This window comes from Mucilaginibacter gracilis (assembly GCF_003633615.1).
In the GTDB taxonomy this organism is placed as follows: Bacteria; Bacteroidota; Bacteroidia; order Sphingobacteriales; family Sphingobacteriaceae; genus Mucilaginibacter; species Mucilaginibacter gracilis.
This window is the reverse complement of sequence record NZ_RBKU01000001.1, coordinates 5,997,304-6,111,423: the sequence shown is the minus strand read 5'-3', so window position 1 is coordinate 6,111,423 and position 114,120 is coordinate 5,997,304. Positions and strand designations below refer to the sequence as shown.

Annotated in this window: 113 protein-coding genes, 4 tRNA genes and 3 rRNA genes (2 of these 120 cut by a window edge); 58 read left to right on the top strand and 62 right to left on the bottom strand. The window is 41.9% G+C overall.

Annotated elements, in window-relative coordinates; all coding sequences use genetic code 11:
• From BDD43_RS27245 to BDD43_RS27205, 10 genes are all read left to right on the top strand, one after another.
• Positions 1 to 380: the end of an NAD(P)/FAD-dependent oxidoreductase gene (locus BDD43_RS27245; RefSeq protein WP_121201376.1), read on the top strand. It extends 1,168 nt beyond the left edge of the window; 380 of the gene's 1,548 nt are visible here — the last part of the coding sequence; its start codon lies off the left edge, out of view; the stop codon is at positions 378 to 380.
• 2 nt (positions 381 to 382) lie between these two features.
• Positions 383 to 868, top strand: a complete 486-nt coding sequence (locus BDD43_RS27240; RefSeq protein WP_121201375.1) for a DinB family protein — start codon at positions 383 to 385, stop codon at positions 866 to 868.
• A complete protein-coding gene (locus tag BDD43_RS27235; protein ID WP_121201374.1) occupies positions 861 to 1,226 on the top strand; it encodes a CoA-binding protein in 366 nt (121 codons plus the stop codon). The genes BDD43_RS27240 and BDD43_RS27235 overlap by 8 nt, the downstream gene beginning before the upstream one ends.
• Before the next feature lie 273 nt (positions 1,227 to 1,499).
• Positions 1,500 to 1,634 carry a hypothetical protein gene (locus BDD43_RS30940; RefSeq protein ID WP_262707440.1) on the top strand — a complete coding sequence of 45 codons (135 nt, stop codon included), beginning with the start codon at positions 1,500 to 1,502 and terminating at the stop codon, positions 1,632 to 1,634.
• A gap of 361 nt (positions 1,635 to 1,995) precedes the next feature.
• Positions 1,996 to 3,517 (top strand): 16S ribosomal RNA (locus BDD43_RS27230).
• A 372-nt stretch (positions 3,518 to 3,889) separates the two neighbouring features.
• Positions 3,890 to 3,964, top strand: a tRNA-Ile gene (locus BDD43_RS27225).
• A gap of 107 nt (positions 3,965 to 4,071) precedes the next feature.
• A tRNA-Ala gene (locus BDD43_RS27220) sits at positions 4,072 to 4,145 on the top strand.
• A gap of 280 nt (positions 4,146 to 4,425) precedes the next feature.
• Positions 4,426 to 7,303 (top strand): 23S ribosomal RNA (locus BDD43_RS27215).
• 306 nt (positions 7,304 to 7,609) lie between these two features.
• Positions 7,610 to 7,721 (top strand): 5S ribosomal RNA (gene rrf / locus BDD43_RS27210).
• The 16S, 23S and 5S rRNA genes sit together here with 2 tRNA genes alongside, the layout of an rRNA operon.
• Positions 7,722 to 7,952: 231 nt before the next feature.
• Positions 7,953 to 9,035, top strand: coding sequence for an MBL fold metallo-hydrolase (locus tag BDD43_RS27205; protein WP_121201373.1), 1,083 nt, complete (start codon positions 7,953 to 7,955; stop codon positions 9,033 to 9,035).
• 74 nt (positions 9,036 to 9,109) lie between these two features.
• Here the strand turns inward: BDD43_RS27205 and BDD43_RS27200 are convergent, their stop codons facing one another.
• The 5 genes from BDD43_RS27200 to BDD43_RS27190 form a co-directional block, all read right to left on the bottom strand.
• Positions 9,110 to 9,448 carry a DoxX family protein gene (locus BDD43_RS27200; protein ID WP_121201372.1) on the bottom strand — a complete coding sequence of 113 codons (339 nt, stop codon included), beginning with the start codon at positions 9,446 to 9,448 and terminating at the stop codon, positions 9,110 to 9,112.
• A 5-nt stretch (positions 9,449 to 9,453) separates the two neighbouring features.
• Positions 9,454 to 9,798 (bottom strand): DoxX family protein, encoded by a 345-nt coding sequence (locus BDD43_RS27195; protein WP_121201371.1) that lies wholly within the window; start codon positions 9,796 to 9,798, stop codon positions 9,454 to 9,456.
• Between the two features lie 29 nt (positions 9,799 to 9,827).
• On the bottom strand, positions 9,828 to 9,950 hold the full coding sequence (locus BDD43_RS30935; protein WP_262707439.1) for a hypothetical protein: 123 nt from the start codon (positions 9,948 to 9,950) through the stop codon (positions 9,828 to 9,830).
• Between the two features lies 1 nt (position 9,951).
• Positions 9,952 to 10,128 (bottom strand): hypothetical protein, encoded by a 177-nt coding sequence (locus tag BDD43_RS30305; RefSeq protein ID WP_162847181.1) that lies wholly within the window; start codon positions 10,126 to 10,128, stop codon positions 9,952 to 9,954.
• 285 nt (positions 10,129 to 10,413) lie between these two features.
• A complete protein-coding gene (locus BDD43_RS27190) occupies positions 10,414 to 10,707 on the bottom strand; it encodes a TIGR03643 family protein (protein ID WP_121201370.1) in 294 nt (97 codons plus the stop codon).
• Between the two features lie 347 nt (positions 10,708 to 11,054).
• On the opposite strand from BDD43_RS27190, the gene trxA reads away from it, so the two are divergent.
• The 3 genes from trxA to BDD43_RS27175 all read left to right on the top strand — a co-directional run bounded on the left by trxA (position 11,055) and on the right by BDD43_RS27175 (position 14,081).
• The gene (trxA, locus tag BDD43_RS27185; protein ID WP_121202145.1) at positions 11,055 to 11,384 is read left to right on the top strand and encodes a thioredoxin; all 330 of its coding nucleotides are present in this window, start codon (positions 11,055 to 11,057) and stop codon (positions 11,382 to 11,384) included.
• Positions 11,385 to 11,493: 109 nt separating this feature from the next.
• Positions 11,494 to 12,417: a DUF58 domain-containing protein gene (locus tag BDD43_RS27180; protein WP_121201369.1), complete on the top strand. Its 924-nt coding sequence runs from the start codon at positions 11,494 to 11,496 to the stop codon at positions 12,415 to 12,417.
• A 200-nt stretch (positions 12,418 to 12,617) separates the two neighbouring features.
• On the top strand, positions 12,618 to 14,081 hold the full coding sequence (locus BDD43_RS27175; protein WP_121201368.1) for a glycoside hydrolase family 130 protein: 1,464 nt from the start codon (positions 12,618 to 12,620) through the stop codon (positions 14,079 to 14,081).
• Positions 14,082 to 14,139: 58 nt separating this feature from the next.
• On the opposite strand, the gene BDD43_RS27170 is transcribed toward BDD43_RS27175, so the two are convergent.
• Positions 14,140 to 15,228: a GAF domain-containing protein gene (locus tag BDD43_RS27170; RefSeq protein ID WP_121201367.1), complete on the bottom strand. Its 1,089-nt coding sequence runs from the start codon at positions 15,226 to 15,228 to the stop codon at positions 14,140 to 14,142.
• A gap of 471 nt (positions 15,229 to 15,699) precedes the next feature.
• On the opposite strand from BDD43_RS27170, the gene BDD43_RS27165 reads away from it, so the two are divergent.
• Positions 15,700 to 17,121 carry a DUF3943 domain-containing protein gene (locus tag BDD43_RS27165; RefSeq protein ID WP_121201366.1) on the top strand — a complete coding sequence of 474 codons (1,422 nt, stop codon included), beginning with the start codon at positions 15,700 to 15,702 and terminating at the stop codon, positions 17,119 to 17,121.
• A 40-nt stretch (positions 17,122 to 17,161) separates the two neighbouring features.
• On the opposite strand, the gene BDD43_RS27160 is transcribed toward BDD43_RS27165, so the two are convergent.
• Both BDD43_RS27160 and BDD43_RS27155 read right to left on the bottom strand, forming a co-directional pair.
• Positions 17,162 to 17,623 carry a hypothetical protein gene (locus tag BDD43_RS27160; protein ID WP_121201365.1) on the bottom strand — a complete coding sequence of 154 codons (462 nt, stop codon included), beginning with the start codon at positions 17,621 to 17,623 and terminating at the stop codon, positions 17,162 to 17,164.
• An 11-nt stretch (positions 17,624 to 17,634) separates the two neighbouring features.
• Positions 17,635 to 17,802 (bottom strand): phosphatidate cytidylyltransferase, encoded by a 168-nt coding sequence (locus BDD43_RS27155; protein WP_121201364.1) that lies wholly within the window; start codon positions 17,800 to 17,802, stop codon positions 17,635 to 17,637.
• A 217-nt stretch (positions 17,803 to 18,019) separates the two neighbouring features.
• Here BDD43_RS27155 and BDD43_RS27150 point away from each other — a divergent pair, with 217 nt between their 5' ends.
• Positions 18,020 to 18,328, top strand: a complete 309-nt coding sequence (locus BDD43_RS27150) for a hypothetical protein (RefSeq protein ID WP_121201363.1) — start codon at positions 18,020 to 18,022, stop codon at positions 18,326 to 18,328.
• Positions 18,329 to 18,336: 8 nt separating this feature from the next.
• Here BDD43_RS27150 and BDD43_RS27145 read toward each other — a convergent pair whose 3' ends face one another.
• On the bottom strand, positions 18,337 to 19,329 hold the full coding sequence (locus BDD43_RS27145) for an MBL fold metallo-hydrolase (protein ID WP_121201362.1): 993 nt from the start codon (positions 19,327 to 19,329) through the stop codon (positions 18,337 to 18,339).
• Between the two features lie 171 nt (positions 19,330 to 19,500).
• On the opposite strand from BDD43_RS27145, the gene BDD43_RS27140 reads away from it, so the two are divergent.
• From BDD43_RS27140 to BDD43_RS27130, 3 genes are all read left to right on the top strand, one after another.
• A complete protein-coding gene (locus BDD43_RS27140) occupies positions 19,501 to 20,565 on the top strand; it encodes an NADH:flavin oxidoreductase/NADH oxidase (RefSeq protein ID WP_121201361.1) in 1,065 nt (354 codons plus the stop codon).
• 59 nt (positions 20,566 to 20,624) lie between these two features.
• Complete coding sequence (locus tag BDD43_RS27135) at positions 20,625 to 21,047, top strand: OsmC family protein (RefSeq protein ID WP_121201360.1); 423 nt, start codon at positions 20,625 to 20,627, stop codon at positions 21,045 to 21,047.
• A gap of 121 nt (positions 21,048 to 21,168) precedes the next feature.
• Complete coding sequence (locus BDD43_RS27130) at positions 21,169 to 21,825, top strand: transmembrane-type terpene cyclase (RefSeq protein WP_211339741.1); 657 nt, start codon at positions 21,169 to 21,171, stop codon at positions 21,823 to 21,825.
• 55 nt (positions 21,826 to 21,880) lie between these two features.
• Here the strand turns inward: BDD43_RS27130 and BDD43_RS27125 are convergent, their stop codons facing one another.
• The 6 genes from BDD43_RS27125 to BDD43_RS27100 form a co-directional block, all read right to left on the bottom strand.
• Positions 21,881 to 22,357 carry a lipocalin family protein gene (locus tag BDD43_RS27125; RefSeq protein WP_121201359.1) on the bottom strand — a complete coding sequence of 159 codons (477 nt, stop codon included), beginning with the start codon at positions 22,355 to 22,357 and terminating at the stop codon, positions 21,881 to 21,883.
• 74 nt (positions 22,358 to 22,431) lie between these two features.
• Positions 22,432 to 22,992 carry a P-loop NTPase family protein gene (locus tag BDD43_RS27120; protein ID WP_121201358.1) on the bottom strand — a complete coding sequence of 187 codons (561 nt, stop codon included), beginning with the start codon at positions 22,990 to 22,992 and terminating at the stop codon, positions 22,432 to 22,434.
• 15 nt (positions 22,993 to 23,007) lie between these two features.
• Positions 23,008 to 24,147, bottom strand: a complete 1,140-nt coding sequence (gene bshA, locus BDD43_RS27115) for an N-acetyl-alpha-D-glucosaminyl L-malate synthase BshA (protein ID WP_121201357.1) — start codon at positions 24,145 to 24,147, stop codon at positions 23,008 to 23,010.
• 258 nt (positions 24,148 to 24,405) lie between these two features.
• Entirely contained in the window at positions 24,406 to 24,879 is a 474-nt protein-coding gene (locus BDD43_RS27110; protein ID WP_121201356.1) for a hypothetical protein, read from the bottom strand.
• A gap of 9 nt (positions 24,880 to 24,888) precedes the next feature.
• Entirely contained in the window at positions 24,889 to 26,709 is a 1,821-nt protein-coding gene (locus BDD43_RS27105) for a serine hydrolase domain-containing protein (RefSeq protein WP_121202143.1), read from the bottom strand.
• Positions 26,696 to 28,327 (bottom strand): amidohydrolase, encoded by a 1,632-nt coding sequence (locus tag BDD43_RS27100; RefSeq protein WP_121201355.1) that lies wholly within the window; start codon positions 28,325 to 28,327, stop codon positions 26,696 to 26,698. Before BDD43_RS27100 ends, BDD43_RS27105 begins: the two co-directional genes overlap by 14 nt.
• A 130-nt stretch (positions 28,328 to 28,457) precedes the next feature.
• Here BDD43_RS27100 and mutL point away from each other — a divergent pair, with 130 nt between their 5' ends.
• The 6 genes from mutL (at position 28,458) to BDD43_RS27070 (ending at position 35,527) form a co-directional block, all read left to right on the top strand.
• Positions 28,458 to 30,314, top strand: a complete 1,857-nt coding sequence (gene mutL / locus BDD43_RS27095; RefSeq protein WP_121201354.1) for a DNA mismatch repair endonuclease MutL — start codon at positions 28,458 to 28,460, stop codon at positions 30,312 to 30,314.
• Between the two features lie 21 nt (positions 30,315 to 30,335).
• A complete protein-coding gene (locus BDD43_RS27090) occupies positions 30,336 to 31,052 on the top strand; it encodes a rhomboid family intramembrane serine protease (protein ID WP_121201353.1) in 717 nt (238 codons plus the stop codon).
• 17 nt (positions 31,053 to 31,069) lie between these two features.
• A complete protein-coding gene (locus BDD43_RS27085) occupies positions 31,070 to 31,936 on the top strand; it encodes a rhomboid family intramembrane serine protease (RefSeq protein WP_121201352.1) in 867 nt (288 codons plus the stop codon).
• A complete protein-coding gene (locus BDD43_RS27080) occupies positions 31,923 to 33,035 on the top strand; it encodes an endonuclease/exonuclease/phosphatase family protein (protein WP_121201351.1) in 1,113 nt (370 codons plus the stop codon). The genes BDD43_RS27085 and BDD43_RS27080 overlap by 14 nt, the downstream gene beginning before the upstream one ends.
• Before the next feature lie 58 nt (positions 33,036 to 33,093).
• Positions 33,094 to 34,554 carry a cysteine--tRNA ligase gene (gene cysS / locus BDD43_RS27075; protein ID WP_121201350.1) on the top strand — a complete coding sequence of 487 codons (1,461 nt, stop codon included), beginning with the start codon at positions 33,094 to 33,096 and terminating at the stop codon, positions 34,552 to 34,554.
• A gap of 115 nt (positions 34,555 to 34,669) precedes the next feature.
• Positions 34,670 to 35,527, top strand: coding sequence for a DUF4440 domain-containing protein (locus tag BDD43_RS27070; protein WP_147425756.1), 858 nt, complete (start codon positions 34,670 to 34,672; stop codon positions 35,525 to 35,527).
• 108 nt (positions 35,528 to 35,635) lie between these two features.
• Here BDD43_RS27070 and BDD43_RS27065 read toward each other — a convergent pair whose 3' ends face one another.
• Both BDD43_RS27065 and tilS read right to left on the bottom strand, forming a co-directional pair.
• Entirely contained in the window at positions 35,636 to 36,118 is a 483-nt protein-coding gene (locus tag BDD43_RS27065) for a hypothetical protein (protein ID WP_121201348.1), read from the bottom strand.
• On the bottom strand, positions 36,115 to 37,452 hold the full coding sequence (gene tilS, locus BDD43_RS27060; RefSeq protein ID WP_121201347.1) for a tRNA lysidine(34) synthetase TilS: 1,338 nt from the start codon (positions 37,450 to 37,452) through the stop codon (positions 36,115 to 36,117). The genes BDD43_RS27065 and tilS overlap by 4 nt, the downstream gene beginning before the upstream one ends.
• 52 nt (positions 37,453 to 37,504) lie before the next feature.
• On the opposite strand from tilS, the gene BDD43_RS27055 reads away from it, so the two are divergent.
• Positions 37,505 to 40,075: an OstA-like protein gene (locus BDD43_RS27055; protein ID WP_121201346.1), complete on the top strand. Its 2,571-nt coding sequence runs from the start codon at positions 37,505 to 37,507 to the stop codon at positions 40,073 to 40,075.
• Positions 40,056 to 40,397 carry a cupin domain-containing protein gene (locus BDD43_RS27050; RefSeq protein ID WP_121201345.1) on the top strand — a complete coding sequence of 114 codons (342 nt, stop codon included), beginning with the start codon at positions 40,056 to 40,058 and terminating at the stop codon, positions 40,395 to 40,397. The genes BDD43_RS27055 and BDD43_RS27050 overlap by 20 nt, the downstream gene beginning before the upstream one ends.
• Here BDD43_RS27050 and BDD43_RS27045 read toward each other — a convergent pair.
• Complete coding sequence (locus tag BDD43_RS27045) at positions 40,390 to 40,866, bottom strand: hypothetical protein (RefSeq protein ID WP_121201344.1); 477 nt, start codon at positions 40,864 to 40,866, stop codon at positions 40,390 to 40,392. The genes BDD43_RS27050 and BDD43_RS27045 overlap by 8 nt on opposite strands.
• A 160-nt stretch (positions 40,867 to 41,026) precedes the next feature.
• Here BDD43_RS27045 and BDD43_RS27040 point away from each other — a divergent pair, with 160 nt between their 5' ends.
• The 5 genes from BDD43_RS27040 to BDD43_RS27020 all read left to right on the top strand — a co-directional run bounded on the left by BDD43_RS27040 (position 41,027) and on the right by BDD43_RS27020 (position 44,949).
• Entirely contained in the window at positions 41,027 to 42,409 is a 1,383-nt protein-coding gene (locus BDD43_RS27040; protein ID WP_121201343.1) for a cytochrome ubiquinol oxidase subunit I, read from the top strand.
• 354 nt (positions 42,410 to 42,763) lie between these two features.
• Positions 42,764 to 43,798, top strand: coding sequence for a cytochrome d ubiquinol oxidase subunit II (cydB, locus tag BDD43_RS27035; protein ID WP_121201342.1), 1,035 nt, complete (start codon positions 42,764 to 42,766; stop codon positions 43,796 to 43,798).
• A 45-nt stretch (positions 43,799 to 43,843) separates the two neighbouring features.
• On the top strand, positions 43,844 to 44,041 hold the full coding sequence (locus BDD43_RS27030; RefSeq protein WP_121201341.1) for a DUF2683 family protein: 198 nt from the start codon (positions 43,844 to 43,846) through the stop codon (positions 44,039 to 44,041).
• On the top strand, positions 44,032 to 44,292 hold the full coding sequence (locus BDD43_RS27025) for a Txe/YoeB family addiction module toxin (protein ID WP_121201340.1): 261 nt from the start codon (positions 44,032 to 44,034) through the stop codon (positions 44,290 to 44,292). Before BDD43_RS27030 ends, BDD43_RS27025 begins: the two co-directional genes overlap by 10 nt.
• A 30-nt stretch (positions 44,293 to 44,322) precedes the next feature.
• Positions 44,323 to 44,949 (top strand): M949_RS01915 family surface polysaccharide biosynthesis protein, encoded by a 627-nt coding sequence (locus tag BDD43_RS27020; protein ID WP_121201339.1) that lies wholly within the window; start codon positions 44,323 to 44,325, stop codon positions 44,947 to 44,949.
• On the opposite strand, the gene BDD43_RS27015 is transcribed toward BDD43_RS27020, so the two are convergent.
• Together BDD43_RS27015 and BDD43_RS27010 are read right to left on the bottom strand one after the other, a co-directional pair.
• On the bottom strand, positions 44,946 to 45,527 hold the full coding sequence (locus tag BDD43_RS27015; protein WP_121201338.1) for a non-canonical purine NTP diphosphatase: 582 nt from the start codon (positions 45,525 to 45,527) through the stop codon (positions 44,946 to 44,948). The genes BDD43_RS27020 and BDD43_RS27015 overlap by 4 nt on opposite strands.
• A 2-nt stretch (positions 45,528 to 45,529) precedes the next feature.
• Entirely contained in the window at positions 45,530 to 46,111 is a 582-nt protein-coding gene (locus tag BDD43_RS27010) for a hypothetical protein (protein ID WP_121201337.1), read from the bottom strand.
• Positions 46,112 to 46,295: 184 nt separating this feature from the next.
• On the opposite strand from BDD43_RS27010, the gene BDD43_RS27005 reads away from it, so the two are divergent.
• Together BDD43_RS27005 and BDD43_RS27000 are read left to right on the top strand one after the other, a co-directional pair.
• Entirely contained in the window at positions 46,296 to 47,669 is a 1,374-nt protein-coding gene (locus BDD43_RS27005) for a peptidylprolyl isomerase (protein ID WP_121202142.1), read from the top strand.
• 15 nt (positions 47,670 to 47,684) lie between these two features.
• Positions 47,685 to 48,647 carry an AAA family ATPase gene (locus BDD43_RS27000; protein ID WP_121201336.1) on the top strand — a complete coding sequence of 321 codons (963 nt, stop codon included), beginning with the start codon at positions 47,685 to 47,687 and terminating at the stop codon, positions 48,645 to 48,647.
• Here the strand turns inward: BDD43_RS27000 and BDD43_RS26995 are convergent.
• Together BDD43_RS26995 and BDD43_RS26990 are read right to left on the bottom strand one after the other, a co-directional pair.
• The gene (locus BDD43_RS26995; protein WP_121201335.1) at positions 48,644 to 48,955 is read right to left on the bottom strand and encodes a phosphoribosylpyrophosphate synthetase; all 312 of its coding nucleotides are present in this window, start codon (positions 48,953 to 48,955) and stop codon (positions 48,644 to 48,646) included. The two genes, BDD43_RS27000 and BDD43_RS26995, sit on opposite strands and share 4 nt — an antisense overlap.
• Positions 48,956 to 49,171: 216 nt before the next feature.
• Positions 49,172 to 50,134, bottom strand: coding sequence for an isopenicillin N synthase family dioxygenase (locus tag BDD43_RS26990; protein WP_121201334.1), 963 nt, complete (start codon positions 50,132 to 50,134; stop codon positions 49,172 to 49,174).
• Between the two features lie 200 nt (positions 50,135 to 50,334).
• On the opposite strand from BDD43_RS26990, the gene BDD43_RS29795 reads away from it, so the two are divergent.
• Positions 50,335 to 52,053 carry a DUF6600 domain-containing protein gene (locus tag BDD43_RS29795; RefSeq protein ID WP_147425755.1) on the top strand — a complete coding sequence of 573 codons (1,719 nt, stop codon included), beginning with the start codon at positions 50,335 to 50,337 and terminating at the stop codon, positions 52,051 to 52,053.
• Positions 52,054 to 52,149: 96 nt separating this feature from the next.
• Positions 52,150 to 52,599 carry a thioredoxin family protein gene (locus BDD43_RS26975; RefSeq protein ID WP_121201331.1) on the top strand — a complete coding sequence of 150 codons (450 nt, stop codon included), beginning with the start codon at positions 52,150 to 52,152 and terminating at the stop codon, positions 52,597 to 52,599.
• A 34-nt stretch (positions 52,600 to 52,633) separates the two neighbouring features.
• On the opposite strand, the gene BDD43_RS26970 is transcribed toward BDD43_RS26975, so the two are convergent.
• From BDD43_RS26970 to BDD43_RS26945, 6 genes are all read right to left on the bottom strand, one after another.
• Positions 52,634 to 52,975, bottom strand: coding sequence for a hypothetical protein (locus tag BDD43_RS26970; protein ID WP_121201330.1), 342 nt, complete (start codon positions 52,973 to 52,975; stop codon positions 52,634 to 52,636).
• A 64-nt stretch (positions 52,976 to 53,039) separates the two neighbouring features.
• Positions 53,040 to 54,164, bottom strand: a complete 1,125-nt coding sequence (gene dnaN, locus BDD43_RS26965) for a DNA polymerase III subunit beta (protein WP_121201329.1) — start codon at positions 54,162 to 54,164, stop codon at positions 53,040 to 53,042.
• A 36-nt stretch (positions 54,165 to 54,200) separates the two neighbouring features.
• A complete protein-coding gene (gldG, locus tag BDD43_RS26960) occupies positions 54,201 to 55,892 on the bottom strand; it encodes a gliding motility-associated ABC transporter substrate-binding protein GldG (protein ID WP_121201328.1) in 1,692 nt (563 codons plus the stop codon).
• The gene (gene gldF / locus BDD43_RS26955) at positions 55,886 to 56,608 is read right to left on the bottom strand and encodes a gliding motility-associated ABC transporter permease subunit GldF (protein WP_121201327.1); all 723 of its coding nucleotides are present in this window, start codon (positions 56,606 to 56,608) and stop codon (positions 55,886 to 55,888) included. Before gldF ends, gldG begins: the two co-directional genes overlap by 7 nt.
• 117 nt (positions 56,609 to 56,725) lie before the next feature.
• Positions 56,726 to 57,247 (bottom strand): DUF3575 domain-containing protein, encoded by a 522-nt coding sequence (locus BDD43_RS26950; RefSeq protein WP_121201326.1) that lies wholly within the window; start codon positions 57,245 to 57,247, stop codon positions 56,726 to 56,728.
• A gap of 45 nt (positions 57,248 to 57,292) precedes the next feature.
• Positions 57,293 to 58,012, bottom strand: coding sequence for an ATP-binding cassette domain-containing protein (locus BDD43_RS26945; RefSeq protein WP_121201325.1), 720 nt, complete (start codon positions 58,010 to 58,012; stop codon positions 57,293 to 57,295).
• A 151-nt stretch (positions 58,013 to 58,163) separates the two neighbouring features.
• Between BDD43_RS26945 and BDD43_RS26940 the strand changes: the two genes are divergently transcribed.
• Positions 58,164 to 59,645: a glycine--tRNA ligase gene (locus tag BDD43_RS26940; RefSeq protein ID WP_121201324.1), complete on the top strand. Its 1,482-nt coding sequence runs from the start codon at positions 58,164 to 58,166 to the stop codon at positions 59,643 to 59,645.
• A gap of 82 nt (positions 59,646 to 59,727) precedes the next feature.
• Here BDD43_RS26940 and BDD43_RS26935 read toward each other — a convergent pair whose 3' ends face one another.
• Both BDD43_RS26935 and BDD43_RS26925 read right to left on the bottom strand, forming a co-directional pair.
• Positions 59,728 to 60,414, bottom strand: coding sequence for a PRC-barrel domain-containing protein (locus tag BDD43_RS26935; RefSeq protein WP_147425754.1), 687 nt, complete (start codon positions 60,412 to 60,414; stop codon positions 59,728 to 59,730).
• A 538-nt stretch (positions 60,415 to 60,952) separates the two neighbouring features.
• On the bottom strand, positions 60,953 to 62,089 hold the full coding sequence (locus BDD43_RS26925) for a lactonase family protein (protein WP_121201321.1): 1,137 nt from the start codon (positions 62,087 to 62,089) through the stop codon (positions 60,953 to 60,955).
• A gap of 272 nt (positions 62,090 to 62,361) precedes the next feature.
• Between BDD43_RS26925 and BDD43_RS26920 the strand changes: the two genes are divergently transcribed.
• Positions 62,362 to 62,856, top strand: a complete 495-nt coding sequence (locus tag BDD43_RS26920; RefSeq protein ID WP_121201320.1) for a low affinity iron permease family protein — start codon at positions 62,362 to 62,364, stop codon at positions 62,854 to 62,856.
• Entirely contained in the window at positions 62,837 to 63,259 is a 423-nt protein-coding gene (locus tag BDD43_RS26915) for a GNAT family N-acetyltransferase (protein ID WP_121201319.1), read from the top strand. Before BDD43_RS26920 ends, BDD43_RS26915 begins: the two co-directional genes overlap by 20 nt.
• A 106-nt stretch (positions 63,260 to 63,365) precedes the next feature.
• On the opposite strand, the gene BDD43_RS26910 is transcribed toward BDD43_RS26915, so the two are convergent.
• The 8 genes from BDD43_RS26910 to BDD43_RS26875 all read right to left on the bottom strand — a co-directional run bounded on the left by BDD43_RS26910 (position 63,366) and on the right by BDD43_RS26875 (position 72,142).
• Complete coding sequence (locus BDD43_RS26910; RefSeq protein ID WP_121201318.1) at positions 63,366 to 64,232, bottom strand: hydroxymethylglutaryl-CoA lyase; 867 nt, start codon at positions 64,230 to 64,232, stop codon at positions 63,366 to 63,368.
• Positions 64,229 to 65,362: a glutathionylspermidine synthase family protein gene (locus tag BDD43_RS26905; RefSeq protein ID WP_121201317.1), complete on the bottom strand. Its 1,134-nt coding sequence runs from the start codon at positions 65,360 to 65,362 to the stop codon at positions 64,229 to 64,231. Before BDD43_RS26905 ends, BDD43_RS26910 begins: the two co-directional genes overlap by 4 nt.
• 8 nt (positions 65,363 to 65,370) lie before the next feature.
• Positions 65,371 to 65,715, bottom strand: a complete 345-nt coding sequence (locus BDD43_RS26900) for a hypothetical protein (RefSeq protein ID WP_121201316.1) — start codon at positions 65,713 to 65,715, stop codon at positions 65,371 to 65,373.
• A 9-nt stretch (positions 65,716 to 65,724) separates the two neighbouring features.
• The gene (locus BDD43_RS26895) at positions 65,725 to 66,048 is read right to left on the bottom strand and encodes a hypothetical protein (RefSeq protein WP_121201315.1); all 324 of its coding nucleotides are present in this window, start codon (positions 66,046 to 66,048) and stop codon (positions 65,725 to 65,727) included.
• 83 nt (positions 66,049 to 66,131) lie between these two features.
• Entirely contained in the window at positions 66,132 to 67,445 is a 1,314-nt protein-coding gene (locus BDD43_RS26890) for an NAD(P)/FAD-dependent oxidoreductase (protein WP_121201314.1), read from the bottom strand.
• A gap of 175 nt (positions 67,446 to 67,620) precedes the next feature.
• Positions 67,621 to 70,575, bottom strand: a complete 2,955-nt coding sequence (secDF, locus tag BDD43_RS26885) for a protein translocase subunit SecDF (protein ID WP_121201313.1) — start codon at positions 70,573 to 70,575, stop codon at positions 67,621 to 67,623.
• Positions 70,576 to 70,689: 114 nt separating this feature from the next.
• The gene (locus BDD43_RS26880; RefSeq protein ID WP_121201312.1) at positions 70,690 to 71,172 is read right to left on the bottom strand and encodes a dihydrofolate reductase; all 483 of its coding nucleotides are present in this window, start codon (positions 71,170 to 71,172) and stop codon (positions 70,690 to 70,692) included.
• Between the two features lie 148 nt (positions 71,173 to 71,320).
• Positions 71,321 to 72,142 (bottom strand): thymidylate synthase, encoded by an 822-nt coding sequence (locus tag BDD43_RS26875; RefSeq protein WP_121201311.1) that lies wholly within the window; start codon positions 72,140 to 72,142, stop codon positions 71,321 to 71,323.
• A gap of 174 nt (positions 72,143 to 72,316) precedes the next feature.
• Between BDD43_RS26875 and ispE the strand changes: the two genes are divergently transcribed.
• Positions 72,317 to 73,120 carry a 4-(cytidine 5'-diphospho)-2-C-methyl-D-erythritol kinase gene (gene ispE / locus BDD43_RS26870; RefSeq protein ID WP_121201310.1) on the top strand — a complete coding sequence of 268 codons (804 nt, stop codon included), beginning with the start codon at positions 72,317 to 72,319 and terminating at the stop codon, positions 73,118 to 73,120.
• Positions 73,121 to 73,218: 98 nt separating this feature from the next.
• Here the strand turns inward: ispE and BDD43_RS26865 are convergent, their stop codons facing one another.
• The 5 genes from BDD43_RS26865 to tgt all read right to left on the bottom strand — a co-directional run bounded on the left by BDD43_RS26865 (position 73,219) and on the right by tgt (position 77,663).
• Complete coding sequence (locus tag BDD43_RS26865; RefSeq protein WP_121201309.1) at positions 73,219 to 74,100, bottom strand: NAD(P)-dependent oxidoreductase; 882 nt, start codon at positions 74,098 to 74,100, stop codon at positions 73,219 to 73,221.
• 76 nt (positions 74,101 to 74,176) lie between these two features.
• Complete coding sequence (locus BDD43_RS26860; protein ID WP_121201308.1) at positions 74,177 to 74,455, bottom strand: LapA family protein; 279 nt, start codon at positions 74,453 to 74,455, stop codon at positions 74,177 to 74,179.
• An 83-nt stretch (positions 74,456 to 74,538) separates the two neighbouring features.
• On the bottom strand, positions 74,539 to 75,441 hold the full coding sequence (locus BDD43_RS26855) for a DMT family transporter (protein ID WP_162847180.1): 903 nt from the start codon (positions 75,439 to 75,441) through the stop codon (positions 74,539 to 74,541).
• Positions 75,441 to 76,529, bottom strand: a complete 1,089-nt coding sequence (locus BDD43_RS26850) for an LptF/LptG family permease (protein WP_211339740.1) — start codon at positions 76,527 to 76,529, stop codon at positions 75,441 to 75,443. Before BDD43_RS26850 ends, BDD43_RS26855 begins: the two co-directional genes overlap by 1 nt.
• Before the next feature lie 3 nt (positions 76,530 to 76,532).
• A complete protein-coding gene (gene tgt / locus BDD43_RS26845) occupies positions 76,533 to 77,663 on the bottom strand; it encodes a tRNA guanosine(34) transglycosylase Tgt (protein ID WP_121201306.1) in 1,131 nt (376 codons plus the stop codon).
• A gap of 116 nt (positions 77,664 to 77,779) precedes the next feature.
• Between tgt and BDD43_RS26840 the strand changes: the two genes are divergently transcribed.
• The 3 genes from BDD43_RS26840 to rsmG are packed head-to-tail and all read left to right on the top strand — an operon-like array spanning position 77,780 to position 80,113.
• Positions 77,780 to 78,895, top strand: coding sequence for a glycosyltransferase (locus BDD43_RS26840; protein WP_121201305.1), 1,116 nt, complete (start codon positions 77,780 to 77,782; stop codon positions 78,893 to 78,895).
• Positions 78,886 to 79,491 carry an RNA polymerase sigma factor gene (locus BDD43_RS26835; RefSeq protein WP_121201304.1) on the top strand — a complete coding sequence of 202 codons (606 nt, stop codon included), beginning with the start codon at positions 78,886 to 78,888 and terminating at the stop codon, positions 79,489 to 79,491. The genes BDD43_RS26840 and BDD43_RS26835 overlap by 10 nt, the downstream gene beginning before the upstream one ends.
• Positions 79,481 to 80,113 carry a 16S rRNA (guanine(527)-N(7))-methyltransferase RsmG gene (gene rsmG, locus BDD43_RS26830; RefSeq protein WP_121201303.1) on the top strand — a complete coding sequence of 211 codons (633 nt, stop codon included), beginning with the start codon at positions 79,481 to 79,483 and terminating at the stop codon, positions 80,111 to 80,113. Before BDD43_RS26835 ends, rsmG begins: the two co-directional genes overlap by 11 nt.
• A gap of 4 nt (positions 80,114 to 80,117) precedes the next feature.
• Here the strand turns inward: rsmG and BDD43_RS26825 are convergent, their stop codons facing one another.
• The 3 genes from BDD43_RS26825 to BDD43_RS30300 all read right to left on the bottom strand — a co-directional run bounded on the left by BDD43_RS26825 (position 80,118) and on the right by BDD43_RS30300 (position 84,210).
• Positions 80,118 to 82,343, bottom strand: a complete 2,226-nt coding sequence (locus BDD43_RS26825) for a TonB family protein (protein WP_121201302.1) — start codon at positions 82,341 to 82,343, stop codon at positions 80,118 to 80,120.
• Entirely contained in the window at positions 82,340 to 82,723 is a 384-nt protein-coding gene (locus tag BDD43_RS26820; protein ID WP_121201301.1) for a BlaI/MecI/CopY family transcriptional regulator, read from the bottom strand. Before BDD43_RS26820 ends, BDD43_RS26825 begins: the two co-directional genes overlap by 4 nt.
• 272 nt (positions 82,724 to 82,995) lie before the next feature.
• On the bottom strand, positions 82,996 to 84,210 hold the full coding sequence (locus BDD43_RS30300) for a TonB family protein (protein ID WP_246001804.1): 1,215 nt from the start codon (positions 84,208 to 84,210) through the stop codon (positions 82,996 to 82,998).
• A 90-nt stretch (positions 84,211 to 84,300) separates the two neighbouring features.
• Between BDD43_RS30300 and dprA the strand changes: the two genes are divergently transcribed.
• Positions 84,301 to 85,404 carry a DNA-processing protein DprA gene (gene dprA / locus BDD43_RS26805; RefSeq protein WP_121202139.1) on the top strand — a complete coding sequence of 368 codons (1,104 nt, stop codon included), beginning with the start codon at positions 84,301 to 84,303 and terminating at the stop codon, positions 85,402 to 85,404.
• A gap of 26 nt (positions 85,405 to 85,430) precedes the next feature.
• On the opposite strand, the gene BDD43_RS26800 is transcribed toward dprA, so the two are convergent.
• The 6 genes from BDD43_RS26800 to sppA form a co-directional block, all read right to left on the bottom strand.
• Positions 85,431 to 85,916 (bottom strand): SixA phosphatase family protein, encoded by a 486-nt coding sequence (locus BDD43_RS26800; RefSeq protein ID WP_121201300.1) that lies wholly within the window; start codon positions 85,914 to 85,916, stop codon positions 85,431 to 85,433.
• Between the two features lie 13 nt (positions 85,917 to 85,929).
• The gene (locus BDD43_RS26795) at positions 85,930 to 86,556 is read right to left on the bottom strand and encodes a porin family protein (RefSeq protein ID WP_121201299.1); all 627 of its coding nucleotides are present in this window, start codon (positions 86,554 to 86,556) and stop codon (positions 85,930 to 85,932) included.
• Positions 86,557 to 86,586: 30 nt separating this feature from the next.
• Positions 86,587 to 87,567, bottom strand: a complete 981-nt coding sequence (locus tag BDD43_RS26790; RefSeq protein ID WP_121202138.1) for a glycosyltransferase family 9 protein — start codon at positions 87,565 to 87,567, stop codon at positions 86,587 to 86,589.
• 1 nt (position 87,568) lies between these two features.
• Entirely contained in the window at positions 87,569 to 89,260 is a 1,692-nt protein-coding gene (locus BDD43_RS26785) for a helix-hairpin-helix domain-containing protein (RefSeq protein WP_121201298.1), read from the bottom strand.
• A gap of 95 nt (positions 89,261 to 89,355) precedes the next feature.
• On the bottom strand, positions 89,356 to 89,970 hold the full coding sequence (locus tag BDD43_RS26780; RefSeq protein ID WP_121201297.1) for a hypothetical protein: 615 nt from the start codon (positions 89,968 to 89,970) through the stop codon (positions 89,356 to 89,358).
• Between the two features lie 225 nt (positions 89,971 to 90,195).
• Positions 90,196 to 91,959, bottom strand: coding sequence for a signal peptide peptidase SppA (gene sppA, locus BDD43_RS26775; protein ID WP_121201296.1), 1,764 nt, complete (start codon positions 91,957 to 91,959; stop codon positions 90,196 to 90,198).
• 80 nt (positions 91,960 to 92,039) lie between these two features.
• Here sppA and folK point away from each other — a divergent pair, with 80 nt between their 5' ends.
• Entirely contained in the window at positions 92,040 to 92,498 is a 459-nt protein-coding gene (gene folK / locus BDD43_RS26770) for a 2-amino-4-hydroxy-6-hydroxymethyldihydropteridine diphosphokinase (RefSeq protein WP_121201295.1), read from the top strand.
• 71 nt (positions 92,499 to 92,569) lie between these two features.
• The gene (locus BDD43_RS26765; RefSeq protein ID WP_121201294.1) at positions 92,570 to 92,947 is read left to right on the top strand and encodes an Hpt domain-containing protein; all 378 of its coding nucleotides are present in this window, start codon (positions 92,570 to 92,572) and stop codon (positions 92,945 to 92,947) included.
• On the opposite strand, the gene purS is transcribed toward BDD43_RS26765, so the two are convergent.
• The 3 genes from purS to rho all read right to left on the bottom strand — a co-directional run bounded on the left by purS (position 92,944) and on the right by rho (position 95,632).
• Positions 92,944 to 93,195: a phosphoribosylformylglycinamidine synthase subunit PurS gene (purS, locus tag BDD43_RS26760; protein WP_121201293.1), complete on the bottom strand. Its 252-nt coding sequence runs from the start codon at positions 93,193 to 93,195 to the stop codon at positions 92,944 to 92,946. The genes BDD43_RS26765 and purS overlap by 4 nt on opposite strands.
• Complete coding sequence (gene pssA / locus BDD43_RS26755) at positions 93,192 to 93,926, bottom strand: CDP-diacylglycerol--serine O-phosphatidyltransferase (RefSeq protein ID WP_121201292.1); 735 nt, start codon at positions 93,924 to 93,926, stop codon at positions 93,192 to 93,194. The genes purS and pssA overlap by 4 nt, the downstream gene beginning before the upstream one ends.
• A gap of 71 nt (positions 93,927 to 93,997) precedes the next feature.
• Positions 93,998 to 95,632 (bottom strand): transcription termination factor Rho, encoded by a 1,635-nt coding sequence (rho, locus tag BDD43_RS26750; protein ID WP_121201291.1) that lies wholly within the window; start codon positions 95,630 to 95,632, stop codon positions 93,998 to 94,000.
• A 252-nt stretch (positions 95,633 to 95,884) separates the two neighbouring features.
• Between rho and pyrF the strand changes: the two genes are divergently transcribed.
• The 3 genes from pyrF (at position 95,885) to BDD43_RS26735 (ending at position 98,344) form a co-directional block, all read left to right on the top strand.
• Complete coding sequence (pyrF, locus tag BDD43_RS26745) at positions 95,885 to 96,718, top strand: orotidine-5'-phosphate decarboxylase (protein ID WP_121201290.1); 834 nt, start codon at positions 95,885 to 95,887, stop codon at positions 96,716 to 96,718.
• Positions 96,719 to 96,829: 111 nt separating this feature from the next.
• Complete coding sequence (locus BDD43_RS26740) at positions 96,830 to 98,116, top strand: DUF2851 family protein (RefSeq protein ID WP_121201289.1); 1,287 nt, start codon at positions 96,830 to 96,832, stop codon at positions 98,114 to 98,116.
• Positions 98,117 to 98,122: 6 nt separating this feature from the next.
• The gene (locus BDD43_RS26735; protein WP_121201288.1) at positions 98,123 to 98,344 is read left to right on the top strand and encodes a PspC domain-containing protein; all 222 of its coding nucleotides are present in this window, start codon (positions 98,123 to 98,125) and stop codon (positions 98,342 to 98,344) included.
• Positions 98,345 to 98,355: 11 nt separating this feature from the next.
• Here BDD43_RS26735 and BDD43_RS26730 read toward each other — a convergent pair whose 3' ends face one another.
• Positions 98,356 to 99,006 carry an ankyrin repeat domain-containing protein gene (locus BDD43_RS26730; protein WP_121201287.1) on the bottom strand — a complete coding sequence of 217 codons (651 nt, stop codon included), beginning with the start codon at positions 99,004 to 99,006 and terminating at the stop codon, positions 98,356 to 98,358.
• 95 nt (positions 99,007 to 99,101) lie between these two features.
• Between BDD43_RS26730 and BDD43_RS26725 the strand changes: the two genes are divergently transcribed.
• The 6 genes from BDD43_RS26725 to BDD43_RS26700 all read left to right on the top strand — a co-directional run bounded on the left by BDD43_RS26725 (position 99,102) and on the right by BDD43_RS26700 (position 106,027).
• Positions 99,102 to 101,702, top strand: coding sequence for an FtsK/SpoIIIE family DNA translocase (locus BDD43_RS26725; RefSeq protein WP_121201286.1), 2,601 nt, complete (start codon positions 99,102 to 99,104; stop codon positions 101,700 to 101,702).
• Positions 101,703 to 101,719: 17 nt separating this feature from the next.
• Positions 101,720 to 102,394, top strand: a complete 675-nt coding sequence (locus BDD43_RS26720) for a LolA family protein (RefSeq protein WP_121202137.1) — start codon at positions 101,720 to 101,722, stop codon at positions 102,392 to 102,394.
• A 98-nt stretch (positions 102,395 to 102,492) separates the two neighbouring features.
• Positions 102,493 to 102,771, top strand: a complete 279-nt coding sequence (locus BDD43_RS26715) for a hypothetical protein (protein ID WP_121201285.1) — start codon at positions 102,493 to 102,495, stop codon at positions 102,769 to 102,771.
• Positions 102,768 to 103,529, top strand: coding sequence for an MBL fold metallo-hydrolase (locus tag BDD43_RS26710; protein WP_121201284.1), 762 nt, complete (start codon positions 102,768 to 102,770; stop codon positions 103,527 to 103,529). Before BDD43_RS26715 ends, BDD43_RS26710 begins: the two co-directional genes overlap by 4 nt.
• An 81-nt stretch (positions 103,530 to 103,610) precedes the next feature.
• Entirely contained in the window at positions 103,611 to 104,585 is a 975-nt protein-coding gene (locus BDD43_RS26705) for a pepsin/retropepsin-like aspartic protease family protein (RefSeq protein WP_147425753.1), read from the top strand.
• Positions 104,585 to 106,027, top strand: a complete 1,443-nt coding sequence (locus tag BDD43_RS26700; RefSeq protein ID WP_121201282.1) for a hypothetical protein — start codon at positions 104,585 to 104,587, stop codon at positions 106,025 to 106,027. Before BDD43_RS26705 ends, BDD43_RS26700 begins: the two co-directional genes overlap by 1 nt.
• A 71-nt stretch (positions 106,028 to 106,098) precedes the next feature.
• On the opposite strand, the gene BDD43_RS26695 is transcribed toward BDD43_RS26700, so the two are convergent.
• The 6 genes from BDD43_RS26695 to BDD43_RS26670 all read right to left on the bottom strand — a co-directional run bounded on the left by BDD43_RS26695 (position 106,099) and on the right by BDD43_RS26670 (position 109,625).
• Positions 106,099 to 106,818, bottom strand: coding sequence for a hypothetical protein (locus BDD43_RS26695; protein ID WP_121201281.1), 720 nt, complete (start codon positions 106,816 to 106,818; stop codon positions 106,099 to 106,101).
• 21 nt (positions 106,819 to 106,839) lie between these two features.
• Positions 106,840 to 107,610: a DUF4097 family beta strand repeat-containing protein gene (locus BDD43_RS26690; protein ID WP_121201280.1), complete on the bottom strand. Its 771-nt coding sequence runs from the start codon at positions 107,608 to 107,610 to the stop codon at positions 106,840 to 106,842.
• A 102-nt stretch (positions 107,611 to 107,712) separates the two neighbouring features.
• Positions 107,713 to 108,534 (bottom strand): HEAT repeat domain-containing protein, encoded by an 822-nt coding sequence (locus BDD43_RS26685; protein WP_121201279.1) that lies wholly within the window; start codon positions 108,532 to 108,534, stop codon positions 107,713 to 107,715.
• Positions 108,531 to 109,070, bottom strand: a complete 540-nt coding sequence (locus BDD43_RS26680) for an RNA polymerase sigma factor (protein ID WP_121201278.1) — start codon at positions 109,068 to 109,070, stop codon at positions 108,531 to 108,533. The genes BDD43_RS26685 and BDD43_RS26680 overlap by 4 nt, the downstream gene beginning before the upstream one ends.
• A 231-nt stretch (positions 109,071 to 109,301) precedes the next feature.
• Positions 109,302 to 109,385 (bottom strand) — tRNA-Leu (locus BDD43_RS26675).
• A gap of 156 nt (positions 109,386 to 109,541) precedes the next feature.
• A tRNA-Leu gene (locus tag BDD43_RS26670) sits at positions 109,542 to 109,625 on the bottom strand.
• A gap of 151 nt (positions 109,626 to 109,776) precedes the next feature.
• Between BDD43_RS26670 and BDD43_RS26665 the strand changes: the two genes are divergently transcribed.
• The 4 genes from BDD43_RS26665 to ligD form a co-directional block, all read left to right on the top strand.
• Positions 109,777 to 110,205, top strand: coding sequence for a DUF2147 domain-containing protein (locus tag BDD43_RS26665; protein ID WP_121201277.1), 429 nt, complete (start codon positions 109,777 to 109,779; stop codon positions 110,203 to 110,205).
• A complete protein-coding gene (locus BDD43_RS26660; RefSeq protein ID WP_121201276.1) occupies positions 110,202 to 111,272 on the top strand; it encodes a WD40/YVTN/BNR-like repeat-containing protein in 1,071 nt (356 codons plus the stop codon). The genes BDD43_RS26665 and BDD43_RS26660 overlap by 4 nt, the downstream gene beginning before the upstream one ends.
• A 216-nt stretch (positions 111,273 to 111,488) precedes the next feature.
• Positions 111,489 to 111,683 (top strand): DUF3606 domain-containing protein, encoded by a 195-nt coding sequence (locus BDD43_RS26655; RefSeq protein ID WP_121201275.1) that lies wholly within the window; start codon positions 111,489 to 111,491, stop codon positions 111,681 to 111,683.
• A gap of 11 nt (positions 111,684 to 111,694) precedes the next feature.
• A protein-coding gene (gene ligD, locus BDD43_RS26650; RefSeq protein WP_121201274.1) for a DNA ligase D crosses the window boundary here: on the top strand, positions 111,695 to 114,120 show its 5' portion. It continues 289 nt past the right edge of the window; 2,426 of the gene's 2,715 nt are visible here — the first part of the coding sequence; its start codon is at positions 111,695 to 111,697; its stop codon lies off the right edge, out of view.

The window sequence follows — 114,120 nt, the reverse complement described above, 5'->3', positions numbered from 1 at the left end:
TGGTTGCCCCCGCCCAGCGTATGGTTGATTTTGTGGAAGGAAGGGCATCTGCCGGTTTGCCGCAAAACTCCTATCTGCCCGGCACAACAAGTGTAAACTTAAACCAGGTGTTGCCTTTGTGGATACACCAGCGTTTACGAAAAGCCCTGCCCGCCTTTGGGCGAAAAATGAAAGGCTATTACACTAACGAAGCCATTTTGGTAGGAGTAGAGTCGCGCACATCGTCGCCCGTTAAGGTGCCGCGCAACAAAGAAACGCTACAGCATCCGCAAATTTCGGGGTTATTTCCTTGCGGCGAAGGTGCCGGATACGCTGGTGGCATAATTTCTGCTGCTATAGATGGTATCAACTGCGCCTCGGCAGCTTTTAAAATATTATAGTGATGGATAAATCGGCAAAATTACAAACACAACTCCAAACTATATTGTACGGACAGCCCTGGTACGGCACACCTATATATACCATACTGGAAGCGGTAAGTTTTGAGGCCGCTTACCAAAAGCCTCAGGGCGCATTGCATAACATTTACCAAATTTTAACACACATGCTCGCCTGGACAGAAGAGGCTACCGAAAGGATGCAGCAAAAACCAGCCGCCCAACCTCTGCGGGGCGATTGGAGCACTTCGGGCACGCCCGATGAGCAAAAATGGTTGCAACTTATAGCAAGCTTTAAGTTAGCCAATGTAGAACTAACACAACAGATAACTGCGTTTACAGATGAGCAGTGGACAGAAGATACCAACGACAGCCGCGAAACCTACACAGGCTACGGCGCAACCTACGAAGCACTTATTACCGGCCTCATGCAGCACCACGTTTACCACGCCGGGCAAATTTCAATCTTAAATACAATAATAAATGGCTAGTAAAAAAACTTTGGTATTAGGTGCCACACCCGATGCCAGCCGATACGCATACCTTGCAGCAAACCGCCTGGTAAAAAACGGACACGACATTATTAACGTTGGCCTTAAAAATGGCGAGGTTGCAGGCGTTACGATTGAAAAGCCGCAGGCTATTCACCACGATGTGGATACCCTTACCTTATATATAGGTACGCGCAACCAGCCTCCTTTATATAACTATATACTGCAAACAAAACCGAGGCGTATTATTTTTAACCCAGGCACCGAGAATGCCGAATTAGAACAAATGGCGGCTCAACAGGGTATAGAAACCATTGAGGCCTGCACCCTCGTTATGTTATCAACCGGCCAATATTAATTATTTGTTTACCCGCTAAGGAGAAAAAGATAGGTTTTTTAGCACACTATGTCCGTTTATAAAAATTAAATCAACATAGTTTATATACTCCAAACGGCTAACATAGTAGTAAAACAGCGAAGTTTTAACCCTAATAACCGCAAGATAACGTTAAGTTAACAATTAGTTTTTCCGATTTTGTTATTGAATTACAGTGAGTTGAAAGATGAATACAAATTATAAGCTATTTTGTTTGGTAGCAAGCCATAATTATCCATACATTTGCAATCCCAATTGAAAAAAGAGGGTTGTTTTTTGAAAAGTGCAGAGTTAAGAAAAGAGTTTATTTTTATCAAAAAAAACATTGTTAAAGTTAAAAAGATTCTTACCTTTGCAACCCGCAAACGAGGCGATAAAAAAGCCGAGTGATTGTGAAAAGGAGAAAAAATAAAAATTTATTTTCTTTGAAATAACAAAAAGGTTCTTACCTTTGCAGTCCCAAAAGAAACGAAGGTTTCGGAAGGGTAAAAAAAGAAGATACCGGAAGCGATTTCCGGGATTAAACAAAGCAGAAGATTTAAGCCTTACGGGGTTATAAATATAAAAGGCGAAGCGGGAAGCGGAGCCGAGAAAGTTCTTTAAGAGGAAGTAATAATGAATGTAGCGGAGTAGAATTCGAGAGGAAACTACGAAGCGACAAAAAGGATAGCGAGAGATTATCTGTATAAAGATATATAATACAGAGATTCTACAAATAATAAAGTAGGGTCACGATTAAAACTTAAAATTTACAATGGAGAGTTTGATCCTGGCTCAGGATGAACGCTAGCGGCAGGCCTAATACATGCAAGTCGGACGGGATTTGGGAGCTTGCTCCTGATGAGAGTGGCGCACGGGTGCGTAACACGTATGTAACCTACCTTATCCAGGGGGATAGCCTCTCGAAAGAGAGATTAAGACCGCATAACATTACGACTCAGCATTGAGATGTAATCAAATATTTATAGGGATAAGATGGGCATGCGGGACATTAGCTAGTTGGCGGGGTAACGGCCCACCAAGGCGACGATGTCTAGGGGATCTGAGAGGATGACCCCCCACACTGGTACTGAGACACGGACCAGACTCCTACGGGAGGCAGCAGTAAGGAATATTGGTCAATGGGCGGAAGCCTGAACCAGCCATGCCGCGTGCAGGAAGACGGCCCTACGGGTTGTAAACTGCTTTTGCAGGGGAATAAACCTTCGTATGTATACGAAGCTGAATGTACTCTGAGAATAAGGATCGGCTAACTCCGTGCCAGCAGCCGCGGTAATACGGAGGATCCAAGCGTTATCCGGATTTATTGGGTTTAAAGGGTGCGTAGGCGGCCAATTAAGTCAGGGGTGAAAGACGGTAGCTTAACTATCGCAGTGCCTTTGATACTGATTGGCTTGAATGGACTAGAGGTAGGCGGAATGTGACAAGTAGCGGTGAAATGCATAGATATGTCACAGAACACCAATTGCGAAGGCAGCTTACTATGGTTTAATTGACGCTGAGGCACGAAAGCGTGGGGATCAAACAGGATTAGATACCCTGGTAGTCCACGCCCTAAACGATGAACACTCGATGTTAGCGATATACAGTTAGCGTCTAAGCGAAAGCGTTAAGTGTTCCACCTGGGGAGTACGCCCGCAAGGGTGAAACTCAAAGGAATTGACGGGGGCCCGCACAAGCGGAGGAGCATGTGGTTTAATTCGATGATACGCGAGGAACCTTACCCGGGCTTGAAAGTTAGTGAATGATTCAGAGACGGATCAGCTCTTCGGAGCACGAAACTAGGTGCTGCATGGCTGTCGTCAGCTCGTGCCGTGAGGTGTTGGGTTAAGTCCCGCAACGAGCGCAACCCCTATGTTTAGTTGCCAGCACGTTAAGGTGGGGACTCTAAACAGACTGCCTACGCAAGTAGAGAGGAAGGAGGGGACGACGTCAAGTCATCATGGCCCTTACGTCCGGGGCTACACACGTGCTACAATGGATGGTACAGAGGGCAGCTACCTGGCAACAGGATGCAAATCTCTTAAAGCCATTCACAGTTCGGATCGGGGTCTGCAACTCGACCCCGTGAAGTTGGATTCGCTAGTAATCGCATATCAGCAATGATGCGGTGAATACGTTCCCGGGCCTTGTACACACCGCCCGTCAAGCCATGGAAGCTGGAAGTACCTGAAGTGCGTAACCGCAAGGAGCGTCCTAGGGTAAAGTCGGTAACTGGGGCTAAGTCGTAACAAGGTAGCCGTACCGGAAGGTGCGGCTGGAATACCTCCTTTCTGGAGCAGATAATCGCTCCTCGCTACTTTATAGCGCACGCTGCATTCATTATTTATTTTCTTTTTATAAAAAAACAGTTTAGTATTGAGTAGAGCGTATAGCGTATTGAGACAAAAGACTCAGAATGGCTGATGCTTGAAGAAAGAATGTGAAGTGTCGCAATACGCAATACGCACATCTCAAGACTAAATAAGAAACACCCAAAAGACAAGCCAATTGGTGGCTGTAACTATAATTAGTGTACAGATTATTCATAAGGCAGTGAAAGGTCGGAAGTCAGAAGTCTGAAGTCAGAAAGTTAGTTAGCAAAAGCGGCTAACCGGAAAAACTAATGACAAATGAACGAATGACCAATGACTGACAGAAAAAATAGTCCGGTAGCTCAGTTTGGTTAGAGCACTACACTGATAATGTAGGGGTCAGCAGTTCAAATCTGCTCCGGACTACACTTTGGTTTATTGGTTCAAGAGTTCAATGGTTCATTAGTCCTTTTAAAAGGCACGAATGAGCGAATGGCTAGTGAACGAATGAACAAAAGACACACTTGCCTTAAGGGGGATTAGCTCAGCTGGCTAGAGCACCTGCCTTGCACGCAGGGGGTCAACGGTTCGAATCCGTTATTCTCCACGCTGCTTGAAAGAGTCAAGATGCAAGAATCAGGAAGCAAGACAAAAAGTCTTGGTTCGTGGCTCTTAACTCTTGCTTCTGCGAAGCAAAACGTTCTTTGACATATTGGAAGAAGTAATTGAAAAAAGAGAAAACAACAGTAGAGACGTTGTTTTGGCTTTAGAGGTTTACGGAATCAAAGGTAAAAAGGTAGTAATACCAATGAACTGATGAACAAGTGAACCGATAAACGGAACAACAATCAAAAAGCATACTATACGAGCAAAAGGCGTATAAGTAGAAGAAAGTAAGAAAGGGTACACGGGGGATGCCTTGGCTCTCAGAGGCGATGAAGGACGTGATAAGCTGCGATAAGCCGCGGGGATTGGCAAATATGAATTAATCCGCGGATTTCCGAATGGGGAAACCTGGCCGTTTGAAGAACGGTCGTATAAATACGCAAACCCGCTGAACTGAAACATCTAAGTAAGCGGAGGAAGAGAAAACAATAGTGATTTCCTGAGTAGTGGCGAGCGAAAGGGAAGAAGCCCAAACCGGTTATGTTACGGCATAACCGGGGTTGTAGGACCACAACATGAATATTAAAATGAATCTGAACAGGGTGGGAAACCTGGCCATAGAGCATGAGAGCTGCGTAAGAGTAAGTAATAATAGGATAGTGGTATCCTGAGTACCGCGAGGTCGGAGACGCCTTGTGGGAATCTGCCGGCACCATCCGGTAAGGCTAAATACTCCTGAGAGACCGATAGTGAACCAGTACCGTGAGGGAAAGGTGAAAAGAACCCCGAACAGGGGAGTGAAATAGAACCTGAAACCGTGTACTTACAAGCGGTCGGAGCGGACTTGTTCCGTGACGGCGTGCCTTTTGCATAATGAGCCTACGAGTTACTCCTCTCTGGCAAGGTTAAGTGATTAAGTCACGCAGCCGAAGCGAAAGCGAGTCTGAATAGGGCGTGCAGTCAGAGGGGGTAGACGCGAAACCTTGTGATCTACCCATGGACAGGTTGAAGGTGCCGTAACAGGTACTGGAGGACCGAACCGATAAACGTTGAAAAGTTTCCGGATGATCTGTGGGTAGGGGTGAAAGGCTAATCAAACTGGGAAATAGCTCGTACTCCCCGAAATGTTTTTAGGAACAGCCTGGCGGTTGAGTTATATAGAGGTAGAGCTACTAATTGGGTGCGGGGGAGTCAAATCCTACCAAATCCAGATAAACTCCGAATGCTATATAATATACGCTGGAGTGAGGCTCTGGGTGCTAAGGTCCAGGGCCGAGAGGGAAAGAACCCAGACCATCAGCTAAGGTCCCTAAATTACCACTAAGTTGAACTAACGAGGTCCGATTGCACAGACAGCTAGGATGTTGGCTTGGAAGCAGCCATTCATTTAAAGAGTGCGTAACAGCTCACTAGTCGAGCGATCGGGCATGGATAATAAACGGGCATCAAGTGGTATACCGAAGCTATGGATTTGCAGCAATGCATCTGGTAGGGGAGCATTCTACTGTCAGCGAAGCAGATACGTAAGTTACTGTGGAGATTGTAGAAAAGCAAATGTAGGCATAAGTAACGATAAGGCGGGAGAGAAACCCGCCCACCGAAAGACTAAGGTTTCCTGATCAACGCTAATCGGATCAGGGTTAGTCGGGGCCTAAGGTGAAGCCGAAGGGCGTAGCCGATGGACAACTGGTTAATATTCCAGTACTTTTTATAACTGCGATGCGGTGACGGAGTAGTGACACTGACGCGAACTGACGGAATAGTTCGTTAAATGCCGTAGGTATAGGAGACACAGGTAAGTCCGTGACTCTTGCTGAAAGCAGATAGTACTCGGAACCTTCGGGGGATGGGATAGTTCAGGTAATCAGACTTCCAAGAAAACCCGCTAAGCTTCAGGTTATAAAAACCCGTACCGTAAACCGACACAGGTAGTCGAGGAGAGAATCCTAAGGTGCTCGAGTGAATCATGGCTAAGGAACTCGGCAAAATGGCCCTGTAACTTCGGGAGAAGGGGCGCTGGCAGTAATGTCAGCCGCAGTGAAAAGGCCCAGGCGACTGTTTAACAAAAACACATGGCTTTGCAAAATCGAAAGATGACGTATAAGGCCTGACACCTGCCCGGTGCTGGAAGGTTAAGAGGGGATGTTAGTCGCAAGGCGAAGCATTGAATCGAAGCCCCAGTAAACGGCGGCCGTAACTATAACGGTCCTAAGGTAGCGAAATTCCTTGTCGGGTAAGTTCCGACCTGCACGAATGGTGTAACGATCTGGGCGCTGTCTCAGCCATGAGCTCGGTGAAATTGTGGTATCGGTGAAGACGCCGGTTACCCGCAACGGGACGGAAAGACCCCATGCACCTTCACTATAGCTTAACATTGACATCGGGTACAGGATGTGTAGGATAGGTGGGAGACTGTGATCTGGCTTCGCTAGGAGTCAGTTAGTCAACGTTGAAATACCACCCTTTCTGTATTTGGTGTCTAACTCTGCAATGTGGAGAACATTGTTTGGCGGGTAGTTTGACTGGGGTGGTCGCCTCCAAAAAGGTAACGGAGGCTTTCAAAGGTAAGCTCAATACGCTTGGTAACCGTATGCGGAGTGCAATAGCATAAGCTTGCTTGACTGTGAGGCAGACAAGCCGAGCAGGGTCGAAAGACGGATATAGTGATCCGGTGGTTCTGCATGGAAGGGCCATCGCTCAAAGGATAAAAGGTACGCTGGGGATAACAGGCTGATCTCCCCCAAGAGCTCATATCGACGGGGAGGTTTGGCACCTCGATGTCGGCTCGTCACATCCTGGGGCTGGAGAAGGTCCCAAGGGTTGAGCTGTTCGCTCATTAAAGTGGCACGCGAGCTGGGTTCAGAACGTCGCGAGACAGTTCGGTCCCTATCTGTTGTGGGCGTTGGAAGTTTGAGTGGGGCTGACCTTAGTACGAGAGGACCGGGTTGGACTAACCTCTAGTGAATCTGTTATGGCGCCAGCTGTACTGCAGAGTAGCTACGTTGGGAATAGATAAGCGCTGAAAGCATCTAAGTGCGAAACTAGCCACAAGATGAGACTTCCATTGAGGGTCGTAGGAGACTACTACGTTGATAGGTTACAGGTGTAAAGGTGGTGACATCATAGCCAAGTAATACTAATAACCCGAAGCTTTCTCATAGCAGGTATTTATGGTTCATTAGTTCATTGGTCATTAGTTGATTGGTCTTAGCAATAAGAGCAGATTACAAATGAACAAATGACTAATGAACCGAAACACAAAGCTGTTGTTTTCTCTTAAATCAATTACTTCTTTCAATAATATGTCATTGTTTAATGGTTCATTAGTTAAGTTGTTCGTTGGTCATTAGTCCAAGAAGAATCATAAGCTTATCAACCTTAACAAATTAAAATATCAGTTCGGTAAACCAACGTTAGCAGATACGAATCCGCTAATGAACAAGTGAACCAATGAACTAGCAATATTCAGGTGCCTATATCGGCGGTGTCTACCTCTTCCCATTCCGAACAGAGAAGTCAAGCCCGCCAGAGCCGATGGTACTGCGGTAAAACGTGGGAGAGTAGGTCGGTGCCCAATCTTAATTAACCCTGTCAACGATAGTTGATGGGGTTTTTTGTTGTGCAACGAAGTTTTTTAAATCCTGGACTTTTTCTCCTTGTTTAAATCAAAGCCGGTAATCCTATTAGGTTTGCTCAATTACGGATTGTTGGCATCTTTCCGGATAATTCTCAACCTTTATTCGCCCGGCCGATTTTTTATTGTTGAAACAATAAGGTAACCCTAAACGTTATTTGCACTGATAGGGGTATGAGAGATATTTATTTTAGGCTTGCGCTGGCTGCGCTGTTATTGACGGCAGTTGTTGGCTGTGGCGTAATAAAGTCAATGGGTAACAATCCGGATGGCGCAGCACTTGCCCGGTTGGACACTTTGCCTAATTACAAAGATAGCGGGTTCCAAAATCTGGTTAAACGTCCCGATTCCACTGTCAAACACAATAGGTTGTTTTCTATTTTAAGTAACCGCCGCCAACCCATACGGCCTTGTTACAAATTGCCATGGGTTAAAACTAATTTAAAAACACTGGCAGCAAGCGCGCCCACAGTGGTTTGGTTTGGGCATTCGTCTTTACTTATTAAAACCATTGATTGTAATATACTCATTGATCCTGTTTTTAGCAACCATGCCGGGCCGGTGCCTGGCGTGATGAGGGCGTTTGGAGGCACCAAGCATTACCACGCTAAGGATATGCCGCCAATTGATGTGCTAATTATTTCTCATGACCACTACGACCATTTGGATTATCGTACCTTTAAAAAACTGAGAGCCAGTATTAAAATGGCTGTAGTGCCAATGGGGGTGGGTTCGCATTTGATTTACTGGGGATTTGATCCTGGAAAAATTATTGAACTAAATTGGAACCAATCTGTTACCCTACCCGGAGTTATAGTTACCGCCACGCCAGCTCAGCACCACAGTAACCGTAAGTTTACCCAACACGATAAAACACTTTGGGCATCATACGTAATACAATTGGGCAGCTACCGGCTGTTTTACGGTGGCGACGGCGGGTATGGCACTCATTTTGAGCAAATAGGGCGGCGATATGGCCCGTTTGATTTGGCACTGTTGGAATGTGGCCAATACAACCAGCCATATGTTCATTTAGGTTTGGGCCAACCTGCGCAGGCTGCTGTGGACCTACGGGCTCGTTTGCTGCAGCCTATCCACTGGGCCAAGTTTCCGGAAGCTAATCATCCGTGGGATGAGCCTATAGAAACGCTTCTGCAAGCTGCGCAAAAGTTGGGTGTACAGGTAAACGTTCCCCGTATAGGCGAGCCTTATACTTTGGGCGACCCGCCCAGGCAAGTTATTTGGTGGGACTTTTAATAAATGATTTTGAACTATATACCCTACCCAGACCATTAACCACCGTTTAATGCTATAAAAAATGGCGACAATATTTAATGGAATATAGCAGCGAAGCAGATATAGCCATTCAATAACATAAAAATAAAAGACGGTAACGACTGCAAAAATCCGTCTTTCATTTTTAATCTTACGCCAAAACCAATTGCCATTAATAAAGACAGGCCGCCGGAGGATATAACCAATGCAGGTTGCCAAATTAAGCCCACCAGCAGCCCCAACCCGCCAAGCAGTTGCAGCAAGCCAACGAGTTTTCTAAACCTATCCAGGCCATAGCGTTCAAACTCTTGCTTCATGCCGGAATTGGCAAAGAACAACATCCCGTAAAAAAGGAATGCAACAGCCGAAAAAATAATTAATATAGTGAGCAACATTCAAATTAAATTAACCCGGAATTAACTCCGGCTATAAACAAACACAGGATTAACAGAAACGCCGAAGGGACAAATTTTTGAAATGGATTTTTTACCTTAAAGTGCGCTGCCTGTGCACATAGCATGAGGCCCGCCATAAAAAGAGCCGGAACCAATACCAATGCGGGATACCATATACCGGCAATTAAAAGTGTTGATAGGGCTATTTTGGCGGCACCCACAAAATTGCGTAATAAATCCGCAATGCCGTATTGCTTAAATTCTTTAACAATGTTATCATAGCGGAATATCCACACATAGGCAACCGTGATGGCTACAACGAGTTGGGCATAAATTGAGAGTGTTTGCATTTGAATACTTATTTAAGTGAATGATAATTTTATGATGGATTTTCGGTTTTAAGGTGCTGTTGTTTCTTTTGCGCTACGAATAGTCCCCAGGCAAAACCAACATAAAGTACCGTTACAATAACGGTAAGAATAATCAAATCTAAATTTTCCATATTAGTTGTTTTTTTTAAGGTTAAAATAGATCAGCAATCCAACCATTGTTGGCGGCCAAAGCCCGATAAATATTGCACGGTCATGGTCTTTAAGAATGATGTAGTAGTATTCCGATATGAATATGATAGCTACGATCATAGTCAGTATGGCAAATTCGATTTTAGAAAACTTATTCATTGTGGTTTAATATGAGGTTACAATTTATTGTAAGACACCGGCTTGGTACCGATAAAAAAAAGCAATAGAAGCTTCCGGTGCTAAAATGACCGGAATTTGAGCGGGATCGGCAAGGGAAATTAAATGCTTACCAGGTTCATAAACTTCTGGCGAGGTAAAAGATGCGGACTTAGTTATGCCTGTTTACAATTGAGTAGGTTTTTTGAGTAAAGTAACTGCTGGTGTTATAATTGGTTAGGTAATTTGAAATCTATACATGTTTATGGAGCTGGTTTACAGCCCCTGCTATTTGTTTTTTTTACTGATTTTATTGCCGCTTATTTGCTTTTGCCGGCTACATTTAAACCTGAACGAAGACTGTTCTCCTAATTTTTCGTGCTTGGTTATTCGGCCCTGAACCCGTTTACGCCATAATTTAAAACTCGATAACTTCATTTCCCTCCGCATTAATGCTATCACTTGTTGCTCTGTAAAGCCAAATTGCAGCCTGATCGCATCAAAGGACGTGCGGTCTTCCCATGCCATTTCAATGATGCGGTCTGTATCCGTAGCGTAGCCCTCTTTTAAAATCGAAATCATAAATTAATTAAGTTTTTTGTTTTCGGAGGATAGGTTAAACAACAAGTGTTGCCGGCATACAGGCATTTTGATAGCAATGGAGAAGTAATCTCATATTAAAAAAACTAAAAACATAATTAAGGGTTTGTGATGAAATTTTTTGGTGGTCAAATATAGTATATTTTAGTACTATATATTTATTATTTGGAATGTTTTTGTATGATAATTGTTTTGAAAAGCTGCGTTGTTATGTCTTACTAAAACAATAAACTACCCATCCCGTCTAAAAAATGTCAACTTGTCATAAACTATTTGCGGCAAGCTATTTGAATAGCATATATTTGTTAATTAAATTAAAAGAAAATATCATGGCTTTAGAAATCACCGATGCAAACTTTGAAGAGTTAGTATTAAAATCAGATAAACCAGTACTTATTGACTTTTGGGCTGAATGGTGTGGCCCATGTAGAATGGTTGGTCCGGTAGTAGAAGAAATAGCAAAAGACTATGCCGATACAGCAGTTGTAGGCAAAGTTAATGTAGATAATAACCCAGGCATATCAATGAAATTTGGTATCCGTAACATACCTGCCTTATTGTTTTTTAAAAATGGCGAAATTGTTGACAAGCAAATTGGTGCCGTTCCAAAATCTGTTTTAACAGGTAAATTGGATAAACAATTATTAAGCTTTAGCTAATTAGCAGGCGCATTGCGCTAATTGTAACATCATATTTAAAGCGCTCCGGGTAGTTCCGGAGCGCTTTTTTTGTGCTTGCACCTTGGCTAAAAACTCTTAAATTCGTTGCATGCCGCCATCGTTATCAAGCAACCAACAAGTACAACAATTAGCCAATTTAGAATTATTGGCCCGGCAGGTTGTTGAGGGTTTTATTACCGGCTTGCATCAAAGTCCGTTTCACGGGTTTTCGGTTGAGTTTGCCGAACATCGGCTGTACAATAATGGCGAATCGGTAAAAAACATTGATTGGAAGCTAATGGCCCGTACCGATAGGCTATACGTAAAGCAGTTTGAAGAAGAAACCAATTTACGCAGCTATTTACTGCTTGATACCTCATCAAGCATGAACTATCCCGATAAGGGCCTTAGTAAAATGCAGTTTTCGGTTTATGCTATAGCCGCTTTAATGTATTTGTTTAAAAAACAGCGCGACGCCTTTGGCTTGTGTTTTTTTTCGGACAAGGTTGATTGGTTGAGCCGGGCACGGTCGACCTCAAACCATTTATTTTATCTATTTGCCGAATTGGAGCGGATGTACCTGCAGCCGCGCGCCAAAAGCCAAACCGATATTGCCGGCGTTTTGCACCATATTGCTGAGGACGTGCATCAGCGATCAATGATAATCCTGTTTAGTGATATGCTTGAAAACGGGATGGACGAGCAAAAAGCGGAAGCTTTATTTTCGGCCCTGCAACATCTAAAACATAATAAACACGAGATCGTTATTTTTAATGTTGCCGATAACCAAAAAGAACTGGCTTTTGATTTTAGCAACCAGCCCCACCATTTTATTGACCTGGAAAGCGGCGAAGAGTTACGCGCACACCCTAACCAAATACGCGGCACCTACCTTAACTCACTCAACAACTGGCGGCATCAACTACAATTAAAATGCGCCCAATACCACATTGATTTAATTGATGCCAACATTCACGATGGTTTTGATAAGGTGCTTAAAGCCTACCTTATTAAACGAAATAAAATGGCCTGAAATAGGTAAGCCCCGCGTGCCGGAAGGCGATAGTTTAAACAGAAATTTTATTGTGTTTTTTTGTAAGCGGCTTATGTAAGTTTGCACCCTGTTGGTTATCAATGCCTTCTAAAATTGTGCCGCACGGCATATCTAATTTCAAATTTTACAATCAATTCGTGCTAACTTTTGTTTAAACATTTAATCGATAATCAGATACTATGAGATTAGCCATTCAACGCACATCAGTTAAAGTAAATCCAGATGCCAAACGGGTTATAGCCCGTTTTTTTTATAACGGCGAGGTACGTGCCAAAGAAGTTATACAAAACGTGATGCAACTATCAGAGCAACAGGTTTTTGATATTATATCGCCCATTTTGCAGGAGTACTCTAAACGCCACCGTAATATTACCAAGGTTTTTCAAAGGCACAATAACAAACTCCATAATATATTTGATCAACTTAAAATTGACCAGGAACAGGTTTCAAACTTCCGCAAGTTGCTTATTGGCGCTTACTTTACTCATGAGTATTCTATCGAATCGGCAGCGTTTTTTAATCCGTCGATGATAGAAGATCCCGATCAAAGTGAGTTGGAAGAAGGCGAAAAAAGAATGATAATCAGCTTCAGGGCGGTGGGCGAGGGCCATATTTCTTCAATAGCCTTTAGGCGTGCTTTAATAGATAAGGATAACAATATAGAGGTTATTGGTGCCGGCAACTATATTGATGAGGCCGAAATTATACGCAATGCAGTTTACAATAAAAAGCTGTTTTTTGAGAAGGCGGCCGTTACCCAAATTAATATTTCGGCTTTAAATGAGTTGGAAGACAAGCTGGAAGAAAATTTTGAATACTCGAGCTTGCGCAGAATAGTGCTGGATTCGCAAAAGCTGGAAACCGACGATTTGAAAAAGCTTGAGTTTGACAAAATGCTTTGGTTGGCCGATTCGTATTACGAGATTGTATTTTCGCTGGATACCGATATATCAGACAGGGTAATATTCCCTATATCGGAGTTTGAACGAAAAGGTATTGAAGATGCACGCTTTGTGAAATTTACGCACGACGACGGCTCATGCACTTACTACGCCACTTATACAGCTTATGATGGCGCCATGATAATGCCCAAGTTATTAGAAACCACCGATTTTATTGATTTTAAAGTGCGCCCCTTGTATGGTGCAGGTGCGCAAAATAAAAACCTGGCCCTGTTTCCGAGGAAGATCAATGGTAAATATGTAATGATGTCGCGCATTGACGGGTGGAACAACTACATTATGTATTCCGATAAGATTAACGTTTGGGAAAAACCTATCCGGTTGCAGCAACCTAAGTTTTCGTGGGAGTTTGTACAAATTGGTAACTGCGGTTCGCCAATTGAAACCGAAGACGGCTGGCTGGTAATTACTCACGGCGTAGGAGCCATGCGCCGCTATGTGCTGGGCGTTAGTTTGCTACAGTTGGATGATCCGTCGGTGATTATTGGCCGCCTTAACGAGCCCCTGCTGATACCTAATAAGGACGAACGTGAGGGTTATGTACCCAATGTTGTGTATTCGTGCGGGTCGATAATTCACAACGGCAAGCTTATTTTGCCCTATGGCTTGTCCGACTATGGTTCGTCATTCGCACTTATTGAGTTAAAAGATCTTTTGGCCAAACTTAAAACCGAATCGTAAATATAGCGGCAGGGCCAGGCGCTTTACAGGTGTTTGGCTCTGCTTAGGCAAAAGCGGCTTACTCGGTAAAGGTTACAATGTCTCTTATTTTATCGTCAAGCTCTTTGGTTGCACTTTCCATCATCATCAATTCCTCTTTGGTTGATTGGTAGCCCGATGATTTGAATATCTCCATAAAACCCAATATTGAAGCTACCGGGCGCCGCAAATCGTGCGATTGTATGTGGGCTATATTTTTAAGCGATTCGTTTTTGGCTACAATTTGTTGCTCATGCAGTTTGCGCTCCGTAATATCATTAGCATTAAACGACACTCCTATCGTTTCACCTTCGGCATCGTAACAGGGTTCAAAGGTAATATCCCACCATATATTTTCCGAGGGATATTTAACCTCCCGCTCCTGATGTATCGGCATTCCGTCCAGGGCAATGTTACATTCTTCTTCAAAACGCTGAAGTGCGGGCCCGCTTAATATCTGGTTTACCATTGTGCCGGGCTGCAAGTCGATATTGTAAATTCGCCTTATAAAATTGGCCATGTTTTTATTGTAGGTAATAACATCAAGTTGTTTGCCCAATAGTAAATGGCACGAGGTGCCGCTTTCAAAAAACGAGCGAAGTTTTATTTCGGTATCTTTGGCCTCCAAATATTGTTCTTTAAGTATTTGTAAACTAAACTCAAATTCCATTATCTGCACAATGCGTTTACCCATTATTTGCAGTAAATGCTGTTGAGGACGGGTTAATTGTGGCCGCGGCTGCGGGTCTATAACGCATAGGCTGCCCAGGTTGTGCCCATCGTGTGTGGTTAAGGCGATACCGGCATAGAAACGAATATGCGGGTTTCCGGTTACATGAGGGCTGTTAGCAAAACGACTATCTAAAGTTGCATCCGGAACAATTAATAGCTCGTTTTTGTTGGTGAGGTATTGGCAAAACGAATCCTGGCGCAGCGTTTTATTAATTTCGGTACCAACTTTAAAATTTAAAAAATAAGTATCGTCGTCAATAAGGCTTATTAACGCCACAGGAGTTTCGCATAACTCTGATGCTAACTCTACAATCTCTTGTAAATTTTGATCCTTATCAATGCTAAGGTTCAAAAAACGGTTAACGGCTTGTAGCCGTTCCAACTCTTTTTGGGGCATAGGGGAAATAGAAGCATTAATTGTGAGGCAAGGTGCAAGTGTAAATATAAAATAAATTGAGTAATTTTTAACTTATATATACAATGTTTCCCTAACAAATAATGCAAAAGTTGGTTTGTTTATGTTGCCGCTTTTATTATATCTCTATCTTAAAAGCTATGTTTTCTAAATGGCGTTTATCTTTCGTTATTATATTACGCATACCTTTTTTATTGTTTGGGCAATAGCAAAAAAGCAGGGTAAAAGGTGGTGGTGAACAATTGGTTCAATTATTTTAAAGTTTAAATTGAAAATAACCTTGCACCATTAATTGTAAATATTTAACGTACTTTATATAGCGTTAACCTATACCCATCAATACCCATATTTAAAAAGCATTAGCCCAGTATAGCATGTTAAAGGTGTTAAGAAAGCTCGTTTTATGGTAAAACCAAAAGCGGCTATCGCCGTTCTATTGAAGTAACTTTAAATATGAACCCCAAAATACTCGCTTTTACTAAATATGTGCTTGGCCTTAGGGTATTATTGTTTTTACTTTTTTGTTCGGTAGCTGCTTATGCGCAAATGCCCTTTGATGCCCAAAAACTTAGCCCGGCTAAATTAAGGCGGATAAACCGGCGCGATAGTTTAATGGACAAAAAACGATTTGGCAGAGCTGTGATAGAATTGGGTGTAGACGAGCTTTTCCCCTGGTCGCTGGATAGGTATATCCGTAAGGCCGACTATGCAAAAATATCGTTTAGTACTGTATGGAGCCATTTGAATCCGGGCAGTTGGGAATTTGATAACGACGAATTTCAAACCAACCAATTTGGGCATCCTTATCATGGCAGTTATTATTTTAACGCATTTCGTACCAACGGCCACACCTTTTGGGAATCTGTTCCGGCGGCCTTTGTGGGTAGTTATATTTGGGAAACTGCTGCCGAAAATCAAAACCCGGCCCCTAACGATTTTATTAATACCAGCTTTGGCGGTGTAGTTTTGGGTGAGATGACGTATAGGCTTGCCAATAAAATAATAAATAACCGAAGCCGGGGTTTTAAACGGCAGGCAAGCGAAGTGGTGGCCCTGCTGGTTAACCCTACCAACGGCTTAAACCGCATATTAGATGGTAAGTGGGGCAGGGTGATGCGTAACTCCAACGAGCGCGATTCATCAAAAGTTGCAATGGCTATTGATGGTGGTTTTAGGCGTTTTGGGGCCAACAATATCAACGGACGGTTTGGATGGTATGGGCACTTAAACGTATTGTATGGTACACCTTATGAGGATTATAAAAAAGCTTTCAGTAATATTAATATCAATGTTGAGGTTGGCAAAGATGATAGCTCTAAGGTTAATATAGTAAGCGTGTATGGCTCGTTAACAGGTTGGGAGCTGCAATCGGATAGCAGCATGCGGCATTTGGTTATTTTATCTGCAAATTATGATTATATCCACAACGAGGCTTTTTTTTACAGCGGCCAAAGTGTAAAAATGAATTTGTTTTCGCAGTTTATGCTTAGCCATAAAATTAAACTGAATACAATAGTGGGTGCCGGGCCGGTTATACTGGCAGCCGTGCCGGATATGTATTTGTACAAGGGGCGCAACTACGACTATGGTTCGGGCCTTGGGTTTAACGGTAGCTTAAAGTTAACCTTTGACCAGCGTTTTGCTTATGCCATAAACTACAGGGGCGGATGGCTAAAAACCATAAACGGAAATGCATCGCACTATTTTTTGCATACGGTATCAAACGAAGTTAGTTATGGTTTTATAAAAAACACTGCGCTGGTGGCAGAGTGGGGCTATTTTATACTCAAAGGGCATTATGATAAGCATCCCGAAGTAAATAACACCTATCCGTATTTACGGGCATCGGTTAGGTATAGTTTGGATTTGAAATAAAGGGGAAACTGCGGTTTGCCTGTTAATTTTATAACAGTTATTATGGCTTTAAGAGCCTTTGTTTTTCTTGCCGCTTAGGCGATAGCAATTTGATAAGCCGTGAACGTTTTTTAGGTGCAATTTTTTCAATGAGCCATTGGGGCAGGTGAGGGCGTATTTTATCAAACAGCGCAGCCATAGTTTTATTATTAACCAGCCCTGCTCCTTTTTGCGATATGCTGCCAACCAAAGCCTTTACTATAAAATTAGATTTACGCAACAGCGTTTTGTTAAGGGTAAATGATAGCAAAAATTTAGAAATTAAAGTACCAATATCATAATCGGCTAAACCGCTTGCCTGGCTGCGGGGTTTATTTTTTTGAAACAAGGCCGTAATAGTCCCCAGTAATGCCCGGGGACTATTAAAATGCCTTTTAAGTAAGGTTTCTTGCCCGGCCTTAATTTGTTTTAACCTGGCTATTTCCAGTTTAAGGTCGGTGGCGTTGTTTATGGTAACATCCATAACTTTAAATTTTACTGTTTGCCGCTAAACATCGAAAATATCCAGAATATGATGCCAATAATTACCAGCACGGCAACAATGCCAACTACGGCACCTGCTTTAAATATCCCTCCAATAACCGAACAACTGCTCAGTGCAACCATAACAAGGAGCAATAACGCAATATTTAATTTTTTCATTTTCAATTTTTTAATGTGGTGTTATAACAACAATATAAAGCCTGTGTTTTTTTATTAGGGTTTCATCCTAATAAAAGGTTAAAATTTACATATTGTTTTAATTGAACAATATTTTAACTGATACAAAATAAGGCGGGCGGGGGCTGTAATTAACAAGCAGAACTTGAAATTTTGATAATTATTTTAAACTATATGGTTAATGCAATGTTAATTAAACATGAGCAATGAGGTTTATCTTTTATTAACAGGTTTAGACCAATGCCCGGATATTATTTACTCCCGGAATACTGAATTACGGATAAAGGTTTTTTGCCTTATAGACACGCCATACACACAAGAGGTTAACGAAATACAGCTATACGGCTATATTAACGGTAGCTTAATGGTATTTGAAACCGTTAACATACAGGCCGACGATGCGCTGGATATGATAGCCGCCATAAGGTGGTATGCTAACTATATGGGTTTCCCCGAAATGGAGATATTACCCGATGACCCCCGTATTGACAGGGAGATAGCCGTTTAGCAAGTTAATTACATAAAAGCTTCCCACCATTTATTAACATACCCTTTGGCATTATAAGTATAGGTTTCGCCGGGGGCGGGTAATATAAGGTCAATATTTTTTTGGTTTGCGCATTCAATAACCCGCTCGGCAGGGTATGTCCAGGTATGGAAGGCCAAATTAAAGGTTCCCCAATGTATAGGCATCATCAGTGTAGCATTTAATGCCAATTGCGCATCGGTAGCGTTATCGGGCCCCATGTGTATATCTTTCCATAAATCGTTATAGGCACCTACTTCAAGCATGGCGATATCAAAGGGGCCAAGTTTTTCGCCAATCTCTTTAAACAGCGGGTGTATGCCCGAATCGGCACCGTAATATACGTTATGAACGGGGCCTTTAATTGCATACGAGGCCCACAAAGTTTGGTTGCGGTTAAAAATACTCCTGCCCGAAAAATGGCGTGACGGAGCGGCTGTTATTTTAAATCCGTTGCCCAAATCAAGTTGCTGCCACCAGTCAAACTCGGTTATTTGCTGCTTAGGTATTCCCCATTTTTCAAGTATGGGGCCAACTCCTAACGAGGTATAAAACGGTGTACCTTTTTTGGATAACTGTACAACTGTTGCATCATCAAGATGATCGTAATGGTCGTGCGAAATAATGATACCATCCAGGTGCGGCAATTGATCCAACGGTATGGGTGAAGGGAAAAACCGCTGCGGCCCTAAATATTGTATGGGCGATGCATTGCGCCAAACCGGGTCGGTTAAAAAACGTTTGCCATCAATTTCTATAATTAGCGATGAATGACCAAGCCACGTGATACGAAGCGTGCTAGTAGGCAGGTTGTTTAGTTTGCTATAATCAACAGCAAAGGGGCCGGGCGTTTTAGCGGGTTTAGTATTAGGATGTTTTTTTATAGCTTCGGCAAGTAATTGCATGGTATTGCCATCGCCACCGGTTTTGGTAGGGATAGGGTTTACAAAAACTTTACCGTTAAAATTTGGCGACGAATACATAGATTTTTAAGCGTATCGTTTAATATTTAAATTTCTAAAATAGGTTAATTAATTGACATAATTGGATGCTTTGGTCATGCTAAAGTATTTATTGAGATGTTTAAAACCATGGCAATAAAATTTGTGTTAAAATTGAATTGTATTTGCAAGCATCAAAAAAAATAGCAAAATATGCCTCATCTTTTTAGTCCGCTAACCATTCGCGGCGTTCAACTCCGAAACCGCATAGCGGTATCGCCCATGTGCGAATATTCAAGTACCGACGGTTTTGCCAATGATTGGCACCTGGTGCATTTAGGTGCTATGGCCGTAGGAGGTGCCGCTTTAATAATAACCGAAGCCACGGCGGTATCGCCCGAAGGCAGAATATCACCCGCCGATTTGGGCATATGGAAAGATGAGCATATTGCCATGCTGGAACGTATAACCACCTTTATTAACCAACAAGGTGCGGTAGCGGGTATACAGTTGGGCCATGCTGGCCGTAAAGCCAGCCATACCGAACCCTGGAGCGGTGGCAAACAAATACCGGTATTAGGCGGCGGCTGGCAAACGGTAGGTGCAAGCGGCGTAGCTTTTGGACATGACGTAGAGAAGCCGCTTGAACTTGATAAGGAAGGTATTGCCAAAGTAATTGCCGATTTTAAGGCGGCTACCTACCGTGCTATTAAAGCAGGTTTTAAAGTGATTGAATTACATGGTGCGCACGGGTATTTGATACACGAGTTTTTATCACCTTTGAGTAACCAGCGTACCGATGAATATGGCGGCTCGTTTGAAAACCGCATACGCTTGCTATTAGAAATTATCGATACTGTAAGAGGAGCCTGGATTGCCGAATATCCGTTATTTGTACGTATTTCGGCTACCGACTGGACACCTGACGGCTGGACGGCCGAAGATTCGGTAAAGTTAGCGGCCATATTAAAAGAAAAAGGAGTTGATTTGATTGACTGCTCAACCGGTGGTAATGTACCTAAAGCTGCAATACCCGTTGGCCCTGGCTACCAGGTGCAATTTGCAGAGGTGGTAAAAAAAGAAACCGATATTTTAACTGCCGCTGTTGGTATGATTACTACGCCCCAACAAGCCGATGAAATTATACAAACCGGGCAGGCCGATTTAGTTTTGCTGGCCCGCGAACATCTACGCGACCCGCATTTTGCTTTACGCGCCGCACATGTATTGGGCCACGATATAAAGTGGCCATTGCAGTACGAAAGAGCAAAATGGTAACATTTAATTGAAATGAAATAAGTAATTTCATCCTATCATCATAAACTAAAAAAATAAAAATGAAACGTACCGCAAAAGCACACTGGAATGGCACCTTACAAGCCGGATCTGGCAAAATTTCTACCCAAAGCACTGTATTGAATGATACTCAGTTTTCTTTTAAAACACGCTTTGCCGACGGCGTTGGCACAAACCCCGAAGAGTTAATTGCTGCTGCACATGCAGGCTGTTTTACTATGGCCGTTGGCGCTGCTTTAACCCAGGCTGGTTTTACACCTAACGACCTGGATACACAAGCGGTGCTTGATTTGGATATGGCTGCATTATCAATAACCGGTATCCATTTAGAACTAACTGCATCGGCAATTGAGGGTATTGATAACGCCAAATTTCAAGAAATTGCCGAAGGTGCAAAAGCAAATTGCATTATCTCGAAAGCATTAAACGTGCCTATAACTTTAACTGCAACTTACGCAGGTTAATTAGTAATTAATATTGAATACCTAGGGTGTACCATGATGAGTGGTTCGCCCTTTTTTGTTTGTATGTATTTAAAACACTGCGTTTTTACATTGAAAATGACATACTTATTTTGTACATTTCATGCATATTTTAGATATGACGGTTTTTGATCAAATAATGATAGGCTCGGGTGTATGCTGGACGATAACCTATTTACTTATCATCAGACGCGGCATGTTTGATATGAGTTACGGCATGCCTGCCGCGGCTCTGTTTGCCAATTTAGCCTGGGAAACTATTTACTCTTTTGTGTTGCCGCACTCGGCGCCGCAATTAATTGTGGACCGAATATGGTTTGGTTTTGATGTATTGATATTGCTGCAATATTTGCGTTTTGGGCCGGTTATAGCACGGGTACGCCGCACGTGGGCGTTTTACGCTCAGTTTTTGCTGGGTTTTAGCATAACCTGTTTGCTCATTGTATTTTTAAGCAGCGCCCTTAAAGACCAATATGGTGCTTATGCGGCCTTTGGGCAAAATTTAATGATGTCGGTATTGTTTATTGCCATGCTTCGCGAACGCAAATCAGTTGGGGGCCAAAGCATGTATATAGCCTTGTTTAAGTGCCTTGGTACTTTATTAGCCTCAATTGCATTTTATACACAAACAAAAACCTATAGTCACTCGGCATTAATGCAATTGCTGTTTGTGGCCATTTTTATTTATGATGCCTTGTATGTAATTGAGCTGTATAAAGAATTAAAGGCGCGGAAAATTAAACCATTTAAAAGGTTTTAGCTAATAAATAGTTTAATGTTCCGTGCCTTTTAATGAGATGTGGATATAAACTCGCTTACTTTTTAATAAACGAGTAAACTACATAGGCGGCCCTGCCGTCGGCGTTTACGGGTACTTTTAGCGTCATGCTTGAGTTATCAATATTAGCTATAACAAGGCGGTAGCCACTGTCGATGTTTTTCACCTTATCGCCCTGGTATACTTTTTTGAATTGGAACATAGACTGCTCGCCTGCACCCGGATTGTAGTACGACCAATAAATGCTTTGCGCTGTTCCGTCCGTTAAAGTATATACCGCATTGCCACTGTTTGTTAATTGCCATGTGCTACCAACAAAAGCATTTGGCGAAGCCTGGTCGAACACTTTAGATACTGCATTGCCTAAAATACCTTCGTAAGTAACGGAGGTAATTGTCCAGGTGCCTACAAATTTACTGCGGTCTACCCCGGCGGTTTTGTTAACCACCGTACAGCCGGTTACCAATATAATTACTGCTAAAAAATTAACGCTGATTTGAATAATACGTTTCATAAAAAAATAATTGTTTTAAAGTTTGCCTTAACATAAGCACAAACCCTGCCAAAAATGATATAATCCTTTTAAACTTAAAAATGTTTGATGGAGTTTAGTATAAAATCGAGCCTTTGTTTAACTGTGGTATCGCCGGATATTTCTAAAAAACCATTATTTAATTTTTTAATCCACTCACGGTGTACCTGCAACGTGCGCCCCATGCCACGCCCACCCGGGCTTATGGTAGTATTATCGTCGTAGCCGGATGCCCAGATAATAAAATCCTGGTATTGTTTGTTTCTTAACTCATCGGTGAAAATAATATCGCCGTAACGTTCAAATTCGCGCTGCTTTAAACGGGCTATGCGAACATCGTGCGGGATTAGCAAAAATACAGTAAGATCAAAAAGTGGCGGAAAGCTATCGCCCCATTGCACTATGGAGCCACCTAATATCCAATTTTCATTTTCCGCGAGTTGCTGATGTAAAAGCGCGTTTCTTTCTTCGGCATCCCGGCGTATGGTGAATGGCGGGTTGCTCTTTTCCCAAAAAAATTGGTCGGCATCAAAATAAGGGTAACCTGTTTTTTCGGCCAATGCCAACCCCAAGGTTGTTACCCCCGAGCCCGAAGCACCAAAAATATGGATCTTCATTTTTTTAGTAAGCTTTTATGCGATGGCCTTGCTGCGCGCAATTACTTCCTGGTAATAGCTTTCGTAAACAGGTAGTATCAGGCTTAAATCAAACTCTTTTGCCCGTGCAAGCGAGTTGTTTTTAAAGGTATCAAGCCGCTCGTCGTTTTCTAAAATATAGATGGCTTTTTCGGCCATGCCGTCAATATCTCCCGGCTCGCACATAAAGCCCGTTACGCCTTCAATATTCAGTTCGGGCAAGCCACCTGCATTAGAGCTAATTACGGGTACACGGCAAGCCATGGCTTCCAACGCGGCCAGGCCAAAGCTTTCTGATTGTGATGGCATCATAAACAGATCGGACACTGAAAGTATTTCTTCAATTGCTTCCTGTTTTCCTAAAAAACGAACGTTATCGGTAACATGCAAATCGCGGCAAAGCTGTTCGCATTCTGATCGTTCGGGCCCATCGCCAACCATCAACAATTTAGACGGTATGGTTTTGTTTACAATGGCAAATATCCGGATAACATCCTGCGTGCGCTTAACTTTACGGAAGTTGGATGTATGGATCAATATTTTTTCGCCTGCGGGTGCTATAGCTTTTTTAAAGTGATCTTTAGCTTTCATGCTAAAGCGCTTTAAATCAATAAAGTTTGGTATTACCCTTATTTCGTTTTCTATCTCAAAAAACTTTAAGGTGTCGTCCTTTAAATCCTGCGAAACGGCGGTTACTCCGTCGGATTTATTGATGGAAAAGGTAACTACCGGTTTATAGGTACGATCTTTACCAACCAGCGTAATATCGGTGCCGTGCAGTGTGGTAACCACCGGTATATGAATACCGTAAGTAAGTAATATCTGTTTAGCCATAAATGCCGCCGAAGCATGCGGAATGGCATAGTGTACATGCAAAATATCCAGGTTTTCAAACCGTACCACATCAACCAGTTTGCTGGCCAGGGCAAGCTCATAAGGCGGATAATCAAACAGTGGATATTTGGATATAGATACCTCGTGATAAAAAAGATTTTCCGAAAAAAAATCGAGGCGGGCGGGTTGGTTATAGGTAACAAAATGTACCTGGTGGCCATTATCGGCCAGGGCTTTACCCAATTCGGTAGCTACAACACCACTGCCGCCAAAAGTAGGATAACATACAATTCCAATTTTCATCGGTGAGTTTCGTTTTTAAATTGTGATGAGAAGGTGTTGTATAATAATAACGTTGCACAAAACATTTTCACCAGTTTGATGGGTTTACTATAAAACCATCTGCACCGCACATAGTTTTAATTTGTGCCGAAGGTAGATGCATTATTTACATTTAATGTGAACGGTATGTAAAAATTAAAACGCTGACAAATGGGTTACGAAGCGGAGAAATTGCTATAAGATCAATTTCTCCTTGACTTATCAAAAAAAACGAAGCTTTTATTTTTGAAATTCATAATAGTTGTTTTCGTTACCACATCCTAAGTTAATAGCGGGGTTTATACCTTTACTAAAATCAATTATAATTTTGTTTTTGCAACCGGGTATTTCAAAATACAGTTTATTTTGGATAATGCGCTGCGGTAGTTCATCTGTTGAATTCAAATGGTAACTCCCAACATATAAGTGTTGTTTATCATAAAAAAAGATGTGGCTTTCGGCTGTGGGACTGTTCTTTAAATTAAATAAATACGAAAACGAAATGACATCATATTCTTGACCAGATTTTGTTTTCATACGCCCTAAATATCTGCCTTGAAATCTTTCTGAATCGTTTATTTTTTTCTTTATTAATTTACCTTTCAAACCATTTAAAACCAATGTTTTATTGAACTTGTTTTCCTCGTATTTATAGTCAAAGGGATTGAATAAAATTGAGGTTTTTAAAACGAGCAAGAACAAAAATATTTTCATCTCTAAATTTTAATTACCCTTCGCAATAGCTTCGTAAATAGCATCCTGGATGCGGCCGCGTATTTTTAGTTGCGATAACTTGTCGCTAACCTTGGGGTTTACCCTGTTTGAAAGAAAAATATATACCAGGTTACTTTTAGGGTCAACCCAAACGCAGGTGCCGGTATAGCCTGTATGCCCATAAGTTTCGGGCGAGGCCAGTTTTGATGGATAACCCAGGCTAATGTTTGGATCCCACCTGTCGAAACCCAAACCACGGCGGCTATTATCAGAGTATTTAGCGGTAAACATTTTTACTATCTCTGGTTTCAAATATTGTACGCCCCCATAAGTGCCGCCGTTAAGTACCATTTGATATAAAATTGCCACATCGTTACTGTTGGCAAATAAACCTGCGTGCCCTGCAACGCCGCCAAGCAAGGCTGCGGTAGGATCGTGTACGTAGCCGTCCAGCAATGCGTGGCGGTCTTTTTCGTCGTTTTCGGTTGGGATAATGCGATCTTTTTTAAAGCGGTATAAAGGCAAAAAGCCCGCCGTTTGCATACCCAGCGGCGTATAAAACTGTTGCTGAACGTAAATGTTAAGCGGCACCGCCGTTATGTTTTCTTCAACCTCTTTCATAAACAACATACTCAGGTCGCTGTACACGTATTTGCCTCGGGTGCGTACCGGCGAGTTCAGCATATCGGGGTACATTACATCCTTAAAATAGTCTTTCCTTAAAAAATAGTTGTCGTTTACCTTGGTTGGGAAAGCGGCAGACGAATCGGCACTATAATCGGTAGGTTTAATTTTGGTAAAAGTGGCAATATCCGGTATCAATCCGGCTTCATGCAATAAAAGCTCGCGCACCTTAATATCGCTTTTGTTGGTTGCCTTCGCCTTGGCAATATAATAACCCAGGGTTGAGTCGAGGTTCATTTTACCGTCGCCGGTTAGCTTCATGGCCGTCATGGTTGTTGCCGATATTTTGGTCATAGACGCCAAATCAAAAATATCGGTAATATTATCGGGTATCAGGTCATCATAGGTGTGGTAACCATAGGCTTTGTTAAAAATTACCTTACCATCTTTAGCTACCATAACCACACAACCCGGCGTGGCATGCTGACTGATGGCTTCGCGCGCTATATCGTCAATAGCCAGCAGGTTGTTGGCGTTAATGCCCGCATCCTCCGGAACGGTATATTGCAAACGGGTTTTAGCAGTTAAAAACCCAGTACCGTACCGGTATTTTACCGAAAAGCCCTTGGGTAGTTTTTGCGTTACCGCGATACCGCCAAAAATTACCTGGGCTGCATAACTGGCAGATAATGCGGTTTGCCTTTCCGTCCAAACAATGGGTGCGGTAACGGCATCCAGGGGGGCAAGGGCGGTGCCCTTACCAAATACCACTAACACAACATTCTTTAGTTTTTTGTTGCTGTTAATAAAATCTATCAGCGGCTTGTTGTTGGTTTCGGTTTCGCTTAATGATACAATAATGGTGTTGTACATTTTTAACTCGTCAGTCAGATCGGCAAGGCTGCTTTGCCCTGTGTATGTATTACCGTTAAAGGACTGAACTTTGGTATACTTGTTTAGCAAACTATCAAACATGGCCGAAAACGCGTAGCTAAAATGCACGCTCGCCACTTTACCCTGATCGAGGTTTTGGATAGGAATAAATTGTTGCTCGTTATTAAGCAGCACGGTTGACTGTTCTATTAACCGTTCTTCGGCTAAAATAGATGCATTGGCCGCGTGCGGGTTTTGTGCGCATGCCGTTTGTAATAGGATAACTCCGGCAAAAATGGAAGCTAAACAGTGGTATATACTAATTTTTCTCATAAACTTTTTCTCCGTTAACATACGTTTTCATCACCTTTACGGTAGGTAATTCGGTATCGTTAATTTGCATAATATCCTGGTTGAGCATCACAAAATCGGCATATTTGCCAACTTCAATGCTGCCTTTTTCTTTTTCTTCAAAATTGCTTTTTGCCGCCCATATGGTAATGCCCATTAAGGCTTGCTGGCGGCTTAATGCGTTTTCTATCTGGAAGCCCTTGTTTGGCCATCCTTTTAAATCTTTACGCGCTACGGCGGCGTAAAAGGTGTACATGGGGTTAATGTTTTCTACGGGAAAATCTGTACCGAGCGGTACCCATCCGTTTTGATTGAGCAATTGTTTGTAGGCATAAGCACTTTTGATGCGTTTAGGGCCCAAACGCTGTATTGCCCATTTCATATCAGATGTGGCATGTGTGGGCTGTACCGATGGTATGATGCTATTTTGTCCAAATAGTTCAATATCATTTGGCGACAGTACCTGCGCATGTTCTATGCGCCAGCGCTTATCATTTTTCCCCTTTAAAACACCGGCATAAATTTTAAGCATAACACGGTTTGCCGAATCGCCAATGGCATGGGTACACATCTGGAAACCATTATCGGCTATTTTTTTTGCGACATCTTTAAAATGCTGTTCGGGACTGAGCAGAAAGCCTTTCCATTTTTTTTGATCGCTATAGTCGGCCAATAAACAGGCCCCGCGCGAACCAAGCGCACCATCAGCATAAACTTTAAAGGCCCGCACATTTAAGCGGGATGTTTTTATAATGCCATGTTTAATTAAGTAGGTATAGTTTTCGGGTTTATCGGCAAGCATTACATACAAGCGCATTTTTAGTATACCCTCGTTTTGTAATTGTTTTATGGGTGCCAGCAGTTGGTAATCAAGGCCGCAATCATCAACAGTAGTTAAACCAACGGCAAAGCAATTGCTTTGTGCATTGGTAAAAGCACTTTGTACTTGCTCATCACTAGGGGGCGGCATTTTATGCTTTACCAGGCCCACGGCATTATCAACTAAAATACCGGTAAGTTTGCCATTAACGGTTTCAATTTGGCCGCCTGCAATGGTTTGGCCAGGTTTAATGCCGGCTATATTTAGTGCAGCCTGGTTAACTATTGCGGCATGGCCGTCTATACGGGTAAGCATTACGGGCCTTGCCGGGAAAAGCGAATCGAGCTTGCTTTTGTTAGGAAATTGCTTTACGGCCCAATGGTTTTGGTCCCAGCCGCGGCCAATGAGCCAGCCATCGGTATTGTTTTTTGAAAACGCCAGTACCGAATCAACTATCGCCGTCCAACTGGTTGTGCCAACCAGGTTTGCCTGTTCCAAATCAATTCCATAGTTATAAAAATGTGCATGAGCATCAATAAAACCGGGGTATATTGCTTTTTTACCGGCATCAAGCACCTGCCGGGCATCATATATTTTTTCCAGACTATCGGTTTTGCCCACGGCTACAATTTTACCGCCGGTTACTACAAATGCATTTACCGTATCAAAATTATTATTTACTGTATAAACCCGAGCATTTTTAACCAGGAGGTCGGCTCCGTGTTTTTTTGATTTACAGGCTATTACAAATAAAAGCAGTAGCGGCAACAATTTTTTCATTGTGTTTTTCAATATAAATAAGATGTCATTTTATGTAAGGGATGTACGTATAACACAAATTGAACAGTAAAGTTGTGGCATCATTTTTCTAAATTAGCAACGAAATTGAAATTGAAGGGAATTTTTTTAAATGTCTGATATAATCCAACTTTTACCCGACTCGGTTGCTAACCAAATTGCAGCGGGCGAAGTGGTGCAAAGGCCGGCGTCGGCCGTAAAAGAACTAATTGAAAATGCCATAGATGCCGGGGCTGATAAAATACAACTGATACTAAAGGATGCCGGAAAATCATTGATACAGGTGATTGATAACGGTTGCGGAATGAGCCTTACCGATGCCCGTATGTGTTTTGAACGCCATGCCACGTCAAAAATACGAAAAGCCGAAGATTTATTTGCCATCCGTACCATGGGTTTTAGGGGCGAGGCCATGGCATCAATAGCAGCCATAGCGCAGGTTGAGTTAAAAACACGCCGTGTTGAAGATGAATTAGGGACGCTGATAGAAATTGAAGGATCGGAAGTTGTTAAGCAGGAGGCCTGCCAATGCAATGCCGGAACATCCATTTGCATTAAAAACCTGTTTTATAATATCCCGGCCCGCCGTAATTTTTTAAAGGGTAACCCGGTAGAAATGCGGCATATTATTGATGAGTTTCAGCGTGTAGCGTTAGCTAACCCGCAAATATTTTTTACGCTTCACCACGATGGGCAGGAGGTTTACCATTTACCTTCCGCAAGTTTAAAGCAACGCATTATCCATTTGCTTGGCAATCAATATAACCAGCGTTTGGTACCGGTTGAGGAAGAAACTTCTATCATAAACCTGAAGGGCTACGTAGGCAAGCCCGAGTTTGCGCGTAAAACCCGCGGCGAGCAGTTTTTTTTTGTGAATAACCGCTTTATTAAGGATGGCTATTTAAACCACGCCGTAATGACGGCCTTTGAGGAGTTGTTGCCCGATGAAAGTTATCCGCTGTACGTTTTGTTTATTGATATTGACCCGGCCAAAATTGATATTAACGTTCATCCCACCAAAACGGAAATTAAATATCAGGACGAAAAATCAATTTATGCCATTATCCGCTCGGCGGTAAAGCGTTCGTTGGGCAGGTATAATATTACACCTACAATTGATTTTGACCAGGAAAATAGCATAGAGCATTTAATAACGGCCAAGCCGCTCGAAGATATTGTTGCGCCAAGTATTAGTTTTAACCCCGATTTTAATCCGTTTGCAGCCGAGAGTACAACCAAGCGCGATCCTAATTTCAGGAACCACGGCGATTATCAAAAATCGGCAATTCCGGCAAACTGGGATACCCTGTACCAAATAAGCCAGCGTGATGCGCCGCAGCAGCACCAAATGGATACGGGCGAACAAAAGGTTGAGATAAACGATGAACAGGTGATTAAATCGAGCGAGAGGCAACTTTTTCAGATTCATAACCGTTTAATATTATCGCAGATCAAGTCGGGCTTTATGCTTTTAAATCAGCAATACGCACACGAAAGGGTACTGTACGAACGTTTTTTACAGCAGTTAGAAAATCATTCGGGCGTAAGCCAGCAAACTTTATTTCCGCAAAGCGTTACCCTTAACGGAGCCGATTTTGAGATGCTGCGCGAACTGCTGCCAGATGTGCGTGCCCTTGGGTTTGATATACGCGAGTTTGGTAAAAATACCGTTGTAGTTGAGGGTATACCAGCCGAATTGCCCAATGCCAACGAGCACGAATTATTAGAGCATTTATTAGAAGGTTTTAAAAACAACCTTGCTATTTTAAAGTTAGATAAACGGGATAATTTGGCCCGGGCGCTGGCGCGCAACGGTGCCATTAAAGCAGGCACCAGGCTATCACTCGAAGAAATGAATATATTGGTAGATCAGTTATTTGCCTGCCAAATGCCCAATATATCATTGAGTGGCAAGCCCATAATTATTACATTTACTTTGGCCGAACTTTTAGAAAAATTTGAAAAATAACAGCGTTTACGCAAACATAACATGAGTAATTACAGGCAGTCGCCATTGGCTAATTTAACACCGGTAGTAAAAAACTTACTAATTATAAATATTATTTTTTATGTAGCTACCTGGTTATTAGGTAGTCATATTAATATGGTGAGGCTCTTTTCGGCATTTTATTTTGATTCTGAACTTTTTAAGCCCTGGCAAATTATTTCGTACATGTTTATGCACGACCCCAATAATATCATGCACATCATTGGCAACATGTTCGCCTTGTTCATTTTTGGGCCCGCGCTCGAACAAACAATGGGTTCAAAGCGCTTTTTTAATTTTTACTTTATATGCGGTATAGGTGCATTGTTTTGTAACATGGCTGTACAAGCCATAGAAATTCATAATATTGTTAGAACGTACACCGTTGTTGACTGGACAGTTTTAGAAGGCTCGCCAGCTTATCAAAAAATGGCAGAGATTTATTATACGCCAATTTTGGGAGCGTCGGGAGCGGTTTTTGGGATATTGATAGCCTTTGCAGTACTTTTTCCGGACGTTGAGTTAATGCTTATATTTTTCCCGATACCTATTAAGGCAAAATATTTTGTTTCGGGTTACGTGGTTTTTGAATTAATTTCGGGACTGGGGCAATTTAAGGGCGATTCGGTAGCGCATTTTGCGCACATTGGCGGAGCACTATTTGGTTTTATTATGATAAAAATATGGGGATTAAACCGGCGCGACAATTTTTACCACTAAATTTTGTTAATTAAATTATGAGCACTATTTGGGAAGAGATACGTTTTAAGGTAATACATTCTGGAAGAAAAGTAAACCTGCTTATAGGCATTAATGTAGCAGTATTTTTGGTGCTGGGCATTGTTTACGTTTTCGAGTTGTTAATTACCCGGCAGGATTTTTTTCACGATCTGATAGTTAGCTACCTCGCACTGCCATCGTCACTTCCAAAGCTCTTAACCCGTTTTTGGACACCTGTTACTTACATGTTTATGCACGATGGTATTTTCCACATCCTGTTTAACATGTTATGGTTTTTTTGGATAGGCCAAATTTTTGAGGAATATCTTGGAGGTAAAAAATTATTAACCATTTACTTTTTTGGGGGTTTGGCAGGTGCCTTTTTTTATGTGGCGGCGTACAATTTATTTCCGCTTTTTTCTGAGGTTAAGGCGGTTTCAACCGTTGTAGGTGCTTCGGCCTGTGTTATGGCTACCATAGTTGGTACAGCAACACTATTACCCAATTATAGCATTTATCTGATGTTTTTAGGCGAGGTAAAGTTAAAGTGGATTGCAATTGTTTATGTGGTATTTGATTTTTTAAGTATTGTTGGCCCTAATGCCGGTGGCGAGTTAGCACACCTTGGCGGGGCTTTAATAGGCTTTATTTACGTAAGGCAATTAAACCGTGGTAACGATTGGGGAGATGGGATAAGCAAGCTTTTTAAATCCAGATCAAAGCTTAAAGTGGTGGTTAAAAATTCGGCGGGGAGCGTGAGCAGTAAGCCACGGCAGGATGAGATAGATAATATTTTAGATAAAATTTCGAAGGTTGGATATGATAGCCTGAGCAAGCAGGAAAAAGAAACATTATTTAGAGCGAGTAAAGATGATAGGAGCTAAAGGCAGGCTCGGTTTTTTCGACCGTATTATTCTCTTTATCAACTATTGTTTTGCGTTTGCTTTATTGGTGAGCTACCTGGCACCGTTTACCGACCCTAAAAGTTTTTGGCTTATTGCTTTTTTTGGCCTGGCCTATCCGCCTTTGTTGCTTGTTAATGGTTTGCTGGCACTTTATTGGCTGTTTAGGTTTAAAATTCAAATTTTGATATCTGTTTTAAGTGTGGCCGTAGGATGGGGAGTGCTTCAAAAAAATATAGGTTTCCATAATAAAACCGACACCGACCGGGCCAAGGCCGACGGAAGCCAGATTAGGATGATGGCGTATAACGTGCATAGCTTTAATTCGCCGATGGATTATAATATCCCAACCCGGCGCGAAATTTTGCAGATTATAAAAGATCAGCAGCCCGATATCATCAACATGGAGGAGTTTTACTCCACAAGCAAGGGCCGTACAGCTATGTGCGATTCGATAAAGAAAATACTTCAAACTTCAAATTATTACTTTAAACCATTTGGCAGTCAGCCTGATAATGGCAGCGGTTTGGCCATCGTATCAAAATACCCGATTGTTAATCATGGGGTAATTATGCTGGCTTCGGATAATTCGGATACTAAGGCTATTTTTGTTGATGTTACAATAAACGGTAAAACAATAAGGGTTTATTGCGTGCATCTCCAGTCGTTCTTATTTTCCGCTCAGGATCATATTTATATGGATAGCGTAACGCAACAGCGCCGAACCAGCATCACCGGGTCGCGGCGCATTGGTAGTAAACTCAAACTGGGTTTTATCCGTCGCAGCGATCAGGTTAAGGTGATGAAGGCCGAAATGGCCAAGTGTCCTTTTCCATACATCATAGCCGGCGATTTTAACGATACACCATCATCGTGGGCGGTTAACCAAATGGCCGATGGTATAAAAAACGCATTCCGCGAGCAGGGAAGAGGCCTTGGGCGCACCTATAACGGCGATATCCCCAACTACCAGATAGATTATATTATGGTGAGCCCGCAGTTTAAGGTAATGAATTACACCGTGATAGAAAAAAAGGCGTCGGATCATTACGCCGTCCGCAGCGATTTATCGCTTCCCTAAAAATCAATAAAAAGCAGTGCCTGATTAACTGTTTGCCGAAATTATGTAAGTTTGCCACATGGAACAAAAAGTATTTGTTTACAATACACTAACCCGTAAAAAAGAAGAATTTAAGCCCCTTAACGCTCCGCATGTGGGCATGTATGTTTGTGGCCCTACCGTTTATAGCGATGCCCATATGGGCAATGCACGTACTTATATATCATTCGATTTAATTTTTAGGTATTTAACCCATATTGGTTACCAGGTGCGTTACGTGCGCAATATTACCGATGCCGGTCACCTTGAAGGTGATGCCGACGAGGGAGAAGACAAAATATCTAAAAAGGCAAAATTAGCGCAATTGGAGCCTATGGAAATTGTGCAAAAGTACACCGTAGGTTTTAGGGATGTGATGAGGATATTAAACACCTTGCCACCAAGTATTGAGCCCACGGCAACCGGCCATATTATTGAGCAGATAGAACTGGTAAAAATAATTATAAAAAAGGGCTACGCTTACGAAGTAAACGGATCGGTTTATTTTGACGTGGAAAAATATAACCAAACTAAAGATTACGGCGTGCTAAATGGCCGTAACCTTGACGATATGCTGAACAATACCCGCAACCTGGGCGGGCAAGACGATAAGCGCGGTAAACTTGATTTTGCCCTTTGGATAAAAGCCAAGCCCGAGCATTTAATGAAATGGCCTTCGCCCTGGGGCGTTGGTTTCCCGGGTTGGCATTTGGAATGCTCGGCAATGAGTAATAAATACCTGGGCGAGCAATTTGACATACATGGCGGCGGTATTGATTTGGTGCCCACGCACCACACCAACGAAATTGCACAAAACATAGCCTGCTGCGGTAAAAACCCGGCAAAGTATTGGGTACATACAAATATGCTAACGGTTAACGGGCAAAAAATGTCGAAATCGTTAGGCAATAGCTTTTTGCCCGATGAATTATTTACCGGCAATAATACCATTTTAAGCAAGGCCTACAGCCCCATGACGGTGCGGTTTTTTATGCTGCAAACCCACTACAGCAGTACGCTCGATTTTTCGAACGATGCCATGGAAGCATCAGAAAAAGGCTTTAAACGCCTGATGAATGCCTTTGCATTGGTTGACGGACTGAAAGTATCTGCACACAGTGATGTTCAGTTAAACGAGATAGAAAATGCCTGTTATGCTGCCATGAATGATGATTTTAACAGCCCGGTGTTAGTTGCCGAATTGTTTGAAATTTCGAAGATCATTAATTCGATATATGATGGTAAAACCAGTATCGACGCTAAAAATTATGAGGTTCTTAAAAACATCATACAGCATTTTGTGGTTGATATACTGGGCTTAAAAAACGAACAAGCCGCCAACGATGAGTTACCCAAGGTGATTGACTTTATTATTAACTTGCGCAGCGAGGCCAAAAGCAATATGGATTACGCCACATCCGACAAGATACGGAACGGCTTACAACAAATAGGCTTCCAGCTAAAAGATAGCAAAGAAGGCACAACCTGGAGCAAAATATAATAGCCAAGGCTATTCATAAAATCATAAATAAACACCAAGTACGTTATATATAAAATAATGGCGGCCCGTTTTAATAATCAAATTTTAGGGCGCTAATTTACTATCACTTCCATACATGAAAACAATAATTGCAAGTTCTCTATTAATAATATGCCTTTCGGGGATGGTTTTTGCACAAAAGGCGCAGGTTAAAACCGTGGTTGACGCCGACGAAACCTTTGATAAAACCGTTGCCCGTAAGGGGATAAAAGATGGTTTTTTATCGGTACTTGATGATGAAGGCGTGGTATTTAAGCCCAATGCCGTTAACGCTAAAGAGTTTTACAGCACCATTGATAAGCAACCCGGTAACCTAACCTGGCAGCCTAAATTTGCACGCATATCTGCCAATGGTGATCTGGCTTTTTCTACCGGGCCATATACTTATCAAAACAGTAAGGCCGATACCGATAAGGTTTACGGCCACTACGTATCGGTATGGCGCACAAGCGGCGATAGTAAATTAAAGTTGTTGATAAACCTTGGTGTGCAGCACCCCGAGCCGGAGCAACAAGAAGTACTGGACTGTAAAGAGCCCGAAGCCGAGGTTACACCTCCAAGCAAAGACCCCTTTAAAAATAAACGGATAATATTAGCTACCGAAGAACAGTTTAACCATTCGCTTACTTTATCGGCAATGGCTACTTATAAGGAGTTTTTGGACGAAGATGCACACTATTATTTCCCTGGTTTTGAACCTTTTGTTGGGAAAGACAAAATTATGAAATTTGTTAACAACGAGGCTATCTCTATTGTTGCCAAAACAACCAGTGCGGGCCGCTCGGCAAGTAGCGATTTGGCTTATAGCTATGGGGTAGCGCAGATTAAAAAGGGGAATATTACAGCCGACTATAACTATGTACGCATTTGGGACATGGACTCCCAACACAGGTGGAATATATTATTAGAAGTGTTCTCCTCGGTAGAGAAATAGTTTGCCAATGTGCAAATGAGTAGATGTGCGAATGTGCAGATGAGTAGATGCGCAGATTATTGGGAATAATTTATTTCATTTACAAATTTGCACATCTACTCATTTACATTACTTTTTCATTTCTGTTTTAATGGCTCTTTCAAATTCGTTAACATGTTGCGAGCCAATAATATAAATGAGGCCATCGCGGTCTGTTAAATGTATGGCATCATTACCGGAAGTAAAAAACCGGATGGTGCCTTTTTTATGTAAGTTGTAAACCGGGTTGTTAAATAAGTAACGGCTATAGTTTCCTTTTTCAACCTTTACAATGCTGTTTAAATCAATTTTTACCAGACGGGTTGTCCAAAGGCCGTTTAAAATAATGCTGTTATTTTGCACGGTGGTGCGGAAATGCAGCAAAAAGCCCATTATAATTGATATAATCAAAATTCCAAAACCTACTACCAGCAGTAAATCGCTGTTACGTTCGCGGTCGCCGGTAAAAAAGTAAATCACAAAGCAAAAAACTACTAAAACTAATCGTATGGTAATGGGTATCCATTCGCGGCCCAGGTATTGTTTTTCCAAAAAGGCAGGTTTGTCGCTCATAAGTTCAACTTGTACAGTTCGAAGATAATAACTTTTTTGGTGTGTGCGGTTACTTTATAGCGTTCGTCGCTACGGTAACCACATATCCAAATTACCTCGTTATTTCCGTTAACTAATATAGGTATTTGGTTTTTCTCATTCAGGGCAATTTTTTCATTTACAAAAAAATCGCTTAACTTTTTTTTACCCTTCATTCCCATCGGGTAAAAGTAGTCGCCCTGTTGCCAGGTGCGCAGTGTTAACGGATATATTAATGCGTCCGCATCAACCGAAAGTGCCATGGGGTTATCACGCACAATAAGCGGCGAATCATCGTGCAGCAAAGTAAGCTTAAAGCCGGCATAGCTAACCTCGTTATCGTCCGGTTTAATTACAACGGGGTGAGGAGTAGTGGTGCGTTTGCTTAATACCAGTTTATCTCTGTCGAGTACTAAAATGTAAGCCGGGGCTTCAAAAACGCGGCCAGCGTGCTTATTTAAAGCCGATAACATATCCTCAATTACCTGTTCGCTAAAACCAAAGGGGTTAAGCAGGCCAAATAGTAATAAACGTTGCGGTTCAAGTTGCTCAATTGCAGCTATCGGGATATAAAAATCGTCGCCGTGCGGTATTAACACCTTGGGCATAATTTCGTTAAGCTTATTTTGGAGTAATAATTCCAGTTCGCGGAAGCGTTTAATATTGCTATCAAAGGTTTCTTCAAGCTTTGGGTTCAGTTCTTTAAGGTGCGGAATTACCTGGTGCCTTATTTTATTACGCGCATATTTAACGGAGGCGTTAGAGCTATCTTCCATATACGCCAGGTTATTGTTGGCAACCAGGTTGTCAATTTCGTTGCGGTTTAAAAAAAGCATTGGCCTTACAATAAGGCCGTTTTTGGGTAAAATACCATGCATGCCGGCAATGCCTGTGCCGCGTGTTAGGTTAAGCAATATAGTTTCTACCGAGTCGTTTTGATGGTGCGCTACTGCAATGCAGTTATAGCCAAAGTTATTGCGGATGTGCTCAAACCAAGTATACCGCAGTTGGCGCGCGGCCATTTGGGTTGATATGCCATTTTGTTTAGCGTAACTTTGGGTATCAAAATTTGTGGTGTGGAACGCAACCCCAAAACTATTTGCGAGGTTATTAGCAAAAGCTTGTTCGGCCAGGGCCTCGGCGGGCCGCAGTTGAAAGTTGCAATGTGCTATGCCAAAATTAATGCCGCTTTGTTGTAGCAAATGTGCCAGCAAAACCGAATCGCGCCCGGAGCTTACAGCGGCAAGCACACTGTGGCCGGGCTCAAAAAGACGGTGCTTTTCAATGAAATTTTTGAATTGTTGTATAGGCAGCATTCATCAAAATTATTTAATTTAATTACCTCAACCAAAAAACTAATTTTGCTTTGTGAATAAATATTTTTTGATCGTTATTTTACTGTTGATTGGCGGCCAGGTTTTGGGCCAAAAACGGGGCTCGTTGTTACGTGTTATCAAGTCGGATTCTACCCGCGGTTACACTAAAGACGGGGTTACGCTTACCATAGTATATAGGGCCGTTTTTCAGCAAGATAATACCATACTCAGTTCAGACAGTGCCTACCTGCACCAAAAAGAAAATGCTTTTGATGCCTTTGGCCACGTTATAATTACACAAGGCGATACCCTGCATATTTTTGGCGATAAACTAAATTACCAGGGCAATACCAAAATTGCCATTATGACGGATAATGTGCGCCTGATTGATAAGGACGCTGTTTTAACCACCAACTATTTTACCTACAACACGGGCACAAAGTTTGGAACCTACACCGGCGGCGGTAAATTGGTGAGTAAAGATAATACGCTCACCAGCCAAAACGGATACTATTTTGCGTCGTCGCGCGATGCATATTTTAGGTATAACGTGGTTTTAAATACTGTTGATGCCATTATTAAAACAGATACCCTGCGGTATAATTCGGGTTCGCGGATAGCTTATTTTTACGGGCCTACCAATATTTACGGCAAAAAAGATAAAGATACGCTGTACACCGAAAACGGTACTTATAATACGCAAACGGAGCAGGCTTTTTTTGGAAAGAAAAATTTATATAAACAGAATACAAAATCGTTAAAAGGCGATAGTTTGTTTTATGATAGGTTGGCCGGCTATGGCAAAGCAGTAAAACATGTTACTTTTAAGGATAGCGAACAAAAAATAATTTTGCATGGCGACTTAGGCGAAACCTTTAAAAAAGGCGACCGTACCCTGGTAACCCAACATGCCTACGTAGTATTTGTAACCGAAGAAAAGGACACATCAAAAACAAGCAAACCCGGCGTGCTTAAAAAAGACTCCGTTACAACGCAACAAAAAACTGCTGTTGTTAAAAAGCCAGCACTCAATCCGCCAAAAAATAGTATGCCCGTTGTGGATTCGGCACAGGTAAAGCAGGCCCGCGATATGGCTGTTAAAGCGGCGGCTTCGCTTACACCATCGCAAAAAGATACACTTGTTGCTACGGCCAAAAAGGCTATTGCAAAAGGGCAGGTAGTTACCGCGCCACCAAACACCATGCCCGTAATTGATAATGCGCAGGTTAATGCCCTTAAAAACTTGGCCAATGCTCAACTAAACGGCGTGCCAAAATCAAAACGCGATTCGGTTATTAACCGTGTAAAAGCTGCGGCTAATAATAAGGCTGCGTTAACTTCGGCAAAAAAATCGTTGCCTTCGTTAGATGAAGCAATTAAAGCAGGTAATGCTTTGGCGAATAAAAACATGCCTGTAGTAAAAGATACTTTGCCTAAAAAAGATACGACGCGCATTAAACGCGATTCTATTTTTATGACGGCAGATAGCATTGAAACTCGAATTACAACTTATAAAGAACTTAAAACAATAAAAGAAGAACGCCGCATAGCCGGGCTAAGAGATACATCCATCAAAATAATACCGTCAATAGTTTATACTAACACCAAGCCTGTTAAATATCTCGATATTGCGATAGCGAGGATGCGACCAGACACCACAGTTTTTCATCGGGGATATTTTAAAAAGAAACCTACGGTTGTAGATACTTCGCAACATAAAGCTGCAATTGTTGTGCCCCAAAAAGTAGCTAAACCTATAGTTCAAAAGTTTATCCCTGTCGATTCGGTTAATATAAGTCAGGAAGTAAAACTGAGCGATACGGCCAGGGTGCGCATTTTAACAGCCGCGCATCATGCAAAAATATTCAAATCGGATTTGCAGGCCCGGGCCGATTCCATATTTTTCAGTTACAGCGATTCGGTTGCCCGGATGTACATTCACCCCATGATATGGGTGCAGGGTTCGCAGTTATCGGCAGATACCATTAACCTGCAAATGAAAAAGAAACAGTTGGATAATATTGAGTTATACCCATCGGCGTTTATTGTGAATATTGAGGAGGGCGATTCGACACATTTTAACCAGGTTGGCGGCAAAAAAATGCGTGGCTTTTTTAAGAATGGCAAAATGGATAAGATGTTTGTTTTTGCCAATGCCGAAACTATTTATTTTATGAGGGATAGCGGCAAGGTTACGCAAATGCGCCACAGCATAACCAGTAAAATACGCGTAAGGTTTAAAAACAACGAGCCGCTTGATGTGATGGAATACATAAAGCCCGATGCTACTATAACACCTATTACGCAGGTTAAGGATGATAAAAAAATACTAAGAGGCTTTATTTGGAAACCCGAGGACAGGCCGGTTTCTAAAGAAGCTATCATTAACCCGGTAATTAAAAAACCGGTTAAAAAGGGACCAGCTAAACCAGATGGTAAAAACTTGCCAACAAAACCCGATGGTAAAGGCGAAATTAAGCCGGGTTTACACATGGCAAAAGATAGCATAAATTTAAAAACGGATACCCTGCCGCACATCAAAGCCAAAACGGATACTTTGCCGCGTATTAAAGCAAAAACAGACACGGCTAAACTAAAACCACATGAGCAAACTAAACAGTAAAACCTTTTTGGCCGAGAGTGAAGTTGAATGGCAAAACCAGGGTGGGGGAGTACAACGACAAATTTTTGGCTACAACGCACAAATGATGATGGCTAAGGCCAAATTTGAAAAAGGCGCCATAGGTGCCTTGCACAGCCACCCGCATACGCAGGTGGCCTATGTTGCAGGCGGTGTATTTGAAGTTACCATAGGCGACGAAAAACGTATTTTAAAAGACGGCGACGGCTTTTACGTAGCGCCAAATGTGGTACACGGCGTTGTATGTTTGGAAGCCGGCACTTTGGTAGATGCATTTTCGCCAATGCGGGAAGATTTTATATAAAGGATTGAGAGAATTTTTCTAATTGAATAGCTTCGGGGAAATAAACCTTAAAATGTTTTGATAATACCTCATTTTTGAATTTTACAATGGTGTACCCGCTATCAAAGCAAATGATTTCAATTTCGGCATCTGGATATTGAATATTACCATCTTTCCAAATTAGCGCATTACCCTCCGCTAAAGGAATATTGCTTTCATTAACAGCTATTTTTAAATGGTTAGGTACTCCTAATACAACTCCCCACCAAATTTGAACGTCAGCATTTAGTATTATCTCAAATTGTTTAGGCGTAAGGACAAAGTATTCATCATCCATATTAATTGGGAGATTTTTGGATTGAGAGTCATTATAGTCAATATCCGAAAATATCCAATTATAATCTTTAACCTCATTTAAAATAGGTGTCAGTATCTCATTTAAAAGAGTGTGACATGTTATTTTCTTGCTTTTTTGTATTATCCAATTCATTAAACTAAACTAAATAATAATTCATAACATAATTTTCCACATCGTAACATACCGGTTACAATTCATATTTTTTCTAAATTGCAAATAAGTATTAGGTTTACGGCGCAAGCGTTAATGCATTGCCGATATTTGCCATGTACCCACTCAAAATGAATTGTTTATGGATGTTGAAATACTTGCCCGCATACAGTTTGCTTTTACCATAGCTTTTCATTACATCTATCCGCCGTTAAGCATTGGGCTTGGGCTGGTTATGGTGATAATGGAAGGCATGTACCTTAAAACCGGCCTCAAGCTTTACGAGCAAATGACGAGGTTTTTTACCCGCATTTTTGCCCTTATTTTTGGTATCGGCGTAGCTACCGGTATTGTAATGGAGTTTGAGTTTGGCACCAATTGGGCTGTGTACTCGCGCTATGTGGGCGATGTTTTTGGCAGCGCGCTGGCGGCAGAAGGTATATTTGCCTTCGCGTTAGAATCGGGCTTTTTAGGTGTGCTGTTATTTGGATGGAACAAGGTAAAGCCGGGCGTACACTTTTTTGCTACAATAATGGTAACGTTAGGTTCTATGTTTTCGGCAGTGTGGATAGTGGTAGCCAACTCGTGGCAGCAAACACCGGCAGGTTACCATATTGTAGGTACAGGCATGCACGCACGTGCCGAAATAACCGATTTTTGGGCAATGGTATTTAATCCATCGTCAATGGCTCGTATGGAGCATGTTTGGCTGGGGTCTTTTCTTTCGGGTTCATTTTTAGTTTTGAGTATTTCGGCCTATTACCTGCGCCGTAAACGTTATATCGAGTTTTCTAAATCGGCATTTAAAATAGCATTAATTGTAGCTACGGTGTCGGCATTGGCGCAGTTGTTTGTGGGCCACCAATCGGCAGATATTGTTGCCAAATATCAACCTGCAAAATTGGCCGCACTGGAGGGGCATTACGATGGCACCAAGCCCGGCGATATGTACCTGATGGGCTACGTTGACCAAAAGAAGCAAGAAACCCACGGATTGAAAATTCCGGGTGGACTGAGTTTTTTAACCGAAGGCGATTTTAATAAACCGCTAACCGGCCTCAATAATTTTAAAAAGGAAGACAGGCCGAGTGCTGTTAATTTCGTCTTCCAAACCTACCATTTAATGGTGGCCTGCGGTATGTTAATGATAGCCTTAACGCTTTACGCCTGCTATTTATGGTGGCGCAAAAAGCTGTTTAACAAGCATTGGCTCATGGTTATATTTTCGTTTTCGGTATTGCTGCCGCAAATAGCCAACCAGGTTGGCTGGTACAGTGCCGAAGTTGGGCGGCAGCCTTGGGTAGTTTACGGTTTGCTGCGCACGTCGCACGCATTATCGCAGGCGGTTAAGGCGGGGAGTATAGTGTTTTCGCTAATTTTGTTTACCTGGGTTTATTTGGTGTTGTTCGTTCTTTTTATATATCTGCTCAACAAAAAAATAAAACATGGTCCGTTTGATGAAGAGAATTTGGATCACAGTCCAAGACATATTGAGATGGCGGATTCGTTGGAAGGGCAAATTTGATGGCTACCTTTTGGCACAACCGCAAGGTGTTATAAATGAGATATAACGGTTTTGAACAAAAAAATTTCTTACAATATCCCCCCTGAGGAAGGGAAGGTGTTTTAAAAAGAGGAAAGATGTATCAGGTAAGATGGAAGATGTAAAAAAACTATTATTGCTATAAGTGTAAAACGTAAAAAATGCAGTAAGATGCAAAAAGCTGTGTCATTGCGAGCGATAGCGCGGCAATCGCACATAAGCCGAGCCGCCATGAACGACGAATATGCCTCCGTGCGATTGCCGCGCTATCGCTCGCAATGACATATTTTTATATTTAGGTAGATGTGTTTTTAGTGCTTAATTAAAAAATAAAAGATGGCAACATTTTTAGGTATTGATTATCCAACCTGCTGGTTTTTGTTGGTGGGAGCGGTATTTACAGGTTATATTATTTTGGATGGGTTTGACCTGGGCGCCGGAATGGTGCATTTGTTTTTTGTTAAAGAAGAAAGCAGGCGCATAGCCTTAAACGCTATCGGTCCCGTTTGGGACGGTAACGAAGTTTGGATAGTAATAGGAGGCGGTGCGCTGTTTGCAGGGTTTCCCGAAGTGTATGCCTCCCTTTTATCGGCTTTTTATGTGCCTTTTATTTTGTTTTTACTGGGTGTGATATTCCGGGCCATATCTATAGAGTTTAGAAGCAAGGAGCCCATGCTGTGGTGGAGGCGAATGTGGGATATTAGTTATTGCGCATCCAGCACGCTTATTGCCTTTTTATTGGGCGTAATTTTAGGTAACGTAACCGAAGGTATTAATATGGGTCCCGATCATGTTTTCCGCGGAAGCTTTATGGAATTTTTAAACCCCTATGCCCTATTAACCGGTGTAACCACAGTTGCCCTGCTGATGATGCATGGCGCCATATACCTGGTAATGAAAACCGAGAACCGCCTTTACACCAAGCTTACCCTTATTGTAAAAGATACCACCATCTTTTTTGTGATTATGATATTGCTTACATCGTTTTACACCCTGCTATACCTGCCCAATATGGCGGCGGTAATACGCCGTTTTCCAGAGCTTTTTGTGGTACCGGTAATGATGGTGCTTGCAATTGCCAATATTACAAGGCAAATAACCAAACGCAAATATTTGTATGCTTTTATATCGTCGGCAGTAACTATCAGCCTGCTCATGATTTTGGTTGCGATGGAACTTTACCCTAACATGCTGGTGTCAACCCAAACACCGGCCAATAACCTTACCGTTTATAATGCATGCTCTTCGCAAAAAACGCTGGGCATTATGCTGGTTGTAGCTGCTATTGGTGTACCGTTGGTTGTAGCTTATACCACCTTTGTGTTTATTACTTTTAAAGGCAAGGTAAAGCTGGATGAGATGAGTTATTGAAATGGTGAACCACAGTTAAGATAATAATTTTACCTAAATTTGTATATGGAAACATTAATAGTTCGGCCAGACAATGATGAGAAATTGAAAGCTTTAAAAGCCGTATTAAAAGTTTTGGAAATTGATTTTGAAGAAAATAAATCGCCTTATAATCCTGAATTTGTATCCAAGATATTACAAGGTGACGAAGATATAAAAGCGGGCCACACAAAGAAAATATCGCTTGACGATATATGGAAATAGAATTTACTGTTAAAGCCGAACATGATTTAATGTATTGGAAAAAGGTAGGGGATAAGGTTGTCCTGAAAAAAATAAGAATACTTTTAGAAAGCATATTAGAAACACCATTTAAAGGTATTGGAAAGCCCGAAGCTTTAAAGTATGATCTCGCAGGCAAATGGTCGCGCCGTATCACAAAAGCTGATAGGATTATTTATCAGGTTATTAACAATACAATATATATTTATTCGGTCAGGGGGCATTACGAATAACTGAAGTATGTAAAATAATTTTAGATAATTATGTCTGCAAAATTTTTAAGCGTTTCCTTTCTTGTTTTAATCAGCCAAATCTCATTGGCACAACTCAAAGTTACTAAACTTAGCAAAGCCGATATTCCGGCTGCTATCCATTACCCCGGCCATGTTATGGAAGTGTTTAAATATTCGGATAGCGATGGTGAACATTTGGTTTTCACCACCGAAACAGGCATACTTAACCCCAAAGGCGATGATGACTACAGAGGTGCTGATTTATATGCTTTTAATTACAAGATAAACGGGTCGCAGTATACATTTGTATGGCAAATACATGATTTTGTTAAAGATTGTCCGGTTGACATTACGGCAAAATTTGTAAAAAATACTTTTGCAGTTACCGATTTAAATAATGATGGTAAGGCCGAAATTTGGGTAATGTACCGCACAGCATGTCGTGGGGATGTTAGCGCTCCTAATATGAAAATAATTATGTATGAAGGTGCTAAAAAGTACGCAGTAAGAGGCGAGGCAAAGGTAAGCATGGGAACCAACCCGCCATCCTATTATGGTGGTAGTTATACTTTAGATAATGCCTTTAAAACCGGCCCTGATACATTTAAAAAATATGCGGAAGCACTTTGGAAGAAAAATTTGATGGAGAAATTTTAGCTTAATCCGTTCAAAAACTCCGTCATCAATTCAACCGCTCTTGCCCTGTGGCTTATGGTGTTTTTTTGTTCCATCGTCATTTCGGCAAAGGTAATATCAAAACCATTCGGTTGGAATATCGGGTCGTAACCGAACCCCTTTGAGCCGGAACGTTCATGGCGAATGGTTCCTTCAACCGTTCCATCAAAAACATGTTCTTCTCCGTCCCAAATCAATGATATTACGGTTCGGAAACGTGCTTTGCGGTTTGGGTTACTGCCAAGGTTCTGCAATACTTTGTCAATATTGGCCTCATGGTCGCCATGCTTGCCGGCGTAACGGGCGGAGTAAACACCCGGTTCGTTATTCAGGGCATCAACCTCCAAACCACTGTCGTCGCCAAAGCAATTGAGCTTGTATTGGTTGCAAATAAAACGGCTTTTAATAGCAGCATTTTGTACAAAGGTTGTTCCGGTTTCGGCAATATCGGCATGGCAATCAATATCATCCAGGCTTAATAGTTTAAACTGATGGCCTATTTTGGCGCTAACTTCTTCAATTTTATGCGCGTTGTTGGTAGCAAATACAAGTTTATGCATGGTTATAATACCTTCATTTGTTCCCAAAAGGCTTTGGTTTTATCACGGTCGCCCATCATTTCGGCAAAACTGTAGGTGTATAGTGCTTTAATTCCATCGCTGTTTTGCAATTGGTTAAGCGCAAATTTATCCCAACCGGTTAACAAGGCGGCGGTGCCTAAAATTAGCAGTCGGGTGGGTTTAAAATATTGGGTTAGGGCAGTAACATCGGCTGCGGGGTACTTTGCTATATTAAGGATAGCAACATCAGCAACAGCTAATTCCTTTCGCTGCAAAGCACTGGCTAAGGCGGTTAGGTGCTTTTCGTCCATCTGCTCGGTAGTGGGGTAGCTGCAAATAATTAAAAACTGTTTGGCGTTGGCGCCTAAATGGTTAAAGTGCGGGGCGGGTGCCTGGGCAACAACGGTTGGTTGCGCAACCACAACCGGCACGTCAACTACGGTGGCAGGTTGGTTAACAACAGCTTCGGCAATAGCAGCAACGGTTTTATGCTGGGTTGTTTCCAGTTTATCCATATCCTGCTCAAGCAAAAATATATCGTCGTTAAAAAGGTATTGCAGGGCCGCTGTATTATCAATTAGCATTTAACAAATTTTAACCAAAAATAACTAAATTGTTAATACGTTAATCAGCATATTCGCAACAAAACAATGATAATGGGGTGGGGTGTAATTATTTTACATTCAAACTCAAATTATTTTCCGAAATTCGGGGCGTTGCATGTTTTATAAACAGGTGATATATAATTTTATAAGCAAAGAGAGATACATGAGAAAGTTTGGGTTAACCCTATTTATTTTATTGACTACATTAACGTTTGTTAACGCTCAAAAAAGAACATTAGATAAAATTGCAGGTGTTGTAGGCAGCGGTATTATATTGCAAAGCGACGTGGAATCGCAATACGCACAATACCTTGTAGCCGGAAACCCGCCCACTCCAACCATTAAGGGCTACATTTTGCAACAATTGCTTACCCAAAAATTATTGGCGCAGCAGGCCGTTATTGATAGCGTTACCGTTAAAGACGACGAAGTTGATGCCGAAGTTGACCGCCGTATGCGCAGCATGACCATGCGGGCCGGAGGCGAAGAGCGTTTGGAACAATTTATAGGCAAATCTATCATTCAATATAAAGATGAGATTCGCCCCGACATCAAGGAGATGAAAGTTGCCGAAAAAATGCGCCAAAAAATAACCGAAAAGGTTAACGTTACGCCATACGATATAAAAAAATACTTTGACGGCATACCTAAAGATAGCCTGCCAACCTATAACAAAGAAGTTGAAATTGGCGAAATATCAATTTCGCCGGCGTTAACCGTTGCCGAAAAAAAGATTTTTAAAGATAAGCTTGAAGCTATACGTGCCCGTATAAAAGGCGGCGAAGATTTTGGTAACATGGCCCGTTTGTATTCGCAAGATCAGGGTTCGGCACCGGATGGTGGTGATTTAGGTTTTGCAGACCGATCTACATTTGTTAAGGAGTTTGCCGCAATGGCCTTTAAATTAAAGGCCGGAGAAATTTCGCCAATATTTGAAACCGACTTTGGTTTTCACTTTTTACAGGTTATTGAGCGCCGCGGCGAGCAGGTACATGTGCGCCATATATTGATCCGTCCGGATCAAACCCAGGCCAGCCTTAACCGTGCCAAAGCAAGGATAGATAGCGTTTACACTTTGCTGTTAGGCAATAAAAAAATTGATTTTTCGAGTGCGGCTGCTATTTATTCGGACAGTAAGGATACTAAATTTAACGGCGGTATGATGCTAAATATGGATAACGTACAGGCACGTACTACGTACATACCTACAGACAAGCTTGACCCTCAGGTTGCCTTAGTTGTAGATACCATGAAAGTTGGCGAACTATCAAAACCTGGTTTGTTTACTGCTGCCGACGGAAAGAAAACGTATAAAATTTTATACCTAAAATCTAAAACCGACGCTCACAAAGCTAATTTAGCCCAGGATTTGCCTAAAATTAAAGAACTTGCTTACGAGGATAAACTTAACCGCTCGGTAAGCGAATGGTTTGAAAAGAAACGTAAAAGCACTTACATAAAAATTGATCCCGAATACCAAGCCTATCCACAGCTTAAAATGTGGGCAGCCGGTAATCCAACTGCTCAGGTAAAGTAATCTGAAAATTTAAATATGCAATATAACTCGGATGTTGAAGCTGCCGACGCGTTAAAAGCTGCATACGAGCAAATACGCGCCGAAATAGGCAAGGTAATTATTGGTCAGGATGATGTTGTAAAATCAGTACTGATCTCTATCTTCAGTAATGGCCATTGTTTATTGGTTGGCGTTCCGGGGCTTGCAAAAACCTTGCTGGTGCAAACCGTAGCCAAGGTGCTTGATTTAAATTTTAACCGAATACAATTTACGCCGGATTTAATGCCTTCGGACATTATTGGTTCGGAGATATTGGGTGAGGACCGCAATTTTAAATTTATAGGCGGGCCGGTATTTGCAAACATTATACTTGCCGACGAAATAAACCGTACCCCACCAAAAACGCAGGCTGCTTTATTGGAGGCCATGCAAGAAAAATCGGTAACGGCGGCAGGTGTAACGCATCATTTAGAGCAACCGTTTTTTGTGCTCGCAACCCAAAACCCAATTGAGCAGGAAGGCACTTACCCGTTACCCGAGGCTCAGTTAGATAGGTTTATGTTTAACGTAGCCTTAAACTATCCAACTTTACAGGAAGAGATACAGGTAATAAAAAACACTACCGGAACTTTAAAACCCGAAGTTCATAAAATACTGACGGCCAAACAAATTGTTTTCTTTCAGCAATTGGTGCGCAATATCCCCATAACCGACCATGTGTTGGAATACGCTGTTAAGCTGGCAGCCAAAACCAGGCCCAACACTGCTTTAGCTACGGCAGATGTTAACCGCTTGTTAAGCTGGGGAGCAGGGCCCAGGGCATCGCAATTTTTGGTGCTGGGTGCTAAGTGCCACGCAGTAATAACCGGCAAATACTCGCCGGATATTGAAGATGTGCAGGCTGTTGCAAAAGCTATTTTGCGCCATCGCATAGTACGCAGTTACCAGGCAGAAGCCGAAGGCATCAGCGCCGATCAGTTAATCGAGAAGCTTTTTTAATCCATTGACAGGCTATTGATAAATGCCGTCTTGCGTTCATCCGCATAAGCGCCATAGGCATCAATCAATACGCCTTTTAAACCGGACGCGCTTTCAATAGCATACACTACCGAGCTATCTTCGGGGTCGCTGGCGCCTTCAAAACGATAAACTTCGGTTATTTTTAACTCCTGCGGGTTAAACTGTATACCTTTTTCGTTGCAAAACAGGTATTGATCTTTAAAGTCAAATTCATCAACGTACCCGCGGGCCTTTAAATCGTCAAGGGCTTGGGTAACTGTTGCATAGTTGTATTGATCTGCATTCATAACAATTGTGTTTGGTTGATATGAGGATAAAGCAACAAGCCCTGCAATTGTTTTAACAATGTGCGAATGAGTTGTTAATGTGCAGGTGTGCGAATGTGCAGATGAGTAAATGATTTTTTATGAATTACTTTAGATTTGTCAACTTTTTAAAAGTTGACAAATCTTTACCTAATCATTTGCACACCTGCACATTTACTCATTTGCATATTTACTAAACTATTTCTTCAATCCTATTTCCCGCAAGCGTTCATCCAGGTACTCGCCAGCAGTAATGTCGCTAAATAACTTAGGGTGCTCGGCATCAATGGTCGACGGCAGCGATGTTAAGTCCATTTCTGATCGTGGGTGCAAAAAGAACGGAACAGAATAACGTGAGTTACCCATCAACTCGCGCGGAGGGTTAACAACGCGGTGCGTGGTTGATTTTAGCTTGCCGTTGGTTAAGCGTTGCAGCATATCGCCAACGTTAACAACCACATCTTCGCCTTCGGCCTTAATGGCAAACCAATCGCCATCGCGTGTTAATACTTCAAGGCCATCGGCACTTGCACCAATTAGCAAAGTAATCAGGTTAATATCCTCATGTGCACCTGCGCGTACAGCATCGGGCGGTAAAGCATCAGGATCAAGTATTGGGAAGTAGTGCAGGCACCTTAATATGGAGTTGCCGTTGTGTATCTTTTCGTCAAAATAATCTTCGGGTAACTCCAGATACACCGATATTGCTTTTAATACCTGGCTACCGGCTGCCTCCAGTTTTTTATAAACTTCGAGCGTGGTTGCATTAAAGGTAGGTAACTCGGTAACCTGTAGGTTTTCGGGATATTCATCCTTAACGGGATCATCGTCGGTAACGGTTTGGCCAATTTGCCAAAATTCTTTTAAATCTGGCACTTTAAAACCTTTGGCAGTTTCTTTACCTTTGCTGGTATAACCACGCTGACCGGCAAGCTCAACTTTTTCGTAATTAAGCTTTACCGGCTCGGGTAAGCTAAAAAGTTCTTTAACCTGGGCATATAGGTCGTTAATTAATTGTTTGCTTAGGCCGTGGTTTGTAATGGTAACAAAGCCTGTTTCGTTGAAGGCCTTACCAATATCGTCCGAAAATTGTTTGCGTTGTTGGGCTGTACCATTTACATAAGTATCAAGGTCCAGGCGCGGAATATTTACTTTGCTCATAAAAAAACTTTTCTAAAATGTAAAAATATTTAAATCATTGGTTAAGATGCACTATTTATTCAAATAAATTTTTTAATAGGTTGTTTTCTGCAAAATCTGCAAAAATGTATTATTAAAATTTGCGATATAAACTTATTACAAAAATAAACGTTACCTTGTTTTTAATGTCAAAACATCAGATTCTAAATTAAACAGAAATCATGAGAACTATAAATAAATTAATAACGATAGGTTTAGCAGCATTTTTACTATTGATGGCTAAACCACAAAAAACACTGGCGCAGCCCGGTGTAAGTGTATCGTTCCAAACATTTTACGATGAATTATCGCCATATGGCACCTGGGTAGACGACCCTGATTATGGAGACGTTTGGGTACCAGATGCCGAAGAGGGTTTTCAACCCTATGCAACACAAGGACACTGGGTAATGACGGAATATGGTAATACCTGGGTATCCGACTATGAGTGGGGCTGGGCTCCGTTTCATTACGGAAGGTGGCGCTTTGACGATTACTATGGATGGGAATGGATACCCGGAAATGAATGGGGACCAGCATGGGTTAGCTGGCGCACCGGCGGCAGGTATTATGCCTGGGCACCGCTTGGCCCCCGCATAAGCGTTGATTTATCGTTTGGCAACGATTACAGCATCCCCGATGATTATTGGGTTTGCGCTCCGCGTGCCTACATTAATAGTCCGTTTATTTATAATTACTATGTTCCGCGTACACGCAATACATTTATTATAAGCCGCACAACCATTATTAATAACGTGTATGTTAACAATAACAGGCGCTTTATTGCCGGCCCCCGCCAAGACGATATTGAACGCTATAGCCACAACCGCGTGCAGGTTTACCGGGTAAATAATGCCAGCAGGCCTGGTACTACTATAGTGCAAAACAATGTTATTAATGTTTACCGCCCAACTATAGTACGCGGTAACAATAATTTTGATAGGCCAAGGCCAGCCACAGTGGTTGATGCCAACGGCTACCGCAACCAGCACCCTAACGAGGGCATTGCAAACCGCGGCAACGGTGCAACTATTCACCACGATAATGCATCGAGGCTTGCACAAACAGCGCGCAACCCCGAGGCGCAAAATAGTAACGTAGTGCGTGTTAACAGGCCTGCACCTAATGCCCCAACAAATGGTGGTAATAATGCGCCTAATGGTAGTGGTGGTTTTAACCGTAACAGGGGTAACCAGCCTAATACAAATGCAACACCCCCAGCAACCAATAATGCTGTTACGCCAAATACCAACAACAATGGTGGTAACGGTAATAATAGCTTTAACAGGGGTAACCGTAACCGCGATAATCAGCCTAATCAGGGTAACCAGGCTGCGCCAACTACTGTACCTAATAACCAAACGCCAGCAGTTAACCCAAGCCCGCAAAGCGTTCCAAATGCGGCACCTGTTAATCCAGATAATGGCCGGTTTAACCGCAATCGTAACAGGCCAACACAAAATCAGGCTGCGCCTAATCAAACACAACCTACGGCACAGCCTCAGCAACAGCAACAGCAAGCGCAGCCACAGCAGCAAGCACAGCCACAACAAGATCAGCAGGCGCAGCAGCAACGCCAGCAACAGCAAGATGAGGCTCGCCAGCAGGCTATACAGCGCAACCAGCAAATGATGCAGCAGCGCCAGCAGCAAATGCAACAAAGGCAGCAACAACAACAGGCCCAGCCGCAACAACAGCCGCAAGCGCAGCCCCAACAACAGCAACAAAGGCCGCAACAACAACCGCAAGCGCAGCCCCAGCAACAACAGCAAAGGCCGCAACAGCAGCCACAACAACAGCCCCAACAACGGCCGCAGCAGCAGCGTACTCAACAACAAAGGCCGCAACAGCCTCAGCCAAAACCTGTTGAGCAAAAGAAAGAAGCACCACCGGTGCAATAAACAATTAAAAAGCTTCCTGTTAACCGGGAAGCTTTTTTAATTGAATAATAGTTATATCATTTTGTTATTATCTTCGTTAACATGCTATATAAACTAATGAAATATAAATTGAAATTTTTGCCGGTGTTGCTGGCTTTAACCATGGTTTCGGCTGTAGTGTTTGCTCAGAATAAAGGTGCTAAGCCGGTTACCCAGATTATATTTATTGAAGATGCCTGGAAAGAAGCCTTAAAACAAGGCGCTGCCCAAAACAAATATATTTTTGTTGATGCTTACGCCACCTGGTGCGGCCCATGTAAGATGCTAAAAGCTAAAACGTTTACCGATAGCCGTGTGGCTGCCTTTTACAACAAAAATTTTATTAATGTTTCTATAGATATGGAAAAGGGTATGGGCCCGCAACTTGCCCGCGAATGGCAAATGGAAGCTTACCCTACATTAATTATTTTTAGCCCTAAAGGCAAACCTGTTTTGGGTACAGTTGGGTTTATACAACCCGATGAGCTTTTAAAGTTTGCGCAGCAGGCGTTGGCTAAAAAGTTGTAATTATCATTATTGAGGAAATGTATAAGGTAGTAAATTATATGTTGGGAATACTTTTTACATCCTTGCAATAGAAATTAATTTTGCCGTCCTTGTAGTCAAGTATTTTGTAATTTATATTTTCCAAACCATCGTTAGATAAGTCTAAAATATCGAATCCGGAAATTTGCGTTAATTCATCGCCCGCAAACTTAAAACTTAAATTACAAATAGAAGTGAATAGCAATGTGCTTTCACAGTTGGTTTGAACGGAGCCATCTTTGTTAGGGGAAACCACCAGGTCGATTTCTAAATCTCGATTTTTCAATCGGAAGCCACTTAGATAAACCAAATGTGGGATTTTAAATTTTTCCGATAAAACGCTTTTAATAATAGCCATAAACAAAAATAGCGATCGGTTTCATACCGCATCGCTATTTTTGTTTATTATTTAACTTAAGTCTTTACGCGTAGCTATTCAGCATTACCGGCATAACCAGCATCAATACATCTTCGTTTTTATCGCCGCCTTGTGGTAGTAATAAGCCTGCACGGTTTGGGGTCGACATTTCTAAAGATACTTCTTCGCCGCTAAGGTTTTTTAGCATCTCTATTAAAAAGCGGGCGTTAAAGCCTATTTCCATATCGTCGCCTTCGTATTGGCAGCTTAGGCGTTCGTGGGCCTCGTTAGCAAAATCAATATCTTCCGACGAGATGTGTAACTCGCTGCCGCTAATTTTTAAACGTACCTGGTGGGTGGTTTTATTGGCATAAATAGCAACACGGCTCAACGAACCTAAAAATGCTTGTCTGTCTATCAATAATTTGTTAGGGTTAACCTGCGGAATAACGGCTTCGTAATCCGGGTAACGCTCGTCAATTAAACGGCAAACCAGGTTAATGTTACCAAACTTAAAAAATGCACTGGTTGAATTGTATTCAACAGCCACATTCACATCTTCCGACGGGAGTGAGGATTTAAGCAGGTTTAAAGCTTTTTTGGGTAAAATGAACGATGCTGTGCTTGCAGCCTTGGCATCTTTGCGGCGGTACCTAACCAGTTTATGTGCATCGGTAGCAACAAAGGTTAACGAGTCGGTAGTTAACTGGCAAAAAACACCTGTCATGGCGGGGCGCAACTCATCGTTACTCACAGCAAATATGGTTTTGTTAATGGCTTCGGCTAACACAGAAGCCGCCAGGTTTACCGATGAGGCGTTTTCAACCACAGGTATTTTAGGGAAATCGTCGCCGTTTTCGCCGCTTAGTTTGTATTTGCCATCGCCGGCATTAATTTCTATTGCAAAGGTTTTATCATCAACCGAAAATGCAATTGGCTGCTCGGGCAGTGATTTTAAAGTATCAAGCAAAATGCGCGATGGGATGGCTACACGGCCATTCTCTTTAGCCTCAACGGTTAAAGAGGTAGTCATGCTGGTTTGTAAATCGGTAGCCGAAATGGTTAGATTACCTTCCTTTATTTCAAATAAAAAGTTCTCTAATATGGGTAATACAGTACTGCTGCTTAAAGCACCGCTAACGGCCTGTAATTGTTTAAGCAATGTTGATGTCGAAACAATAAATCTCATAATTCTGTTCAGTATTATCTATCAAAAATAGAAAAATTAGTGCGCATACTTTCGCTTGCGGTTATAATGTTGAAAAATAGCAAATATTAATACCAATGCAATGGGTAAAATGTTATTTATAAGCTGCCATTTCAATTTTTCGCCGCGCACGCGGGGCTTGTCGAGCAGGCGGAGTTGTATTTCTTTGGTACGGAGTTCAATCAATCCCGATTCATCGGTCATGTAATCAACAATGTTGAGTAGCAGGTTTTTGTTACCGTATGATTGTTGGGTATACCGATCAAACCCCAACTGAAAGGGCAACCCATCGCTGGCTATTTGGTTTTTAAATATGTCGCCATCGCTAATCACAATCATTTTAGTGGGTTTGCTTTGCTGTAGCTGAGGTATTTGCTCGTGAATGCTATCGGGCACGGGCCTGAAACGGAAATTGGAAATAAATGTTCCCTCTAATAAAACAGCAACAGGTTTGGGTGGGCTTTGAAAATCCTGCGGTTTGGGCACTTCTTCTATCATTTGTAGCGATACCACATGCGGCGACGTTAGTTTTTTATTGAATGGAGACGAGGACAGCAACACCGTTTTTTTAGCGCCCTTAAAGGCGAGAGTATCAAGGGTACTGGCAAATTCGCTGCGGATACCATCCAGGTTTTTAACCAGCGGATGTTTGGATGTAGGTACAAATATGGGGTAAAACAACCAGGGTACAAGTTGCATTTGGCCCTGCCCGGCTATGCTGCCGGTATTAACGGGTATTTGGGCGCAGTTCATATCCAACACCATATCGTAATTGATGCGGATGCCGTAACGGAACAATTGATCGTCGAGGTTTAGCGTTTTGTTAAAGGCCAGTTGGCTGCCCTCGTGGTGGCGCAGGCTATCCAGCTCGGCACTAACCTGGTCAATACACCAAAGTATTTTGCCGCCGCGCATTAAGTATTGGTCTATTTTATATTTTTCGTCTTCGGTAAAAGCTTTATCGGGTTTTGGGATAACCAGCAGCTTTATTTTTAGCAAACTGGCAAATGATATGGTTTTGAGGTTAACCCTGCCAACAGTAAAACCATCGGCTAATGATCTGAGCGCATCGTTCAGTTGCAGGTCGGTTAATTCGTGGTGGCCTTCGGTAAAACCAATTTCGGGCTTGCCATCGGCAACTGCTTTTTTTATGGCCGACGCAAAATCGTATTCCAGGTTTTGGATGGAGTTGTTGAGCTGATCGTCGTACGATATGCCGTTGCGGGTTTGCAATAGCTGCACCGGTATTTGTTTATCATCGGCAGATACGATGGCCGATGGGAAAATAATTTTCTGTGTTAGGCCATTATCGTTTTTAACGCTGAGGTTGGTTGGCTCTATACCTTTAACCCGCAAGTCGTGAATAGCCTGTTGTTGCTGCTCGGCGTTCATCCCGGCAAGGAGATCAATAAACTCAAATTGCAGTTTTCGGCTGGAGTAAGCCTGCATATCTGTAAGCATATCGCGCGTGGCACTTTGCAGCCGCTTAAAGCCCGATGGCAGATCGCCACTTTGCAGATAAACCGTTACCTTAACCACTTTGGGCAAGCTATCCATTATATTTTTGCTGATGGTGCTTAGGGTGTAGCGTTTCTCCTTAGTAAAATCAAAACGGGTAAAAAACGCGCCCGAAACATAGTTAATCAACAATATCACTACAAGGCAAATGGCTACCTGTGTTAAATCACGTTTTTTATTGCTGCTTACCATTTTCGGCCTCCTGTAATGGTTTTGGTGATGATGAGGAAGAGTGCAATAAAACTGAGGAAATAAACCAGATCGCGCGTATCTAACACACCGCGACTAATAGATTGGTAATGCTGATTAATACCGAAATTTTGCAAGCCTAAGTTTTGCAGCGATAGCAAAGTACTCAGCGAATCTAACCCGCTAAAGGCAATAAAGCATAAAAAAACAGCAATGGTAAAGGCAATAATTTGATTGCCCGTTACAGATGATGCAAATAAACCAATGGCAACAAAGGCTGCGCCCAACAAAAACAAACCAATGTACGAGCCAATTACCGCGCCCGTATCAATATTGCCCTGTGGCGTACCCAGGTTATAAACCGAATAATAATAAACCAGGGTTGGTAATAATGCAAACAAAACCAGCAGCAGGCAGGCCAGGTATTTGCCCCAAACTATTTGCCAATCGGTTAGGGGGCGGGTTGCTAATATTTCTAAAGTGCCTTCTTTACGCTCTTCGGCGAGGGAACGCATGGTGATGGCCGGTATTAAAAACATAAACAGGTAAGGTGCTGTACTAAATAAGCTATCTAAACCTGCATATCCGTATTCTAAAATGCTCGATTCGGGGAACACCCAAAGGAACAGGCCCAATACCAGCAAAAAAACACCTATGGTAACATAGGCTACCATTGAGCTTAAATAAGTGGTGATCTCTTTTTTGAGGATAGTTAGCACTTGTTGTTTGGTTATTAGTTGTAGCGTTGTTGGTTATTGTATTGATTTTACTGTTTTGCGTTTTTTTTTGACGAAATAACAAAATATACTGCATACCCAATAACTAAACGGACAAAATTACCAGCCAACGCGGTAGGCTACTCTCATCCCCGTGGTTTGGTACTGGCTTGCGGAGTAGTTTTGGTAGGCAAATCCAATTTCAATGTCGCTATGTTTGTCTAAGGGTACATCAAACCCAAAACCTAAAGCGTATACAAACATATTGCCCGTGCCGTTATTGCTTTGAACGGTAGAACCTAATTCGCCGCCGAAATAAAAATTTGGCGAAGTATAATACTTTAAACCGGCCTTTAAAGGTATAAACGACGGATGCTTCTCCGCATCCGAATTAGCCAACAACGAACTTTTATAGTTATACGCCGTGTATTGGCCGCTAAAGGTTAAGCCTAACTGCGGCATTAATTTTATTTCTGCCTGTGCGGCTGCACCGTAGGTTAAATTGTATGGCGTGTTAGAGGGTATGCCTATCTCTGCCCCGAGGCTTAAAAAAATATTTTTGTTGTCGGTTTGGCCGCGATATTGCGCGTTAGCGGATTTGAAAACAAACAGGGCTATGCAGACGAATAAAAATTTTTTCATGGTTTAAATATGTAGCACAAATACGCTTAAAATCACAAAATATTATTAAGCGCTTGCCGGAACAAGGTTGGTAAGTTCAATAAAAATATTTTCGAGTGAATTGTTGCCGTGCTTTTCGCGAAGATTAGTAAGGCTGCTGTTAGCTACAATTTGGCCCTTGTTAATGATGATTACATTATCGCAAACAGCTTCAACCTCCTGCATAATATGGGTAGAAAGTATAATGGTTTTGGTTTTACCTAACTCGCGGATAAGCTGGCGAATGCCAACCAGTTGATTAGGGTCGAGGCCCGAAGTGGGTTCGTCGAGTATCAGCACCTGCGGATTGTGAATGATAGCCTGCGCCAAACCCACGCGCTGGCGATAACCCTTTGATAGCTGCCCTATTTTTTTATGCTGCTCGGGCCCTAAGCCGGTTAGCTCAATTACTTCGGCTATGCGTTGGTTGGTGTTATGTAGCTTGTGGATGCCCGCAATAAAACCTAAGGATTCTTTTACGTACATGTCTAAATATTGCGGATTGGTTTCGGGCAGGTAGCCTATATTTTGCCTTACCTGCAAAGCCTGTGTACTCGCATCAAACCCACATACCGAAGCCTTACCCGATGTTTGCGGGATAAAGCAGGTTAATATCTTCATGGTGGTTGATTTACCTGCACCGTTTGGGCCCAAAAAGCCTAATACACCGGGCCCGGCGTTAAAGCTTATGTTATCAATAGCTTTTTGGGTTGCGTAAAGTTTGGTAAGGTTTTGTACCATTATCATAGTCCCAAAATTAACATTTAAACAGGTGATTCCGAATGGTCGTGAGAAATCTTTTGCTAATATGCCGCCTGCTGAGTGATAAGGTTCTTTGTAAATCTTTCCGCTTTTTCTCACTTTCTCCCTTTCCGAAAAAAACTATCTTTGCCGTGTTATGAGTAAAAATACCGACGAGCTATTTAAAAATGTCATCTCGCATGCTAAGGAGTATGGCTTTGTTTTTCAATCGAGCGAAATATATGATGGTTTGAGTGCTGTTTATGATTACGGTCAGAACGGTGCCGAGCTAAAAAACAATATCAAAACCTATTGGTGGAAGGCAATGGTGCAAATGCACGAAAATATTGTAGGCATTGATTCGGCAATATTTATGCATCCCAAAATATGGAAAGCCAGCGGCCACGTTGACGGCTTTAACGACCCGATGATTGATAATAAGGATTCGAAAAAGCGTTACCGTGCCGACCAGTTAATTGAAGAAAAAATTGCCAAATACGATGGCGAAAATAAAACAGATTTAGCCGAAAAGCTACAGCATGATATGGACGAAGCCTTAAAGGCCGACGACCTGCCACGCCTGCGCGAAATTATTATTGAACACGATATTAAATGCCCCATAAGCGGCACCATGAACTGGACCGAAGTGCGCCAGTTTAACCTGATGTTTAGCACCCAGTTTGGCGCTATGGCCGAAGGCAGCGAAGAGGTTTACCTGCGCCCCGAAACTGCACAGGGTATATTTGTTAACTTTTTAAATGTTCAAAAATCGGGCAGGATGAAAATTCCGTTTGGGATAGCCCAAATTGGTAAGGCTTTCCGTAACGAGGTGATAGCCCGCCAGTTTATTATCCGTATGCGCGAGTTTGAGCAAATGGAAATGCAGTTTTTTATACGCCCCGGCACTCAACAGGAATGGTATGAGTATTGGAAAATTGCCCGCTTAAAATGGCACGTGGCCTTGGGCACCGACCCGGCTAAATACCAATATCACGACCATGCCAAGCTGGCCCACTATGCTACAGCCGCGGTTGATATTGAATACGAATTTCCGTTTGGATTTAAAGAGGTTGAAGGTATACACAGCCGTGGAAATTTTGACTTGAGCCAGCACCAGGAATTTTCGGGAAAGAAAATGCAATATTTTGACCCTGAGGTAGACCCGGAAACCGGCAAGCCTTATGGTAATTATATCCCGTATGTAATAGAAACTTCTATTGGTTTGGACAGGATGTTTTTACTAACCATGATGAACGCCTACGAGGAAGAGGACCTAAGCACCGAAGAGCGCCAGGACAGCCGCACCGTGTTACGCCTTCCGCCTGTATTGGCTCCTGTTAAGGCCGCTATATTCCCGTTAACCAAAAAAGACGGTTTGCCCGAAAAGGCCCGCGAAATAATGGATAAACTGAAACTGGAATATAACGTACAATACGAAGAAAAAGATGCCATTGGCAAGCGCTACCGCCGCCAGGATGCCATAGGTACACCAATTTGTATCACGGTAGATCATCAAAGTTTAGAAGATAATACCGTTACCATTCGCCACCGCGATAGCATGGCGCAGGAACGCGTTTTAGCCGACGACCTGAGTAAAATATTAGGAGATTTAGTTAGCTGGAAAACCGTTTTAGGATAATATTCACCTAACCTATTCATAAGCAAAAAGCACCTGTTTTATGGGTGCTTTTTGCTTTGTAACGAGTAATTCGATTGACAAATTATTCTACCGGGATATAAACCGCGCTATTCTCAACCGCCTCGGGAGTGATGTTTAAATACACCTCGTAGTTCGACCATTGCAAAGCATCTACATTACTTACTGGCACCAGTACTTTTTTGCCGCCTATCATGTTGGCAGTATCTATCACCAAATCGGTTATCGTCCAGGTTTGGTCGTCTAAAATATAATTGTTAAGGTGGCCTATTTCGCCGCCTATGGCGTGTATGTGGTAGCCGCTAACATTTTTGGCACTTTGCAGGCTTACATCGTAAGTAGCTTTTGGCAATTCGTCGTCATTCGCGTTTTCTACTTCAACAGCCGGGATAGCGTCGGCAGTATTGCCTCCGCCAAAAAAGGTACTTTCCCAATAGTTTTCCCAGGAGTGGTGCATATGTAAAATTTCTTCCTGCTGGCGCGATACGGGCAGGTCGGTATCAATATCGGGGCTATTTTTTATCTGTTCGGTAGTTAAGCTAACGCTAAATTTACCCGTGGTGCCATAATCTGTTAATACCGATTGCGGCGATATAAGCACCTTACGGCTTGATAACCAGCCCCCTGTTTCAACTACCAGGTAGCGTATGGTCCAGGTTTTATCATCAAAATAAAAATCTTTCACAGTGCCCAGGTCACCATCGGTGGCGGCTATTTTATAGCCTATCAGGCTGTTAATATCACGTTTCATGTTAACAAGTTTAAGTAGCTGGTCTGTAGTATTATCACTACCGTTATAAAGCGTTGGCACGGTAAAATTGTTTTAATTGGTTAAGAAAATTATCGGCAAAAACCCCGGTGAAAATGTTTTGGATGTCGTTTATTACCGTTCACCGACGTTTTAGTGCCCTTCGCCTAAAACCTGTGGCGAAAATGCCAGTTCTGCGTCATATTTGTTTCATCAAACAACAAATCAATATGAAAACTTTACTTGCCGTGCAAATTATTCAACTTATTGTTAAGGGTGCCGCGTTTGTTCAACACCTTATCCATCTAAGCGGACATCTTATAAAATAGCTATCTCATTGCCTCCCAAAGTTGACAAAGCTTTAGAGAAAACACCTCCGGAAAAACAGGGGTTGCAATTAGCCGCTGAATAGTTTTATGAGTTAAAAAAAAAGTTTTGGAACAACATAAAGCAAATTTTCAGTGTGCTTTTCGGAATTTCGCGTTCGGATTTTGCGTTGAAAAAGCCATGTCATCCATACGAGAGGGCATGGCTTTTTAATTTAATCTATCGCCGCAAACTTTAAGCACGAAGGGTTGCCTACTTCCAGTTTTTCGCCTGTGTAAGTTAGCTTGCCGGTGGTTTTGTTGATCCGGAAAACGTATACGTCATCGCTGGTTTGGTTGGCTACCAGTAAAAAATTGCCTGTAGGGTCAATCACAAAATTGCGCGGGGTTTTACCTAAGCTTGATGTTCGTTCAATAAAGGTGAGTTTTCCATTATCCTTGTTAACAGCAAAAACTTCTATCTCATTCACGCTGCCCCGGTTTGTACTATAAAGGTATCTTCCATCGGGCGAGATATGAATATCCGCAGCACCAATTATGCCTTGGAAACCATCGGGCACTAAGGTATTAGATTCGGTTTTTTTCAGTTGCCCGTCGTTATATTCGTAGGTATTAATATCGCCGCCCATTTCGCATATCAGGTACATAAATTTGCCGTTTGGGCTAAACGCAATATGGCGGGGGCCATCTCCACCTGTGGCCGCAATAAATGCAGGGCTGGCGGGTGTTAAGGGTTTTGCCTCTGCCGGGGCGTAGCGCATAATGTTAAGCTTATCGGTGCCAAGGTCGGTATATAGTAAAAGCTTTTCGTCGGGTGATAGTACGGCGGTGTGTACATGCGGCCCTGCCTGGCGGCTTGTATTGGGGCCCGTGCCTTCGTCTTGTATAGTTTGGGATGGCTCGGCTAATGATCCGTCGGCTTTGATAGGTAAAACAGATAGGCTGCCACCTGCGTAATTGGCTATAAATACGTTTTTATTTGCCCTGTCTACCGAAATATAGCAAGGGCCACCACCGTTTGATGGTTGTTTGTTAATAAGCACCAGCTTTCCGGCTTTAGCGTTAAACGAAAAAGAACTTACACTGCCAGCGCGGTCGGCACCAACTTCGTTAACCGAATAAACAAATTTGCGGTTGCTTGATACCGCAAGGTACGATGGATTGTTTACACCGGTTACTTTATCCTGATAGGTTATTTTGCCGGTTTTGGTATCAAAATGATAAACATAAATGCCCTGGCTTTTACCAGTGGTATAGGTGCCAACTAATAGGTTATAAACCTTGCCGCCGGTGTTTTGCGCCATGGCTAACACCGGATAAGTAAGCAAAAGCAGTACAAAAATTTTTTTCATGTTGGGTTATATTGATGGCGCAAGTTAATAAATGTATCATCAACAAAAAATATCCTGCGTTTTTGCAGTGCGCTACTCCATATATTTTTACTTTACATGGCAGTAGCCCGTTAGCAGGCACTGCATACAACAAATAGGCAATAAGTAAGCTATTAGGCCAAAAAACACCTTTCGGTTAGCCAGCCTAAAACACTTGGTCACTGCAAACGTACTTTTTATGTGACCTTGCAACAACAGCAATATTTTTTTGTTATAAGGCTAAATTTATACTCATGAGTCATAAAAAAAAGAACTTTTTCGAAAGGTTTTCTAATTGGGCTACTAACGCTACAGGCAGTTCAGCGGCTTTTATATTAGCATCTGCAAGTATTGTAATATGGGGCGCTACGGGGCCGGTTTTTAGTTACTCAACAACCTGGCAGCTCATTATCAATACGGGCACAACCATTATTACCTTTTTGATGGTTTTTTTAATACAAAAATCGCAAAATAAAGATTCGAAAGCTATTCACCTCAAATTGAACGAGCTTATTGCCGCTCACCAGGGCGCAAGTAACCGTATGGTTAATATTGAAGATATTACCGAAAAGGAATTGGATCAATTACGTAAATTTTACGTCCGATTATCTATCTTAGCTAAGCAGGAGGATGACTTAGGTTGCACACATTCTATTGATGCAGCCGATGATAATCACCAGTATAAATCAGAACGTGTGAACTACCACAGGGAGCGCGAAAAACTAAAAGATGTTGATAAAAGTAAGTAAAGTATACCAGCCTGCCCATTTGGACGAGGTATTTGCCATAAGGCGAGAAGTATTTGTTGGCGAACAAAATTGCCCTCCGGAGTTGGAATGGGAGCATGAAGAAGAATCTAATCATTTTTTAGCCACTGTTGATGGTGAGCCCGCGGGGGCTTCGCGTTGGCGTAAAACCGATAAGGGATACAAGTTGGAGCGTTTTGCCGTATTGGGTAAATACAGAAATAATGGAATAGGGCAGGCCCTTGTACAAGCCGTGTTGAACGATTTACCTGCCGATGCCAATTACATTTACCTGCACGCGCAAATTTATGCCGTAACGCTTTACCAAAGATTTGGCTTTGAAAAAACCGGACCGGAGTTTGAAGAAGCCGGAATAAGGCATTATAAAATGGTGCTGGCAAGGTAAATGTAAACCGTTTGGTTGTAAGCTATAGTGTTGCCTTCGCGTACCGTATAGAGCCGCTCTGTTTCCGTGCGGTAGTTTAGTTTCTCGCCATGAAAGTTGAGTTATTTTATCCAAAAATCTTTGCCGAGTAACTCATTGCTTCATCCCATTTGGCCATATCAAGGCTTAAATCAATGCCTTGCTGCTGTAAAAAGCTTATTAGGTTTTCGGTAGCTATGTTGCCTGTTAAATCGTCGGTGGCCATTGGGCAGCCGCCAAAGCCTTTAAGGGCACTATCAAAGCGTTCGCAACCTGCCTCATAGGCAGCCGTTATTTTTTCAAGGCTAGTTGCCGGTACCGAATGCAGGTGTACGCCAAATTCGGTCTCGGGGAAGGCAGCGCATAGCGCAGGGTATATTTCCTTTAATTTTTGAGGTGTTGATACCCCTGTAGTATCGGCCAGCGAAATAATGCTGATGCCTTCATCAACCATTTGCCCGGCCCATTTGGTAACCATATCAGTGTTCCATTCGTCCCCGTAAGGGTTGCCAAAAGCCATAGATAAGTAAACCAATAATTCTTTATTGTTTGAGCGGCAAAGCTTGTTTATCTTTTTAACTGTATTAAACGATTCCCGAATTCCGGAATTTGTATTACGCTGCTGAAAGGTTTCGGATATAGAAAACGGAAAACCCAGATAGCTGATTTCATCAAACGCTACCGCATCTTCGGCACCATGCAAATTAGCAGTGATAGCTAACAATTTGGATGTGGTATTATCGAGATGAAGCCGTGCCAAAACATCAGCGGTATCACGCATTTGCGGGATAGCCTTGTGCGATACAAAGCTGCCAAAATCGATAGTGTTAAAGCCAACCTGCAAAAGCAGGTTGATGTATTGGGCTTTTACTTCGGTTGGCACAAAGTTATGTATCCCCTGCATGGCATCGCGCGGGCACTCGGTGAGTTTTATTGCATACTGTTTATTCTTCATTCAATTAAATGGGGAACAAAGCGGCTCATATTATTGGTAATTAACCCATCTGACTCGCGGATACCTATACCCGCGGGTTGCTGCCCAATAACCCAACTGCCAATTACCGGGAAATTACCATCAAAATTGGGCAGCTTGCACAATTCCTGGTAAACATAGCCCTCTTCACCGTAATCGCCATCAGTAGCTTCTATTACCAAGCCGTTTTCCACAATGGTTATGTTTGCGCCCTCGCGCGAGAGGAAAGGCTTTTTAACATATTTTGTTAAATCACTCCTGGTAAAATACGTAGGCAACAAATTTTTATGCTCAGGAAACAATTGCCATAAAATAGCTAAAATGGCCTTGTTGCTTAACAACATTTTCCAACTTGGCTCAATCCACAGTGCTTTCTGAGTATCTGTAACTATGTTTTGCCCAAAAGCTTCGTTCACCATCCACTCATACGGATATAGCTTAAAAATATTGCGGATGGGTTGGTTTTTTAAATCAACAAAATATTGATTGTTATTGTCCCAACCAATGTCTTCAATGTAAATAAACTCCGTGTCAAGTCCGCCCTGCATTGCACAGTCCTGCATATAGGCTGTGGTAGTAAAATCTTCTAAACTATCTTTTATGCAGCTGAAATATAATTTGTCGTTATACAGGTAATTTTTAAGGTATTTCCAGTAATCAATCAGCTTCTCGTGCAGTGAGTTAAACTGATCTTTCGGTTCATCAAAATCCTTTAGCCAAAACCATTGTATAATTGATGCTTCAAAAAGTGAGGTAGGGGTATCGGCATTAAATTCAATCAATTTGGGTTCGCCAATGCCATCATACCAAAAGTCAAACCGGCCGTATATAGCTGGCGCATCCTCGTTCCACGAATCTACAATATGCGGGATAATAAATTTCGGAATCTTAAAGGCTTCAAACAAGTTATTATCAATAACATACTGAACGGCTTGTATGCACATGTCCCACAGTTCGGCCGTAACGGCTTCAAGTTTTTCTACCTCGGGCATGGTAAAGGTGTAATGGGCGGTTTCATCCCAATACGGTACATCGGTACTATGAAAATTAAAGCCTAAGGCTTCAACCGTTTTTTGCCAGTTATTGCGGGGGGATATTTTAAAACGCTTCATTATTTTTTTTAAGATGAAGAAGATGCATGAAAGCCACCTATACTACCAAAACCACCGCGCGATACGCTACCGTTGTGCGAAGTATGTACTGCCGAACTTGAATATCCTTGCCTTACGTAGCCTGCGTGGCCACCAAAGTTGTTGAATGATCTTCCGTGTCTTTTACCGTAATGAGCACCATCGTAATAACTGCCATAAGCTCTAAAAACGTAGTATCCATGAAAGCCACTTGTGGTAGGCGAATAATTGCCGGTTGTATCGGTACGCATATATATGTGGCTTTGTTGCTTATTTTGTTTGCAACCCAAAAGCCCGGTAACCAGTACTAGGGTAATAGCCTTAGATTTTTTCATTGGTACTGGTTATTTAACGGTTACGTAAAAATCATAATCCTCGGGCACTACCATATTTTTGGTATTACCATTATCGTCTTCTCCTTCGGTTGCCGATAGGCCTAAGCTTTTTACGGTATCTTTAACGTCAAATTCTTTTATCTTCTGTCCCCTTCGCCAAACTATGTAATGCGTAGTTATCAGATCTTTTAACGAGTCGATATGGCTTGTGCTGAGTGTAACCTCTATGCTGCCCTTTTTATCAACCTGTTTAGCTTTATCATCATTATCATCATCTCCGCAGCTGCAAAGTAAAAGGCATAATAGCAATGTTATAGGTAAAAGTTGTTTCATTTATTAATATATTAATTACCCAAACATACATTTATTTATGTAAGATTGAGTAATCTCAAAATAAATTGACAGACCTTTTTTACTCAATCGTTGGCTTTCGGCAAGTGCTCTGTTGCCACAATTTCTTCGCGAATAAATTTACGGATGATGAGCCGTGTACCGCCATTATAGCTAAAATAGCTGCCTATCCAGTTAATAAAAACAACCACCCGGTTGCGGAAACCGGCTAATGATATTAAATGCACAAACATCCACACCAGCCAGGCAAAAAATCCCTGGAAGCGTATTTTACCAATATCGGCAACGGCCTTGTTGCGGCCTATGGTTGCCAACGACCCTTTATCGTTATATTTAAACGGTTCGGCGGGTTGGCCGTCAATTATTTTGATGAGGTTTTTAGCCAGGTGCGTGCCTTGTTGTATGGCCACCTGTGCTACACCTGGATGGCCTTTTGGTGTATCAGGAGTAATTATAGCGGCCACGTCGCCAATGGCAAAAATATTGGTTTGCCCGTTAACCCTGTTTATTTCGTCGGTTTGTATGCGGTTACCTTTTACTATACCTTCTTTTGGTAAACCATCAATCACCTGGCCCATTACCCCGGCAGACCAGATTACGTTGTGCGTTTTAATGCTTTTGCCATCTCCTAATTTAATTTCCTTACCGTCGTAATCCTTAACGGTTACATTGGTTAACACTTCAACGCCAATCTCCTTTAAAAACTCGGTTGATTTGGATGATGCCTGCTCCGACATTACCTGCAATACTTTGGGCAAACCTTCAACCAGGTAAACCTTCATTTCGTCTTTATTAAGTTCCGGGTAGTCTTTATGTAAAATATGATTGCGCAATTCGGCAATGGCTCCCGATAGTTCAACCCCGGTGGGGCCGGCGCCAACTACAACAAAATTCATATAAGGTTCGCGCGCTTCTTTGCCGTTTTGTAATATGGCTTCTTCTAAATTTTGCAATATCATACTCCGCAGGTTGAGTGCCTCGGGTATGCTTTTCATCGGCATCGAGAAGTGCTCAATTTGCTTGTTGCCAAAAAAGTTGGTGGTTGAGCCGGTTGCAATTACCAGGTAGTCGTACTTTATTTCGCCTATAGTGGTGTCAATGCTATTATCCCCGGGGCGTATTTTGGTTACTTCGGCAATCCGGAATCTAAAATTTTTTTGGCCCTCAAATATTTTCCTCAACGGGAAGGCTATCGAATCGGCCTCCAGGCCGCCTGTTGCCACCTGATATAATAAAGGCTGAAAGGTGTGATAGTTGTGTTTATCCAGCATGATAATATCCACAGGCTTATCGTCCAGATGTTTGGCCAGTTCAATACCGCCAAAGCCGCCGCCTATAATTACTAATTTGGGAAATTTTGAATTGTTTTCTGTTTCCATAATACATTATACAATTGGGCTAAAAATGTGTTTGGCAGCAATTTAGATTTGGGGTATGGATATTGGGATTTGAGCGAAAGTAATTCGATTAAGCCGTCTCATTTTCAAATTAGTGTTAAATAAAAAAGCCTCCCGGTGTTTACCGGGAGGCTCGCTATTATAAGTTTTATTGAATCTAGCGCAGGTCTTTTTTTCCGAAGTCGATAATAACAGGAGTTGCCACGCATATAGACGAGTATGTACCAAAGCACACACCAATTAATAATGCGAACGAGAACCCTCTAATTACGTCGCCACCAAATATAAATAACACTATCAATACAAACACTACAGTTAAAGCTGTAATAATGGTACGGCTTAGGGTGCTATTAATAGCCTGGTTAATAACCTCTTTAGGGTTATCGGTTTTAGCATGGTGCAGGTTCAAGAACTCGCGGATACGGTCAAACACTACAACGGTATCGTTAATAGAGTAACCAATTACCGTTAATATAGCGGCAATAAACTTTTGGTCAATATCCAACGAAAACGGCAACATATCTTTAAATATAGAGAAGAACGATAATACCAGCAAGGCATCATGCGCGGTTGCAATCATTGCACCCAAACTAAACTGCCATTTGCGGAAACGAACCAATATATAAATGGATATAATAATGATGGCGAAAAGAACCGCGTACACTGCCGACGATTTTAAATCGCTTGCAATGGTTGGGCCTACTTTTTGCTGGCTCATAATTTGGAACTTGCCCGGTATTTGCGAAAGCCCTTCGTTTAGTTTAGCCTGTGCTTTGGCATCGGCGCCATCGCTGTTATCGTCAATAAGGTAAGTAGTTGTAATGCTTACTTGCTGGCCAGATGTTCCGTAGGTTTTAACTATGGTTTCTTTACTCATCATGTTAACAAGCACGTCGTTTACCTTTTCGCTTGATACCGGCTGATCATAGCGAACGATAAAAGTACGGCCACCACGGAAATCAACACCGTAGTTAAAGCCCCGCGTAGCCATTGATACAATACCGATAAGGATAAATACACCCGAGAAGATGTAAAACTTGAAACGGTTTTTAACAAACGCAAAATTAGCGTTTTTGAAAGTATGTGAACTCCATGGGTTTGAAAACTTGATTGGCTTATCTCTTTTAAGCAACCATTCAAAAATTAACCTTGAAATTAATAAAGAACAGAATAATGAAGTTACAATACCAATCATCAAAGTGGTAGCAAAACCTCTGATAGGGCCCGAACCAAATATATAAAGTATTAAACCGGTAAGGAACGTACTGATGTTAGAATCCAGAATTGATGATAACGCATGTTTAAAACCATCGGCAATAGCAATACGTAACGATTTGCCATGATCAAGTTCTTCGCGGATACGCTCGTATATCAATACGTTGGCATCAACCGCAATACCCAGGGTTAAAACTATACCAGCAATACCTTCTAAGGTTAACACTGCGTGTAAGCTGGCCAGTACACCCATTAAAAAGAATACGTTAACTACTACCGCCACACAGGCTACAGTACCTGCACGGTTATAGTAAAGTACCATAAACACTAGTACCACCAATAAACCTACTAATGATGAGGTTAAACCATCGCTAATAGCTTCCTGCCCTAACGAGGCACCTACAATTTCTTCGCCTATAATGTGAGCGGGAGCTTTTAAACGGCCCGATTTTAATACGTTGGCTAAATCTTTAGTGTCATCAATAGTGAAGCTTCCGCTGATGGATGATATACCGCCCGAAATTTCGTTTTGTACGGTTGGTGCCGAGTATACATTGTCGTCTAATACAATAGCAATAGCTTTTTTAGGCTCTTTAGCAGCAGCTTCGGCAGTTACTCTTCTCCATTTGGTAGCGCCTTCCGAGTTCATAACCATTCTAACTTCGGGGTTTCCCTTTTCGTCAGTGCTTGGTCCGGCATCTGATATTACATCTCCCGATAATACCGGTCCGTTTTCTGATCCCGATAATTTAACAGCGTATAATTCAAATACTTTTTTCTCGCTGCCTTTTACACCCCATAATAATTTAGCATTACGTGGCATCGAAGATTTAACCTCGGGGCTGTTTAAAAACGCATTGATTTTGGCAGTATCTTTTTGAAGAGCCTGACCAACAACCGGCCCAGTACCAAGTTGAGGTTGGTTATTTTGACCGGGGTAAATACTCAAATGCAATAAAGAAAGCAATGGGTTTTGCGAAGCCTGATTTTTGCCTAGCGCCGATGTGCTGTCTTTATCTGCACTCTTTTTAACTTTATTTAAAAGGCTTAGTGCGTTTGATTTTGCCGCGGTATCTGTTTTGGTACCGGTTGCAGCAGCAACTTTAGCTGTTGTATCGGTTTTTGCGGCTTTAGCTTTTGCGGCTAAAATTTTATCAGCATTCATTAAAAACTGATAAAAATCGGCGTTTTCATAAGTTTCGTAAAACTCCAAATTTGCCGAACCTTGTAAAAGCTTATCAACCCGTTCCTTATCAAACACACCGGGTAACTCAATCAATATCCGGTTGCCTTGTTGAAGCTGGATATTGGGTTGTGTAACGCCAAACTGGTCAATACGGGTAGTTAATACCGTTTTGGCCTGTATAATGGCAACCTTAGCCTGGTCTTGCAGGTAAGCTTGCACTTCGTTGTTTGTGGCGTTAAACTTAATGTGATCCTGGTTTTCTTTTGTAGAAAATATTGCGGCCAGTTTAGCATTAGGCACCAGTTTTTCATATTCCTGTACAAACAGGGTTATGTAATCGGCCGTGCTGTTTTTAGCAATTGCCGAAGCATTACTTAAAGCCTGGTTAAAAGCAACATCAGGGTTATTGTTTGATAACGATTTTACCAATTCAACCAATGATATTTGCATGGTAACGTCCATACCGCCCTTCAAATCCAAGCCCAAAGCAATTTCCTTGTCTAAGCAGTATTGATAAGTGTGTTTGAGTACCGGATAGACTGGCTGTGTAGCCATCGAATCCAGGTAGCCTCTTTCCTTTGCCATGTTACCTTTCGCATATTCTTTGGCATCGCGCTTAACTTTCTGCGCCACAAATGTGAACGAGAGCTGATATAAGCAAACTACCGCCAGTAGAATTGCGAAAAATTTAATAATCCCTTTACCTTGCATTGTAAATTAAAAATGTGTAATCAATTAGTCTATAAGCTTTTTTAACAAGATGGCAAATCTAATAAAATTTCGCAAAATGAATTTTTTTAATCACACAAAATAAAACATTAATTGTTAGGCCCGTACCAGAGTGATAAAAGAATAGCTAAATGCGTGTTTTTCGTCGGTTTCATGGTCTTCTCGCTCTGTTTCTTTCCACTCTTTGTAAGCAATTTCCGGGAAAAAGGTATCTGCATCAAAAGCGTGATGTACTATAGTGAGGTATATGCGGTTGCAAATGTGCATAGCCTGGCGGTAAATCTCGGCTCCGCCAACAATAAAAACTTCTTGCTCATCTTTACAAAGTGCAATGGCAGCATCAAGCGAGTTAACAACTTCGCAGCCATCAATAGTTATATTTTGCCTGGTGATGATAATGTTACGTCGCTTTGGCAACGGCTTACCTACCGAATCGAACGTTTTGCGGCCCATAATAACGGTGCCTCCGGCAGTAATATCTTTAAAATGCTTTAAATCTTTAGGGAGATGCCAAAGCAACTGGTTATTTTTCCCGATGGCATAGTTGGATGCAATGGCTACTACAATGGTTATGTACATGGTGTGATGGAGCTAAAAAAGGTTAAACATTACGTCATTGCGAGGTACGAAGCAATATCTAAACTATACAGAGCCGCTCTGTAAGTCCGTTTGTGCTGCGTAGAGATTGCTTAGTAATTTGCAATAGCAGGGTGTTATTAAAAGAAAATTACACGGCTACCACACCCTTAATATGCGGATGCGGATCATAATTTTCCAGGCTGAAATCCTCAAACTTAAATCCAAAAATATCTTTTACATCGGGGTTTATCTTCATGGTTGGCAGTGGCCGGGGCTCGCGGCTTAGTTGTAAACGCGTTTGCTCAAGGTGGTTGTTGTACAAATGTGCATCCCCCAGGGTGTGGATAAAATCGCCATAATCCAGATCGCACACTTGTGCTACCATCATGGTAAGCAAAGCGTATGATGCAATGTTGAATGGCACGCCCAAAAAAATATCGGCGCTACGCTGGTATAGCTGGCAACTCAATTTGCCTCTCAGTTCGCCCTTTTGGGGGTTAGGGGGCTGCACATAAAACTGAAATAAGCTATGGCAGGGTGGCAGTGCCATTTGTTCTACATCGGCAACATTCCAGGCCGAAACCATAATGCGGCGCGAGTCGGGATTGCTTTTCAGGGTTTTGATAACCTGACTTATCTGATCGATGTGTCCGCCATCTGGTTTTGGCCAGCATCGCCATTGGTAACCATAAACAGGGCCAAGGTTGCCGTCGGCATCGGCCCACTCATCCCAAATGCGTACGCCGTTTTCTTTCAGGTAACGTATATTGGTATCGCCGCTCAAAAACCATATCAGTTCGTGAATGATTGATTTAAGGTGCAGCTTTTTAGTAGTAACCAACGGAAAACCATCCTGCAGGTTAAAACGCATCTGGTATCCAAAAACGCTTATCGTCCCGGTTCCGGTACGGTCGTGTTTTTGAGCGCCGTTATCCAGCACATGTTGCATCAGGTCGAGGTATTGTTTCATGTTTTTGTAGTTATTGGGTTATTGTGTTACTGAGTTATTTGGGCGAGGTACCATTAACCAATAACCTAATAACTCACTAACCAATAACTTTTCCAAAACACAAAAGAAAAAAAACTAATTTTGGTATCCTACGGGATGTGCAAAAATAGAGTCCGTTGTTAGTCGTTTTCGTTTATGATAAATTTTCCGATAGCTAAAATAAATATAGGGTTAAATATTACCGCCCGCCGCGCAGATGGTTACCACGATTTGGAAACTGTTTTTTATCCCATCAAAATAAACGATGTGTTGGAGATTATAAAAAGCGACCACTTGCACTTCGAAGCTTCGGGCCTGGGTATACCGGGCGACGTAGCAGATAACCTTTGCATCAAAGCTTATCACCTGATGAAGCAGGATCATGACTTGCCTCCTGTGAGCATTCATCTGCATAAACACATTCCTATTGGCGCCGGTTTGGGTGGGGGTTCGGCTGATGCCGGATATTTTATCAGGTTAATTAACCAAATGTTCGGCTTAAATTTATCTGCCGAAGCAATGCGCAATTATGCGCGCGTTTTAGGTGCCGATTGTGCTTTTTTTATAGAAAGCAAACCTGTATTCGCTTTCGACAAGGGCGACCAGTTTGAACCGGTAACGCTCAATCTTTCTGGCTACTACCTGGCTTTGGTGATGCCACCTACGCATGTATCCACAGGTGAGGCTTATCGGGGCGTAAAACCTGCACCGGTAAAAACATCGTTAAAAGAATTGATAAAACTGCCCGTTGCCGAGTGGCGCAACCACATAAAAAACGATTTTGAAGATCATATTTTTAAGGCGCATCCCGAAATTAGGGGCGTAAAAGCAGCCCTTTACCAGGCCGGAGCTTTATATGCCAGCATGAGCGGCAGCGGTGCCTCCGTATTCGGGATATTTGAAAACAAGCCCGACCTGGAATTTTTGGAAAAAGATAACCAAGTGTTTAGCCCCCTCTAAATCTCCCCCGGTTGGGGAGACTTTTGATTAGCATTTTAATTTTATATAGCATTTGATTATTAAACCCTCCCTACCGGGGAGGGTTTGGGTGGGGCTAATTAAATTCCCGCATCATCTGTAACGCCCTTGCCAAAAGCTTCAACCCAATCATTATCGCCGCCACCTTTTGCAACGGCTGTTAATAAGCGGTTGTGCGCCAGCATGGCAAGCGGCATAGGTGTATGGCTGGTTTGCGACAGTTTAATTGCAAGGCGGGCGTCCTTTAAGCCAAGGCGGGCTTTAAAGCCTACCGGTTGGTATTGCTTGTTGGCAATAAGCTTGCCATAGTTTTGGTAAATAGGTGCATTAAACAAGGTTGAGCCAAAAAAGTTGGCAACAGCCACACGGTCTAATCCGTTTTTTTCTGCAAGGGTAAAGGCCTCGGCCATTAGTTCCAGCGAGGCAATAATCATAAAATTACCTGCAATTTTAAGTACGTTGGCTGCCCCGGCGTCTTCACCAAAATCGGTTACGCTTTGGCCCAGGGCCTCTAGTATAGGTTGGGCGGCTGCTTTGTGCAGGGCCGCGCCCGATGTACAAACGAATAGTTTTTTTGCGGCTGCCGCTTCGGGGCGGCCAAAAACCGGAGCGGCAATATAATGGCTGCCAGCCTGCTCGTGCAGGCCGGAAAGCAGTTGGGAAGTTTCGGGCGAAATGGTACTCATGGAAATATGTACGCCTCCTTTGGGGAACGTGTGCAATAGGCCATTCTCGCCCGAAACAGCTTCTTTCAAAATTTCATCTTCTGATAACATCGATACCACAAACTGAACGTTGGCAGCAGCCTCGGCAGGGGTATTGCATTTGGTAATTGATGCCTGCTCAAGCTCATCGGCTTTGGCAATGGTGCGGTTGTAAACTTGTAAATGGTATCCGGCTTTAATAAGGTTTTGGGCCATTGGGGTGCCCATATTTCCTAAGCCAATAAATCCTATAGTCATAATAATTTTTTTGATGTGCGTTTTAAAACCAGATAGTGCAAAGCGTTACCTAAGTTACTTAAAGTTTTAAGTATCGTTACTTAATGTATTCGCGATCCTCGTCGGTTAAGGGTGGGTTTTTTGTACCGGTTGGGTTATCCATAGATGGGTGCGATTCGTCGAACTTTGCTTTTCGCGGACGGCCTATTTGGATGCCTATTAATAAACTTGTTACCGCAATAACCGCCGTTAAAATGAGGATAGAGAACCGTGGATTCCAAAATAAAATACTGAATGTTACTTCCTGGTTATTTTGCATAATAATTACAGTAAGCAAAATAGTTACAACAATGAGTAGGATTGTTTTGATGCGCATAGTTATTGGGGTAAACAGTTAAACCAAGATGAAAGTTTTTAAATTTATTTCAAATTAATGCGATAAAAAAAATGGCAGAGCTATTATGTTGCTTTGCGCGCCGCCAGCCTTGTTTTAGCAACCGGGAATAAAAATATGGTTGATAATAAAATGATGGCCCCAACCCAAAAACCGGCTGTCATTTTATCCATTTCGCCAAAAAATAAAAATGCCATTATAATGCCATACACGGGCTCAAGGTTGGTTATGAGTGCAACGCGGAAGGCCGAAAACTCTTTCATTACCGATACACCTGCAACATAAGCCAGCGATGTGCAAACGGTACCTAATATAACCAGGTATCCAATATCCGCAGGTACTAACCGCATGCTGGCATTAAAACCGCCTGTAAATAACAAATAAATGCTTATCCATACAACGGCACCTAACAGTTCGTAAAAAGCAATAACCGGAGCATCGCTGTGCTTAACCAGTTTTGAATTAAATATGGAAAATAAACTGGCAAAGGTTGCGCTTAACAAACCCAAAACAATACCCAGTGTGTATTGGGTTTCAAATTTAAAAATTATTAAAATGCCCGAGATAATGAACAAGCCGGCCAGTATTTCGAGTTTCGAGATTTTCTTTTTGCTCAGTAAAGGTTCAAAAATAGCCGTAAACAAGGTTATGGACGACAGGCACACCAACGTTACCGAAACCGTGGAAGATTTTATGGCCTGGAAAAACAATATCCAATGGCCGCCAACCAGCGCGCCAATAAAAAATAGTTTTAAAAACAGGTTGCGTGTTACCTTGTAATTGTTGCCGTTAAACTTAAAATAGGCATAAAGCGTAACCAAAGCTATAAGCACCCGGTACCAAACCAGGTAAACCGATTGTACGTGGATAAGTTTACCCAAAATGCCGGTAAAGCCCCATATAAAAACCGTAAAATGTAAAATAATAAGGTTTTTATTTAACTGTGTTTTGGTAGTGGTGCCGGGCATTATTTTGGAGCCTTACGTAACAGGTAATAGCCTAATAAGCCAAATAACAGGTTGGGGATGCATACTGCGATGATAGGATGCAAACCGCCTTTAAGCGAAAATACGTTGGCAAACCTATCTACAACAATATAAGCAAAACATAAAAAGAAACCTATACCCAAAGGTAAACCAACACCGCCCCTTACCTTACGGGACGATAATGAAACGCCGATAAGCGTGAGTACAAAGGCGGCAAAAGGGTGTACAAAGCGGTAATATTTTTCAAACAGCATGTCGTACAAAACGCCGGTACCGCGCATAGATTCGTTGTCTATTTTTTTGTTCAGCTCGCTCATAGACATGGCGTTGTAAATGTTGTTATGCAAAACAAAATCTGCCGGTACCATCTCCAAAACAGTGTCTTTAGTCTCGCTATGAACCATCTTTTCGCGTAAGCCATTAACATATCTAACATCAACGCCATGCATGGTCCAACGGTGTTTTACGGTATCGTAACCAATACTATTTGCGGTAAGCTTTTGTTTCATTACATCACCGTTAAATTTTTCGAGCGTAAACATATAACCCGTTTTAATGTCGTCATTAAATGTTTGCATGTATACAAAGGTGTTTTTATCTAATTGTATATGCACATCAACTTTTGTATGATCTTCGAGCACCACATACGAGTTTTCGAAAGTGTTTTTTAGCTGATTGGTAAACGGGATTAAATAAATATCGGCAAATAACGATACCGTGAATATTAAAGAGGCACATATAAAATAAGGGCGCAAAAAGCGGTTAAAGCTGGCACCTCCGCTTAAAATCGGAACAATTTCGGTTTGGTTGGCCATTTTTGCCGTAAAAAATATTACCGCCAAAAAGTTAATAAGCGGCGATAGCATATCAATATAAAACGGTATAGAGCCGGCGTAATATTGAAATATGATTTGGTTTAGTGTTACGTTGGCTTTTAAAAAGTTATCCAGCTTTTCGGATACATCAAAAACCACAATAACCACCACAAAAATAGCTATGGTAAATACAAAGGTGCCCAGGTATTTTTTGATGATATACCAATCGAAAACTTTGATGTATTTATTTAACATGTATTATAAACGTTGCGCAAGTGATTTAACCATGCTGTTTTTCCAATCGTAAAAATTACCTGCAATTATTTTTTCGCGGGCTTGTTTAACCAGCCACAAGTAAAAATGCAGGTTATGCAGGGTAGCTATTTGTGCGCCCAACATCTCGCCCGAATGTATCAGATGACGAAGATAAGCTTTTGAATAGCTTATATCGGCAAAAAGGTCGCTGTCTTCATCAACCGGCGAAAAATCGTTTTTCCACTTCTCGTTCTTAATATTGATAATACCATTTTTGGTAAACAACATGCCGTTGCGGCCATTGCGGGTAGGCATAACACAATCAAACATATCAATACCGAGTGCTATATTTTCCAGCAAATTAACGGGTGTACCTACGCCCATTAAATAACGCGGTTTTTCTTTCGGTAATATATCGCACACCACTTCGGTCATGGCGTACATTTCTTCGGCCGGTTCGCCTACCGATAGGCCGCCTATGGCATTGCCTTCGCGCTCAAAGGATGCTATAACCTCGGCAGATTTCATCCTGAGGTCTTTATAAACCGAACCTTGCACAATAGGGAAAAATGTTTGGCTGTAGCCGTATTTAGGTTCGGTGCTGTCAAACCTGTCGCAGCAGCGTTTTAACCAGCGGTGAGTCATATCTAAACTTCGGCGCGCGTAGCCATATTCGCAAGGGTAGGGGGTACACTCATCAAAGGCCATAATAATATCGGCGCCAATGGTGCGCTGTATATCCATCACATTCTCGGGCGTAAACAGGTGTTTTGAACCATCAATATGCGAACGAAACGTTACGCCCTCTTCCTTAATTTTACGAACTTCTGTGAGCGAATACACCTGGTAGCCGCCGCTATCAGTTAATATCGGGCCGTCCCAGCCGTTAAATTTATGCAGGCCGCCTGCCTTTTCAAGCGTATCTAAACCGGGCCTCAAGTATAAATGGTAGGTGTTGCCTAAAATTATTTGCGCCTCAATATCGTTCTTTAATTCGCGCTGGTGAACGGCTTTAACTGTGCCTGCAGTGCCCACAGGCATAAAAATAGGCGTTTGTATGGTACCATGATCTGTAGTTATTTCGCCGGCACGGGCCTTTGAAAGCGGATCATTTGCTGTTAATTTGAATTTCATCTGAAAGGGCAAAATTAACAAATAAAGCCCTTATTATTAAGCCGAATTATTTTATCATTACAATCGTAAATTCATTACTTTTTAAGAAATTTACCCTGTTTTTAAAAATCGCGGTTTTGGAAGTTATAAAAGAAATATTTTTCGTCGTTCTTCAGGTCTGTTTTATTACTCAACTTTATTTTTTAATAGCCAATCACAGGCGGTTGGCATCCTATAAACCATCCGGTGATGCTCCGGTTAGTAACCTGCCCATATCTGTAATTATCTCGGCACGTAACGAGCACGATAATTTAAAAAATAACCTGCCCATAATTTTAGATCAGGATTACCCCGACTACGAAGTTGTTGTTGTTAACGATTGCTCGTCGGATATGTCGGACTATTTATTGCTCGAGTACGAAAAGCAATACCCAAAACTCAAAGTAGTTACCGTAACCGAGCATCCCCGTTTTAAAACCGGCAAAAAGTTTGCATTAACAATGGGTATAAAGGCCGCTAAAAATGAGCACCTGCTATTTACCGATGCCGATTGCGAACCAGTATCCGGAAGGTGGATAGCCCGCATGGCCGACAAATTTAAAGGCAAAACGGCAATAGTTTTAGGATACTCGCCCTATAAACGGCAGCGTGGGCTTTTAAATTTGTTTATCAGGTTCGAAACCTTAAAAACCGCCATAAATTATTTATCGGCAGCGTTAAACGGTGAAGCTTATATGGGTATAGGCCGCAACATGGCCTATACTAAAACTTTGTTTTTTGCCAACAAAGGCTTTGCGGCGCACATGCATGTTATGGCCGGCGACGACGATTTATTTGTTAATCAAAACGCTACAAGCCAGAATGTGGATATAGAGATACACCGTGATGCCCACATCCTTAGTAGCCCTAAAGAAACGTTTAGAAGCTATTACCGGCAAAAAAAGCGGCACATGGGCGTGGGTAAGCTTTATAAAAATAAACATAGGCGTTTTTTAAGTTTTGATGCCATAAGCGGTTTTGTGTTTTACGCCCTGCTTATTTATTTGGCGGTAGTGAGTTACCTGCCGTGGATGCTGCTGGGGGTATTTATGTTCCGTCTTATTTTTCAGGTTGCCATCTATAACAACATCTATAAAAAATTAAGCTGTGCCGATTTAATTTGGTACCTGCCTTTTTTTGATATTATTTATTACATATACCTAAACTTGTTTGGCTTATTGGGTACCTTTACCAAAACTAAGCAATGGAAGTAAATGCAAATTTTTCTGATAATGCTAAAAACGACTTTAGGTTAGTTAATAGAGCTCGTGAAGGGGACCAGAAAGCGTATGCCGACCTGATGCACCGTTATAAGGACTCTATTTACTTTATGGCCCTTAAAATGGTTAACAATAAGGAGGATGCAATGGACCTTACCGTGGAAACTTTTGCCAAAGCCTTTGAAAAACTGGATAAGTACCAGCCCGACTACGCCTTTAGTACCTGGCTGTTTAGGGTAGGTACCAATAACTGTATCGATTTTATCCGGAAAAAAAAGTTGAATACCTTATCGATAAACGGGATGGTTGATGAGGACGGCGACGACAGGCCGTTGCAAATTAAATCGGACACGCTTAACCCGGAAGAAATGTCGATGAAGCGGGAGCAAACCCAGTTGCTTAAACTTTTGATAGATAGCCTGCCTCCCCGTTATCGTAACTTGATTGTATTGCGCTACTTCGACGAACAATCGTACGAGGAAATTGCCGAACAACTCGACTTGCCTTTAGGCACTGTTAAAGCGCAGTTATTTAGAGCAAGGTATTTATTGGGTAACATTGTAAACGCACGTAACCGCGATGACATCTGACATTATTAACAAACACTTCGATAACTTAACCAACCCGCAGCAAAGCCAATACGCCCAACTGTTTGATTTATATACCTATTGGAACAGCCAAATTAACGTTATATCCCGTAAGGATATTGATTTGCTGTTTGAACGCCATGTGCTGCACTCGTTAGGAATTGCCAAAGTAATGCAGTTTTTACCCGGCGAACAAGTGTTGGATGTTGGCACAGGCGGCGGTTTCCCCGGCATACCTTTAGCCATTATGTTTCCGCAAACCCAATTTCATTTGGTTGATTCTATAGGGAAAAAAATTAAAGTAGTGCAGGAAGTTGCCAGTGCCCTGGGATTGGATAACGTAAAGGCATCACACAACCGCGCCGAAGAGGTGAGCGGGAAGTTTGATTTTGTGGTATCGCGTGCGGTAACGCAGCTTAAAGATTTTTATCCCTGGGTTAAAAATAAGTTTAACAAAACATCAAACAACACCCTCCCTAACGGAATACTTTACCTTAAAGGCGGCGATTTAAAACAAGAAATTGCCGAATCTGGTTTAAAGGTTCGGCAATTTCAACTGAAAGATTACTTTAACGAGGAGTTTTTTGAAACCAAGCAAGTTATCTACGTAAAGGGAATAGTTTAATATACTATTTAACGGTTGGGTAGGTAGTAACAACTACCTCGTTTAAGGTCACTTTTTCATTATTGTTAGGCTCGTATTTGTTAGTTACGGGCTGGGCGTTTACCGGTTTAGGTGCATCGGTTTTGTAATTATCATAATTGATGCTAAAGTTTACCGGTATAGTATAGGTTGTGTTGAGTTTACCATCGCTTAAAACACCACAGTTTGTTATTACCCTTGTCACTTCGTCGGCTATTGATTTATCGGGTGCCCGCAATATCAACACATTTTGTATTTTTTTATCGGCATCAACCGTAAATGCTGCAAATACCCGGCCTTGTATGTTGTTTTCTTTGGCTTGAGCCGGATAGCGTACATGTGTCTGCACATATTTATATAAAGCATTTATATCCTTAGGCGCGTTATTATCGGTCAAAGCAAAATTTACAGGTACGGTATACGCCGTTCTAACCGTTTGTCCTTTGTTTGTACCGGCAACCCATTTTGGTGATAAACTTAATACGCGTACTGCTTCATCGCCCAGGCCACTACCAGGGTCGCGCAATACTTTCATATTTGATAGCGAGCCATCTTTTTCAACAATAAACTGTACAAATACACGGCCTTGTACGCCTGTTACTTTGGCGGCAGCCGGATACCTTATGTTTGTTGTTAAAAAATTCTGAAAGGCGCGTAAACCACCGGGGAAAAGGGGCAGTATTTCAACTGAGTTATAAACTGGCGGGCCACCATCATTCGGCTGAATATTGGCAAGTTGCGGCACGGGCGGGTTTGATTCTTTAACAACAATAGGCTTGTCGTCATCCAGCGCAAAGTTAACAGGTACCGTGTATTGTACCCTAACAGTTTTGCCGCTTTGCACGCCCGGTGCCCATTTTGGCGATAGTTGCAGTACCCTAACAGCTTCGTCGCCTAAACCCATACCGGGGTCGCGCAGTACTTTAAGGCCGCTTAAACTTCCGTCTTTTTCAATAATAAACTGTACAAATACCCGTCCGGATACCTTGGCATCTTTAGCCGCTTTTGGGTATCTGATGTTTGCTATTAAAAAATTTTTAAAACCTTCTTCGCCACCCGGAAATTGCGGCTGATGTTCAACAGCATTAAATATAAGGTTGCTTTTAGTGGTATCGGCCAATGCCTTACCGGCAGTTTTACTATGTGGTGTTGTATCGCTAACGTTGGTTTGCGGCTCATTAAGGGCTTTTCCATTTTTGTAGTCCCGCGCAGCGTCATTCCATCCTTTAGTATACTCGTCGGTAGTGTCGGTTACTGCGGTTTTGGATTTTTGTAGATTTGAAAAAGGTGTTTTAGGAGCCAAATCAAGCCAGCCATAGTTTTTATTGGTGAATGCCATTGTTGAAAGGCATAATAACCCTGCTAACAGCGGTAGGGTTAGCAGGTATTTAAGCCTTGCAGCCCTGCCCGATTTTTTTTGATACAACATAATTATTCTTCTTTTTAACAGGTTTTTATTGAAAAACGAATTGGTTATTTGGTTGGGCGTTAAGCCATAAACATTGCTGATTAAAAAATCGGCATAGTCTGCCGCTCCGGTTTCATTATTGGCTACTTGCTGGTCGGCAATAAATTCGTGTACCTCTTTTAAACTTCTTTGCATTAAATAAACAACGGGGTTAAACCAGTTGATGATTTTGATAAGCTCAAAGTAAATAACATCCCAGGAGTGCCTTTGCCGGATGTGAACTTCTTCGTGGTGCAGTATGGTTTGCGACGAAAGCAATTCGGTATTTACAAACAAGTACCCAAAAAACGAGAAGGCCACATTTTGACCGGGAATTTCAATCACCGTAAAATTATCCTTACGTGTTGCAGTTCCTTTTTTTGATAATGCAATAAGTTTAACAATTTTAAAAACGAGGTAAGCAAACAATGCCAAGGTAACGGTTACATAAATAGCTAACTCATAATCGGCTAATGTCCATTTGGCGGTTTGCAATTGTGTATTTGCTTGCGTAACGGCAGGTAAAACCGTTACATTGGTTAACCCATCGTCAATTGATATTGTGCCGGTATCGGCCAACGCATTGCCAACCGGTTTTAAAATGCCCAGTTGCAGTAGCGGAATAACAAAAGCAATTAAACTGGTTATAAGCAGGTAGGCGCGGTTGAGTTGATACAGCGTTTCGCTTCTTAAAAACAAAACATAAAGCATAAAAAAGGCGGCCAGATATAGGTTAGCCTCTAATAAATAGTGTATCAGGTTCATGGCTTTTTGTTTTTGAGGTTTTGGGCCAGTTTGGTTAATTCTTCCAGTTCGTTAACGCTCATGTTTTTTTCGTTCACTAAAAACGAAACCAAACTTTGGTACGAGTTACTGAAGTAGTTATTCATGATTTTATCGAAGGCAAACTTTTTATAATTGTCTTCGCTTATCACCGGGAAATACACATGCGAATTACCGTATGCTTTATGATCAATAAATCCCTTGGTTTCTAACACTCGTACTACGGTAGAAACGGTGTTATAAGCCGGTTTGGGCTCCGGCATTTGTTCAACAACATCTTTTACAATGGCTTCTTTAAGTTGCCATAGTATGCGCATTACTTGTTCTTCTGCCTTGGTGAGTTCTTTGATGGTTTTCTTCATGACTAACTATTTTTATAGTTTGGTTTAATGAAGGTATAAACTATAAATGCAGTTTCCAAACTATTTTTATAGTTTTTTTATTGTTATCAAATATTTGCAAGAAGCGGGTGAGAAGAGGCTTAAAAACCGAATGTTACAAGAAATCCCGATAACGCATAGGCCATTGCTCGCCTTATATGCTGGGAAGCGATCGGCTAAACTTTAATAAAATAAAAAACCGCCCATTAATTGCGGAGGCCGAAATTAATGGGCAAAATATGAAATTATTGCAATTACGGTGCGGTGTTATAATTCATCGGAACGGTATATGATACACGCACATGCTGTCCGCTTTTTACGGCTGGTATCCAAGGTGGCGAAAGTGTTAATACCCTTACTGTTTCATCACCCAAGCCACTTCCAGGATCGCGTAGTATATGCAAATGAGTTAATGTGCCATCTTTCTCTACCACAAATTGAACGAATACCCTACCAGTCACATCACGTTCTTTTGCCAATGCCGGATATCTCACATGATCGACTAAAAACTTACCAAAGCCTGCTTCCCCACCCGGAAAAGCCGGTTGCTGATCGTCGGTAGTAAAAATTAAATGATTGTCGATAGAGTCTTGTGTGGTTTTAATTTCGGGTAATGGGGTGTTTTTTGAAGCAAAATCAATCGGTAATACAACCAACGTCCGTTGTGGGGTTTTCTCGCTTTTGTTTTCAAATATGCCCGGGCTCCATTTCGGGCTTAGCTTAAGTACCCGCAGAGCCTCTTTTGCAAAAGTACTATCATCTTTAAATAGCGTGCTTATGTTTGATAGCGAGCCATCGGTCTCCACAATAAACTCGGTAATAACCCTGGCGTTATGTTTCGTTTCAATTCCTTCTGGATATTTGATATTGTTCTTCAGAAAGTCATTAAGCGCCTGCGTGCCGCCATTAAAAAATGGCGGGTGCGAAGTGCTGAGATAATAGATGCCTCTTTTTGAGGTGTCTGAAAATGAATTAAATGTTTTTACATCCGTGCCATTTGCTGTAACTGTATTAGATGTTGGTTGCACAGGCGGAGCTGCTATATTAAAGTTAATGGGCACAACATATTGCACCCTAACATTTTTTCCGTCTTGCGTACCCGGTGTCCATTTTGGCGATAATTTTAAAACCCTGATAGCTTCTTCCCCTAGTGAGTGGCCATTATTGGGTTCTCGTAATATTTTGATGTCGGTTAGGCTGCCGTCTTTTTCAACCACAAATTGTGCGTATACACGGCCCTTTACATTTTGCATTGCTGCCTCGAGCGGATAATTAATGGTATTAGTTAAAAACTTTGCAAAATCTGCTTCGCCACCCGGAAAAATAGGGTAGTGTTCAACTCCTGTATATATTTTGTTATCATCATTAACTGTTGCCTGGCTAAAAGCCGGCAAAACTAAAAAACTTAATATGCTGTAAATAAGTAAAGAGAAAAGGTAAATAAAGTTGATACTGTTTTTAGTTTTCATGGGTTAGGTTTCACTTACACAATAATATATATTTTATAAGTAATGTTGCCATCAATGTCAATATTTTATAATTTAGTTGGCAACTCCTATATGTCAACACTCCACCAAATTGCCTTAACGTTTACCAAAAATATTGGCGACCATTTAGCTAAGGTTTTAGTAAGTTATTGCGGCAGTGCCGAAGCTGTATTTGAGGCTCCGGTTAAAAAACTGATGCAGATACCCGGCATCAGCACAAAAACCATTGCGCAGTTAAATTTTAAGGATGCGCTTGAACGTGCCCGCAGGGAGCTGGATTTTATTGAGCGGAACGATATTAAGGTGATGTTTTATGGCGATGCCGCTTATCCCAAAAGGTTAAAAAACTGTAATGATGCCCCGGCCCTGTTGTATTATAAAGGTACTGCCAATTTAAATGAGGCGCGTATCATCAGCGTAGTGGGCACCCGTAACGCCACCGATTATGGCAAACAACTTTGCCGCGAATTGATTGACGACCTTAAAGCTTACGATGTAATTATAGTAAGCGGGCTTGCTTATGGTATTGACGTAACGGCCCACAAAGAATGCTTACGGGCCGGCATACCCACTGTTGGTGTACTGGCCCACGGGCTCGACCGTATTTATCCCGCACAAAATAAGCCAATTGCCGATAAAATGCTTGGCAATGGTGGCCTGCTAACCGATTTTCCGTCGGGCACTACGCCCGATAGGGAAAACTTTCCTAAACGTAACCGCATAGTTGCCGGCATGGCCGATGCTACCATTGTTGTTGAGGCAAGCATTAAAGGCGGAGCTCTGATAACTGCCGAAATTGCAAATTCGTACAACAGGGATGTATTTGCCTTTCCGGGACGTATTACCGATGAGTTTTCAACCGGGTGTAACTTTTTAATCCGCAATAATAAAGCTGCGCTGTTAACATCGGGAGCCGATTTGGCGTATATTTTAGGATGGGAAAAGCTGGACGGTAACACTAAGCAGCAAGCTCAATTAACCCTCCCGATAGACCTATCGGCCAACGAACTTTTGGTGTTTGAAACTATAAAACAAAATGCAGGTATGCTTGGTATTGACGATTTGGCCTTTAAAACCAATTTACCTTTGAGCCAACTGGCCATGAACTTATTAAACCTTGAAATGCAGGGCTTTGTAAACTCATTACCGGGCAAGGCTTATACAATTAACCACTAAGGGATGCGGCGGCAACTGGAATGCTATTAATCTCCGTTTTTGGGATAATCGTAGTAGGTTATTGTTCCGGTATCGGCGCTTACCATGTTCCAAAAATCAAATTCGAAATCAATTATGGCAACTGTGCAGGTTGGCATGTCGTACAGTTCGCCGGTAAGGTTAAACAGCAGGTTGCTTAAACCAGGGTTGTGCCTAAAAATGGCTACAAAATTATAAGCATTGGGCAAATTGTTTACCATGTTAAGCAGGGTAGGGTAGCTTGCCTCGTAAATAGCTTTATTATACGATGGTTGCGCAAGGCCAAGTGTTTTGGCGAAAATATCGGCCGTTGTTTTGGCCCTCAATGCCGGGCTGCTTAACAAATATTGCGGAATGATGCCATCCTTTAGCAACCTTGCTGCCATATCTGGCGCGGCTTGTTTGCCCCGGTGGTTTAGCGGTCGCTCAAAATCACTTAAACTCGCATCGTCCCAGTCGGACTTGGCGTGCCGAACTATCATTAACCTTTTCATAAAAATTGAGCCTTTAAAGCCAAAAACCTAAACCAATAGTAAAAATTTGGTTTTTAACACTGTTGGTATTAGTGTTTACCGGGTCGTTATCAGTGGCTATATTGTTAAGGCCTAAACTATAGCGCATGTTAAACGTTAAATGGTTATTTAGCTCAAGGCCGGTTGCAAAGTTTACGCCGTAATCCACCTTTTTATAGCCCCCATCATTACCAAAAGTAATGCTGCTTCCCGATGTTGTATTTACGTTTTCTAACTGGTTATTGCCACTCAAACCCATAGCTGCATATGGCCCTGCACCTACATATATTTTGCCTAAGGTTGGCAAATCAATTTTATATAAAAGGGTTGCAGGTACTTCCAGATAGGTTAGGGTAATGGTATTGGTTTGCGCATTTTGGTATTGCTTTGCGCCTTTGCCCAATACACCAATGCCGGCTTGTAAATAAAATTTACTTTTAAGGTGCAAATCGGCATAGCCGTTTATGTAGTAGGTTGTTACCGAATTTGCAGATACATCCTGATTGTCAATATCCTGCGTTGCAAAGCCAAAGCCGGCTTTAAGGCCATATTGTACTTTTTGCCCAAACGCAAAGGTAGCAACAATAAATATTAAATTCAGGGTTAAAAATAGTTTACGCATTTAGGGGCATTTTTTAATTAGGAACGCTATTTACGCATTATTTACAAAATTAACAATTACATTTTCAGGTATTTCGTTCATACATTTAAAATGACCTAAGGGACACTTTTCCAGCCCGAACTTTGAGCAGGGCCTGCAAGGTAGTTCAATGCCAATTACTTGTGCATCTTTAACCTTGTAGGGTTGCACACCCAGCAACTCGGGCACGGTACTGCCCCAAACAGAAGCTATAGGAACATTAAAAGCCTCGGCAATGTGAGTAAGCCCGGTATCAAAACCAATTACCTTTTGGGATTTAGATACCAGGTAAACAGATTGATCTAAAGTGGTAACACCACAGGCATTATAAACTTTTTCACCTACAGCAGCTTCAATTTCGGCGGCATTTGCCTGTACATCTTTACCTCCTAATAAAACCACTGGCAGGCCTATTTTATTGCATACACTTATTATTTTATTATTGGGCATGCGTTTGGTAAAATGGGTTGCCCCGATGATAAAAACGATGTACCCCTGTTGGTGCGTTGCAGGCAACAATGTTTGTAACGAATAATTGGCCTTGATATAATAATCAATAGGCTTATCATCATTTTTAATGCCCAAAAGGCTTACCGTTTGCATATACCGCTCAACCAAGTGTATAGGCGGAACCAATTGTAAATGCAGTTTTAACGATAACCATTTGCGGATGGTTTGCTTGTTATAGGTGAACGATTTAATACCCGTTTTCCACTTAATGAGCGAGGTGCGCAGGTTGTTATGCAAATCAATAATATAATCAAACTTCTCGGCCTCAATATCGGCAATAGTTTCTTTCAATGTTGTTTTAAGCAAGTGTAGCTTATCAACATACGGGTTATTATCGTAAATGTATTTAAAAGCAGGTTTGGTTAAAAAGTGTATCTGCGCGCCTGGTAGTTGCTTTTTTAAACAGCGCACAACGGGGGTAGTATAAATAATATCGCCCATTGAGCTAAAGCGGATCACCAGTATTTTAAGGCCCTGTTCCAAATTATTTATTGATTGATGTGTGGGCTTTCCGTTTTGCAAATACCTGTTTTATCTCGTCAAGGCTCAATGCATTAAGGCAACGCTCTTTGTATAAGCCACCTTTGCGCGCGGTTAAAACGCCGTAGTGCATATCTAAAAAGCCCTCGTTGCGGTGGGCATCGGGGTTTATGGATAGCCACACGCCTTTATCCAGCGCATACTGGTGCCAGCGCCAGTCCAAATCCAGCCTAAGCGGGTTGGCGTTAATTTCGATAACCACGCCATTGGCGGCACAGGCATCAATCACCTTTTTATAATCAATACTATAACCGTTACGGCTTAGTAAAAGCCTTCCTGTTGGGTGCCCCAGAATGGTGGTATAGGGGTTTTCTATAGCTTTAATTAAACGGGCGGTAGCCTTATCGTGGTCCATTTTAAGGTTTGAGTGTACCGATGCTACAATAAAATCAAAACGCTGTAATATCTCATCGGGATAATCTAACTGGCCATCGTTCAAAATGTCCGACTCGATGCCTTTAAAAATATGGAACCCGGGCGTGTTTTTATTAATATAATCTATCTCCTCGTGCTGTTGTAAAACCCGCTCAATACTCAAACCTTTGGCATAAAAGGCACTCTTGCTATGGTCGCAAATGCCCAGGTACTCAAGCCCCAGCGTATCGCGAAGGTAAGGTACTATCTCTTCCAGCGAATGCACACCGTCGCTCCAGGTACTGTGGTTGTGCAGCGTTCCCTTCAGGTCGTCATAGGTTATCAGTTGCGGTAATTCGCTTGCTATTGCTTTGGCAATAATAGCCGTGCCTTCGCGCAATTCGGGTTCTATATAAGGCAGGCCCGCGTTTTCATAAATTTCTTCCTCGCTTTCAACCTCCAGGTTGGGTTGTTTTATCCGGTTTAAAACCGCTTCAACATGCTCTTTATTACCGGTTTGGGCAAAAACTTCAGTATAAAAATGTACGGTATCGCTAACAACCAAACTAACAGCCAAACCGGCTTCAGTTTCACCGCTAATGGTGTTGTCGGTTACCTGCATGTTTTGCAGCAAATCGGCACGTTGTAAAGCAGTAATGGCCTCGCCAACGTCGTCTGCGCCTATAACGTAAACTAAATCGGTTATAATTTCAACCCGTCTGCGATAATCTCCGCAAATGATCATATCAGCATCGGGTAAAAGTTGCTGTAATTGTTCCAGCATGTTTTGGGCGAAAGTTTCAACCTGGGCATACAAAAACTTGCCGCTGCTTGCCATTTTAAATTCAATGGCCTTGCGTATCTCTTCCTGCGTTTTTAAGCCAAAGCCTTTGGCCTCAATTAAACGGTTTTCGTTACAGGCGTAAAATAGTTCGCCAATGTTTTCAATATTTAAGTCGTGCCAAATAACGGCTATTTTTTTAGGGCCAATGCCCTTAATGGCCAGCATTTCAACTACGCCGGGGGGCGTGGCCGCTAATAACTCTTGCAATTCTATTAAGGTGCCGGTAGTTAATAGCTCAGCAATTTTACCCGCCAAACTTTTACCAATACCGTCAATTTTTTCTAATTCATCAAAAGGCTTATCGGCCAGTTTAAAAGGAAGCTTATCAACCTTAAACGCTGCGTTAGCTATCGATTTTATTTTGAACGGGTTAACCTCGTGCAGTTCCATTAACTGACTAAGCAAACGCAGGGTACGGGCAATAGGTTTATTTTCCATCGAGTTATCAGATGGTGTAAAAATACGAAATTAGATTGTAGATGTGCAGGCGGGTAGGTGTGCGGATTTGTAAATCTACCCCCTCTGATGTGATTTTAAATACTCTTTGCTTTTTCTATGATACCTCTAACAACGTTATCAAGCTCTGTTGAGCTATCAATTATCATCATTTTTATATTGTGCAGTTCGGGCTCTACATCCATGCCGTCTAATACCTGTACCAGGCCCAGTATATTGGCTAAGGGTTTGCGGATAACATGCGATTGCATAAAACTAATTTGATCCAACTGATCGTTTTTTTGGACTATTTCGGTTTCGGCACTTAGCAGTTGCTTTTGGGTATCAACATATTTTGTAATATTATGGCCTATACAAAAAACACCGGCGGGAGCATTATTGTCGTCAAATAAAGCTTTGAATTCCCATTGTGTCGAAATAAAACCTCCATAGCCATCGTGCTTGCGTAAAATGGCGGTTTGCAATTTGTAAGGAGTTTCAAAACATTTTGCGCCCGTATCGCCACACATTTTTACATCATCAGGGTGCAGGGTAATATGGAAGGGCTTTCCCAGCAATGTGTCGTTTAGCAACCTAAAATTTCTATCATAATTAGGGCTCACGTAAAAGTAAACACTATCCATGCCAATGGCAATTGTATAGTAGTGTTGTGAATGTTCTAAAAGTTTAACAATTTCTTTAATGTGCTGCATTTGCTTGGCGTTTATAGTAATGCTTAATGGTTTACAATAAACAAATTAGATTTTGTTAATGATTAACGGTTTCGTAACGAAAGAAAATAATTGGAGCGGCTGGTAATTAACAAGACAAATTGTAAATTAATTGTTGAAGTTACACATACTTACAGATTATATGGTATTTAAAACAAAAAAGCCTCTTAAATTGTAATTTAAGAGGCTTTTTTGTTTTTTAAAATTTTACTTTATTACCACATCATACGGCATACGCATTTGTACACCACTACGTTGTACGGTTTGTTTTACTTGGTTATAATATTGATAGTTATCGCCCAATTCGCTTTTCACCATGGCCGCGCGTACTTCAACACTTAAGCTTTTGCCTATATTTTTAAACTTGCTGGTTTGCTCGGGGTAGGGTACTATACTGTAAGTTTTAATGTTGGCTTTTTTTGCGGCAGATTTAACGGCGTCGTTAATGTTACCCAACTTATCAACTAATCCTATTTTAATGGCCTGGCTGCCCGTCCAAACTCGGCCCTGGCCAATACTATTAATATAGGCCTGGGTTTTATGGCGGCCATCGGCTACAGCCTGGGTAAATGTATCGTAGCCGCGGTTAACCTGGTTTTGCAATATCATGCGTTCTTCTTCGGTAAGCGGGCGCGAAACATCGCCCAGATCGGCAAATTTGCCCGTTTTTACACCATCAAAGGTAAGGCCTAATTTATCGTTAAAAAACTTCTGCATGTTTGGCAGCATGGCAAAAATACCTATAGAGCCTGTAACGGTATTGGGTTCGGCATAAATAGAATCGGCGGCGCAGGCAATGTAGTAACCGCCAGATGCTGCATAATCACCCATCGAAACAATAACCGGTTTTACTTTTTTGGTAAGCAGTACTTCGCGCCATATTACATCGCTGGCTAACGAACTGCCTCCCGGCGAGTTAACACGCAGCACTACCGCTTTAACGTTATCATCTAAACGCACCTGGCGCAGCGTTTTAGATAATTTTTCAGATCCTATGGTGTTATCGTCGCCTTCGCCGCCGCTAATTTCGCCACTGGCATAAACAATGGCAATGCGGCTGCTTGCATTGTCGCTGGTATCTTTGTCGTCCCCCGCTTTTGTATAATCGGCAATGTTAACCGATTTTACGTTGCTTTTTTTGCTCGTTCCTGTACGTTGTTTCAACTCGTCAAGCAGTTCGTCTTTATATTTAAGCCCGTCAAGCAGTTTGTATTTAACCGCATCTTCGGGGTTTTGCACCAATAAATTATTGGCAATATTGGCCAACGAATCTTTATTGATGTGGCGGCTTTGGCTAATGCCGGTTAAAAAGTGGTCGTACATAGAGCCCAAGTAAGCATTTACCTGTAAACGGTTTGCATCGCTCATTTTGGTTAAAAAAAACGGTTCAACCGCGCTTTTGTAAGTGCCTACTTTGATGATTTGCATATCAATGCCCAACTTATCAAGCGCGCCTTTGTAAAACATTACTTGCGAGCTAAAGCCATGCAGCTCAAATATCCCTTTAGGGTTCATGTAAACCTTATCGGCAACTGATGCCAGGTAGTAAAAGCTCTGGGTATATATTTCGGAATAGGCAACAATAAACTTACCCGATTTTTTAAAATCAATAAGCGCGTTGCGTACTTCTTCGGTAGTAGCCTGGCCGCTTTGCACATAGCTTTCATCTAAAAAAATACCCTTAATATGGCTATCGGTTTTAGCTTTGCGGATGTTGGCCAAAATATCGTTAAGGCCAATGGTTTTATTATCATCAAAGCCTAAAAAGCTTAAACCAGCCAAAGGGTTATCGGGCGTGCGCTCGTTTATGGGCATAGTAAGTGCGATGCGCAAAACCGAATTTGACGGCACATCTACAGGTTTATCACTTGTGGCTACAGAAACAATTCCTATTAAAAGAAAGATCAGGAGGACGAAGGTAAGAGCCAGGCCAACTATTGTGGCAAAAACAAATTTGAAGAATTGTTTCATGAAATATAAAAAAACTTTAACTATGCAAAACTACTAAATAGATATGGATAAGAGTATTAACTGCAATATTTGTTACAACAATGATTAGTGTTTTTTTGTTGTTGGGAAGTAATATTGGTAACAGGGGCTTTTTTTTAAATTGTGCTATTGCCGAAATTGAAAAACAGGTTGGCAATGTGCTGAAACGATCAAAAGTACACGAAACGCTGGCCTGGGGGAAAACCGATGAGCCTGACTATTTAAACCAGGTTTTGGAGGTTGAAACCGTGCTGCAACCGCAACAACTTTTAAAAACCTTATTGGATATTGAAAAGCATTTGGGCCGCGAGCGTAAAGAAAAATGGGGCTCGCGAACTATTGATATTGACATACTGTTTTATGGCAACGATGTTATTAACCAGCCCGATTTAATTATTCCGCACCCGCAATTGCATAAGCGCAAGTTTACCCTTGAGCCGCTTGCCGAAATAGCACCGGCCTATGTACACCCGCTGCTTAATCAAACTATTGCTCAACTAAATTTATTATTGCGAGTTTAAAATGCTTTGTATTGAACAGCAATGTATTTTTTGAATAAAAAATTGTAAGTTTGAAATAACTAAACCAAGCTATGTCGGAGTTAGAAATATCTGATCAAAATTTTGATCTTTCTTTTTTGTTAGAAATTGCTGATGGCAGCGATGATTTTATTGTGGAATCTATCGAGCTGTTTATAAAACAAACCCCCGAATTAATGTACGCCATTGATAACGCCATTCGCTCAAAAGAATGGGTTACCGCCACGCAGGCAGCACACAAATTAAAACCTAATTTGGGCTTTTTTGGTATGACGGATAGCCAGGCACTAATGCAGGAAGTTGAAGCATTGGCAAAATTAGGCCAGGATAACCCGCTCATTCGTACTAAATTTAACGAAATTATTGCCAGGGTAAAGCCTACCTTGGCTAAGTTAGAGATAGTGATGAAGGCAAAGGCCGCTAACCTTTAAACCTTGTTTAGCTTAAAGCTATAACTTTCCATAATAAGGTTAGCTAAAAGGTTTTTGCAAGCCTCATCTACTTTTTGGTTGGCAGCTTCTTCTGTAGCTGCGTCTATTTCGAGCGAAATATGCTTTCCTATACGTACATTTTGTATCTCGGCAAGGCCTAAGTTTTTCATACTACCGGTTACGGCTTTGCCCTGCGGGTCAAGTATTTCTTTTTTAGGCATTACATCAATCTCTGCTTGAAATTTCATTTGGCGAATCTGAATTGGATGATAGACATGGCTACATAAATAAATATGATAGCCGGAATTGCGGCAAATTTAAATAAAATGATAACAATTGCCGATATAAGGAGTAATAAATACCTGTAAAAATTTTCCTGAAAATCGGTACTCTTAAACTTGAGCGACATTAAAGGAATCTCGGCTACAAGTAACGAACACATAACGAGTGTAAAGCACGATAAAAAGAACGGATTTAAAATATAATCGCGGTAAAACATGTTGCCGTGCAGCAATATAAGCGGAAATGACGCTATCAAAATGGCATTGGCCGGGGTTGGTAAACCTATAAATATATCGGTCTGCCGCTCGTCGGTATTAAATTTAGCCAAGCGTAGGGCCGAAAACACGGGTATTAAAAAAGCAATAAAGTTGAGGTACTGGCTTACGTGATCTATCTGCGGCGCCTCGAGCAGTAACTCGTATAGTATAGCCGATGGCAATACGCCAAAACTTACCAGGTCGGCAAGCGAATCAAGATCTTTACCAATGCCGGAGAATGATTGCAGCATGCGCGAGGCAAAGCCATCAAAAAAATCAAAAATGGCAGCTAAAAATATAGCGTATGCTGCAAATATTAAGTTGTGCTGAAAGGTGAAAACTATACCTAAGCAGCCACTAAACAAATTTGCACAGGTAATGGCATTGGGTAGATGTTTTCGTACTCGTTGCTGCACTTGCTGTGGATGTAATTGATTCATTTAATTATAACGAAATTATTGCCTGTGAAGTTTAATTACCCGCCGTGCAATAATTCCGTTACACAAAACTATTAAGAATTCATGGATATAAGGAATTCTTCGTTAGTTTTTGTTCCACGCATTTGCGCTTGCAAAAACTCCATTGATTCCTGCGAATTCATATCGGCTAAATGGTTACGTAATATCCAGATGCGTTGCAGCGTTTCGCGGTCAAGCAGCAAATCATCACGGCGTGTGCTCGATGCAGTAAGGTCAATAGCCGGGAATATACGCTTGTTAGATAATTTACGATCTAATTGTAACTCCATGTTACCGGTACCTTTAAACTCTTCAAAAATAACCTCGTCCATCTTGGAGCCGGTTTCGGTTAAGGCGGTAGCAATAATGGTTAACGAGCCGCCATCTTCAATTTTACGGGCTGCACCAAAAAAGCGTTTTGGCTTGTGCAATGCATTGGCATCAACACCACCCGACAATATTTTACCCGATGCTGGTGCAACGGTATTGTAAGCACGTGCCAAGCGGGTTATAGAATCTAAAAGGATAACTACATCGTGGCCGCACTCAACCATGCGTTTAGCTTTTTCTAAAACAATGTTGGCTATTTTAACGTGGCGCTCGGCAGGCTCATCAAAGGTTGATGATACAACTTCGGCACGCACGCTGCGGGCCATATCGGTAACCTCTTCGGGGCGTTCGTCAATCAGCAATATAATCAGGTAAACTTCCGGATGGTTTTTGGCAATGGCATTGGCCACATCCTTTAGCAACATGGTTTTACCTGTTTTGGGCTGCGCTACAATTAACCCACGCTGCCCTTTACCTATTGGGGCAAACAAATCAATAATACGGGTTGAGTAGTTGCCCATCTCGGTAAAAAGGTTCAATTTTTCCGAAGGGAAAAGTGGCGTTAAGTGGTCAAACGGTACACGGTCTCGCACTTCGGCAGGTACCCGGCCATTAATGGCCTCAACACGTACCAGCGGAAAATATTTTTCACCTTCTTTTGGTGGGCGTATGCTGCCCCGTACCGTATCGCCTGTTTTTAAACCAAAAAGCTTAATTTGCGATTGCGATACATAAATATCATCCGGAGAGGTTAAGTAGTTATAATCAGACGAGCGTAAAAAGCCGTAACCATCGGGCATAATCTCTAAAACGCCTTCGTTAACTATTACGTTATCAAAATCAAGGTTAATTGCCGGCTCCTGGCTTTTTTGTTGATTAGCCGCTCCGTTGCCATTATTGTTAAACTTGCGTTCAAATTTTTGCGGGCGTATTTCGGTAGCTGGTTGTGGTTCTTGTGGTTTGCTGCTTTCTTCGCCGGCCTGCTCAGTTACCGGTGATGGCGTTTCGGCAACAGTTGGTGCCGGCCTTTCTGGCTGCTGCTCCTCTTCGTTTTGATCAAAAAGGTTGGTGTCGTTTACCTGTACCTCAACGCGTGGTTCGTTTTTTGGCTTCAAGGTGCGTACCCTTTTGCGGGGGGCACTACTTTCGGCACTTTCGGGCTCTGGTGTAGCAGGAGTATAATTTGATGTAACGGTTTCTTGTTGGGCGCGTGCCGCCTCTATTAATTGTTGTTGCTCAACTATTTTGGTAATTAGCTCTGCTTTTCTAAAACTATCTGCTTCGGCAATTCCAAAGCTTTTAGCTAATACGCGTAGTTCAGAAACGAGCTTATCGTTTAATTCTGTTGTGTTAGACATGTGTTGAATAAATATTTCAAAAGGATTTTTTTGGGTAGAAATTACCTTGCGCCAAGTATTGTGTTTTGAATCTGAACTAAAAATAAATTATTTGGAAACTTTTAAACTGATTCTTTGGTGCAAGAAATTCAGGAAAACGCTACAATTTTAGACAATTTATTTAATAGTTCAAATTTTTTTAAAAATATAATCGTTTAAATTGAATCATTTTGTGTATTTTTCATTCTTTTGCACAAAAATAATACCAAGTTCATGCCATCTCGCCAACAACTCATCCAACAGATCAAACAAAAAAAATCTTTCCTATGTGTAGGTTTAGATACCGATATTGAAAAGATACCCCGTTTTTTGTTGGATTTTGACGACCCTGTTTTTGAGTTTAACAGGCAGATTATTAATGCCACTCATGATTTATGCGTGTCGTACAAGCCAAACTCCGCATTTTACGAGAGCCGGGGCGTAAAGGGCCTGCAAAGCCTGGCCAAAACATGGCAACATTTACCCGCCGAAACCCTTAATATTATTGATGCCAAACGCGGCGATTTAGGCAATACTACAGATATGTACGCCAAAGCTTTTTTTGACCAGGCTGCGTCGGGCGTGAGTTTTGATGCTATTACGCTATCCCCTTACATGGGTACAGACAGCGTAACGCCCTATTTAAAGTACGATGGTAAATGGATAATTGTTTTGGGGCTAACATCAAACCCGGGCAGTAAAGATTTTCAATACCTGGTTAACAAAGGTGGCTATTTGTACGAAGAGGTGGTAAAAAAAGCTGTAACCTGGGCTGGTGCCGATAGGATTATGTTTGTAGTTGGGGCTACCAAAAGTACCGAGTTCACCAACATCCGCAAATACGCTCCCGATAACTTTTTGCTGGTACCCGGCGTTGGCGCTCAAGGCGGAAGTCTGGCCGATGTTTGCCAATATGGAATGAATAGCGATTGCGGATTAATTGTAAATGCTTCGCGATCCATTATATACGCATCTAACGAGCGCGATTTTGCTGACGCTGCACGTGCCGAAGCAATAAAACTTCAACAAGAAATGAAGGTGGAGTTGGAGAAAGCAGGGGTGATTTAGTCTTAAGTCCATAGTTGTGAGTCTTTAGTCATTAAGACTTATACAATTAATTTATATCTTGGCTTTGTAAACGGACTCAGGACCTAAGGCTTCCGACTCAAGACTTAAACAATGCATTTCAACGAAGATTTTTTGCAATACATCTGGAAGTTTAGGCTATTTGATATGAATAACCTGCACACCACCGATGGTGAGGAGTTGCAAATTATATCGCCAGGTTTACAAAACACAAACGCAGGCCCCGATTTTCAGGATGCCAAAATTAAGATAGGGGATACCCTTTGGGCGGGCAATGCCGAAATACACTTATCATCATTGGAGTGGAAACAGCACGGGCACCACACCAATAATGCCTATAATAGCGTGATATTGCATGTGGTGTACCGCGACGATGAGCCTGTTTACCGTAGCAACGGTACAAAGGTACCTACGCTTGTTTTGTTCAACCGCATCTCGCAGGAGCTTTACACACGATACCATCATTTAATATTTGACCAAAAACAGTTTATCCCCTGCGAAAGCCGGATAGGAACGATTGACGGTTTATTGATACAAAACTGGTTAACCCGTGTATTAATAGAGCGATTACAAAAACGCTCCATTGCACTTACGGAAGCATTAAAGGTTAATCGTGGCGATTGGGAGGAAACTTTTTACCAGTTTTTGGCGGCCAATTTTGGTTTTAAAATAAATGCGCTACCTTTTGAGATGCTCGCAAAATCGTTACCGCAAAATATACTGGCCAAGCACAAAAATAACACCATGCAAATTGAGGCGTTAATTTTTGGCCAGGCCGGCTTTTTAACTGAAGATTTAGCGGACGAGTACCCGCAATTGCTCAAAAAGGAATACGATTTTTTGCAAAAAAAGTATAACCTTAAACCAATAGAAAAACATCTGTGGAAATTTTTACGGCTGCGGCCGCTTAATTTCCCAACCATCAGGCTGGCGCAATTTGCTGCCTTGGTGGCAACATCAAACAACTTATTATCAAAAGTGTTGGAAACGCGCGAGCCTGAAGCCTTTTTTAAACTATTTGATGATATTAAGGTTAATGCTTACTGGGATAATCATTATCAATTTGATAAGCCTTCGGTTATTGCCAATAAAACAATGGGTAAAGCATCGGTTAATGTTTTGTTAGTTAATACTTTGACTCTTTTTTTGTTCACTTATGGTAATTATCACCAGTTGGAGCGTTATGTTAACCGCAGTTTAAAATTATTAGAGCATTTAACTGTAGAAAAAAATAGTATTATGGATAATTTTGCGTTACTTGGTATTAAAGTAAAAACGGCATACGAATCGCAAGCTTTATTGGAACTCAAAAACTCGTATTGCGACCATAAGAAATGCCTGCAATGCGGCGTTGGAATTAAAATATTAAAGTTAGCTTAAAACAAAATGATGCAAAGGATACTCACTTTTTTTGAACGACACTCCTTTGGGGTTTGCACCTACCTGGGCGGGCGTTTCAATATATCCATCAACAAAATCAGGTTGTTTTTTATATACTCATCGTTTTTGGCGGTAGGTATGCCACTTGTTTTTTACTTTTTTGCAGGCATAGTTTTAGATATCCGTAACTACGTAAAACGGATACACAGCCGCATTACAGATCAATAAAATATTCGGTTTTAGTTACTCAATATTTCTGCAATATCATCAAAACCTTTTTCGCGGGCTAAATCGGCGGGTAGCCGGCCTCCTTCCATGCGTACTTCGGTACTGGCATTATGTTCAAGCAGCATGATTAATATTTCGAGGTTGCCGTTTTGCGCTGCAGAGTGCAGGGGTGTAACGCCCGATTGCTGTTTAACGTTCACCTCGGCGCCATGCTTTAACAGGTTGTATACAATTTGAGTTTGGTTGGCAGCCACAGCCGAGTGTATGGGGTAAACATTAAAACCATTATTTGATGCGATATTTACGTTTGCACCGTTTGCAATCAAAAAATCTGCAATGTTTGCCTGGCCAAAATAACAAGCCAGCCCAAGTGGCGTAAAACCATCTTTAGAAAAATCGTTTACTAATTGAGGGTGCGCGGCGGTTAAATTTTCAACCACATCCAGTTTGCCAATAGCGGCTGCCTCAAACATGGTAAGCTCATCCACATAATTAAGCAGTAGTGATACCACCGCCGGTTTTTTGTAGTACTGGGCCAGCATAATTGCCGAAACGCCAAGGCTGGTATTGCTGTTTGCCAAAGCGGGTTCGCGCTTAAGCAAGGCGCCAAGTTCAGCCAAATTATCTGTTTGTATGTACTCTTCTAGTGTGTCTGCTTTCATTTTAATTCAATATTAGTAAAAATTAAAAATCAACACAAATCAATAGATTTATCTATTAACTTTATATTTGCGGTTAAACGCTGTTGAATATAGGAATGCCTGTGAAAGGAAATCAGTTTAAATCTAATAATTTTAAAGATACAGGTAGCGCCAAAGGCTCTGTAAAGGCAGAAAAACCTAGCAGGCCGAAGGTAGAAAGCGTTCCGTCGTTTGGTTTAAAGGATGGCCGCATTATTAAAGTGGGCGGTTTGTTTTTCCTGGTACTATCGGGTTATTTTCTCATCGCCTTCACATCGTACCTGTTTACCTGGCAGGAAGATCAGAGCTATGTACTTAAAGCAAATGGCGGCTGGCACAACTTGTTTAAGGGCCAGCAAGAGTTAATTGATAACGGCATAAAAAGCCCCGTTGATAACTGGCTGGGTAAATTTGGCGCACTGCTATCTAACCAATTTATGTTTGAGTGGTTTGGCGTGGCTTCGTTTATTTTTGTGGTGGTGTTTTTTATTATTGGGTATCGTTTTTTGTTTAAGGTGCGTTTATTCCCAATAAGCAAAACAATTGCTTACGCCCTTTTTGGTATTGTATTTTTTTCGATAGCAATTGGTTTTGTACACGGGTTTATTGTTGATTATCCGCACTTTTTAGAGGGGCAGTTTGGCTTTTGGAGCAACCGCTTAATTGATGCGCAAATAGGCCGTGCCGGCGCTGCCGGTTTGTTGGTGTTTGCCGCTTTAACCTTCCTTATTATAGTTTATAATATTGATTTTAAGCTTCCTGAGAAAAAAAGGCCAGCAACCACCTTGCCCGGATTTGATGATGCCGACGATATTAGCGAACCTTACATGGGCGGAGGCAACGTACCGATAATGCCCGAAATGCCCTTTACACCTGTTGAGTGGCCCGGCAGAAAAAGCAAGTTAAGCCAGGAAGGTGTGTTGGCATCAACCCGTTATGCTGAGAACGAGGTATCGGAAGAGTTAGAACCTGTGGCAAAAGGGCCGATATTTAATGTGGAAAAACCTATTAACGAGCCCGAACATAAGCCGGTTACTTTAATGCCCGAGCCAAGTACCGAAACCGAAATACCGCTAATGGTGAGCGATACCCGGCCTAACGATGTGTTGAGCATCGAAAAAGAAGACTTGGTTACGGCCGACGATTTGGTTGCACAATTTGGCGCTTTTGACCCGCGGTTGGATCTGTCGTCCTACAAATTCCCGGTGTTGGAGTTGTTAGAGAACTATGGCTCCAATAAAATTGCTGTTAATACCGAGGAGCTGGAGGCCAACAAAAATAAAATTGTTGAAACCCTCAACCACTATAACATTGAGATAGATAAAATTAAGGCAACCATTGGGCCAACCGTAACCCTTTACGAAATTATACCGGCCCCGGGTGTACGTATCTCCAAAATAAAAAACCTGGAAGATGATATTGCTTTGAGCCTTGCGGCTTTAGGCATTCGTATTATAGCGCCTATGCCGGGTAAGGGTACAATTGGTATTGAGGTGCCAAATCAGCACCCCGAAATGGTATCGATGCGATCGGTATTGGCTTCCGAAAAATTTCAGGCCACTACAATGGATCTGCCTATTGCTTTAGGCAAAACCATAAGTAACGAAATATTTATTGCCGATTTAGCCAAAATGCCCCACTTGTTAATGGCAGGTGCCACAGGGCAGGGTAAGTCGGTAGGTATTAATGCTATTTTGGTTTCGCTGCTCTATAAAAAACATCCTGCGGAATTGAAATTTGTGCTGGTTGATCCCAAAAAGGTTGAGTTAACTTTGTTCCGCAAAATAGAAAGGCACTTTTTGGCTAAATTGCCCGACGAAGCCGACGCCATTATTACCGATACAAAAAAGGTTATCAATACACTCAATTCGCTCTGTATTGAGATGGACCAGCGGTATGATTTGCTGAAGGATGCACAGGTGCGCAACCTTAAAGAGTATAACGCCAAATTTATTAACCGTAAGTTGCTGCCAACCGAGGGACATAGATTTTTGCCCTTTATTGTGCTGATAGTAGATGAGTTTGCCGATTTAATGATGACGGCAGGTAAAGAGGTAGAAATACCTATAGCCCGCCTTGCGCAATTGGCCCGTGCCATTGGCATACACCTAATTATTGCTACACAGCGGCCTTCGGTAAATATTATTACGGGTACTATTAAGGCTAACTTCCCGGCGCGTATAGCATTTAGGGTACAATCTAAAATCGATTCGCGCACTATTCTGGATTCAGGCGGTGCTGATCAGTTAATAGGTAGGGGAGATATGTTGTTATCAACCGGGAACGATCTTATCCGTTTGCAATGCGCCTTTGTGGATACGCCCGAGGTTGATAAAATATCCGATTTTATTGGTGCCCAGCGCGGCTATGCCACGGCGCACTTATTGCCCGAATATGTTGGCGAAGGCGGCGAAGCAAGCGCCAAAGATTTTGATTCGGAAAACCGCGACCCCATGTTTGAAGAAGCTGCGCGTTTAATTGTGATGCATCAGCAGGGTTCAACGTCGCTTATCCAGCGCAAGTTAAAATTGGGTTACAACCGTGCTGGCCGTATTATTGACCAATTGGAAGCCGCCGGCATTGTTGGCCCGTTTGAGGGCAGTAAGGCCCGTGAAGTACTGATTCCGGATGATTACTCTTTGGAGCAATTTTTGAGTAATATGGATGCAAAAGACTAAAAGAATTTAAAATGTTTATGAGATATTACGTTATATATACCCTATTGTTTTTAAGTGCGGTTAACACAGCATTTGCACAGAAAGACCAACAAGCCAAAGCTATTTTGAGCGAGGTAAGCCGTAAATACAAAACTTACGATGTAATTAAAACCAACTTTGTTTACACGCTTGAAAGCCCGCAAGCCAATGTTAAAGAAACCCAAAGCGGCACCCTAATAGCTAAATCAAAAACCAATAAGTTTAAGGTTACGCTATACACAACCGGAAAAACACCCGCTGTTGCACAGGAACTGATAAGCAACGGCAAAGAGCAGTGGACGTACCTAAAAAAAGATAATGAGGTGCAACTGAACAACGTTACCAATGGCGACGAAACCCTTAACCCGGCGCATATTTTTACCATTTACGAAAAAGGCTTTAAGTACGTGTACAGTGGCGAAGAGAAAAAAGGCGGCGTAAATTGCCAGGTGATAGATATGACACCTACCGACGCCAAAAAATCTATTTTTAAAGTGCGTTTGTTTGTTGATAAGGCAAAAAAGCAAATTTACAGCGCCCTTATATTTGATAAAAATGGTAACAAATACTCTTACACCATGCAAACTTTTAACTCCAATTTTAAAACCGGAGACGAGGTTTTTGCCTTCGATGTGAAGTTGCACCCGGGGGTTGAGGTGGTTGATTTGAGGTAAATTTAGTATTGAGAAATGCGTATTGCGTATTGAGATAAGAATATATAATTTGCAACGCGAACAGACGGTTAACTACCGCAATACTCATTAGCTATACCATGTCACATTTTCCATTAACTCAACACACCCTCGAAAAACTGGAGATGCTGCTAAAAACAACAGGCTACAGGGTGCGGTATGAAAAAGGTAATTTTAAAACCGGGGCATGTATGTTATTGAGCAGCCGTATTGTGGTTATCAATAAGTTTTCTAACCTGGAAAGTAAAATACAGTCCATTATAGAATTGCTCTCAGAACTGGAAATTGACAGTAAACTTTTAGACGATAAACAAACGGCCTTTTTACATCAAATAAAACAAACTAAAATTCAATTTTGACCATAACGTTTTTAGGCACCGGAACATCACAGGGCGTACCTGTTATAGCTTGCGATTGCGAGGTTTGCACATCTGCCGACCATCGCGATAAGCGCCTGCGTTCGTCTGTTTTGATTGAAGCCGGGGGCAAGGTGATCGTAATTGACTCTGGTCCCGATTTTAGGTACCAAATGCTCCGTGCGCATGTAACCCATCTTGATGCTATTGTATTCACGCACGAACATAAGGACCACGTTGCCGGGATGGACGACATACGTGCCTTTAACTATCGGCAACAAAGTGCTATTGATGTGTATGCTACCGAACGGGTACAAACAGCATTAAAACGCGAATTTTCCTACATATTTCATGATTTTAAGTATCCCGGTATCCCACAAATAGAACTGCATACTATTAGCAATTCTCCCTTTAATATTGGCCCGGTAAAACTCATTCCTATCGAGGTAATGCATTACAAACTGCCGGTACTTGGTTTTAGGGTGGGCGATTTTACCTATATTACCGATGCTAAAACCATTGCCCCGGAGGAGATTGAGAAGATAAAGGGCTCTAAAATACTGGTTGTAAACGCGCTCCAAAAAGAAAAACACATTTCGCATTTTACTTTAGACGAGGCCATTGCTTTTGCCGAAGAAATAGGTGCAGCGGAAACTTATTTCACCCATATTAGCCACCGCTTAGGCAAGCACCATGATGTTAGCGCCTTATTGCCGCCAGGCATTCATTTGGCTTATGATGGCTTAAAGGTAGATATTTGATAAATTGATTGTTTTAATTGAAATTAATTGTAACCTAAAGCACGCGCCTGTTGTCTATACATACTAAAAACTACCAGGCCATTGCAACGCTACCTTATCATACTCCTCGTTATCTTGTTGGCTTCGCGGGGCTTTGCAGGGCCGTTGCCTAAGGTTAGCATAGGTAAAATCACTTTCAGCAATGCGCATTTTGAAGACCCCGAACCTTCCGGCGAATTTAATACGCTGGTTATCCCCATAAAAAGGGCAATGAACCTCATTATTATACAGGCACAAATTGATACCTTGCAAGGCAACTTTGTGCTTGATACCGGCGCACCTTATCTGGTGCTTAACCAAACCTACTTTCGCGATGCAACCAATTATAGTGATGTAGAAGCGGGTGGTATTAATGGCGATAATGGTAACAGCTTTCGTACCATTGTGCGGGGCCTAAGTATTGCCGAATTGAGTTTTGATCGGCTAAGTGCAGATGTAACCAACCTTTCGGCTATCGAAAACAGCCACGGTATTAAAGTGTTGGGTTTATTGGGCACCAAACTATTTGCTAAATTTGCTATCACGGTTGATTTGTTTCAAAACGTGTTATACATTCATAAACTCGATAAAAATGGAGACATACCCATTCAGGAGGTTGTTTACCACGATCCGATACTTAAGGTGCCATTTACAATTGCCGATAATACTATATTTTTTAAAGCCGAAATAAATGATAACAGCATGTGGTTTGCATTTGATACCGGTGCCGAAACTAACCTGATAGATTACCATGAGGCAAAAAAATTAATGGACGGTATGCAAATTATTAACCGGATGAAACTCACAGGGATAGGTGGCAGTAGTTACGATGTATTGTATGCCCGTTTTGATAAATTGGTTGTAGGCGGTCGCCAGTTTAACACCAATAGGGTATTGCTAACCAGTTTAGAGAAGATGGGCAAGGCCTATGGACATTCCGTTGATGGTATTTTAGGCTATGATTTTTTTGTAAGAGCCGTTTTTAGCATCAATTTTGTTAAAAAAGAGTTTACCATGTACGAGAAATTGAAAAATTAATGTTTAAACACCGCCACATATTATTGCTGTTTATGGTATTGCTTAATACCGTAAACCCGGTACTTGGGCAAGTGCATAAAAATGCTTTTACCATTAACAACGACCAAATGGTGTTGTATGTTGACCTGAAACTAAGCAAATATGCCATAGATAGTTTGTTGCGTATTGCGGATATAACCGAAACCAATGCCGAAAAGCTATTGAAGGGCAATTTTTTAGAACTCGAAAAAAGTGGATGGGTGGTAAAAAAACTGCAAAATAACCAACTCATGCTTTCCCGGCCGCTTGACGAACTGGGCCGTAATCCGCAAATGCGTCCTGTTTTAATAACCCGTAACGGTTTGGGTAATGTTAACGCTGCCCGGCCCGGCTACCCTGGTTTTGTACTGTATGGTGTAAATAACTTTAACAAGCAAACCACAAGGGAATTAGCATCGGGCATTACAAGGTTTTACCTTCCCGGAAATTTAGCGGCTAAAAAGGTATTGCTATCGGGTAATTTTAACGATTGGAATACCCTGAGCGGCAAAATGCTAAAAACCGACAGCGGTTGGATTGCAGACATAAAACTGCAACCCGGCAAATACCTTTACAAATTTATTGTTAGCGGCAGGTGGATTAGCGACCCCAATAACGCCCTTTTAGAAGACGATGGCGCTGGCAACCGTAACTCGGTTTACTTCAGTTATAACCACACCTTTAAACTTGCCGGCTTCACCAAAGCTTCCCGCGTAACTTTAGCAGGTAGTTTTAACAATTTTAACGGCAACGAGTTAATATTAACCCCACAAAATAATTATTGGATAAAAGCATTTTACCTGGCCGAAGGCATGCATACCTACCGTTTTTTGGTAGATGGAAAACCAATAACCGATCCGGCTAATCCGGATGTGAGTACCGATGTATCGGGCAAGCCTGTTTCGGTATTAAATTTGGGTACCCAGGTTATGTTTAAGCTAAAAGGTTTTGCCAATGCTAAAAATGTGGTGCTTGCAGGCGATTTTAATAATTGGAAAACCAACGAAATACACCTCAAAAAAACAAACTATGGTTGGGCCCTTCCCTGCGTTTTGCCTGCCGGAAACTACGGTTACAAATTTATTGTAGATGGCAATTGGATGCGCGACCCTGCTAATACGCAACAGGTTGAGGGCAATGGCCAAACAAACTCGTTGTTGGTAGTAAAGCCAACCCACACCTTTGTGTTGCATGGGTACGGTAGCGCGCATAGCATCATTTTATCGGGCACTTTTAACAATTGGGATAAAGGTAGTTACAACTTAAAACACGAAGGTGCCGATTGGAAAACCAGCCTTAACCTAAAACCTGGCAAATACCTTTATAAGTTTATTGTTGATGGCAACTGGATTATTGATCCGGGGAATAAATTATGGGAGCAAAACGAATTTGGCACAGGTAATTCGGTGCTGTGGATTGAATAGTAATAACATTAAAACCAGTGCCAAGGGTGGAAGTAAATAACTCGTCATGGCACTGGTTTTTGTGTGTTTTATTAAGGTTTCCTCAAATATATCTTACCATAGGTAGACTTAAAAGCATAAGCAGGGCCTTTGCCTGGCTCGGCAGTAATCGATGTGAAAAAGTCGCGGCTACCCTTATCGGTTAAAACCAGATCGAGGTTAGAATAAATTTCGCCAAAACTTGTGGTTGCCTGTAGTTTGCCGGTTTGGGTTTTAACCAAAGTGGCATCTATACCGCCATATGTAGCATCAATACTAGCCGGGCCGTTAAAGTTTGCCATTTCTACCATGCCATATATAGCTTTGATGGTAGTGGCAGTATTGGCGGGTACCTTCACCTCAATGGTAATATCTATATCTGTGCCTTGCGAATACGATCTAACCGCGCCCGAGGTTTTTCTATATTCATCAAAAGCTTCCTTGGTTTTAAATATGGTTTTCTTACCGTTTTGCGTAATGGTGTAACGGTGCGGTAATTTGTCCATCCCCTCAATTTTATCAGCAATGTATAGCGTTCCGTTGGCCAGTTCGTCTGTTAACGTAAAGGAGCTGTCATTTTCATCATCGTTAATGTTCACCTTAGCGGTAACAAGCACTTCACTTTTATCCCAGGTACTTACATGTACCTTAGGATAATCAAATTTTAAAACAAGCTCCTGCCCGGCTTTAATAGGGTATGATTTGGTGACGATGGTTTGCGCATAGCCGGATGCTGCAAGCAGGCAACAAAGGCAAAATAATGTATTTTTCATGCTGTTGATGTTTAAAATAAATCAATTGGCTTTGCGCAGATAAATTTTACCGTACTCTGTTTTCAGGGTAAAATCGGTGCCGCCACCGTTAAGTTTGCCCTTTACGTTACCACCGTATTGAACCATATCGTCGCTGGTTGTTTTTTCCATATCCACCTTAAACTCGCTCGAAGCAAAAATATCGCCATGCGTGCTGTTCAGCTTTAAATTAGCTTTGGTTGCTACGGGTATAGCCACATCTACCGTAGAATAGATGGAAACGATAGATACCGGCCCTTGAACCACGCCTTTAAACACCGCATCAACAGCCCCATAAATAGCATTCACGGTAACCGGCCCGGTAATGTTTTCCAGTTTTACCTGGTTGTATGATACAGAAACCTCTATTTCACTTTCAACATTGGTAAAAACCACTTTGCCCGCGTTAAATACTTTGTTGTAAGCGTAAGAAACTTTTACGCCTTTGGGTACCAGTATTTTAATGGCTTCGTCTCTGGATGCTACCTGGTTTACCTCAATAGTGTTCGCCTTGTCTTCCACACTAATACCCAGTCCCGTATTGTCGGTAAAGCCTGTTCCGCTAATCAATTGCAGGCCCTTGGCACGCTCGTCAACCTGTTCAATTTTATGCAGCGAACTAAATACGATTGCATTGCCGCTATATCCCTCCACAACTACCGACGGCAGGCTGATTACCAATTTACCGCTGGATTTGTTTACTTTATATTCTTGTGCGCTGGCGGCGCTTATGGCTAATAGAGCTATTATTGTAGTTACAAAATACTTTTTCATTGCTGTTATTTTATTTATTGATGGTTAATTAAATGCATCAGCTAAACGCGCTCCGTCATGCATGAACCGGATGCCTCTGCCTTTACTTAGTGATATGTTGTTTTACGATTTTCTTAATTTAAATATTCCGGAGTAAGCACAATCCTTCACGGCTGTCATGGTGCTGTCGCTGGCTACAATTTTATCCAGTTCGGCTAACACGGCGGCTTCCTTCATTCTGGTTAGTAATTCAATCAGTGCTATTTGTACGGTTGGGTTTTGCTGTGTTTTTAAAGCAACAATTAGTTGTTTACGAATGTAGGTTTCGCGGTAAAAGCGGGCCAGCCCATCAAGCGCGGCCAGGCGTACATTGGTATTAGGGTCGTTGTTTAGGGTATGCAATAGGGCCGTAATAATGTCGCGACCAACCATTTTAAAGCCACCGGCCTGCGCAACTGCGGTAATTCGTTTTGCCGGCGAATCCATATCTTTTAAACCGGCGAGCATAATAAGTTTACGCGATGCCGTGTTATCGCTGCTAAATTTGGCCAGCAATGCGCTTTTACGTTGCGCAATCTGGCGGTCAACCTCATCCCTGTTCCTGGTATCGGGTAAATCGGTGGCGGCTGTTTGTTTCGGTTGAGCATCTGTCGTAGTATCGCTGTGCAAAAGTGTTATTGTTTTTTTTGTAACGAGGCTGGTGCTGGCAACCTGCTGGCCGCCATGGTTTTGCGCCAGGTATAGTGTTATACCACAAGCCAATAACACAAGCGCCGCAGCCGCCCATCGCAATGTGCTAAAAGAAATGAGGATGCCATTACGCTGCTTCGCCTCCGGTTTTACCTTCATTTGCTGTAATATCCGCGCAAGCACTTCGGGGTTAGGCGTTTTGATGTCCATTTCCCCGCTATTATCCTCAATAAATTTCTCCAATCCGCTCTTCATGACAATGCTTTTTCTTTTAACATGTTTAACACCTTGTTTTTAGCCCTAAAATATTGCGTCCTAACCGCATTGTGACTAATGCCCAGCATTTTGGCTATTTCCGTTTGTGGTACGTTTTCAACTGCATAAAGCTGAAACACTGTTCGGTAGTTTACGGGTAACAAAGCAATAGCCTGAGTAACTGCGTCCATGGTATATTCAAAATCTTCCTCGTCAATCGCTTCATCTTCGCGGGTCATCATGTCTACGGGCTCCAGTTCTACCCATTTTAACTTTCTTTTGCGTACCAGGGTAACTGCCTTGTTAATGCCTATCCGTTTTATCCACGACCCAAAAGCTCCCGTATGGTTAAACTGATGAATAGATTGGAATGCTGCCACAAAAGTTTCCTGCAAAACATCTTCAGCCTCACCGCTATGGTCAAGCAAGCGGTAAATTGAATTATAAACCTGTTTGGCATACGCCTGATACAAACCGGTATAGCCCAAAGGGTCTCCGTTTTTACACAGTTCTATCAGTTCGTCGGGTGTTGCCATTTTTGTAAATCAACGCAATCAGTCAGCTAAATATGGATGCGTTACATAATCAAGTCGTAAAGATGAACTGAATGTTACAAATGAAACAAAGAAATTTTAATTTGTTTGATTGAGGTACCAGGCGATGTAGCAAACGTTATAAAACGTTAATAACGATAGTTGGTTGAATTAAGCCCGGTAGAGTTGCCGTTGCCTGAAACTAACCGCTGGTTTGTATTTGTTATTTGAGTGTGCCCAGGAGCAGATTCGAACTGCCACACCCTTACGAGTGCCACCCCCTCAAGATGGTGCGTCTACCAATTTCGCCACCTGGGCATTTTGTTCATTAGTTAATTAGCCATTGGTTTATTAGTGCTTTATAAAAAAACAACAATAAACTTTGTTCGATGGTCAATGATTCCTTTGCACTTATCCGAACTTGATAAGACCAATGAACCAATGAACATTTGAACCAATTAACTAAAAAGGATGTGCCCGAAGAGAGACTCGAACTCTCAAGAGACAATTCTCAACGGCTTCTGAGACCGCAACGTTTACCAATTTCGCCATCCGGGCAATACAACCATGCAGCAATTTACATACTTGCATGGGGCTGCAAATATAAATTTTTAATGCATGTGTTCAAATAAATATAAAATTGTTAATGCTTGCTATTAAGGTGTATTAGGTTTAAATTAGTTTTACCAATTAATAAAATTTATAAACTATGAAGAAGATGATAATGGTGATGCTGTGCATAACAGTATCTGTAAGCGCGTTGGCGCAAAATTGCGATGCAATTGTAGGTAAGTGGCTCAACCCCAGTGGCGAAGGTCAGGTGCAGATATATAAAAAAGGCGACAAGTTTTTTGGTAAGCTGGCCTGGATAAAGTTTCCGAATGATGAGGCCGGGAAGCCTAAAACGGATAAACTAAACCCAGATCCGGCGCTTAAAAGCCGTCCCGAATTAGGCCTGGAGCTTTTACAAAGTTTTACCTGTGATGGTAACACCTATGTAGACGGCACCATATACGACCCTAAGAGCGGTAAAACATATAGCTGCAAGATGACTTTAAAGGGCGATGTTTTAAAAATAAGAGGATATATAGGTATATCGTTATTGGGCCGAACGGAAGAGTGGACAAAAGTTAAATGATAAGAAACAGAATAAAATTTATTTGCTTTTTAGTATTGATCTTCTTGGCGGAGATCAATACTTTGTTAGCTCAAAAGGTAACAGTTTTACAACAAGGCAGGCCCACAAGTTTAAGGGGCCTATCGGTAGTTAGCGATAAAGTAGCCTGGATAAGCGGGAGTAAAGGTTATGTAGCCAGCACCAAAGATGGCGGCCGAACCTGGAACTGGCAACAGGTAAAAGGCTTTGAGCAATCGGATTTTAGGGATATTGAAGCGTTTTCGGATAAAGAAGCCGTTATTATGAGCTCGGGTACGCCGGCACTAATTCTTAAAACTTTAGATGGGGGCGTGTCATGGCAGGTAAAGTATCATAACCGCGATACATCGGTTTTTTTTGATGCAATGGATTTTAACGGTAAATACGGTTGCATATTAGGCGACCCCATTAAAAACCGTTTTGTAGTTTTTGAAACTTTGGATAAAGGCCTCACCTGGAAGCAAAAAGACCCTTCTAAATCGCCGGTTGCAAAAATGGGTGAGGCTGCATTTGCGGCCAGTGGCACCTGCCTTACCATTAATAAAAATGGTTTACTGCGCAATAACGAACTAATGGTGGTATCGGGCGGTAGCGCATCAAGTATAATGTACGCCCTATCAACCGATAAAAAATGGATACAGCAAGCGTTGCCCATTACGCACAGTTCGTCAAGTTGCGGAGCGTTTTCGGTAGCTACAGATAGCAAGCACTGGGTAGTTGTAGGCGGCGATTACACACACGACCAACGAACGGACTCGACCGCCTGCTTTTCGGACAACGGCGGTAAAACCTGGAAAATGGCAAAACTTACCCCCGGTTTTCAATCGTGTGTAGAGTATACCAGTGGCAATAAATACATCTCAACCGGTACAGCCGGAACTTGGTACAGTAAAGATGGCGGCCTTAACTGGGTAAAAATAGATAACAACAGTTTTAATGCCTGCAATAAGGCAAAAAGCGGCAAACTCCTGCTGCTTGTAGGTAACAATGGCCGCATAGCCCGTTACACTCCTCCTAAAGAATATCTTATTCCTTACATCAAAATTTAGCCGTTAAATCTCTTTTTAAAACCATATTAATTGGTTTTATGTGTTTTTAGTAGCACGTTTAATAAAACGCGAGTGCTCAAACTCAGTGTAAACTGCTAACAATCTGCAAACTATAATGCAGGTGTTGGTTCTTGTCTATAATTTTATCAAATAGCGAGTCAGTGCCATTTAAAACCTTTCGGTGCTATTTAATGTTTATCTAATAATTATAAACTATTGGATAAATTGTTAAATAACATGGACGAGCCACAAATTGGAGGTATTGATAACAACAAGATCAATATCCACGAATATTACGAAGTAGAACACTGGACCAAAGAATTACACACTACCATTGAAGCGTTAAAGCTCGCAGTTAAAAACGTGGGTACATCAATAGTTGATATAAAAAGGTATCTCAATAACAATTAACATTTGATACCATGAGCCTGGAAAAGTATGTTGAGAAGCGCGATTTTACTAAAACTGCCGAACCTAAAGCCGGTAAAAGTGCAGATAAAGGTAAACTGTTGTTTGTGATACAAAAGCACCATGCATCGCACCTGCATTATGATTTTAGGCTGGAGATGGAAGGCGTGTTAAAAAGCTGGGCGATACCCAAGGGCCCTTCTACCGACCCTAAAACCAAACGTTTGGCCATGATGGTTGAAGACCATCCTTTTGATTACCGAAGTTTTGAAGGCATAATTCCGCAAGGCGAATACGGTGGCGGTACGGTTATAGTTTGGGACGAAGGAACTTACGAACCCATTGAAGAAATTGACGGTAAAAAAGCCCAGGAAAAGCATCTGTTAAAGCAACTCAAATCGGGATCGCTCAAAATAAAACTGCATGGTAAAAAGCTGGAAGGCGAATATGCCTTGGTTAAAACCCATGGCATGGGCGAAAACGGCTGGCTTTTAATAAAGCATAACGACAAATTTGCTTCAACGGATGATATTACAAAAAAGGATAAATCTGTTATTTCTGGTAAAACTATCGAAACAATGGAGCAATCGGGCGATAAAGTTTGGCAGCATGGGCATGAAGAAGAGATAGAAGAACCCAAAAAGGCCGGTAAAAAAAAAGCTCCGGCCAAAGCCATAAGTGATAGCAAGCCAAAAGATAAAACGGAAGTTGTTGACATAACTGCTTTGCTTAAAAAGGGAAAAAAAGGAGCCATTCCCAAAGGGGTTAAGCCCATGCTTGCCACACTTGTTGACGAGCCCTTTGATGACCCCGATTGGCTGTACGAAGTTAAATGGGATGGCTACCGTGCCCTTGCCTTTGTTAACAAGGGTGAAGTTGAACTGGTATCGAGAAATAATAAGGATTTTAATCAAAAATTTTATCCCATATACAAAGCCTTGCAAAATTGGGATATAAACCTGGTGGCAGACGGCGAAATTTTGGTGCTCAACGATAAGGGAATTTCCAACTTTGGCGATCTTCAAAACTGGCGTAGCGAAGCCGACGGCGAATTGGTATACTATATATTTGATTTGCTTTGGTATGACGGAAAAAACCTGATGGAACTGCCATTAATTGAACGGCAAGCTATACTTAAACAAGTTTTGCCAACCAATAACGACAATATTCGGGTCAGTAAAGTTTTTAACGCAAGCGGAAAACAATTTTTTGCCGCCGCCGAACGGATGGGTTTGGAAGGCATTATTGCAAAAAAGGCCGGCAGCACTTATTCGCCCGGTATTCGTTCCAACGAATGGTTGAAAATAAAAGTACATAAACGGCAGGAAGTAGTTATAGCGGGTTATACCAAAAATGAGGATACTGCAAAGCAATTTAGCTCGTTGCTGTTGGGCGTATATGATGATGGTTTGCTGCAATATGTTGGCAAGGTAGGTACGGGTTTTTCGGACAAGGTACAAAAAGAAATGATGGCTCAGTTTAAACCTTTAATTACCGCCGAAAGCCCTTTCAAAACCATTCCCGATGTAAATAAGCCTTCGCGTTTTCGTCCAAATCCGCCTAAGGCAAAGGCCACCTGGTTGCAACCTCAACTGGTTTGCGAAGTAGCTTTTAGTGAGGTAACCAGCGACGGGGTTTTTAGGCACCCATCTTTTAGGGGCATGAGGATTGATAAAAAAGCTACCGACGTAGTACGCGAAAATGCCTCAGATACCAAGATTATAATCGAAGAAGTTAAAGGAGAACCGGATATGCATTCGGAAGCTATTGAACCACCAAAGGGTAAGGAGCGTAAAACATTACTTAACCCTAAAGATGAAACGCAAGTGCGTACCATATGCGGCCACGATTTAAAATTTACGCATTTAAGTAAAATTTACTGGCCGGAGGATAAGGTTACCAAGCGCGATATGTTTAACTATTACTGCCAGGTTGCCGAATATATTTTGCCTTATTTAAAAGACAGGCCAATGTCGCTCAACCGCTTTCCGGGAGGTATACACGGCCCGAGCTTTTATCAAAAAGATGTAAAAGGCAAATCGCCCGATTGGGTAAAAACCTTCCCTTATACCACCAGCGACGATGAGCATAAGGAGTACCTTGTAGGCGCCGACGAAGCCAGTTTGTTATGGATGGCTTCTTTGGGATGTATAGAGATGAATCCCTGGTTTAGCCGCATACAATCGCCTGATAATCCCGATTATTGCGTGATAGACCTTGATCCGGATAAACATACCTTTAACCAGGTTATTGCGGCAGCGTTAGAGGTAAAAAAGGTTTTGGATGCTATTGATGTGCCTTGTTATTGTAAAACATCCGGTTCAACCGGGATGCATATTTATATTCCGCTTAATGCAAAATACACTTACCATCAATCGCAGATGTTTGCGCGCATTATCGTCAACATCGTTCACCAACAAATTCCGGATTATACCAGTCT

What these genes read in the sequence shown, in the direction of transcription:
- BDD43_RS27240 (WP_121201375.1), top strand. Translation starts at nt 383, where the DNA reads ATGGATAAATCGGCAAAATTACAAACACAACTCCAAACTATATTGTAC.
- BDD43_RS27235 (WP_121201374.1), top strand. Translation starts at nt 861, where the DNA reads ATGGCTAGTAAAAAAACTTTGGTATTAGGTGCCACACCCGATGCCAGC.
- BDD43_RS27205 (WP_121201373.1), top strand. Translation starts at nt 7,953, where the DNA reads ATGAGAGATATTTATTTTAGGCTTGCGCTGGCTGCGCTGTTATTGACG.
- BDD43_RS27200 (WP_121201372.1), bottom strand. Translation starts at nt 9,448, where the DNA reads ATGTTGCTCACTATATTAATTATTTTTTCGGCTGTTGCATTCCTTTTT.
- BDD43_RS27195 (WP_121201371.1), bottom strand. Translation starts at nt 9,798, where the DNA reads ATGCAAACACTCTCAATTTATGCCCAACTCGTTGTAGCCATCACGGTT.
- BDD43_RS30935 (WP_262707439.1), bottom strand. Translation starts at nt 9,950, where the DNA reads ATGGAAAATTTAGATTTGATTATTCTTACCGTTATTGTAACGGTACTT.
- BDD43_RS30305 (WP_162847181.1), bottom strand. Translation starts at nt 10,128, where the DNA reads ATGAATAAGTTTTCTAAAATCGAATTTGCCATACTGACTATGATCGTA.
- BDD43_RS27190 (WP_121201370.1), bottom strand. Translation starts at nt 10,707, where the DNA reads ATGATTTCGATTTTAAAAGAGGGCTACGCTACGGATACAGACCGCATC.
- trxA (WP_121202145.1), top strand. Translation starts at nt 11,055, where the DNA reads ATGGCTTTAGAAATCACCGATGCAAACTTTGAAGAGTTAGTATTAAAA.
- BDD43_RS27180 (WP_121201369.1), top strand. Translation starts at nt 11,494, where the DNA reads ATGCCGCCATCGTTATCAAGCAACCAACAAGTACAACAATTAGCCAAT.
- BDD43_RS27175 (WP_121201368.1), top strand. Translation starts at nt 12,618, where the DNA reads ATGAGATTAGCCATTCAACGCACATCAGTTAAAGTAAATCCAGATGCC.
- BDD43_RS27170 (WP_121201367.1), bottom strand. Translation starts at nt 15,228, where the DNA reads ATGCCCCAAAAAGAGTTGGAACGGCTACAAGCCGTTAACCGTTTTTTG.
- BDD43_RS27165 (WP_121201366.1), top strand. Translation starts at nt 15,700, where the DNA reads ATGAACCCCAAAATACTCGCTTTTACTAAATATGTGCTTGGCCTTAGG.
- BDD43_RS27160 (WP_121201365.1), bottom strand. Translation starts at nt 17,623, where the DNA reads ATGGATGTTACCATAAACAACGCCACCGACCTTAAACTGGAAATAGCC.
- BDD43_RS27155 (WP_121201364.1), bottom strand. Translation starts at nt 17,802, where the DNA reads ATGAAAAAATTAAATATTGCGTTATTGCTCCTTGTTATGGTTGCACTG.
- BDD43_RS27150 (WP_121201363.1), top strand. Translation starts at nt 18,020, where the DNA reads ATGAGCAATGAGGTTTATCTTTTATTAACAGGTTTAGACCAATGCCCG.
- BDD43_RS27145 (WP_121201362.1), bottom strand. Translation starts at nt 19,329, where the DNA reads ATGTATTCGTCGCCAAATTTTAACGGTAAAGTTTTTGTAAACCCTATC.
- BDD43_RS27140 (WP_121201361.1), top strand. Translation starts at nt 19,501, where the DNA reads ATGCCTCATCTTTTTAGTCCGCTAACCATTCGCGGCGTTCAACTCCGA.
- BDD43_RS27135 (WP_121201360.1), top strand. Translation starts at nt 20,625, where the DNA reads ATGAAACGTACCGCAAAAGCACACTGGAATGGCACCTTACAAGCCGGA.
- BDD43_RS27130 (WP_211339741.1), top strand. Translation starts at nt 21,169, where the DNA reads ATGCATATTTTAGATATGACGGTTTTTGATCAAATAATGATAGGCTCG.
- BDD43_RS27125 (WP_121201359.1), bottom strand. Translation starts at nt 22,357, where the DNA reads ATGAAACGTATTATTCAAATCAGCGTTAATTTTTTAGCAGTAATTATA.
- BDD43_RS27120 (WP_121201358.1), bottom strand. Translation starts at nt 22,992, where the DNA reads ATGAAGATCCATATTTTTGGTGCTTCGGGCTCGGGGGTAACAACCTTG.
- bshA (WP_121201357.1), bottom strand. Translation starts at nt 24,147, where the DNA reads ATGAAAATTGGAATTGTATGTTATCCTACTTTTGGCGGCAGTGGTGTT.
- BDD43_RS27110 (WP_121201356.1), bottom strand. Translation starts at nt 24,879, where the DNA reads ATGAAAATATTTTTGTTCTTGCTCGTTTTAAAAACCTCAATTTTATTC.
- BDD43_RS27105 (WP_121202143.1), bottom strand. Translation starts at nt 26,709, where the DNA reads ATGAGAAAAATTAGTATATACCACTGTTTAGCTTCCATTTTTGCCGGA.
- BDD43_RS27100 (WP_121201355.1), bottom strand. Translation starts at nt 28,327, where the DNA reads ATGAAAAAATTGTTGCCGCTACTGCTTTTATTTGTAATAGCCTGTAAA.
- mutL (WP_121201354.1), top strand. Translation starts at nt 28,458, where the DNA reads ATGTCTGATATAATCCAACTTTTACCCGACTCGGTTGCTAACCAAATT.
- BDD43_RS27090 (WP_121201353.1), top strand. Translation starts at nt 30,336, where the DNA reads ATGAGTAATTACAGGCAGTCGCCATTGGCTAATTTAACACCGGTAGTA.
- BDD43_RS27085 (WP_121201352.1), top strand. Translation starts at nt 31,070, where the DNA reads ATGAGCACTATTTGGGAAGAGATACGTTTTAAGGTAATACATTCTGGA.
- BDD43_RS27080 (WP_121201351.1), top strand. Translation starts at nt 31,923, where the DNA reads ATGATAGGAGCTAAAGGCAGGCTCGGTTTTTTCGACCGTATTATTCTC.
- cysS (WP_121201350.1), top strand. Translation starts at nt 33,094, where the DNA reads ATGGAACAAAAAGTATTTGTTTACAATACACTAACCCGTAAAAAAGAA.
- BDD43_RS27070 (WP_147425756.1), top strand. Translation starts at nt 34,670, where the DNA reads ATGAAAACAATAATTGCAAGTTCTCTATTAATAATATGCCTTTCGGGG.
- BDD43_RS27065 (WP_121201348.1), bottom strand. Translation starts at nt 36,118, where the DNA reads ATGAGCGACAAACCTGCCTTTTTGGAAAAACAATACCTGGGCCGCGAA.
- tilS (WP_121201347.1), bottom strand. Translation starts at nt 37,452, where the DNA reads ATGCTGCCTATACAACAATTCAAAAATTTCATTGAAAAGCACCGTCTT.
- BDD43_RS27050 (WP_121201345.1), top strand. Translation starts at nt 40,056, where the DNA reads ATGAGCAAACTAAACAGTAAAACCTTTTTGGCCGAGAGTGAAGTTGAA.
- BDD43_RS27045 (WP_121201344.1), bottom strand. Translation starts at nt 40,866, where the DNA reads ATGAATTGGATAATACAAAAAAGCAAGAAAATAACATGTCACACTCTT.
- BDD43_RS27040 (WP_121201343.1), top strand. Translation starts at nt 41,027, where the DNA reads ATGGATGTTGAAATACTTGCCCGCATACAGTTTGCTTTTACCATAGCT.
- cydB (WP_121201342.1), top strand. Translation starts at nt 42,764, where the DNA reads ATGGCAACATTTTTAGGTATTGATTATCCAACCTGCTGGTTTTTGTTG.
- BDD43_RS27030 (WP_121201341.1), top strand. Translation starts at nt 43,844, where the DNA reads ATGGAAACATTAATAGTTCGGCCAGACAATGATGAGAAATTGAAAGCT.
- BDD43_RS27025 (WP_121201340.1), top strand. Translation starts at nt 44,032, where the DNA reads ATGGAAATAGAATTTACTGTTAAAGCCGAACATGATTTAATGTATTGG.
- BDD43_RS27020 (WP_121201339.1), top strand. Translation starts at nt 44,323, where the DNA reads ATGTCTGCAAAATTTTTAAGCGTTTCCTTTCTTGTTTTAATCAGCCAA.
- BDD43_RS27015 (WP_121201338.1), bottom strand. Translation starts at nt 45,527, where the DNA reads ATGCATAAACTTGTATTTGCTACCAACAACGCGCATAAAATTGAAGAA.
- BDD43_RS27010 (WP_121201337.1), bottom strand. Translation starts at nt 46,111, where the DNA reads ATGCTAATTGATAATACAGCGGCCCTGCAATACCTTTTTAACGACGAT.
- BDD43_RS27005 (WP_121202142.1), top strand. Translation starts at nt 46,296, where the DNA reads ATGAGAAAGTTTGGGTTAACCCTATTTATTTTATTGACTACATTAACG.
- BDD43_RS27000 (WP_121201336.1), top strand. Translation starts at nt 47,685, where the DNA reads ATGCAATATAACTCGGATGTTGAAGCTGCCGACGCGTTAAAAGCTGCA.
- BDD43_RS26995 (WP_121201335.1), bottom strand. Translation starts at nt 48,955, where the DNA reads ATGAATGCAGATCAATACAACTATGCAACAGTTACCCAAGCCCTTGAC.
- BDD43_RS26990 (WP_121201334.1), bottom strand. Translation starts at nt 50,134, where the DNA reads ATGAGCAAAGTAAATATTCCGCGCCTGGACCTTGATACTTATGTAAAT.
- BDD43_RS29795 (WP_147425755.1), top strand. Translation starts at nt 50,335, where the DNA reads ATGAGAACTATAAATAAATTAATAACGATAGGTTTAGCAGCATTTTTA.
- BDD43_RS26975 (WP_121201331.1), top strand. Translation starts at nt 52,150, where the DNA reads ATGAAATATAAATTGAAATTTTTGCCGGTGTTGCTGGCTTTAACCATG.
- BDD43_RS26970 (WP_121201330.1), bottom strand. Translation starts at nt 52,975, where the DNA reads ATGGCTATTATTAAAAGCGTTTTATCGGAAAAATTTAAAATCCCACAT.
- dnaN (WP_121201329.1), bottom strand. Translation starts at nt 54,164, where the DNA reads ATGAGATTTATTGTTTCGACATCAACATTGCTTAAACAATTACAGGCC.
- gldG (WP_121201328.1), bottom strand. Translation starts at nt 55,892, where the DNA reads ATGGTAAGCAGCAATAAAAAACGTGATTTAACACAGGTAGCCATTTGC.
- BDD43_RS26950 (WP_121201326.1), bottom strand. Translation starts at nt 57,247, where the DNA reads ATGAAAAAATTTTTATTCGTCTGCATAGCCCTGTTTGTTTTCAAATCC.
- BDD43_RS26945 (WP_121201325.1), bottom strand. Translation starts at nt 58,012, where the DNA reads ATGATAATGGTACAAAACCTTACCAAACTTTACGCAACCCAAAAAGCT.
- BDD43_RS26940 (WP_121201324.1), top strand. Translation starts at nt 58,164, where the DNA reads ATGAGTAAAAATACCGACGAGCTATTTAAAAATGTCATCTCGCATGCT.
- BDD43_RS26935 (WP_147425754.1), bottom strand. Translation starts at nt 60,414, where the DNA reads ATGAAACGTGATATTAACAGCCTGATAGGCTATAAAATAGCCGCCACC.
- BDD43_RS26925 (WP_121201321.1), bottom strand. Translation starts at nt 62,089, where the DNA reads ATGAAAAAAATTTTTGTACTGCTTTTGCTTACTTATCCGGTGTTAGCC.
- BDD43_RS26920 (WP_121201320.1), top strand. Translation starts at nt 62,362, where the DNA reads ATGAGTCATAAAAAAAAGAACTTTTTCGAAAGGTTTTCTAATTGGGCT.
- BDD43_RS26915 (WP_121201319.1), top strand. Translation starts at nt 62,837, where the DNA reads ATGTTGATAAAAGTAAGTAAAGTATACCAGCCTGCCCATTTGGACGAG.
- BDD43_RS26910 (WP_121201318.1), bottom strand. Translation starts at nt 64,232, where the DNA reads ATGAAGAATAAACAGTATGCAATAAAACTCACCGAGTGCCCGCGCGAT.
- BDD43_RS26905 (WP_121201317.1), bottom strand. Translation starts at nt 65,362, where the DNA reads ATGAAGCGTTTTAAAATATCCCCCCGCAATAACTGGCAAAAAACGGTT.
- BDD43_RS26900 (WP_121201316.1), bottom strand. Translation starts at nt 65,715, where the DNA reads ATGAAAAAATCTAAGGCTATTACCCTAGTACTGGTTACCGGGCTTTTG.
- BDD43_RS26895 (WP_121201315.1), bottom strand. Translation starts at nt 66,048, where the DNA reads ATGAAACAACTTTTACCTATAACATTGCTATTATGCCTTTTACTTTGC.
- BDD43_RS26890 (WP_121201314.1), bottom strand. Translation starts at nt 67,445, where the DNA reads ATGGAAACAGAAAACAATTCAAAATTTCCCAAATTAGTAATTATAGGC.
- secDF (WP_121201313.1), bottom strand. Translation starts at nt 70,575, where the DNA reads ATGCAAGGTAAAGGGATTATTAAATTTTTCGCAATTCTACTGGCGGTA.
- BDD43_RS26880 (WP_121201312.1), bottom strand. Translation starts at nt 71,172, where the DNA reads ATGTACATAACCATTGTAGTAGCCATTGCATCCAACTATGCCATCGGG.
- BDD43_RS26875 (WP_121201311.1), bottom strand. Translation starts at nt 72,142, where the DNA reads ATGAAACAATACCTCGACCTGATGCAACATGTGCTGGATAACGGCGCT.
- ispE (WP_121201310.1), top strand. Translation starts at nt 72,317, where the DNA reads ATGATAAATTTTCCGATAGCTAAAATAAATATAGGGTTAAATATTACC.
- BDD43_RS26865 (WP_121201309.1), bottom strand. Translation starts at nt 74,100, where the DNA reads ATGACTATAGGATTTATTGGCTTAGGAAATATGGGCACCCCAATGGCC.
- BDD43_RS26860 (WP_121201308.1), bottom strand. Translation starts at nt 74,455, where the DNA reads ATGCGCATCAAAACAATCCTACTCATTGTTGTAACTATTTTGCTTACT.
- BDD43_RS26855 (WP_162847180.1), bottom strand. Translation starts at nt 75,441, where the DNA reads ATGCCCGGCACCACTACCAAAACACAGTTAAATAAAAACCTTATTATT.
- BDD43_RS26850 (WP_211339740.1), bottom strand. Translation starts at nt 76,529, where the DNA reads ATGTTAAATAAATACATCAAAGTTTTCGATTGGTATATCATCAAAAAA.
- tgt (WP_121201306.1), bottom strand. Translation starts at nt 77,663, where the DNA reads ATGAAATTCAAATTAACAGCAAATGATCCGCTTTCAAAGGCCCGTGCC.
- BDD43_RS26835 (WP_121201304.1), top strand. Translation starts at nt 78,886, where the DNA reads ATGGAAGTAAATGCAAATTTTTCTGATAATGCTAAAAACGACTTTAGG.
- rsmG (WP_121201303.1), top strand. Translation starts at nt 79,481, where the DNA reads ATGACATCTGACATTATTAACAAACACTTCGATAACTTAACCAACCCG.
- BDD43_RS26825 (WP_121201302.1), bottom strand. Translation starts at nt 82,343, where the DNA reads ATGAACCTGATACACTATTTATTAGAGGCTAACCTATATCTGGCCGCC.
- BDD43_RS26820 (WP_121201301.1), bottom strand. Translation starts at nt 82,723, where the DNA reads ATGAAGAAAACCATCAAAGAACTCACCAAGGCAGAAGAACAAGTAATG.
- BDD43_RS30300 (WP_246001804.1), bottom strand. Translation starts at nt 84,210, where the DNA reads ATGAAAACTAAAAACAGTATCAACTTTATTTACCTTTTCTCTTTACTT.
- dprA (WP_121202139.1), top strand. Translation starts at nt 84,301, where the DNA reads ATGTCAACACTCCACCAAATTGCCTTAACGTTTACCAAAAATATTGGC.
- BDD43_RS26800 (WP_121201300.1), bottom strand. Translation starts at nt 85,916, where the DNA reads ATGAAAAGGTTAATGATAGTTCGGCACGCCAAGTCCGACTGGGACGAT.
- BDD43_RS26795 (WP_121201299.1), bottom strand. Translation starts at nt 86,556, where the DNA reads ATGCGTAAACTATTTTTAACCCTGAATTTAATATTTATTGTTGCTACC.
- BDD43_RS26785 (WP_121201298.1), bottom strand. Translation starts at nt 89,260, where the DNA reads ATGGAAAATAAACCTATTGCCCGTACCCTGCGTTTGCTTAGTCAGTTA.
- BDD43_RS26780 (WP_121201297.1), bottom strand. Translation starts at nt 89,970, where the DNA reads ATGCAGCACATTAAAGAAATTGTTAAACTTTTAGAACATTCACAACAC.
- sppA (WP_121201296.1), bottom strand. Translation starts at nt 91,959, where the DNA reads ATGAAACAATTCTTCAAATTTGTTTTTGCCACAATAGTTGGCCTGGCT.
- folK (WP_121201295.1), top strand. Translation starts at nt 92,040, where the DNA reads ATGATTAGTGTTTTTTTGTTGTTGGGAAGTAATATTGGTAACAGGGGC.
- BDD43_RS26765 (WP_121201294.1), top strand. Translation starts at nt 92,570, where the DNA reads ATGTCGGAGTTAGAAATATCTGATCAAAATTTTGATCTTTCTTTTTTG.
- purS (WP_121201293.1), bottom strand. Translation starts at nt 93,195, where the DNA reads ATGAAATTTCAAGCAGAGATTGATGTAATGCCTAAAAAAGAAATACTT.
- pssA (WP_121201292.1), bottom strand. Translation starts at nt 93,926, where the DNA reads ATGAATCAATTACATCCACAGCAAGTGCAGCAACGAGTACGAAAACAT.
- rho (WP_121201291.1), bottom strand. Translation starts at nt 95,632, where the DNA reads ATGTCTAACACAACAGAATTAAACGATAAGCTCGTTTCTGAACTACGC.
- pyrF (WP_121201290.1), top strand. Translation starts at nt 95,885, where the DNA reads ATGCCATCTCGCCAACAACTCATCCAACAGATCAAACAAAAAAAATCT.
- BDD43_RS26740 (WP_121201289.1), top strand. Translation starts at nt 96,830, where the DNA reads ATGCATTTCAACGAAGATTTTTTGCAATACATCTGGAAGTTTAGGCTA.
- BDD43_RS26735 (WP_121201288.1), top strand. Translation starts at nt 98,123, where the DNA reads ATGATGCAAAGGATACTCACTTTTTTTGAACGACACTCCTTTGGGGTT.
- BDD43_RS26730 (WP_121201287.1), bottom strand. Translation starts at nt 99,006, where the DNA reads ATGAAAGCAGACACACTAGAAGAGTACATACAAACAGATAATTTGGCT.
- BDD43_RS26725 (WP_121201286.1), top strand. Translation starts at nt 99,102, where the DNA reads ATGCCTGTGAAAGGAAATCAGTTTAAATCTAATAATTTTAAAGATACA.
- BDD43_RS26720 (WP_121202137.1), top strand. Translation starts at nt 101,720, where the DNA reads ATGAGATATTACGTTATATATACCCTATTGTTTTTAAGTGCGGTTAAC.
- BDD43_RS26715 (WP_121201285.1), top strand. Translation starts at nt 102,493, where the DNA reads ATGTCACATTTTCCATTAACTCAACACACCCTCGAAAAACTGGAGATG.
- BDD43_RS26700 (WP_121201282.1), top strand. Translation starts at nt 104,585, where the DNA reads ATGTTTAAACACCGCCACATATTATTGCTGTTTATGGTATTGCTTAAT.
- BDD43_RS26695 (WP_121201281.1), bottom strand. Translation starts at nt 106,818, where the DNA reads ATGAAAAATACATTATTTTGCCTTTGTTGCCTGCTTGCAGCATCCGGC.
- BDD43_RS26690 (WP_121201280.1), bottom strand. Translation starts at nt 107,610, where the DNA reads ATGAAAAAGTATTTTGTAACTACAATAATAGCTCTATTAGCCATAAGC.
- BDD43_RS26685 (WP_121201279.1), bottom strand. Translation starts at nt 108,534, where the DNA reads ATGAAGAGCGGATTGGAGAAATTTATTGAGGATAATAGCGGGGAAATG.
- BDD43_RS26680 (WP_121201278.1), bottom strand. Translation starts at nt 109,070, where the DNA reads ATGGCAACACCCGACGAACTGATAGAACTGTGTAAAAACGGAGACCCT.
- BDD43_RS26665 (WP_121201277.1), top strand. Translation starts at nt 109,777, where the DNA reads ATGAAGAAGATGATAATGGTGATGCTGTGCATAACAGTATCTGTAAGC.
- BDD43_RS26660 (WP_121201276.1), top strand. Translation starts at nt 110,202, where the DNA reads ATGATAAGAAACAGAATAAAATTTATTTGCTTTTTAGTATTGATCTTC.